Source organism: Methylobacterium amylolyticum (assembly GCF_030700245.1).
In the GTDB taxonomy this organism is placed as follows: Bacteria; Pseudomonadota; Alphaproteobacteria; order Rhizobiales; family Beijerinckiaceae; genus Methylobacterium.
Genome location: NZ_JAUYZI010000026.1, coordinates 1 through 100,658, shown reverse-complemented (window position 1 = coordinate 100,658; position 100,658 = coordinate 1). Strand labels below are relative to the sequence as shown.

Genomic DNA, 100,658 nt, shown 5'->3' with positions numbered 1-100,658 from the left:
CCTCCGGCAGACCGGACAACACGCCGCCGCCGAGCGCGGCACCGCCAGCACCGTCACGTGCTCGGGCTCGGCCGTGACAGCGACGACGCGCAGCGAGGAGGGGATGAAGGGGAGCAAGCGCTTGGGCATGGGTAGCTCGGGGACAGCATTCTCCCCATCCGAATCCCAGCCAAGCGCGACCGCTCCCGCTCACTCCGTGCCACCACACAAAGTGACGCAGAACCCGCCTTCGCCCCGGTCATGGCATCCCTCCCTGTTCCGGACAGACAGGTATGGCCGGGGGGCGGCGTGTCCACGGCGGACGATCGCCGGGGCTCCGCCCCGGCATCCCGCCAAAGGGTGTCGCCCTTCGGGAACCCTGCCCTTCTACTTGATCTCGGGACCATGCATGGGAGGCGCGAGTAGGACGTGTCGAGCGACCGCGAATGCAAAAGGCCTGCGGATGCGGTCGCGCGCGGAAGATGGACAGGTAGAATCGGATCGATCCCTGCCGGGGGTGAGCTGCGCGACCGTCGATCGGACCGATGCGCGAGAGCGCATCTCGGGCCGACGCGCCAATCCACATTTCTCTTCGCGCCCTTGCTCGTGTTCCAGAATGCGATATCGAGGTTGCGTTGCAGCAGGTTCGACAACGCCAGCCTGTTTCCGAGGGCGTCGCTTCATGAATTCCGAAAACAATGACGCCTCCGCAGGCGCGCCGCCGGCCTGCCCCCCCATCATCGGAGACGCGGCGCCGCACTTCCGAGCGCGCACCACGATGGGCGTGCGCACGCTCTCGTCGTACCGGGGCCGATGGCTGGTGTTCTTCTCGCATCCGGCGGACTTCACGCCCGTCTGCACCAGCGAATTCGTCGCCTTCGCGCAGGCTCACGCGGCATTCCTGGCCCTGGACTGCGATCTGCTCGCCCTGTCCGTCGACAGCCTGTCCTCGCATCTGGCGTGGCAGCAGAGCATCGAGCAACGCTTCGGCGTCCGGGTGCCGTTCCCGATCGTCGAGGACCCAGCCATGGGGATCGCGCAAGCCTACGGTATGCTGCCCGCCGGCGCGACATCGAGCGCCACGGTGCGCACCACGTTCGTCATCGATCCCGAGGGGATCGTGCGCGCGTCGATCGCCTATCCGCTGACGGTGGGGCGCAGCGTCGCCGAGATCCGGCGGCTGGTTCAGGCGCTTCAGGCCACCGAGGCGGGCGACGTCTCGACGCCGGAGGGCTGGCACCCGGGTGAGCCGGTGCTGGCGAACCCGCCGATGACGAGCGAGGAGGTCGGCGCCCGCGGGCCCGACTGGTACTACCGCCTGGAAAGCGCCTGATGGCGCCCGGCATCGACGAGGCGCAGGCCCGCGGCACCGCCGACCTGCTCAAGCTGGTCGCCAACCCGAACCGCCTGCGCATCCTCTACCTGCTGGTCGAGGGCGAGTGCTCGGTCTCGGAGATCGAGCAGCGCCTCGGCATCCGCCAGCCGACCCTGTCGCAGCAACTCGGCGAACTGCGCAACGCCGGGGTCGTCACCACCCGGCGGGAGCACAAGGTGGTGTTCTACAGCCTGACCGACCCGCGCATGCGCGCGCTGCTCGACGCGATCGAGGACATCCTGATCCTCAACCGGCCGCAGCGGCGGTTGCCGGCGCGCCCGCCCGACGCGCGCGCCCGGGCCCTCGGTCAAGCCGCGATGTTCGGGCAGACCGGAGACGAGCCGTGAGACCGACCTCGCTCCCCGCGCGGGCGGCGCCCTGATCGGCATCTCGGCAGCGCATCCGCCCCGGGCCGACGGCCGCATCGCCGGCCGGCTCGGACCGGCGGCGCGCCGTGGAGGATGGCGGGTCACCCCGGGGCGTCCGGCGAGCCCGTACACCGGAGATGCCAGAACCACAGTCCCGCCCCGGCGCAGAGGCAGGCGCGGCTTTCCGGCTCAGGCGGCCTTGTCGGCCGGTCGCGGCTTGGCCATCCACTCGCGGCCCTTGAGCATGGCCTTCCAGTAGATCGACGGCAGCATCCGCTCCTTCAAGAGCCACGCCATGTGGCTCGGCCGCGTCCCGTCGATCAGCCATGCGGGGAAGCTCGGCATCAGCTTGCCGCCGTAGCCGAACTCCGCGAGCAGGATCTTGCCCCGCTCCACCGTCAGCGGACACGAGCCGTAGCCGTCATAGGCAACTTCGGCCCCGCGCAGGTGACCCATCTCGACGAGGAGGTTGTGGGCCACCACCGGCGCCTGCTTGCGCGCGGCGGCGGCGGTCTTGGCGTTGGGGGCATTGCAGGCGTCGCCGAGGGCGTAGATCTCGGGGAAGCGCGTGTGGCGCAGGCGCGCCGGGTCGACCTCGACCCAGCCGCCCGCATCGGCGAGCGGCGAGGCGCGGACGAAGTCGGGCGCCCGTTGCGGCGGCACGACATGGATCATGTCGAAGCTGGTCTCGACCGTCTCGCTCTCGCCATCCTCGGTCTTGCGGGAGAACCACGCGCGCCGGGCCGGGCCGTCGATCCGCGCGAGCGTGTGCTGGAAGTTCAGGTGCGCGCCGTAGCGCTCCACGTACGCCATCAGCGCCGGGACGTACGCGTTCACGCCGAACAGCACCGGGCCGGCATTGTAGAGTTCGACCGTGATGTCCTTGAGCCGGTCCTGACGCAGCCAGTGGTCGGCGGAGAGATACATCGCCTTCTGCGGCGCCCCCGCGCACTTGATCGGCATGGGCGGCTGCGTGAACAGGGCGCGGCCGGCGCGGAGGTTCTGCACGAGGTCCCAGGTGTAGGGTGCGAGGTCGTAGCGGTAGTTCGAGGTGACGCCGTTCCGCCCGAGGGTCTCGGTGAGGCCCTCGATGCCGGCCCAGTCGAGCTTCAGGCCGGGCGCGACCACGAGGCGATCGTAGCGCACCGCCCGGCAGCCCTCCAGGACGACCGTCCTGCGCTCGGGCTCGAAGGCCACCACCGCCGCCTTGATCCAGCGCACGCCGTCCGGGATCAGCGACGCCATGGTCCTCGCCGTGGTCGCGGGCGCGAAGATGCCGCCGCCGACCATGGTCCAGCCCGGCTGGTAGTAATGGATGTCGGCGGGGTCGATCAGCGCGATGTCGAGGTCGGGCTCGCGCGCCTTGAGGCTCGCCGCCACGGCGATGCCGCCGGCGCCGCCTCCGACGATGACGACGCTGTGGAACGGGCCGGCCGACTCGGTCGGGACGCGCCCGCCCGAGGCGATGCGCCGGACCGCGCCGGAGAGGTCGTAGCCGGCGGCCTTCGCCGTCGCGAGGATCTCCGGCAGAGGGCGGCCGCCGGCCCCTTCGCTCAGCGACCACAGCGTGGCCGAGCGCGTGCCCGTGCGGCAATAGGCGAGCACGGGCTTGGGCAGCGCCGCGAGCGCCGCGGCGAAATCGGCCGCGTCCGCGTCGGACACCGCGCCCGACGCGACCGGCAGGTAGCGGGCATCGAGCCCCGCGGCACGGGCGGCAGCTTCGATCTCCGAGAAGCGCGGCTGGTCCGCCCCCTCCCCATCCGGGCGATTGCAGATCACGGCCCGGAAGCCGGCACGGGCGGCCTCCGCGAGATCGGCAGGCACGACCTGCCCTGCGACGGACAGATCCTGGCTGAGGCGTCTGACATCCACGGCGCTCTCCTCGATTTATAAAATTATTGCATGAATGAGTTCACTCAACTGAACACATATTGACAGGCCGCTCAAGGGGCGTATCCGTTGCTGACGTCCGTCGTGGACGCCGCATCGATTCATTTATTAATGAATCGATGCGGCGATCTCGCCAATTCGCGTGGCGCTGCACCGCAGAGTTCGGAGAAACCCAGCCGATGAGCGCGCTTCCCGCCCTTCTGTCCGGGTCAGGGGTCGGCTTCACGCTCGGCCTGATCGGCGGCGGCGGCTCGATCCTGGCGACGCCCTTGCTCCTCTACGTCGTCGGCATCGCCCAGCCGCACCACGCCATCGGGACGGGGGCGCTCGCGGTGGCGGCCAGCGCATTCTCGACGCTCGCCGGCCACGCCAGGGCAGGGAATGTGCGCTGGCGCTGTGCTGCGGTCTTCGCCCTCGCCGGCATCGGCGGCGCCCTCGTCGGCTCCTCTCTCGGCAAGGCGGTGGACGGAGGGCGCCTGCTGTTCCTCTTCGCCCTGCTGATGGTCGTCGTCGGCATCCACATGCTGCGCGGCCGGACGGCCCCGGGCGGAGCGAGCGAGCCGGTCGGCTGCGGCCCGGTGCCGAGCGGGAAGGTCCTGGCTGTCGCCTTCGCGGTCGGCGTGCTGGCGGGCTTCTTCGGGATCGGCGGGGGATTCCTGATCGTGCCGGGCCTCGTCTTCGCCACCGGCATGCCGCTCATCACGGCGGTCGGCACCTCGCTGCTGGCCGTCGGCGCCTTCGGCCTCACCACGGCGCTGAACTACGCCCTGTCCGGGATGGTCGACTGGGTCGTCGCCGGGGAGTTCATCGCCGGCGGCTTTCTCGGAGGCGTCCTCGGGATGCGGCTCGCGACCCGCCTCGCCGGATTCAGGGGCGCACTCAACACGGTGTTCGCCAGCGTCATCTTCGGTGTCGCCGGCTACATGCTCTACCGCAATGCCGGCGCCTTCGCCGCGCCCCCGTGAGCCCCGGCAGATCGGGCGCCCGGTGCCGCTCCCCGCCGGCACCGTTCGGGAGAACGACCCTGACCGCGGCTGTCGGCGGCACCGACCGGATCCTCCTCGTCACCGGACGCGCCGTGCCCGGCTTCGCGGCGCTCGAGGACGTCCGGGCCTGCGCCGCCGTCGGCATCGGCGCGGTGGCCGCGCCGATCGGCCTCGCCCCGGCCGCCCGCCTTCGGGGCCTCGACACCGGCCGCCGCCGGAGCCCCGGCGCCTGCCCCCCGACACGCCGCACACGGACAGGAGCAACCCCATGGCCGAGCCCGTCATCCGCGCCTTCTTCGACGAGCCCACCAACACGGTCAGCTACATCGTGGCCGATCCCGAGACCGGGCAGGCCGCCTTTATCGACCCCGTGCTCGACTACGACCACAACGGCGGCAGCGTCGATACCCGCTCCGTCGAGGCGATGCTCGATGCCGCCGCCGAGGCAGGGTACACGGTGGTCTGGACGCTGGAGACCCACGCCCATGCCGACCACCTCTCCGGCTCGCCCTACGTGAAGGCGAAGGCCGGTGCGAAGATCGGCATCGGCGAGCACATCAAGGACGTGCAGAGGATCTTCCGCCCGGTCTTCAATGCCACCGACCTGAAGACCGACGGCAGCGACTTCGACCGTCTGTTCGCGGATGGCGAGACGTTCCACATCGGCACCCTCCCCGTCACGGTGCTCTACACGCCCGGCCATACGCCGGCCGACATCTGCTATCGGATCGGCAACCACGTCTTCGTCGGCGACACGCTGTTCATGCCCGATTTCGGCACGGCACGGGCCGACTTCCCCGGCGGCGACGTGCGCACCCTCTACCGCTCGATCCGCAAGCTGCTCGCGCTGCCGCCGGAGACGGTGCTGCACCTGTGCCACGACTACAAGGCTCCGGGACGCGACGTGTATGCCTGGGAGACCACGGTGGGCGAGCAGCGCGCCCGCAACGTCCACGTGAACGAGGGCGTGAGCGAGGAGGCGTTCGCCGCGATGCGCACCGCCCGGGACGCCACCCTCGCAGCGCCGCGCCTGCTGCTCCCGTCGATCCAGGTGAACATCCGCGCCGGCCGATTCCCGCCGGCCGAGGCGAACGGCGTCCGCTACCTGACCATTCCGGTCACGCTCAACGGCGGAGCGGACGTGGCCGTTTGACATCGCTCCCCCGGGATGAGCGAACCTCAGCCGATGTTGGATATGGTCCCCGCACATCTCATCCGGGCGGCGCTCGGCCTCGTCCTGGGAGCGCTGCTGGGCATGGTCGCGCGGCGGGGTCGCTTCTGCACGTTGGGCGCCATCGAGGATGCCGTCTACGCGCGCGACACCCGCCGTGCCCGGGCGTGGCTGCTGGCGACCGGCATCGCCGTCCTCGGGACGCAGCTTCTGGAAACCGGCGACGGCCTCGACCTGGCTCGGTCGATCTACACGGGGCCGCGCCTGGACTGGGGGGCGCTGATCCTCGGCGGAACGATGTTCGGCCTCGGGATGGCGCTCGTCGGCACCTGCAGCTTCGGGGCGCTCCTGCGGCTCGGCGGCGGGGACCTGCGCGCCCTCCTCGTGCTGCTCGTGCTCGGCCTCTCGGCCTACATGGCGATCAGCGGCATCACGGCGCTCGCGCGCGTGACGCTCACGCAATCGCTGAGCCTCGACCTCGGCGCGCAGCGGCTCGGGGCGCTCCTCGGTCTCGACCGGAACGGCCGGATCGCCGTGAGCCTCGTCGCGGGCGCCATCCTCTGCATCGTGGCGCTGACGGGCCGCGAATTCCGGCAGAGCCGGCGGCTGCTCGTCGGCGCCGTCGTCATCGGATGCGTGATCGTCGCCGGCTGGTGGACCAACGGAAGCGCCGGCTTCGACGCGTTCGAGACGCGCGCGGTCGGCTCGTTCAGCTTCGCGCGGCCGGTCGGCGATACGCTGCTCTACGCCATGCTCGCGAGCGGCACGACGATCGATTTCGGCGTGGCCTCGGTCTTCGGCGTGCTTCTCGGATCCTTCGCCGCGGCGCGCCGGGCGGGGGAATTCCATTGGGAGGCGCCGGACGACGCGCGCGAGGTGAAGCGACACCTCCTCGGCGCATTCCTCATGGGCACCGGCGGCGTGACCGCTCTCGGCTGCACCATCGGCCAGGGGTTGAGCGGGCTCTCGACGCTGTCGGTCGGCTCGATGCTCGCCCTCGGCTCCATCCTCGTCGGGGCCCGCGCTGGCCTCTACCACCTCGTCGACCGGCACACCTGACGGGCGGCGGGACCTACGGTGTCCGCCCGTTGCAGAAGGCGCGGTGCAGGGCCGCGATGATCTCGCGGACTTCGGGACGGGCGAGCGCGTAGTAGATGTTCTTGCCGTCGCGGCGCGCTTCCACGAGATCGTCGGCCCGCAGGCGCGCGAGCTGCTGGGACACCGCCGGCTGGCGCAGGTTCAGCAACTGCTCCAGCTCCGAGACGGAGCGCTCGCCCTCGACCAGCAGGCAGAGGATGACGAGCCGCGCCTCGTGGCCGAGGGCTTTCAGCAGCTCGCTGGCATCGCGGGCATTGGCCAGCAACAGGTCCAGGTCGAGGCTGCCCGGAGCCTCGACGCGCGCCCCCGGCTCCACCGGCTGCAACGGCATCATCTCAACCCTCTCCCTCGCCGTTCGTTCGCGGGCCGCTGGCCGTCCGAAGCCGTTCAGGGCGAGGCTGGCAGCCGATCGAGCAACCGCTCGGCCCGTCCCCAGAAGAAATCCTCACCCGGATAGCCCTCGATCCGGTCGAGTTCGGACCCGTCTTCGACGAGGACGAAGGTCGGTGTGTAGCGGATCGGGCGCTTGAGCGTGAGTCCCGGCGGCGGCCCTGCGTCGAGATCGACACGGCGCAACGGCGCCCGCCGGCCGACATCCGACTTCGGATAGATCGGCCCGATCGCCGCGTCCCACGCCGTGCACCACGGGCATCCGCGCCGCTCGAACAGGACCAGTTCGGCCGCATCCGCGGCGGCAGGCAACAGGACGAGCCCCCACGCCCCCGCCATCATCGACCGCCTCGTTCCCCGCATCGGCCTTTCCAAGCGCCGGACCACGCATCATAATATCGCTAAACATGAATATGTTCGAGGGGGGAGCGCCGTGGCCGCCGATGTCGGGATCCTGACCGCGTTCGGCGCGGGGCTGCTCTCGTTTCTCTCGCCCTGCATCCTGCCTCTGGTGCCGCCCTATCTCTGCTTCCTGGCGGGGGCTTCGTTGCAGGAGCTCGTCGACCGGCCGGACCGCGCCCTGGCGCGCCGCGCCGTCACCCGCGCCGGCGCGTTCGTGCTCGGCTTCGCCGCGGTGTTCGTCGCGCTGGGCGCGAGTGCCTCGGCCGTGGGGCAGCTCCTCACCGATCACGTCGGCCTGTTGTCCCGTATCGCCGGGATCGTGATCGTCGGGCTCGGGCTGCACATGGTCGGCGTCTTCCGCTGGATGCCGCTCCTGCGCGACGTGCGGTTCCAGGTGGAGGCGCGGCCGGAGGGCGTCGTCGGAGCCTTCCTCGTCGGGCTGGCCTTCGCCTTCGGCTGGACGCCCTGCGTGGGCCCGGTCCTCGCCTCCATCCTGCTGCTCGCGGGCGGCGAGGACGAGGTCGCGCGCGGCGCGTGGCTGCTGGCCGCCTACGCCGCCGGGATCGGCCTGCCCTTCATCGCCGCCGCCTTTTTCACCGGCCCGTTCCTGCGGCTCGCCGGCCGGTTCAGGCGCCATGTCCGCGCCGTCGAGGCGACGATGGGCATCGCCCTCGTGGCCACCGGCCTCGTCATCTTCGGCGGCTGGATGCCCCTCGTCGGCGCGTGGCTGACGGATGCGGTGCCCGCGCTCGGTCGCGTCGGCTGACACCGGCCGGCGATGAAGCCGCCTCATCGCCGGCTGTCCCCGCGGGTGCGGGGCGGCGGGCGTCGGCCGGACGCGCTGCTTGGTCCGATGTCCTACCCGTAGCGGAACGCCAGGAGGCGCTCGAAGGCCCGCAACTCGATCAGCAGGCGATGCAGCAATCCCGGATCGCGGGAATCGAGGGCGGTCGGCACCTTGCCGAGGCTCGCGGACATCCCGTCGGCCAGGCGCCGGAACTCCGGATCCGACCGGATGCTGGCGCCGGCCTCGGCGTCGCAACGGTTCACGGCGGCCAGCGCGTCCGCCGCGGCCGTGCCGATCCGCGTCCGGACCGCGGCGTCCTCAAGGTCGGGAGCGGCGTGGCGATACCGGTCGAGGGCACCGTAGCGGCCGGACAGATCCGTGACGCAATCGGAGAACAGGCGCAGGCCGCCGGACCGTCGCCACGCGTCCAGCGGTGCGAGCGCCGTCTCCACGATCCCGGCGGCCCGGGCGCCGTCCCCGCCTTCGAGGGCCTGCGTCGCCTCGGTCAGCGCTGCGTCGAGCGCGTCGAGGATCGGTCGCAGCGCGGTGCTGTCGGCGGCGGCCGTGAGCGTGCGGCCCTCGCTGCGCAGGCGCGCGCGCCAGCGGTCGAGGGCGGTCAGGGCGAGATCCGCGTTGTCGCGCGCGAGATAGGCCAGGACCGTGCGCCGCTCCGCCTGAAGGCGTTCGAGGATCGCACCCGTCCCGGGAGACTGTGCCGCGGCCGACTGCGCGACGAGCCAAGCGCAGAGGCCGGCACGGTGCAGGGCGGATGTCACGCGTCGCTGAGGCACGGAAGGCGTCCCACGGATTGCCAGGCGCCGACGAAGCGCCCTACACATGCATGAACCAGAATATTTGGAGGGGACGCCATGTCTACCCGGCGCCGGTTCCTGGCGGGCGCCCTGGCGCTCGGCCTGCCGCTCCCGGCCCTGGCCGAACCGGTCCAGGGCCCGGTTCAGGGCGATGACGGCCTCTATCGCGAGCCCTGGTTCCTCGAAAGCTTCCTCGACCTGCCGGACGACCTGAAGGCCGCGCGGGAGCACGGCAAGCGCCTCGCCGTGCTGTGGGAGCTGAAGGGCTGCCCCTATTGCAAGGAGATGCATCTGGTGAACTTCGCGGACCCGGTCGCGAGCGCCTTCATCCGCGAGCGGTTCGAAATCCTGCAACTCAACATCATCGGCGCGCGGGAGGTGACCGACTTCGATGGCGAGACGCTCACGGAGAAGCGCTTCGCGGAGAAGTACGGCATCCGCTTCACGCCGAGCCTCCAGTTCTTCCCGACCGAGGACGCTTCGCTCGCGGGCAAGCGTCCCCGGGAGCGCGAGGTCCTGCGCATGCAGGGTTACGTGGCGCCCGCGGATTTCCGCCGAACCTTCGCCTTCGTCGCCGAGCGGGCCTACGAGCGGACGAGCCTGCGCGAGTACCTGCGCGCCCCGGATCCGGCCCAGAAGGGCTGACAGCCGGGACGCGGTGACCGCCGCGCAGAACGATTCCAGCTTGACTCGGGCGCGATCCGCGTCAGACTTGCAATAATTCGCATATGTCGATGGGTCCGCCCGCCGGCATGGCGCGCGGCCCGGACCGGGCGCGCGAGCCGCAGAGACGGCGCACCGAGGAAACGCCAGATGCGCAGGCCGATCACCGCCTTTGCGCTCGCAGGACTCTGCGTCCTCGCGACCGCCGCCGGAGCCGAGACCGCCTCGACCGGGCTCGCCCCCTTCCGGATCGTGGCCGTCGACGGCAGCGACGCCATTCCCGACCCGCTCACCGGCAAGCCGGGCGACGCCGCCGCCGGCGCCAAGGTGGTCGTCAACCGGCGCCAGGGCAATTGCCTCGGCTGCCATCAGATCTCGTCGCTCAAGGCCGAGTCGTTTCACGGCGAGGTCGGCCCCGCCCTCGACGGCGTGGCGGGCCGGTGGGACGCGGCGCATCTGCGGATGATCATCGTCAACCCGAAGCACGTCTTCACCGAGGCGACCGTGATGCCGGCCTTCTACCGGGTCGACGGGTTGAGCCGCGTGCGCTCCGAGTTCCAGGGCAAGCCGATCCTGACCGCCCAGCAGGTCGAGGACGTCGTCGCCTACCTCACGACCCTGAAGTGACCCAGCGGAGGAGCCGCTCCCGATGACCTCTCCCTTCAACCGCCGCCAAGCCCTGGCCCTCGGCACCGGTGCCGTCGCGGCCGCCGCCCTGGGTCTCCGCGCCGGCCCGGCGCTCGCCGCGAAGGCCGCGACCGACGAGGCCATCAAGGCCTTCACCCGCGGCAGGGAGCCGGTGCGGGGCAAGGTCAAGCTCGAACTTCCCGAGATCGCCGAGAACGGCAACACCGTGCCGATGACGGTGAGCGTCGACGCGCCGATGACGAAGGACAGCTTCGTCGAGGAGGTGATGATCGTCGCGGAGGGCAATCCGAACCCCGGCGTCATCAGCTTCCACTTCACGCCGTCGAGCGTCGCCGAGGCGAACACGCGGATCCGTCTGGCCGAGACGCAGAACGTCATCGCGGTGGCGCGGATGAACGACGGCTCCGTCTTCAGCGACGTGAAGCAGGTGAAGGTCACCATCGGCGGCTGCGGCGGCTAGAGCTGTCGCCGATCGCGCTGCGATCGTCCACAGCTCCAAGCCCTTGTTTTGACGCGCTCTCTTTCGCCGAACCGGCATCCACTCCGGCGCAGAGCGCTCTAGCCCGCACGCGCCAGCATCGAACGAGGACGGGAGGACGACATGGCCGACGTGAAGCCGCGGATCAAACTGGACAAGAAGGAGGTCGCCCAGGGCGGCGTCATCGAGGTGAAGACCCTCGTCTCCCACACGATGGAATCCGGGCAGCGCAAGGACAAGGACGGAAAGACGATCCCGCGCAAGATCCTGAACACGTTCACCTGCGACCTGAACGGCAAGACGCTCTTCAGCGCCAACCTCGAGAGCGCGGTTTCGGCCAACCCCTACTTCCAGTTCAAGATCAGGCCCGAGGAATCCGGCACGCTGACCTTCACCTGGACCGACGACGACGGTTCGAAGATCCAGGCCACGGAGCAGATCAAGGTCGCATGACGCGCGCCCGGGGCCGGCCGCCCCGGGGCGCCTCTCCACGCCGAGCCGGAGCTGCCATGATGGTCCACCCCTATCCTCTCGCCCTGACCGCGATCGCGCTCGTCGCGCTGGCCGTCGCGCCGCACGCGCAGGACATGCCGTCGGCCGCGCCGAGCGCGAAGGAGGCGTCCGAGCGTCCGGCCTGGCAGGCGCACGGCCTCAAGCCGCAAAGCCCGGATTCCCCGTTCGAGGAGGTCGTCTCGGGCCTGTATTTCCGCTCCAAGGAGACGCAGGACATGCAGGCGGACGACTTCAACAACCCGGGCTTCCTCGCCGTCGAGCAGGGCGAGGAACTCTGGTCGAAGGTCGACGGCGCGGCGGGAAAGTCCTGCGCGAGCTGCCACGACGCGGCGTCGACCTCGATGAAGGGTGTCGCGGCCGCCTATCCGAAGTGGAACGGGAAGTTGGCCAAGCCGGTCAACCTGGAGCAGCGGATCGATATCTGCCGCACCGGTGCCCTGAAGGCCGAGCCCTGGGCCTTCGGCTCGCCCGAACTCACGGCCATGACGGCCTACATCCGCAACCAGTCCCGCGGCATGCCGGTCGCCGTCAAGGTCGACGGGCCGATGACGCCGTGGTTCGAGCGCGGCAAGGCCCTCTATTACCAGCGGAACGGCCAACTCGATCTCGCCTGCGCGAGCTGCCACGAGAAGAACCACGGCAAGTATCTCCGGGCCGACTTCCTCAGCCAGGGGCAGAGCAACGGCTTCCCCGTCTACCGCCTGCGCGACCAGCGGCTCGTGCCGCTCCACGAGCGCATGGAGGGCTGCATGCAGGACGTCCGGGCCACCCCCTTCAAGCCGCTCTCCGACGAGTTCCTCGCCCTGGAGACCTACGTCGCGTGGCGCGGCCTCGGCCTTCCGGTCGAGACGCCCGCCGTGCGCAACTGAGCGTCGCTTCTCCCGATGACCTCACGCCGCGACTTCCTCCAGATCGCCGCCGCCACCGCGGCGCTCGTGCCGACGGGCTGGACCCGCGCCTTCGCCCAGCAGCGCCTGACCCAGGACGACCTCCTGGCCTTCGAACCCATGGGCAACGTGACCCTGGTCCACCTGACGGACATCCACGCGCAGCTCCGGCCCGTGCTGTTCCGCGAGCCCTCGACCAATCTCGGCGTGGGCGAGGCGCGGGGTCTCGTCCCCCACGTCACCGGACGCGCCTATCTCGACCTCTACGGCATCCCCGGCGGCTCGCCGCTGGCCTACGCGCTGACGCCGGAGGATTACGTCGCCCTGGCGCGCAGCTACGGCCGCATGGGCGGCCTCGACCGGATCGCCACGGTGCTCGACGCGATCCGTGCCGAGCGCGGCGACAGGGTGCTGTTCCTCGACGGCGGCGACACGTGGCAGAACAGCTACACGTCGATGCTGACCAAGGGCCAGGACATGGTCGACTGCATGGCGCTCCTGAAGCCCGACGCCATGACCGGCCACTGGGAGTTCACGCTGGGCACCGACCGGGTCAAGGAGATCGTGGACGGGCTCGGCTGCCCGTTCCTCGGCCAGAACGTGCGCGACGCCGAGTGGAACGAGCCGGCCTTCGAGGCGACGCGGATGTTCGAGCGCGGCGGCGCGAAGGTCGCGGTGATCGGGCAGGCCTTCCCCTACACGCCGATCGCCAACCCGCGCTGGATGATCCCGAACTGGTCCTTCGGCATCCGCGAGGAGGACGTGCAGGGCAGCGTCGACAAGGCCCGCAAGGACGGCGCCGACCTCGTTGTGCTGCTCTCCCACAACGGCTTCGACGTGGACCGGAAGCTCGCCGCGCGGGTGAAGGGGATCGACGTCGTCCTCACCGGCCACACGCACGACGCGCTGCCGCAGGCGGTCACCGTCGGCAACACCCTGCTCATCGCCTCGGGCAGCCACGGCAAGTTCCTCACCCGCGTCGATCTCGACGTGCGCGACGGCGCGGTGAAGGGATTTCGCTCGAAGCTGATCCCGATCTTCTCCGACGTGATCGCGCCGCAGAGGGCGATGGCGGCCAAGATCCAGGCGATCCGAGAGCCCCACGAGGCCATGCTGAGGGAAGAACTCGGCCGGACCGAGGGTCTGCTCTACCGGCGCGGCAACTTCAACGGCACCCTCGACGACCTGATCTGCGACGCGCTGCTCGCCGAGCGCGAGGCCGAGATCGCCCTGTCCCCGGGTTTCCGCTGGGGCACGACCGTGCTGCCCGGCCAGCCGATCACCCGCGAGGACGTCTACAACGCCACCGCCATCACCTACCCGGCGGCCTACCGCATGCCCATGACGGGCGCCCGGCTGAAGGAGGTGCTGGAGGACGTGGCCGACAACCTCTTCAACGCCGATCCCTACTACCAGCAGGGCGGCGACATGGTGCGGGTCGGCGGCGTGTCCTACGCGATCGACGTCGCCCGCCCCGCCGGCAGCCGCATCTCCGACCTCACCCTGCTGCGCACCGGCAAGCCCATCGAGGCCGGGACGACCTACACCGCGGCGGGCTGGGCGAGCGTCAACGAGGGCACCGAAGGCCCGCCGATCTGGGACGTCGTCGCCGCGCATATCCAGCGCAAGGGCACGGTGAATCCGACGCCCGCTCAAGTCACCGTCCGCGGCGCGTAGTCGTCCCGTATATATTCATACATTGCTATACATGAAACAGTTCGGAGAGACCCATGTCTGAACCGAAGCGGCGCCCCGATCCGCCGGGGCCCACCTCCCGCCGATCCTTCCTGCGCACGGGCCTCGCCCTCGGCGGGGCGGTCGGGACGGGGGCGTTCGCGGGTCGGGCGGCGGCCGCGCCGGACGCGAAGAACCTCCCGCCGAACGTGCCGGACTGGTCGCAGACCCTCGGCGACGGCGTCGTCAGCCGGCCCTACGGCCGCCCGTCGAAGTTCGAGGCGGATGTGGTGCGCCGCGACGTCGAGTGGCTGACCGCCTCGCGGCAGAGTTCGGTCAGCTTCACGCCGCTGCACCGGTTGGAGGGGATCATCACCCCCAACGGCCTCGGCTTCGAGCGCCACCACGGCGGCATCGCCGAGATCGACCCGGCCGAGCACCGGCTGATGATCCACGGCCTCGTCGAGAAGCCGCTGATGCTGACGCTGGAGGACGTGAAGCGCTTCCCGCGCGTCAACCGGATCGCCTTCCTCGAATGCGCGGCCAATTCCGGCATGGAGTGGAAGGGCGCGCAGCTCAACGGCTGCCAGTTCACCCACGGCATGATCCACTGCGCGATGTACACGGGCGTGCCGCTCAAGCGCCTCCTGGAGGAGGCGGGGCTGAGGACCAACGCCAAGTGGCTGCTGCCCGAAGGGGCCGACGCCGCCGCGATGACCCGCTCCGTGCCGATCGAGAAGGCCCTCGACGACGCCATCGTCGCCTACGCGATGAACGGCGAGGCGCTCTACCCCGAGCACGGCTACCCGCTGCGCCTCGTCCTGCCCGGCTGGCAGGGCAACATGTGGGTGAAGTGGCTGCGCCGGATCAAGGTCGGCGACGAGCCGTGGCACACCCGCGAGGAGACCTCGAAATACACCGCCCTGCTGCCGGACGGACAGGCGCGGCGCTTCACCTGGGCCATGGACGCGAAGTCCGTGATCACCGATCCCAGCCCGCAGGCGCCCCTGCGCGGCAAGGGCTTCACGGTGCTCTCGGGCCTCGCGTGGTCCGGACGCGGCGCGATCAGGGGCGTGGACGTCTCGCTCGACGGCGGCCGCAACTGGCGCGCGGCCCGCCTCGACGGCCCCGTGCTCGATAAGGCGCTGACGCGCTTCTACTACGAGTTCGACTGGAACGGCGATCCGCTCCTGCTGCAATCCCGGGCCATCGACGAGACCGGCTACGTCCAGCCGACCAAGGCGGCGCTCCGCCAGCATCGCGGCCTGAACTCGATCTACCACAACAACGGTATCCAGACCTGGCACGTGCTGCCCAGCGGGGAGATCGAGAATGTCGAGGTCGCGTAGCGGGCTTGCGGCCGTCCTCGCGGCCGTCCTTCTCACGGCAACGCCTGCGGCGGCCGAGCGCCTGAACATCGGGCGCGCCGCGACGCCCGAGGAGATCCGGGGCTGGGACATCGACGTGCGTCCGGACGGGACAGGCCTGCCGGTCGGCAAGGGCACGGCGGCGTTGGGCGAGACGATCTTTCAGGATCGCTGCGCCAGTTGCCACGGCGAGTTCGGCGAGGGCGCGGGCCGGTGGCCGGAACTCGCCGGCGGCGCCGGCACGCTGAAATCGGAGAGCCCGGTCAAGACCATCGGGTCCTACTGGCCCTACGTCTCGACCGTCTTCGACTTCGTGCACCGGGCCATGCCCTTCGGCGCCGCCCAGACGCTGACGCCGGACGAGACCTACGCGGTCACGGCCTACCTCCTCTACCTCAACGACATTCTGAAGGACCAGGATTTCGAGGTGAACGAGAAGAACCTCGCCACGATCCGCCTGCCGAACGAGAAGAACTTCTTCATGGACGACCGCGAGACGGCGGAGAAGGCGTTCTGGACGGCCAAGCCCTGCATGACGGACTGCCTGCCGAAGGCGGCCGTCATCACCGGCCGTGCCCGCATCCTCGACGTGACGCCCGACAAGGCGGCCGACGCGGCGAAGAAGGCGCCGCCGGTCCAATGACGGCCGGCGCGGCACCCCCGGGACCGCGCTGCGACCGGCGGACGCTGGTGGCCGGCCTCGCGGCGATTGTCGCCGGCGCGTGGCCGTCCGGCGGGGCGGCGGGGCAGGCGGCGCTGACGGTCGGCGGGACCACCGTGGAGACGGCGAGCGACGGGACGCTGTCGTCCTCCCTCGCCTTCATGCTGCCCGACACGCCCCGCGACGCGGTGGAGGCCGCGTTCCGGGCCGAGGGGCAGCCCGCGGAAGCGAGCCCGATCCCGACGCATGCGAGCCTCGTGCGGACCGGCGCGGACGTCATCCTGATCGATGCCGGCTCGGGCACCTCCTTCCAGCCGACGGCCGGCAAGCTCGCCGACACGCTGGAGGGCCGGAACGTCCCGCGCGAGGCGATCACGCAGGTCGTGTTCACCCACGCCCATCCCGATCATCTCTGGGGCGCGATCGACGATTTCGACGACAGCGAGCGCTTCCCCAATGCCCGCTACGTCGTGCCCGCGGCGGAATGGGATTTCTGGACCCGCGACGACGTCGAGACCCTGGTGCCGGACTGGCTCAAGGGTCTCTCCGTCGGCTCGCGGCGGACGCTGCGGCGCCTGGAGGCGAAGATGGAGCGCCGCAGGCCCGGCGAGAGCATCGCGCCGGGCCTCAGCTACGTGGCGACGCCGGGGCACACGCCCGGTCACGCCTCCGTCCTCGTCGAAGCGGGACGGGAGCAGGTGCTGATCGGCGGCGATGCCCTGAGCCACGCGGTGATCTCCTTCCGCCGCCCCGCCTGGGCCTTCGGAAGCGACCTCGACCGCGACCTCGCGGCGCGCACGCGGCTCGAGCTGCTCGACCGTCTGGCGAACGAGCGGACTACGCTCGTCGGCTTCCACCTGCCGGGCTCGGGCATCGGGCGCGTCGAGCGGTCGGGCGACGCCTATCGCTTCACGCAGACCTGAAGCGACGGCGCGCCACGGCTTGCTGAAGCGCTCTCCGCCGAAGTGGATGCCGGTTCGGCGAAAAGAGAGCGCGTCGAGACAAAGGCTTCGAGCCGCGCACGATTGCAACGCGATCGGGCGCGGCTCTAGACGTGGGGTCACGTCGAGACGCGGCGATCGGCGCGACCGAACACGGGAGATGAGGCCATGGTGCTGTCGCGCAGGGGCGTGTCCGGGATCGCCGCGCTGATGGCCGGACTCGCGATCGACCGGGCGGCCGCGGCCAGCCCGAAGACGCACCGGGTCGCGATGCAGGTCAGCTCCAACGACGCGGGCGTGTTCGAACTCGCCCTCAACAACGCGGTCAATCTCGCGCGCGAATACGGCGACCTGGCCGAGGAGCTTGCGGTGGAGATCGTCGCTTACGGTCCGGGCCTGCACATGGTCCGGGCGGACACCTCGCCGGTGAAGGCCCGGATCCGCTCCGTCACCGAGAGCGTCCCCGAGATCGTCCTCTCGGCCTGCGGCAACACCGTCAAGGCCATGGAGCAGGCGGAGGGGCGCGAATTGGAGCTGCTTCCCCGTGTCGGCGTGGTTCGCGCGGGCGCCGTCCGTCTCGTCACGCTCCAGGAGGCCGGGTGGAGCTATCTCCGCGTCTGATACGCCGCCGGTCCGAGCCGGTGCCGCGCCGCGGACCGGCCTTGCCGGGTCGTTCCACATCGCGCAGACGGAAGCGCAGCCGAGATCCGTGGAGCGCGCTTTCGCATGCTACGAGCCGCGATCGTTCTCGCCACCGTCCTCGTCGCGAACAGCGCGGCGTCGGACGAGCGGCGCGTCGCCCTCGTCATCGGCAACGGCCGGTACGCGACCGTTCCGCGCCTGGACAATCCCGTGCGCGACGGCGAACGCCTCGCCCAGGCCTTGAGGGAGGCCGGCTTTCAGGAGGTTCAGGTCGAGCGGGACTTGGATCGCGACACGCTGATCGCTGTCTTGCGCCGCTTCGAGCGGGTCGCCGATACCGCCGACTGGGCTCTCGTCTACTACGCGGGCCACGGCATCGAGGTCGGCGGCACCAACTATCTCGTGCCGACCGATGCGCGCCTCAGGAGCGATCGGGACGTGGACGAGGAGACGGTCTCCTTGAGCCAGGTGCAGAAGCGCCTCGAAGGGGCCGCCAAGCTGCGCCTCGTCATCCTGGATGCCTGTCGCGACAATCCCTTCCTCGCCGGCATGAAGCGGACCCTTGCCACGCGCTCGGTGGGGCGCGGGCTCGCGCGTCCGGACCTCCCGCAATCCGGCTCGCTCGTGGCCTACTCCGCGGCGGCCGGCCAGACGGCCTCGGACGGGGAGGACGGTCAGGTCAACAGCCCTTACGTGACGGCGCTGGTGAAGCACTTGGCGACGCCCGATGTCGAGGTGAACCTGTTCTTCCGCCGCGTCCGTTCGGAGGTGCTGCGCGCGACCCATCAGCGGCAGGAGCCCGCCACCTACGAATCGCTGCCCGATGACCGGTTCGTCTTCCGGGTTCCCCCGCCCGCGGGACAGGCGTCGGCCCCCGCGCCCGGCGCCGCCGTCGCGGCCGTGCCGCGAAAGCCGGGGGAGGCGGCACCGGAAGGCCGCGCGCGGCTCGCGGACAGCTTGGCCAGCACGCAGCGGGTCCTTCTCGCGGAGCAGGGTGCGGGGGGAACGGCGCCGCGTGTCCGGTCCGGGCATGTCGTCTGGACGCTCGCCGCGGACACCGACGACGCGGGCCGGCCGCCCGACGTCGCGCTCGTGGCGACCGCGACTGTCCCGGACGCCGGCCTGACCTTGACGATGACGATGAAGCGCGACAGGGACGCGGGCGCCGCCGCCCACACGCTCGCCTTCAGCTTCAGCGCCTCCGGCCCCGAGGCGGAGCGGCGCACCGTCGAGGAGATCGGCCTGATCCAGGGCAAGAACGAGGCGGTGGAGAAGGGCGCTCCGGTCTCCGGCCGGCCCGTGCGCCTTCGCGACAACGAGTTCCTGATCGGGCTCTCGTCCTCGCCGGACGACGTGAAGCGGAACGAGGACCTGCTGTTCGGGAGAGCGTGGTTCGACCTCGGGATCCGGTACAAGAACGGTGAGCGGGCCGTCGTCACGCTGGCGACCGGATTCCCGGGCAGCCGCGCGTTGAACGAGGCGCGGACACGCTGGAGGTAGCCCGGCTGCCCGGCCCTCGGGTCCGGCCGCGCGCCCGATCTCGGCGTTCGGCGGATCAAATCGCGCCGGAAATCGTCTGTGTGGGGGATCTGCGACCGACGAGGAGAGGCCGCGTGAGCGTCGGATTGATCGCTTTGCTCGATGATGTCGCCTTCATGGTCAGGGCGGCGGCGGCGTCCCTCGACGACGTCGCCGGCCAGGCCGCGCGGGCCGGAACGAAGGCGGCGGGCGTCGTGATCGACGATGCGGCCGTCACCCCGCGCTACGTCGTGGGGTTCGCGGCCGAGCGGGAACTGCCCATCGTCGGCAAGATCGCCGTCGGGTCGCTGCGCAACAAGCTCCTGTTCCTGCTGCCCGGCGCCCTCGCGCTCAGCGCCTTCGCGCCGTGGGCGATCACCCCGCTCCTGATGCTGGGCGGGGCCTACCTCTGCTACGAGGGCGCCGAGAAGGTCTACGAGTCGCTCGTCCCCCACCATGCCCACGCCGACGACGCCGACGGCCAGGGCGGCCCGGGGGGCGACCAGGCCCTGGAAGACCGTCGTGTCGCGAGCGCCATCAAGACCGACTTCATCCTCTCGGCCGAGATCATGGCGATCACCCTCGCCGCACTGCCGGAGGGCAGCTTCTGGATGCGGGCGGCCGTGCTGGCCGTCGTCGCCGTGGGGATCACCGCGGGGGTCTACGGCGTGGTCGCGCTGATCGTGAAGGCCGACGACGCGGGTTTGGCCCTCGCCCGCAGCACCGCCAAGCCGCCGCTCGGCAGCCTGATCCGCGGGCTCGGACGCGGCGTGGTCAAGGGCATGCCGATCCTCCTGAAGCTGCTCGCCGTCATCGGGACGGCGGCGATGATCTGGGTCGGCGGCGGCATTCTCATGCACGGGCTGGAGGGCTACGGCGTGTCGGCGCCCGCGCACGCCACCCACGAGGCCGCGGTCGCCGCGGCGTCGTACGTCCCGTTCGCCAAGGGCCTCGTCGAATGGCTGGTCACGGCCACGGCGTCGGGCGTGATCGGGTTGGTGGTCGGGGGTCTGCTGATCCCCCTGACGCAGTTCATTCTCACGCCGGCATGGCGGTCGCTGACGGGCCTCCGCCAGCGCACGGCCTGAACCACCGGACGGGCGGATCAGGCCGGAGGGCGGCTCACAGGCGGCTCGGGATCGCCTCGCGCAGCGTGCGTTCGGTCTCGGCGTTCTCGATGCGGTTGATCAGGCGGCTCGTCTCGTGCTCGTCGCGGAGCGTCTTGGCCAGGGTGAAGGCCGAGCTGAGCGACAGCAGCGTGGCCATGGCGAGATAGCCCTTCGTCCAGACGTCGACGGAGGCGAAGAACACGCCGATGGCGAGCATCCCGACGGCGACGGCGAAGCTGATGAACGTGAACGCCTTCCAGGCGGGCGTGTGGGGCATCTGGGGGGTCATGGGCGTCTTCCTTCAGGTGTGGATCGGGAGTGCGGCGGGGTCAGGCGGCCCTGGCGCGGATGCGCTCGAGGATCGCGGCCGGATCGGTCCGAGGTTTCCCGTAGCCGGCCGCGTCGAGCCGTGCCTCGATGTCGCGCGGGACCCCGTCGAGCGCGGCGAGCGCGGCGTCGATGTCCGCGCCGGCGGTCTGGCGGTCGCGCAGCCGGGCCAGCGTCGCCTCGGCGTCCTGGAGCGCCCCCGAGGCGTGGGCGATGCCGCGCCGGCCGTTGGCGCCGGCCCGGCGGACGGCCTCGGTGGCCCGGGCCGTCTGGAGGCCGCGGTCCAGATCCCGGAGGCGGCCCTCGCCGTCCCCCACCAAGCGGCGCAGGCGCGCCACGTCCGCCTCGAACGCGTCGAGCGCCGCCCGCCGGTCCGCGGCCTCGTCCTCCAGGGCGGCGATGCGGATCGCGGCCTCGGTCGCGAGGTCGTCCCGCCGGTCGGCCAGGGCCTTGGCCGCCGCCGCCTCCAGGCCGGCGGCGCGCCCGGTCAGGGCCTCGACGGCCCGGAGTTCTCCGGCTTGGTGGGCCATGGCGATGGCGAGTTCGCGCCGCGCCACCGCCAGCGCGCCGGCCGCGTCGCGGATCTGCTGACGAAGGAGGACGACGGCGTTGGCGTCGTGGAGGGCTTGCGCTTGGTCCGCCGCCGCCCCGCGCAGCAGGTCGCTCAGGGTCTTCAACATGCGATAACCCCTCTCGGGAACGGCTTCGTCCGCCTCGCGGACTAACTTGAACACCGTTCATGAAATAGGTATGCCCCTCCCGGGATACGCGCAAGGCCTTTCATGAACGTTGTTCCAAAAAAGTTGGGCAGGCCGTCGAAATCCGACCGGACCCGGGACGAGGAGCGGTTCGCCCTCGCCCGGATCGCGCTCGAACTGATCGAGCGCGGCGGTCTGGAAGCGCTCACGGCGCGCGCCGTGGCCGAGCGCGCCGGCCTGTCGGTCGGGGCCATCTACAAGGCGTTCGGGGATCTGGAGGCGTTGCGGATCGAGGCGAACGCCATCACCATGGGCGATCTCAGGCGCGTGCTCGAAGCCTCCCTCGCCCGGAGCGCGGGCGCGTCGGCCACGGAGCGGCTCGTCGCGCTGGCCGACGCCTACGCCGGGTTCGCCCGCATGCGCCGGAACGCCTGGACCGCCATGCTGGCGCCCCGGGTCTCGGACGCGCCGCCCGAGATCGCCAGCGAGATCGCCGCGCTGTTCGGGCTGATCGGCAGGGTGCTCGAGGACACCGGCAGGATCCCGGCCGCCGAGATCCCGGTGGCGGTGAAGGCGCTCTGGGCGAGCGTCCACGGCATGGTGCATCTCGGCGAGACGAACGGGCTCGGTCCGATCTCCCCGGACGACGTGCCGCGCATGACGCGCCTGCTCGTGACCGCCGCCTTGCGCGGCCTCATGGGCGACGACAATCCCGCCGAGAGGAACGTGGCCGAGGGATGAGGGCACCGTCCTCATGCCTCCACGAAACTGGACTCGCTCCGCACCGGTGGAGAGCTCTCTTCCTGGAGGAGGGTTCCGATGGCAGACCGGAAGCAACCCTTTACTCTGAGTTCCGTGTACACTTGCGTTTCTTGCCGAGGCGGTGCGACGGGCGCAGACGGGTCGTGTCCCTGTTGGTGGTGCAGCTCGCGCGGGCTGCTGGGTCGGAACGACGCGTGGGCCGTCCAGCGCTCCCGCCACATCATCCCGGAAGGCATCGCCCCGATCGTCGACAGCCGAGACAAGGGCCGGCCGAATCCGGCGGTGCGTCGAGGGCTGCGACGCAATCGGGCCACGACACGTCAGCCGGACGTTCGCGGACGCGGGGCGGCCGGTAGCCCGGGACGTCGTGTGGGCAACAGCATCCACAGTACTTCTGCCGGACATATTATGATGCAAGGCGGCTATTTTTGCAGTCCGTCTCGCCGGCTTGCCGATCATATGGAGCGAAAGGCATTAATTATTGCTTTGTAAACTATCAGAATTCATTTCGCGATCGTAAGATAAAATAAGCCTGCGCGTCGATATACTTTTAACGATCTGCGGCGCACGTCTCGGTAAACGAGAAGGCCAACAAAACTTGAAGAATCTCTTGGTGCCGGAACTGTGCACCGCCGGTTGGGGACATGCAGATGCCGTTCGATCCGAAGACGGATTTCTTCCTGCCAGACGGTCTGGCCTTCCATCCTCTGAACAGAAACGATGAAGGCGGAATTTTCGAGTTTTCGGCCGTTCTCACGAGCGAACGGGCCGATATGTTGAAATGCTATGACAAGAATGGGCGAGCCAAGAATCTCTATCGCCTAGATCCGGCACGTGACGGAGCGCCGGGAGACCGTGTGCGGGCCTACTGGTGTCCCTACGAGCACAACAGGACGCGGTATACGACGCTGACCCTGGACGCGGACTACATGTTCACGGCGATGATGGACGGCTGCACATTCGGCGTGGGTCATGCCGCGAGCGATGGCAGCGTCACGGTCACCCACGCGAACGCTCAGAATATGGATCAACGCGGAAATCATGCGCCGATGATCCAGGCGCAGAAAGACAGCACCTTGGCCAGACTCGGACCTCGGGCAAAGTTGTTCGAGCCGACCGCTTACCGATCGCGGGGGTATCTCTGGAAGAAAAACTATGACGTGTCCGCACTGACGTTCGGCGTGAAGGAAGGGAAGAAGTGGGTGTTTTACTCACATCGCTATAGGAAAATCGAGAACGGAAGCATCATAGAACATAAATACTATGAGACTTTGAAGATTTCATAACGCCGAAAGTCCTTCGATCGGATTGCAAGGTCCGACAGACGTCCGGCGATCGCGGAAGCCCGAGGCAGGACTCCCTGGCCGCAGCCCAGCGCGCCGGGCTCGGGTCCGCGACGCGGCGGCTTGTCGGCCGGGATCGCGTCGTGGTCGGCGAGCCGCGCCGGACCACCGTCCAGGGCCGAGACGGGGCCTCGCGAGAGCCCCAGTCTCGACCCGGCCAATTCTTCGATGTGAGTATCGGAGAGACGTCCCGCCACCGTCGCCGGGAGGCGGTCGGCGTCTCGCACGCGACCGAGCCGCCTCCGCGCCGCCGGTGTCGAACACATCGGTCATCGCTTCGAAACCCCGGCATGGGCCGATATCGCGCTTCGGCCTCCTCACCGCGCATCCTTCTGATAAGCAGAACCGGAAGTCGCGACTCCCCTCATGATCAGATGAATTAGGAGTTGTTACTTCGAAACAACACAACTCAAGGACGGGAGATGCGCCATGGAAGAGATCGAGAGCCGAACAATTCGCAAAGTGATGTGGCGGCTGGTGCCGTTTCTGATCCTCTGCTACTTCGTCGCCTATCTCGACCGCGTCAACGTCGGCTTCGCCAAGCTGCAGATGAATGCCGCGCTCGGGCTCTCGGATGAGGCCTACGGGTTCGGGGCGGGGCTGTTCTTCATCGCCTACTTCCTGCTCGAAGTGCCGTCGAACCTCGCCCTGAACAAGTTCGGAGCGCGGCTCTGGATCGCCCGCATCATGTTCAGTTGGGGCGTCATCTCCGCCCTGTTCGCCTTCATCGCTCCGATCGCGCGGGCGACCGGGCTCTCGAACGAGTGGGTGTTCTACATCCTCCGCTTCCTGCTCGGCCTCGCCGAGGCGGGCTTCTTCCCGGGCATCATCTTCTATCTCACGCTGTGGTTCCCCGCCGTCTACCGGGCCCGCGTCGTGGCGCTGTTCATGCTGGCGATCCCCTTCTCCTCGATCGTCGGCGCGCCGATCTCGGGCGCCCTGCTGAACATCACCGGCGCCGGGCTCGACGGCTGGCACTGGCTGTTCCTCCTCGAGGCCGTGCCGTCGATCGTGTTGGCCTTCGTCGTCGTCTTCTACCTCACGGACCGGCCGGTGCTGGCGTCGTGGCTGCGCGATGACGAGAAGGCGTGGCTCGAAGCGCGTCTCGACACGGAGCGCCAGGAGAAGACCGCGGTCGGGCACCTGAGCATCGGCAAGGCGCTCGCCGACCCGCGGGTGCTGGCCTGCTCGTTCGTCTATTTCTGCCTGAACGCGGCGAGCTACGGCGTCGCGTTCTTCCTGCCGACCATCGTCAAGGGGTTCGGAGTCAGCGACCTCCAGACCGGATTTCTCTCCGCGCTGCCCTTCGTGTTCGGCGCGGTCGGGATGGTCCTCCTCGGCCGCAGTTCCGATCGCACGCTGAAGCGGCGCGAGCACTTGTGCTTCGCCATGATCCTCGCTGCCGTCGGCCTCGCGGGTGCCGCGCTGACCTCGAACCCGATCCTGGTGCTCGGACTGCTCTGCCTGAGCCAGATCGGCGTGTCGGCGACGCCGCCGCTGATGTGGCCGATCCCGACGGCCTTCCTGGCCGGCAGCTCGGCGGCCGCCGGGATCGCGGCCATCAACTCGATCGGCAACCTGTCCGGCTTCTTCGGGCCGTTCGTCATGGGCTATCTCAGGGACATGACGGGCAACTTCACGGCCGGGCTGCTCGTCCTGGGCGGCTGCACCCTCGCGGGCGGGATCGTCGCGATGACCTTGAAGGTCAGCCGGGACTTGGAGCGTGCGCAGACCGCGAAGGCCGCACCGGCGGAGTGAGGCGAAGCGCGCGCAGGGTGGCGGCCGGAAGCCCGTGGCCGCCACCCGCGCACGGCCGCGGCGGACGAACCGGTCACCGACCTCCGACGCTCGACGTGTCGAGGGCGCCGTCGGCACCGGTCGCTTGGCTCACCGTGGCCGCGGCGGGCATGCTCCCGGCGCTCCCGCTGTTCCGGGGTGTGCCGCGCCCCTTCGCCGAACCGGCCTCCGCATCGGCAAACTCCGCGTCGGCGAAGGAGCGCGCTACCCGAACGCCCCCACCTCGTGCTGGATCATGCCCGAGATCTCCCGCACCCCCGCGAACAGGGCGGCGATCGGCGCGAACAGGTCGCGGTGCTCGGCCTCGTAGGTGCCGACGTCGCGCGGGCCCGTCGGCTCGCCGAAATTGAGGCCGAGCGTCGGGTCGGGGGTGACGGGGAAGATGTCGTCGAGGAGCTTCAGGCTGCCGTCGATGTCGAGGCGCAGGAAGCGCTCCAGGAGCTGCTCGCGGGTGATCCCGGCCTGGGGCCGGAAGCCGGGGATGTGCACGGCCAGGAACCAGATCTGGTGGACCAGGGCGAGCCGCAGGGCGTGCAGCAGGGTCAGCCGGGCCGGCATGGCGATGAGGTCGGGGGCGGCGGCGCGCAGGCTGAGCCAGTCGCGGGTGAGGCGGCCGAACAGGCTGCGCAGGGCAGGGGCGAGGTCGAGCCGCTCCAGGGCGCCCGCGATCACCACCAGCTCGTCGCGGCGGAAATCCTTCTGGGTCCGCCGCGCCCGCTCCAGCCACACCGCCGGGTCGAGGGTGTCGATGTAGGCGCGCAGCACGTCGAGGTCGCCCACCGAGGCCGCGTGCTGCACCAGCCGGAAGGCGCGGGAGAAGCGCACCGAGTCGCGGCGCATGTCGCGGAACAGGTCGGGGCCGCGGCCCGCCGCCCGGCCGAGGCCGTGGAGCGAGTTGGCCAGGAAGCCGAGCTGCTGGAGGATGGCGTTGTTGGGGATCGCCCGCATCTGGCGCGGGTGGGTGATCCGCGCCGGTCCGCCGTCGTCGCTCTGGCGCGCCACCGGGCGCGAGCCGGTGCGGTCGATCAGGCTGGGGCCGAAAGTGCCGAGCAGTGCCGCGTAGCCGGGATCGTCGACCAGCGCCTCCATCTCCTGGCGCACGACCGTGAAGAACTCCAGGGCGAAGTCCGGCTCGGCGTAGATCGGGTCCTCGGCGCGCGCCTCGGCCGGATCGCCGAGCGCGTAGTCGGGGAACGCCTCCTCCTCGGCGGCGTCGAGGGCGTAGACGTGCTCGGCGATCCGGGCGACGCAGGCGTCGGCAAGCGCCGGCGTGCCGAACAGCAGGTAACCGTCGGTGCCCTGGAAGCTCGATTCGAGCCGGGTGCGGATCCCCGCCTTGCGGCAGCGGTCGCGGGCGTCCTCGGGGGCGAGGTAGGCGAGGCGGTCGCGCAAGGATGTCGGGTGGGCGCCGCGGCCGATCGACTCGCCGTGGGTGTCGAAGATCGCGAGTTCCACGTCGGCGAGGCCGTTCTGCACCATCATCTCGGTGATGCGCAGGCGCAGGCGCTCGATCCAGAAGGTGGCGGCGAGCTGGCCGACGTAGCGGCCGGAATCCGAGTAGCCGAACTGCACGGTCAGCCGGCCGATGCGCTTGAGATGGGCCCGCCAGTGCGGGCTGCGCAGGGCGTCGTCGAGCACCCGGATGCCCTGCTCCAGGGCACTCGCGGTCTCGAACAGCGGGGTGATCTCCAGCCGGTCGCCGATCCCGTAGTGCCGGGCGAGCCAGAGGGCGGCGAGCAGGGTGTAGCCGGTCTCGGTCTCGGCGATCAGGAAGCGCACCGGGTGGGTGCCGTCGACGTGCTTGAGGATCTGGGCGATCGTCATCATCAGCCGCGCGGCGGACGCGCGCTCGGCGGCGAGCGCCCCGAAATCGACCGCCACCGGCCGCACGTCGGTGAGCAGGGCGTGGATCGCGGCGAGGTGCGAGCGGCGCCGGGCCGGGTCGGTGGGCTCGCCTTCGAGGTCGATCACCCGGCGCACGGCGTTGTGGATCTGGCTGGCGTTGAGCCGGAAATGCGGCAGCGCGTTCGACAGGCCGTGGGTGGCCACGCCTGCGCGCAGCACCAGCAGCGCCCGCCGGTCGGCGTCGTCCCCGGCCCCGGCGATCGCCTCGGTGAGAGCGGCCACGAGGGGGCCGGCATCGGTCTGGGCGCGGTCGCGCTCGATGATCAGGCCCAGCGCGAAGCGGTGGACCGCCTCCAGCGCGGGCTGGTCGCCGAGCCGCGGCGCCACCGCGAGCTGGCGCTCCACCGCGGCGCGGGCGCCCTCGGCCAGCTCCCGCGCGGCGCGGGCGCTGGGGATGGCGGGCAGCCCGGCGATCACCCGGTCGAACTGCATGCGCTTCGAGATCAGCCGGTAGCGCAGGGTGTCCCACCAGCCGATATCGGTCCGCCCGTCGGTGTCGCAGCCGACCCAACTCGCCACGGCGAAGGGGCGGGGCGTCAGCGCGGTCCAAGATTCGGAGCCAGCCTCGGGCCAGCGGGCGCGGGCTGCGTCGAGCAGGGCGCCGTTGAAGCCGTCGAGGGCGAGGCGGGCGTTGTTGGCGGCCGCACAGGCCTGCTCGAACTCAAGGTCGAGGCTGATCGGCGCGTCGGGCCGGGTCGAGAGCGCGGCCGCGCGGGCGATCAGGTCGGCGCGGGCGCCCGCCTCGGGCAGGCTCGCGGCCTGGGCGAGCAGGGCCGCCACCGCCCGCGGCATGCCGAAGGTCGGGTGCGCGGTGAACACGATCGCGAAGGCGGTGCGGTGGACGAGGGCGGCGAAGGCCTCGAAGCCGCCGGCCCGGTCGGGCGCCGCGGCGACGAGGCGGACCGGCATCGCCCCCTCCGGCGCCTCGCGCCCGTCGAGCCCGACATAGGCGCGCAGGCGCTCGGCCCGGGCGGCGAGGGCGGCGGCGCGCAGCCGCGCGAACAGGGGCTCGAGGTCGCCCGCGGCGATCTCGCCCCGGTCGAAGCGGCGGGTGATCGCCAGCGTCACCGCCAGCACGGGGTTGCGGAACGGGTCCTCGCTCGCCTGCTCGCGGGCGCTCTCGACGAGGCCGAGGAGGTCGGCCTCCAGCGCCTCGGGGCCGCGCGTCTGCTCATCCTGCATGATCGGCCCCGCCCCGTACCCGCGCACCCGCGCCCGGACCGGGCGCACGCAAGGCGCGTTCCGCCCGGGCGGTGCCGTGTGCGGTGCCGAAGGTCAATGCCGGATGTCGATGCCGGATCGGGCCGATATGGGGTGACGCGGCCCGGCGCGTCGGGCTATCTCTGCCGGTCTGATGGAGCGTCTGCTGATCATCCTGGCCGTGCTGATCGGCGTCGCCGCGGGCGTGTCCGTCATCGCGATGCGCGCGCGCAGCCAGCGGCCACCCCTGCGCATGGACCACGACGTCGACGAGGCGGACGAGCCCCTCGTCCTCGGACGGATCGGCGCGCCGGCGAGCCCGATCGACCGCTCGGCCGAGATCCTGGACGCGCGGGTGGTGGAGCGCGAGATCAGCGAACCCCTGCGCCGGCTGGAGCAGCGGCGGCAGGCGGGTGGGTCCCCGCCCGACCCGGCGCGGCCGGATCCCGGGGCGGAGGGCGGCCGATGAGCGGCGCGGCGCGGCGATGCCCGCGGCGGGGCCGCGGCTCCGGTCGGCTCCTGCTGGCGGCGCTGCTCGCCTGGGGCGGCGGGGGCGGTGCGGGCGTCGCGGCGCCGGCGGGCGGCCCAGGCCAGGCGCGGGTCCAGCCGCCCACGCCGGAGACCGACCCGAACCCCATCCCGGCCGAGCCGCCCGCCGCGTTGCCGACCCCGGCGGCGGGGCCGGACGGGCCGGTCGCCTGCCGGACCCAGGCCGCCCGCTACGAGGACGGGCGCGGCTTCGTCCTGATCGTCACCCGGCTCGGGCAGGTCCGGGTCGAGAACCCGCTGCGGCCGCTCACCCCCGAGGTGACGCGGGTGCTGCAGGTGGTGATCGGCGGCAAGGTCGCCACCGCCTACGGAGCCGACTTCGCCACGCTGCGCCGGGGCGGCACCCCGGCCGCGGTCGAGGCCCTGCTCGGCGGCCCCGTCCGCTGGGAGGCGGAGCTCCCGGCCCTGCCGGACGGGCTGGCGATCGTCGGGGAGGACGGCGCGTCGCTCGGGCAGCTCGACTTCCGCGCCTGCGAGGCGCCCCCCGCGGTCAAGGCGCCGCCCCAGGCCGCCAAGGGCAAAGGCAGGGGGGAGGGCAAGGGGGAGGGCAAGACGGGCAAGGAGGGCAGGCCGAACCGGGCGGCCGGCCGCGAGGGCGGCGCGAAGACGCCCGCGGGCTTCTCGATGCCCCAGGGGGCGATCGGCGAGTGAGCGGCGCCGGTCCCCGGCGCCGCCGGGCGGCTACTTCTGCTTGGCGATGACCTTGTCCTTGATCCCGTCGTAGACCGATTCCGGGATGATCTTCTTGGACACGAGCTCGTCCTTGCCGCGGTAGGGGCGGCCCTTGACGATCGCCGCGGCGCGGGCGGCGCCGATGCCCGGCAGCTTGTCGAGCTCCTCGGCGCTGGCGCTGTTGAGGTCGACCAGGGCGGTCTTGGCCGCGTTCGGGCTGCCGGCGACGGGGGCGCTCGGCGCCATCGGCTTGGCGGGCGCCGCCGGGGCGGTCGGCGTCGCGGGCGCCGGGGCGGGGGACTGCGCCAGGGCGGGCGCCGCGCTGAGCGCCGCGCAGAGGGCGAGGGCGCGCAGGGCGCGGGCGGTCGTGGTCGGGGCCAGGATGGAGGCCATGGGGGTTCTCCGGGGAGTCCGGCGGCCGCTCGGGCGCGCCTGACGAAATCTCGGCCGCGCGACTTGAACCCGCGCTTAACGGGCGCGCCCAGGCTTGCGCTCCGGCACGGCCCGGCGCATGGGCGGGCCGCCCGTCGCCGGAGCGCCCATGCGCCGCTACGCCGTCTATGCCCTGCCCGCGCCGGGCTCCGCCCTCGACGCGTTCGGGCGCGCCGTGCTGGGCTACGACAGCGCGAACGGCGCGGCCGTGCCGCACCCGCCGGGCCTCGACGATCTCGCGGCGGTGACCGGGTCCCCGCGCGTCTACGGCTTCCACGCCACGCTGAAGGCGCCGATGCGCCTCGCCCCCGGGCACGGCGAGGCGGATCTGGTCGCGGAGGCGCAGCGGCTGGCCGCGGGCCATCCCCCCGTCGCGGTCGGGCCGCTCCGGATCGCCGCCCTCGGTCCCTTCCTCGCCCTGGTGCCGGAGGCGCCGCCCCCGGCGCTCGGCCTGCTGGCGGCGGAGTGCGTCGCGGCCCTGGACCCTCTGCGCGCGCCGCCGACCGAGGCCGAGCGCGCCCGCCGCCGGCCCGAGCGGCTGGACGCCCGGGAGCGCGCGCTGCTCGACCGCTGGGGCTACCCGCACGTGTTCGAGCGCTTCCGCTTTCACATGACGCTCACCGACGCCCTGCCCGAGGCGACCCGGGCGGCGTGGCACGCGCGCCTCGCGGCGGCCTACGCGGCCGCCGGGCCGGAGCCGCTGACGATCGACGCGCTCGGTCTGCTGCGGCAGGACGGGGCGGAGCCGTTCCGCCTGATCGCCCGGATCCCGTTCGCGACTGCCTGATTCGCGAGCACCTGATTCGGGGGTGTCTGAGCGGTCCCGAATGTCTCGTCCCCCGTCCGGCTGAACCGCGCGGTCGGCCGCTTCGTCCTCGCGAACGACGGCGAAGCGACGCAGGCGTCGCGCGCTACCCGCAGGTGGCGCCGGATCGCTTCGGCTTCATCGCTTCGGCTCCGCCTCGCGATGACGGCGGGAGGTCGATCCGAGCGCCTCAGCCGGACGCGGTCTCAGGGAGCCCGGACCATCTCCAGCGGCTTGCCGCCACCGGTCTTGGCGTAGCTCTCGGCCCCCGAAGGCTCGAAGCTCAGGGACGTCTCGGGCTTGCCGTAGAGCATGAGCGTGAAGTCCTCGACGCGGGCCGTGTCGAGCCTGAGCCGGGCGACCGCCGGGTCGCACGGGGTGCCGGTCTTCAGGCTCAGCTCGGTCTCGCCCTCCTTCGCCCCCCTGGTGAGGGTGAGCGGGCACAGGACCGGCCCGCCGGGGCGGCGCAGCGCCCACGCGCCGACCAGCGCGGGCGCGTGGGGCGCCCGCTCCACGCCGGCCCTGGCCCGGACCATGAAGTGGACCGGCGGGGTCTCGAACGCGGTCTTCAGGAGCGTGGTCTCGTCCTCCCCGAATGCGAGGAGGACCTTGCCGTCCGGGCCGAGGAGCCGGACGCCGCCCTGGTACTCCCAGGCCACGGCCCGCGCGACGGCGGGCAGGCGCGCCGCGCACGCCGCGTCCGGGGTCGCGCGCCAGGCCTTGCCGGCGCGCTCGGCCGCCAGCGCAACCCGGCAGCCTGGCCTGCCGTCGTCGGTGGCGACGAGCCACGTGCCGGCGCTGTCCGCGATGAAGGACGGCACGGGCGCGGCCACCGCCTCCGGGCCGAGGGCGAGGAGGAGGGCGGCGAGGAGCCCGCGCATGGTCGAGGGCGCCTCAGTTCTGCTTGACGAGTTCGACGCGCCGGTTCTTGGCGCGTCCCTCATCGGTGTCGTTGCTCGCCAGCGGTGCGGCCATGCCGACGCCCTGCGCGGTCATGCGCCCGCCCGGAATCCCCGCGCCCGTCAGCGCGGTGACGACGGCCTGCGCGCGGCGGCGCGAGAGATCGAGGTTGTAGTCGAGGCCGGCCTGATTGTCGGTGTGCCCGACCACCAGCACCTTGGTCGCGGGCGCACCGCGCAGGAAGCTCACCAGCTCGGCGAGCTGCGGCTGGCTCTCGGGCTTGATGTCGGCCTTGGCCGTGTCGAACTGGATGGCGTAGAGCGCGACGCGACCCTCCCGTGCCAGTCCCTGGCCCATGGCGCTCGCGGCGACCGTCTCCATGCGCTGCTCGCGCGCGGCCGTCTCCGCCGTGACGACGAGCGTCACCAGCCGCCCGACCCAGGCCTTGCAGTTCGAACCCGCGGACACGTCGCCGACGTTCCAGGCGAGCACCGCGGCCTTGCCGCCGCCCTTGGGCAGGTCGAGCAGGGTGTAGCGCTGCCCCGACCGGTCCTCCTGGAGCGCGCACTCCGTCCAGGGCCCGGCGATCATGTCGTAGGGGTAGAGCATGTGGATCAGGCCGGTCTTGCTGCCGCCCGAGCGCGCGGAGGTCGTCGACGAGCCGCCGCACTCGTCGCGGTTGCACTCGAACAGCACGCTGCCGCCCGCGTCCTTCACGGCCTGCTGGTAGCCGCGCACGACCTCGAGCGCCGAGCGGCCCTCCGGTTGCAGGTAGACCATCCGCGTGACCCGCCCTTCGACGGTGAGCGGCTCGGGGGGCAGGTACAGGTCGTTGTTGTGGGCATCCGCCTTGTCGGGGCGCCGTTCGAGCTTCGCATTCGGCAGCGCGATCTCGTCGAAGGCGCTGGCCTTGCTCTCCAGCAGGATGCCGCCGGCGTAGCGTGGCAGCACCGCGGCATCGCGCGCCCCGGGCGCGTCGCCGGGCGGGATCGCGCCGGCCTTCAGCGGCGGCGCGGCCTGCCGCGCGGGCGGGGGACCGGCCGCGATCAGGAACAGGGCGGCACAGGCGAGCAGTCGTTTCATCCCAACCCTCGGCATCGAAAGCGCCGCGGGACGTATACTGATCTGACGCGCATTCGCCAGCCGCAAAATGGTCGGTCCGAGCCGATACGGGCCTGTCAAGACAGAGAACGGCTGCCGATCGCAGAATTGGCGTTCTTCGGATGAACGGGAATCCAGTTCGGCCGCGCAGATCACGGGACGCAGGCGGCCGATCGCGCGCACCGGGACGGGACGAGCCCGGACCGCCCCGCGCGCGGGCACGCCGACGCCCTGGCAGCCCCGGCCCGGCGTCGGACCGCGCGCCGGGATCCGGCCTCAGGCCGCCGCGCGGATGAGATCGCTCGCCTTCTCGGCGATCATGAACACCGCCGCCTGGGTGTTCCCCGAGACGATGCTCGGCATCACCGAGGCGTCGGCCACCCGCAGACCGTCGACCCCGCGCACCCGCAGTTCCGGATCGGTCACCGCGCCGGGATCCCCGCCCATGCGGCAGGTGCCGCAGATGTGGTAGATGGTCTGCCCGTCGCGGCGGGCGAAATCGAGCCAGTCCGCGTCCGTCCGGCATTCGGGGCCGGGATTGAGCTCGGCCCCGCGGTAGGGGTCCATCGGCGCCGCCTCGACGATGGTCCGGGCGATCTTCATCCCCTCGACCATCGCCCGCCGATCCGCCTCGGTGGCGAGGAAGTTCGGGCGGATCGCGGGCGGCTGGAACGGGTCCGGCGAGACCGCGTGGATCGTGCCCCGCGACTCGGGCCGCAACTGCGTCACGCCGATCGTCATCCCGGGCAGGCGGTCGAGCTTGCGCTCGGCGGCGTTGGCGTAGCTCGCGTGCATGAAGAAGTACTGCACGTCGGGCCCGTCCAGCCCCGGCCGGGTGCGCACGAAGCCGTGGGCGAGGCCGGTGCCCAGCGTCAGGATGCCCCGCCGGGTGGCGAGGTAGCGGGCCGCCGCGAGGCCGAGGCGGAAGCCGCGGGTCTGCTCGTTCAGCGTCACCGGCCGGCGCACCCGCCAGTTCATGCGGGTGCAGTAATGGTCCATGTAGTTGGCGCCGACCCCCGGGGATTCCCGGCGCACCGGCACTCCGAGGCGGGCGAGGATCGCGGGATCGCCGATGCCGGACAGCTCCAGGATCTGCGGGGTCTGGGCGGCGCCGGCCGCGAGGATCACCGCGCCGCGGGCGCGGAACAGACGCTCCCGCCCGCCGACCCGTGCGACGACGCCGGTGGCCCGCGCGCCCGCGAATGCAAGGCGCAGGACGTGGGCGTCGGTCACGACCGCGAGGTTCGGCCGCCGCAACGCCGGACGCAGATAGGCGTCGGCGGCGCTGACCCGCCGGCCGCCGCGCTGGTTCACCTGATAATAGCCGAAGCCGTCCTGGGTGGCGGCGTTGTAGTCCGGGTTGCGCGGGTGGCCGGCGGCCTGCGCGGCGGCGATGAACGCCTCGGCGAGCACCGGCCGCTCGGCGACCTCGGTCAGCGGCAGCGGGCCACCGCGGGCGCGCAGCGGGTCGGGCGGCCCGTCGTAATCCTCGAGCCTGCGGAAATACGGCAGCACGTCCGAGAAACCCCAGCCGCGGCACCCGGCCTGGGCCCAGGCGTCGTAATCCTGCGGCTGGCCGCGCACGTAGATCATGCCGTTGATCAGCGTCGAGCCGCCCAGCCCCTTGCCGCGCGGGACCGAGATCACCCGGCCCCCGGTCGCCTCCTCCGGCTCGGTGCGGAAGCGCCAGTTGTAGGCCGGGTGCTGGAGCAGACGGCTGAACCCCGCCGGGACCGCGACCCAGGGGCTGCGCGCCCGGCCGCCCGCTTCGAGCAGCAGCACCCGCCGCGTGCCGGACGCGCTCAGCCGCTCGGCCAGCACGCAGCCGGCCGTGCCGCCGCCGACGATCACGTCGTCGAACGCGCCCGCCTCGACCGCGTCGATGTCGATCCGTGCCAAAGCCCCGCCCTCAACCCGCGTCCGGCAGCGCGCCCGAGAGAGCGCCCATGTGGCGGGCCATCAGGGCGATCTGGCACTCCAGCATCGGCAGCCCCTTCTGGACGCGGCAGCCCGCCGCCGACGCCGCGGCGAGCAGCGGCGTCGTCTCCGGATCCATGATCGCCTCGGCGACGAACTGGCCGGCGTGGAGCGCGGCGAGGTCGAACGGCGCCGCGTCGCCCGCGCGCATGCCGAGCGAGGTGCCGTTGACGAGGAGGTCGTGGTCCGCCTGCGCGCCCTCGGCGGCGACCGTGAGGTCCGGGTAGGCGGCGCGCAGGCGCTCGGCCAGGGCCCGGGCCTTGTCGGCGGTCCGGTTCAGGATCGTCAGGCGCGCGACGCCGGCCTCGGCGAGCGCGAAGGCGATGGCGCTCGCCGCGCCGCCGGCCCCGGCGAGCGCCGCACTGCGCCCGCGCGGCTCGACGCCCGAGGCACGCAGGGCCTCGACGAAGCCGACGCCGTCGAGCATCGTGCCGACCATGCGCCCGTCGGCCTCGCGCCGGACGCAGTTCACCGCCCCGATCTGCTCGGCCTCACGGGTGATCGCGTCGCACAGACCCGTCATCGCCGTCTTGTGCGGCACCGTGGCGATGAAGCCGCCGAAGTTCCGCAGGTGCCGCAGGCCGTCCATCAGCGCCGGCAGCCCGTCCGGCGGCACGTGCAGGGGCACGAGCACGCCGTCGATCCCGTGGCGGGCGAACAGCGCGCCCATCACCTCCGGGGCCTTCACGTGGTAGATCGGGTCCGCCACGATCCCGTAGACGCGGGTCCGCCCGGTGATCCCGGCCGCCGTCCTGCTCGTCCCGTCCATGGCCACTTGACCGCCCATCCGCACGCCTCGCCCGCTCACGTCATGTACAATCCGCCGGCCACGTCGACCGTCTGACCGGTGACGAAGCTCGCCTCGGCGGAGGTGAGGTAGAGCGCCAGATCCGCGACCTCCGCGGGCGCGCCGAGGCGGCCCAAGGGCGTCAGGCGGACCTGCTCGTCGTTGACCGCGCTGCCCACCGCCCGGACCATCGGCGTCTCGATGCGGCCCGGGGCGATGGCGTTGACGCGGATGCCGTGGGGGCCGAGTTCGGCCGCGAGGTGCTTGGTGAGGCCGATCAGGCCGGCCTTCGACGCCGCGTAGTGGCAGGCGACGATCGGCGAGTAGGTCTTGCCCGCCACCGAGGACAGGTTGACGATCCAGCCGCGCCCGGCCGCGCGCATCGCCGGCGCCAGCGCCCGGACGGTGTTGAACGCGCCCGTGAGGTTGACGGAGAGCACCCGGTTCCACTCGGCCGGGTCCATCTCCCAGACGCGGTGGGCCGCGCCGTCGTGCTTCGGGGAGATGCCGGCGTTGTTGACGACCGTGTCGAACGGCCCGCCCATCGCCTCGGCTGCCCCGGACAGGGCGGTCTCGACCGCCGGGTAATCCGCCACGTCGAGTTGCAGCGGCAGGGCCCGTCCGCCGGCCGCCTCGATCGCCGCCACGGTCGCGGCGACGTCGTCCGGGTTGACGTCGGCGACGCCGACCAGCGCCGCGCGCCGCCCGAACCCCTCCGCGATCGCCCGGCCGATGCCGCGGCCCGCCCCCGTGACGAGGACGCGCCGGCCCGCGTGGCTCGGGCGCCCGACGATCGCGTCCGGGTTGGTCTCCCGTTCGGTCATCTCAGATCCCCAGATAGGCGCGCCGCACGTGGTCGTTGTCGAGCAGCGCCTTGGCGGCGTCGGCCAGGACGATCTCGCCGTTCTCCAGCACGTAGCCCCGGTCGGCGACCTGGAGCGTGTGGAACACGTTCTGCTCGACGATCAACACCGTGGCGCCGGTCTTCACGATCCGGTCGACCACGTCGAACACCTGGGCCACCACGATCGGCGCGAGGCCGAGCGAGGGCTCGTCGAACATCAGGAGCTTCGGGCGGGCCATCATCCCGCGGGCGATGGCGACCATCTGCTGCTCGCCGCCGGAGAGGGAGCCGGCATTCTGGTCGAGGCGCTCGCGCACCCGCGGGAACAGGTCCAGCACCTCGGCGAGGGTCTCGGCCTGCCGCCCGCGCGCCGCGCGGCGATAGGCGCCCATCAGCAGGTTCTCCCGCACCGTCATCTCGGGGAAGAGCTGGCGCCCCTCCGGGATCAGGGTGACACCGCGCTCGACCATCTGGTGGCCGGAGAGCCGGGTCACGTCCTCGCCCTCGAAGGTGATGCGCCCCTGCGTCGGCGTCACGAGCCCGGCGATGGTGCGCAGCGTCGTCGTCTTGCCGGCCCCGTTGGCGCCGACGATCGTCACCACCTCGCCCGCGCGCACCTCCAGCGAGACGCCGTGCAGGATGCTGGTCGCGCCGTAGCCGGCGTCCACGCCCTCAAGCGCGAGCATGGACGAGCTCCTTGTGGACGAACTCCTTGCCGAGATACGCCTCTATCACGGTGGGGTCGCGCACCACGTCCTCCGGGCGCCCCTGCGCGATGATCTGCCCGGAATTCAGGACGATCACCCGGTCGGACAGCGCCATCACCGCCTGCATCACGTGCTCGATGGCGATGATGCTGACGCCGGTATCGCGGATCGACAGCATCAGGTCGATGGCGCGGCGCACGTCGGTCTGGTTGATCCCGGCCATCACCTCGTCGAGCAGCAGCACCCGGGGGCGCATCGCCATCACGCGGGCGACCTCCAGCCGCTTCAGCCCGCCGATGGTGAGGCCGCGCGCCTCCGCCCCGAGCCAGGGGGCGAGCCCCATCCGCTCGGCGGTCTCGCGCGCCACCGCCCGGGCCTCCCCCACGTCGCGGTGGCGGTGGAAGGCGCCGACCATGATGTTCTCCTCGACCGTCATGGCCGCGAAGGGCTGCACGATCTGGAAGGTCCGGCCTACCCCGAGGGCGGCGTAGTCCGCGGGCCGGCTCGGGTGCTGCCACGTCCCGTCCGGGGCGCGCACGCTCACGCTCCCGGCATCGGGCCGCAGGAAGCCCGAGATCATGTTGAACACGGTGGTCTTGCCGGCGCCGTTCGGGCCGATCAGGCCGAGGATCTCGCCCTCGCGCAGGGTGAAGCCGACATCGTTGGTCACGTGCAGGCCGCCGAAGCGCTTCTGAAGGCCCTCGACGCGCACGATGTCGTCGCCGACCGGCGGCCGCTCCGCCGTCCGCGGCGCGGCCGCCACCGTCGCGGCCTGCACGCCGCGGGCGGCCTTGCCGGGGCGGGTGAAGCGGGCGGCGAGCCCCATCAGGCCGTTGGGCAGGAACAGGACGACCAGGATCAGCACGAGGCCGTAGACGAGGCCGTGCAGCCCCAGCGCCTTGGCGCCGAGCCAGCCGCGGGCGAGCTCGGTGATCGGCACCAGCAGGACCGCGCCGAGCAGCGGCCCGAACACCGTGCCGAGGCCGCCGATCAGCGCGAACATCGCGATCTGGATCGACAGGGTCAGCGAGAACATCGCCGCCGGCTCGATGAAGGTCAGGTACATGGCGTGGAAGGTGCCGACCATCGCGGTGAGCGCGCCGGACACGGACACGGCGACGAGCCGCACGGCCACGGTCCGCACGCCGGCCGCCCGGGCGGCCGATTCCCGCTCGCGGGTGGCCACGAGGTGGAAGCCGATCCGGTGCCCGCGCATCCACCACGCGATCGCCAGCGTCAGCAGCAGCAGGCCGAAGGCGATGGCGAGCGGCGGCCAGCGGTCGCGGAACACCATCCACGTCCAGCCGAACTTCAGCGGGATCATCAGGCCGGTGGCGCCGCCGGTCAGGTCCCGGAAGTGCAGGGCCAGCACGCGGAAGACTTCGAGGAAGGCGATGGTCGCCAGCGAGAAGAACGGCCCGTGCAGCCGGAAGCAGGGATAGCTGATGGCGAGCGCGACGAGCACGGCGAGGCCGGCACCGGCGAACATCCCGAGCCACGGGCTGATCCCGGCGCCGACGAGCAGCATCCCGCAATAGGCGCCGAGCCCGTAGAAGATGCCGTGGCCGAGCGAGAGCTGCCCGGCGAAGCCGCCGACGATGTTCCAGGCGGTCGAGAGTGCCGCGAACACGCAGATCGTGATGAAGACGTGGTAGACGAACGGGTTGCCGACCGCCACCGGCACGGCGACGAGCGCGACGAGCAGGATCGCCAGCGCGAGTGCGCTCAGGCGGGGGACGGCGCGGGGGACGGGGGCTGCGGCCGGCGCGGGGATCGGGATGTCGGTCATCGCGCGGGCTCTCACGGCGAGACGTGGGACAGCCGGAGCTGCCGGCCGAACAGGCCCGAGGGCCTCAGGATCAGGATCGCCAGGAAGACCCCGAAGACGGCGACCTCGCGCATGTCGGCGCCGACGTAGAATCCGGTGACGCTGTCGATAAGGCCGATCAGGATCGCCCCGGCGAAGGCGCCGCGGATCGAGCCGAGCCCGCCGAGCACCACGACGACGAAGGCGATCAGCACGAAGTAGGTGCCGCTGTTGGGCGAGGTCGGGTAGAGCGGCGCGATCAGCACCGCGGCCACCCCGACGCAGGCGGCGCCGATGCCGAAGGTCAGGGCGTAGATCCGGTCCACGTCGATGCCCATCAGCTCGGCCGCCGCGCGGTTCTGGGCGACCGCCCGGATCGCCCGGCCGGTGCGCGTGCGCGCCAGGAAGAGCTGGAGCCCCGCCACCAGCACGATCGCCGCCCCGAGGATCACCACCTGCCCGAGCAGCACCCGCACCGGCCCGATCTCCACGGGCTGGCGCAGGCCCGAGGAGGGCGTGTTGGCGATGTCGGCCCCGAACACGAGGAGGGCGAGGTTGATCAGCGCCGTCGACAGGCCGACGGTGGCGAAGATCTGGATGTGGTGGTCGCCGGCCGCGAGCAGCGGCTGGATCAGCAGCCGCTGCGTCAGGGCGCCCATCAGGAACAGCACCGGCACGACGAGGATCACCGCCGCGAACGGGTGCAGCCCGAGCCCGGTGACGGCGAGGTAGGTCAGGTACATCCCGACCATCAGGAACTCGCCGTGGGCGAAGTTGACGACCTTCACGATGCCGAAGATCAGGGTCAGCCCGACGCTGACGATGGCGAACAGGCCGCCGAGCATCACCCCGTTGGCGAGCACCTGCAGGAAGACGTCCATCCCCGATCTCCGGTACGGCGGCCGCGCTACTTGCGCATCTCCATCGGCGCGACGGCGGCGCTGTCGGGATAGACGGTGACGAGCTTGCCGTTCTGCCACTGCATGCCCATCATCGCGGCACGCTCGTTCTGGTTGTTCTTGCCGAACTTGAACCCGTAGCCGACCGCGGTGACGCCGTCGGCCACGTCGATACCCTTGACCGCCTTGATGATCGTGTCCGGCTCGAAGCCCTTCGCCTTGTCGATCGCCTGGAGGATGAGCTTGGCGCCGACGTAGTTGTTGAGCGAGTGGCCCGAGCGCGGCAGGCCGCCGTACTTCTTCTGGTAGGCCGCGACGAAGCTCTCGATGCCGGGCGTGTACTTGGTGTTGACGAGGTACTGGGTGAAATCGGTGTCGAGCACGCCCTCGATCACCTTGTGGCCGACCGCGTCGGCGGTCGGCTGCATCGAGTAGCCGCCGCCGCCGCCGATGATGGCGCCGGGCTTGAAGCCGGCCTCGTTGGCCTGCTGGAGGAACAGGACCGAATCGTTCTGGTAGGAGGTCTGGAGCAGCACGTCGATGCCGCGCCGCTTCAGGTCGAGGACGAGGGACGACATGTCGACCGTCGAGGCGGGGTAGCCCTGGGCGGTGACGACGTTGAGCTTGGCGCCGGCCGCGAACTTCTTCTGGAAGTTCGCCACGGAGGTGCCGTAGCTCGAATCCTCGTAGATGATCCCGATCTTCAGGTCCTCGGGCTTCTTGCCGAGGCCGGCGGCGACCTTGTTGACGATCATCTCCACCGCGAGCTTGGCCATGTCCTCGGCGGTCGGGTTGGTGCGGTAGAGGTATTGCAGGCCGCGCCCGGTCACCTCCTCGGCCACGGCGCCGAGCTCGAAGTACGGGATGCCCGACAGCTCAGCCACCTGGCTCGCGGCGATCGAGCGGGCGGAGGAGTAGGAGCCGAAGACCGCCACCACCTTCTCCAGGGAGATCAGGCGGCGCGCCTCGCCGATCGCCTGGTTGTTGTCGACTGCGTCGCCGCGGGCGAGCACCACCTTCCGGCCCTGGACGCCGCCCGCGGCGTTGACTTCGTCGACGGCGATCTCGACGCCCCGGGCGCTCTCCTCGCCGAGCAGCGCGAGCTGTCCGCTGAAGGGGAACAGGGCGCCGAACGTCACGTCGGCGGCGCGCGCCGGCGCGTGGACGGCCGCGGCGCCCAGCGCGAGGGCGGCGGCGAGGGTGCGTGCCAGAACTCTCATGGTGTTCCTCCCGTGGCGTTCGTCGTTCCGGCGCTTGGCACGCCCTTCTCTTCAGTAGGCGAGGGCGTCCTTGCCCTCGAAGCTGGTGATCGGCGGGTAGGCGCGCTGGTCGGTGATCACGTCGAGCACCGTGACGGTCCCGCTCGCGAGGGCCTCGCGCAGGGCGGGGCCGAGATCCGCGGGCCGCTCCACCCGCGTCCCGGCGCAGCCGCAGGCCCGCGCGATGGCGGCGTGATCCACCGCCTCGAAGTCGCAGACATCGGTGAAGCCGCCGAACAGGCTCAGCTCCGCGTGCTTCTGGTAGCCCAGGATCTGGTTGTTCAGGACAACGACCACGACCGGCAGTTTCATCCGCCGCGCCGTCTCCAACTCCGACCAGACGTGGCCGAAGCCGCCGTCGCCGGTCACGCAGATCACCGGCGCCTCGGGCCGGGCCGCCTTGGCGCCGAGGGCGAAGGGCAGGCCCCAGCCGAGCCCGGCGATGCCGCGCGGCGTCAGGAAACGCTGGCCGGCCCGCTTGGCGGTGAGGAAGTTGGCGATCCAGATCGAGGCGTAGCTCGCGTCGGCGACGACGACGGTCTCGGGGGTCGCCGCCGCGTCGATCTCGGCCATGATCCGCTCGGGCCGGATCGGCGCGGCGTCCATGTCGACGAGGCGGGCCATGTCCTCCGCGTGGGCGGCGCGGGCGCGGGCGACCGTCTCTTCGAGGCCCGCCCGGCGGCCCTCCAGCGCCGAGAGGTCGCGCTGGCGCAGGGCCGCGGCGAGGGCGGAGAGCGTCAGCTTGGCGTCGCCCACGAGGCGCAGCGCCTCGTAGTTGCGGCCGACCTCGCCCCCATCGACGTCGAGGTGGATGTAGCGGGCGCCCTCCGGGTAGAGCGACCAACTGTCGGTGCCGTTCTGGTTGGTACGGTTGCCGACGAGCAGGACCACGTCGGCCCCGGTCACCACCTCGCGCAGGTGGGAGGAACGGCCCCGCGGCGCCATGAAGTAGCCGACCACGCCGAGCGACAGCGGGTCGGTCTCGCAGACGGCGCCCTTGCCCATCACCGTCGTCGCCACCGGCAGCCCGAGCGCCTGGAGCGCGGCGAGTTCGGGGCCGGCGCCCGAGGCATGGACGCCGCCGCCCGCGATCACCACCGGGCGCTGCGCCCCGGCGATCAGGTCCGCGGCCTGCGCGACCCGGGCCGGGTCGGCGACCGTGCGGTCGAGCGGGTAGGTGCCGAGGCTCGCCGCGCGGCGCGGCGCGGCGGCGTCGAAGTCGGGGCGCTCGTCGAGGAGGTCGAGGGGCACCAGCAGCACCGCCGGCCCCGGCCGTCCGGAGGCGGCGGCGGTGAACGCCATGTCGACGTAGTCGTCGAGGCGCTCGCCCACCGCGACCCGCCGGACCCACTTGGCGACGCCCGCGAACAGGGCGAGGTGGTCGAGTTCCTGGAACGCGTTGCGGTCGGTGAAGCGGCGGTGGACGTCCTGGACGATCGCCACCACCGGCACCGACGCCTTCAGCGCCTCGGCGAGCCCCGGCACCAGCAGGGTCGCGGCGGGGCCGTTCTGCGCGGCGACCACCGCGACGCGGCCGGAGATCCGGGCGTAGGCGTCGGCCATCGCCGCGCCCGCGTTCTCGGTGCGGTAGCCGATCTGGCGGATACCGTGGTCGGGGGCGGCCAGGAACAGGGCCGAGGGGATGCTCTGGCCGAACACGTCGCGCACCCCGTGCCGCCGGAGCGCCGCGGCGAGGGCGTGGGCGCCGGTCATGTTGGCGCGCTCTGAGGTCTCGGGCATCAGCGGCTCCCTCCCTCGGTCCCGCTCATCGACAGGACGATCTTCCCGACATGCAGGCTCGCGTCCATCCGGGCGTGGGCCTCGGCGACCCGCTCCAGCGGGAACACGGAATCGATCGGCGGCCGGGCCCGGCCCTCGCGGAGGAGCGGCAGGACGTGCTCGGCCAGGGCGTCGGCGAGCTGTGCCTTCATGGCGACGGGCCGCGCCCGCAGCGTCGAGCCGGTCAGCGATACCCGCTTCATGAGGAGCGGCTGGAAGTCGACCTCGGCCCGCGAGCCCTGCTGGAAGGCGATCTGCGCGATGCGGCCGTCGACCGCGACCGCGTCGAGGTTGCGGGCGATGTAGGGGCCGCCGACCATGTCGAGGATCACGTCGGGCCCGCGCCCGTCCGTCTCCGCCCGCGCCCGCGCGACGAAGTCCTCGCGCCGGTAGTCGATCGCCGCGTCGGCGCCGAGGTCGCGGCAGGCGGCGCACTTCTCCGGGGAGCCCGCGGTGACGAGGACCCGGGCCCCGAACGCCTTGGCCAGCAGGATCGCCGTGGTGCCGATGCCCGACGCGCCGCCGTGGATCAGCAGGGTCTCCCCCGCCCGCAGCCGGGCGCGCTCGAACACGTTGCTCCAGACGGTGAAGTAGGTCTCGGGGATGCCCCCCGCCTCGACTGCGGACACGCCGTCCGGCACGGGCAGCGCCACCGCCTCGTCGACGACCGCCCACTCCGCGTAGGCGCCGCTGTGCACCAGCGCCATCACCCGGTCGCCGGGCCGGTAGCGACCGGCCCCCGGCCCCAGCGCCTCCACGGTGCCGGCGAGTTCGAGGCCGAGCACGTCGGAGGCGCCGGGCGGCGGCGGGTAGCGGCCCTCCCGCTGCATCACGTCCGGCCGGTTGATGCCCGCGGCCTCGACGCGGACCAGCACCTGCCCCTCCCCGGGCACCGGGCGCGGGCGCTCGACGATCCGGAGGGCGTCCGGGCCGCCCGGATTCGGGGCGGTCACCGCCCGCATGGTCGCGCTCATCGCTCGTCTCCCGCCGTGTCCGCCGCGCCCGGCACGAGCAGCACCTTCACCGCCCGCCGGCTGCGCGCCAGATCGAACGCTTCGAGGGCTGCGCCGAGGGGACGGCGATGGGTGATCAGGGTGCCGAGGGCGTCGGCGTGCGCGGCGAGCAGGCGGATCGCCTCGTCGAAGGCGGAGGCCGTGGTGTCGTGGGCCGCGCGGATCTGCTTCTTGCTGCGCACGAAGCCGGTCAGGTCGAGGTCGAGGGACCTGGAATGGATGCCGGCCACGGTCATCACGCCGCCCGAACGCAGGACGGCCAGTCCGTCCGCGACCGAGCGGGCCGCCCCCGTCGCCTCGATCACCCGGTCGGCCTGCCCGTCGAAGGCCTGCCGGACGGCGTCCTCCAGGCTGGCGCCGGCGAGGTCGGCCGTGCGGTGGATCCCGAGCGCGCGGGCGCGTTCGAGGCGGACCGCATCGTCGAGACCGGCCAGGAGCACGCGCGCGCCCCGCTGCTGCGCCACGAAGGCGATGCACAGGCCGATCGGGCCCGGCCCGAGCACCGCGACCCGGTCGCCGGGGCGGATCCCCGCCACGTCCACGGCGTTGACCGCGACCGCGAGCGGCTCGGCGAGCGCCGCGACCGGCAGGGGCAGGCCGTCCGGCAGGCGGCGGCAATTGGCGGCGGGCACCACGACCTGCTCGGCGAAGGCCCCGTCGGCGTGGAGGCCGACGATCGCGCGGGCCTGGCAATCCTGGGGCCGGTCCGCGGCGCAGGCAGGGCAGGCCCCGCACGGGACCGTCGGCCAGCAGGTGACGCGGTCGCCGACCTCAAGGGCGGTCACGCCCTCTCCCACCGCGCGGATCGTTCCGGAGAACTCGTGGCCGAGCGTGAGCGGCATGAACGCGGTCATGAACGCGTAGCCTGGCGTCCACGCGAAGGCGTGGAGGTCGCTGCCGCAGATGCCCGCCGCCGCGACCGCGACGGTCACGCGCCCGGGTCCGGGCGCGGCCGGTTCCTCGACCTCGACGAGATCCGCCCCGAAGGCGGCCGTCGCCTTGCGCAACGCGAGCATTTCCGTCCCCTGTCGGCCGCCGGGTCTCGAAGCCCGGCGGCCGGCGCCGCGGCGGGAGCCGTCGACGCATCGTGTAATTTGTTATAACAAGTTACAGACCACGGGGAGGTCCATGTCAAGCGCCGCGCCGTCGGAACCCGGATCGGGCGAGAACCCGCCGGACTGGGTGCGTCCGATCGTGAAGGAGAGCCTGAGCGAGCGCGCGTATCGCGAGCTGCGGGTCGCGCTGATGCGCGGACAGTTGCGGCCGGACACGCGCCTGCGGCTGCGGCCGATGTCGGCCCGGTTCGGCATCAGCGCGACGCCGATGCGCGAGGCGCTGCTGCGGCTCGTCTCGGAGAAGGCCCTGGCGCTCGACGCGCGCGGCAGCGTCGTCGTGCCGAGGCTGACGCTCGACCAGCTCCTGGAGATCCGGGCGATCCGCACCGACCTCGAAGGGCGCGCCGCCGCCGCGGCGATCGAGGCGCCCGCGGGCGGGATCGATGGTCTCGACGCGATCCACGGGCAGATCTCGGCGTGCCACGCGAGCGGCGACTTCGCGCGCGCGGTCGATCTCAACACCGAGTTCCACCTCGCCCTGTGCCGACTCGGGGGGATGCCGATCCTGTACGAGATCGTCGAGCTCCTCTGGGTGCGCTGCGGCCCGATCCTCTCCCACCTCTACGACGACGGCCTCCCGGATTGGGAGCCGCACCCGCACCGGCGGATCATCGACGCGATCCGCCGCGGCGACGCGGACACGGCGCGCGACGCGGTCCGCGAGGACATCGAGCGCGGCGGGCGCGGCCTGTTCGCCCATGTCCGCGCCGCCCAGCCGTGACCGTGCGGGGACCGGGCCGCCGGCCCGCGATCACCGCGGGCACCGGACGGAACAGCCCCGGCGCGGGGCCGGGGCTGTCGTTGCCGGTCCGCGGCATGGCCCCAGGCTCATGGCCCCAAGCTCATGGCCCTCGGCCCCGTCAGCGGGCGGCGGCCTCCGCCACGACGCGCGGACCCGTCGGCGCGGCCGGAACCAGGCGCGGCGTGGTGCCGAGCTCGGAGGCGGGCCGGACGGCGGCCGTGGCGCGGGCCTGATCGCGGTAGAGCGTCGGCGTGACGTCGATGCGCTCGTCGGCGCGGGCGGAGCCGATCACCGTGACGGCGGTGAGAGCGGCGAGGAAGGCGGTGCGACGGGTCATGGTGCTGGTCCCTCTGGATGGTCCGGGTCGGCCCCGGCTTCGAGGGATGATTTACGTTGCGGCGCACCATCATTCAAAGAAATCGCATCGATAACCGATATCGACCTGATCGATGCGCAGGGCCGCGTCCGGGCGCGAGGATCGGGACCGCGACGCCTCCGGCGGGGCGCGACCCCACCCACGAAAAATCCCGGTCAGCGCAGGACCGAGAGGTAATGGATGTCGTGCGTCAGGCAGGTGGAGAGGCGCCACTCGACCGGCCGCTCCTCCAGGTCGATCGCGACGCGGTCGATCTCCAGCGCCGGCGTGCCCGCCGCCGCCTCGAGCAGGCCGGCCTCGCGGGTCCCGAGCAGGACCGCCTTCAGGCGCTCGTTCGCGGTCGCGATCGTGATGCCGAAGCGCGCGGCGTAGAGGCTGTAGAGCGTGTTCGGCAGCGCGATCTCGGCGATGCCCGGGAACAGATCGGCGGGCACGCTGATCGCCTCGATCACGCAGAGCCTGGCGTCGACCGAGCGCACGCGCTCGATCCGCACGACGCGCGCCGCGCGGGCGAGGTCGAGGCGTCCGCGCTCGTCGGCGCTGGCCGCGGCCTCGGCGATCGCGGTCACCCGGCTCGTCGGCACGCCGGTTCCCTCGCCGTCCGGCCGCAGCTTGAAGAAGCGGAAGACGCTCTGCTGGTCGTCGTGGTCGGCCACGAAGGTGCCGCGGCCCTGGCGGCGCACCAGCAGGCTGTCGGCGGTCAGCGCGTCGAGCGCCTTGCGCACCGTGCCCTGGCTGACCCCGAGTTCGGCGGCGAGCTGCCCCTCGCTCGGCAGGATCTGGCCGGGCTGCCAGACCGCGTCGGCGAGGCGCTTCAGCAGCGTGTCGTAGACCTGCCGGTAGAGCGGCCGGAAGCCGACCGCGCCGCCCGCGGCACCGCGCCCGGACCCTGCCTGCCCCTCGCCCGATCGTTCCATCTCGCGACGACGCTGCGCCCCACCCGCGGGCAGAGCGTCGAAGGACGTGTCCAGCACCGCTCCCTCCTCCGGCTTACGTTGGCCCACCGGCCGGGGCAATCACGGGTTCGCGCCCCGCACAGGCGATCCGTCCCGCAGGGCCCCGATCTCCGCCACCAGGGCGTCGGGCAGGTCGAGCCCGCTCTCGGCCGCGCGGTTGCGCAGGGCGAGCCGCCGGGCGCCCGGCAGGCGGGCGCCGTCCTGCTCCTCGATCGCCCGCGCCAGCACCGCGAAGCGCTCGGGCGCGTCGGGGCTGAGCGCGCCCGCGTCGAGGGCCAGGATCAGTTGCCCGGTGCCGGGCGGGTCGCCCGCCGCGTCGAGGAACGAGGAGGCCTCCCCCGCGAAGCGCGCGCCGACGAGGCCGGCGGCGAGCAGTTCGACCATCAGGGCGAGCGCCGTGCCCTTGGCGTCGCCGAGCGGCACCATCGTGCCGGCGAGCGCCGCCTTCGCGTCCGTGGTCGGGCGCCCGTCGGCGTCGAGGGCCCAGCCCTCGGGGATCGGCTCGCCGCGCTTGTGCGCGCCGACGATGTTGGCGCGGGCGACCTTCGAGAGGGCGAGATCGACGACGATCGGCGCGCGGCCCGGCAGCGGGCAGGCGAAGGCGAGCGGGTTGGTGCCGAGGACCGCGCGCCGGCCGCCCCAGGGCGCCATCGCCGCCGGGGTGTTGGCGAAGAGCAGCGCGACGCAGCCCTGCTCGGCCAGGGCCTCCACCGGCCGCCCCGCGGCGCCGCAATGGTGCGAGCGCCGGATGCCGGCGGCCGCGATCCCCTGCTCGCGGGCCATCGCCGGCAGCGCGGCTAGCGCGCGGTCGATCGCCGGGTAGGCGAAGCCGTGGCCGGCATCGACCGCCAGCAGGCCGGGCCGCGGGCGCTCGGTGCGCGGGACCGCGTCGCCGACCACCTTGCCGGCCCGCACCTGCGCCCCGTAGGGCGCGACGCGGGAGAGGCCGTGCCCCTTCAGGCCGTCCGCCTCGGCGCCGACCAGGGCGCGGGCGACGCTGCGGGCGGCGGGCTCGGCGGTGCCGCAGGCGGCGAGGGCGTCCGCCGCCAGCGTCTCCGCCGCGGCGAGGGTCAGGGTCGCCATGGTCCTAGCGCTCCGTGAGATGTCGGCGCACGGCCCGCGCGGTGACCGCCGAGACGCGGACGTTCGATTCCCGGCTCACGCCGGCGATGTGCGGCGTCAGGATCAGGTTCGGCACGTCCGCGAACACGGCGCCGCCGCCCGCATCGAGCGGCTCCCTGTCGAACACGTCGAGCGCCGCGCCGCCGAGATGGCCGGAGCGCAGCGCGTCCGCCACCGCCGGCTCGTCCACGACGCCGCCGCGGGCCGCGTTGATCAGCACGGCGCCCCGCGGCATCCGGGCGAGCGCCGCCGCGTCGATCAGGCCGCGGGTCGCGTCGGTGAGTGGCACGTGCAGCGAGAGCACGTCGCTCCCCGCGATCAGGGCGTCGAGTTCGCTGCGCGCGACCGGGCCGTGGGCCGGGCTCCAGGCCGGGTCGTCGGGGGCGAGGAACGGGTCGTGGGCGGCGACCGCCATGCCGAGCGCGGCGGCGCGGCGGGCGGTCTCGCGGGCGATGGCGCCGAAGCCGACGAGGCCGAGGCGCTTGCCCCCGATCTCGCGGCCCATCAGGGCGTTGCGCGGCCACGCGCCGGCGGCGACCTGCGCGCTCGCTCCGTAGGCGCCGCGGAGCAGCAGCATCGCGGCGGCGATCACGTACTCGGCCACCGCCCCGTCGTTGGCCCCCGTCGCCGGGTAGACCGCGATGCCGCGCGCCCGGCAGGCGGCGACGTCGATGTTGTCGAGGCCGACGCCGAGCCGGCCGACCACCGCGAGGTCCTGCGCGGCGGCGAGCAGCGCGCCGCGCACCTGCGTCCGGTTGCGCACGATCAGGGCGTCGGCGCCCGCGAGCGCGGCGGCGAGGTCGTCCGGGCGGTCGACGAGGCCCGGATCGTAGAGGGTCTCGAAGCCGGAGAGTTCGGCGTCGATCGCCGCCTCGTCCATGAACTCGCTGATGACGACCTTGGGCATGGATTCCGTCACGATGCTCCGGGATCGACCGGCGCGGTCCCCTCCCCCACCGGTCTCGGGACTGCCCGGGACCGACCTACCGCCGTCCCGGCCGGGCGAGCCCGGCTCGGGATGAGGGAGGGGTACGCCTCCGCCTCAGGCGCTGCGGTAGAGCTTCGTCATCACGAATTCCCGGTGGCCGAGGGACTCGGCCGCGGTGAGCCGGCCGTTGGCGGTGCGCACCACCATGTCGATCAGCGCGTCGCCGGCCTGGGGAATCGTCATCTCGCGGGTGAGCACGCCCGAGACGTCGACGTCGATGTGCTCACCCATGGTGCGCACGGTGCGAGGATTGCCGGTGATCTTGATCACCGGGACGATTGGATTGCCGATCACGTTGCCCTGGCCGGTGGGGAAGGTGTGCACCACGTAGCCCGCCGCCGCCATCAGCGTCACGCATTCGGCCGCCGCCGAGGAGGTGTCCATGAAGTAGAGGCCCGGGCCCTTGGCCGGGCTCTCCGCCGGCTGCAACGCGTCGATGTAGCGGCATTCGTGGCCGATCTTCTCGAGGTTGCCGAGCGCCTTCTCCTCGATGGTGGTCAGCCCGCCCGCGATGTTGCCCTTGGTCGGCTGCGAGTCCGACAGGTCGTCGGTCTTGTGGGCCTCGATCACGTCGTCCTGGTAGGCCTTCCACATGGCGTACCACTTGTCGGAGATTTCCGGGCTCGCGGCCCGCTCGCGGCAGAGATGCTCGGCGCCGGTGATCTCGGAGGTCTCGCCGAACACGCCGTAGATCCCGTGCGGGATCAGCTTGTCGTACATGTTGCCCACCGTCGGGCAGGAGGCGAGACCCGTGGTGGTGTCGGACTCGCCGCACTTCGTCGAGACCCAGAGGTCCGCGATCGGGCATTCCTCGCGCTGGAGCTCGGTCGCCCACTGCACGAAGCGCTTGGCCTGGTAGCTGGCCTTGGCGACGATGGCGATGTCGCCGTGGCCCTCGATGCCGAACCCGACCACCGGCTTGCCGGTCCGGGCGATGCCCTCGACCACGCGGTTGGTCCACTGGTCCTCGATGCCGATCACCACAACGGCGGCGACGTTCGGGTTCGAGCCGATGCCGATGAGGGTGCGGAAGTGCAGGTCCAGATCCTCGCCGAACTGGAGCCTCCCGTAGGCGTGGGGCAGCGCCATCGTGCCCTTCACATTGTTGGCCACCGCCTCGCAGGCGGCGTTGGACAGGTCGTCGAGCGGCAGCAGGACGACGTGGTTGCGCACGCCGACGCGGCCGTTCTCCCGGCGCCAGCCCATGAAGGTGGCGGCGCGGTAATCCGCCGAGGCGCGCTTCGTCGAGAGCGCCTGCGTGGCGAACTGGTCGGGCGCACCGCCGACGAAGGGCGTGGCGATCTCGTGTTCGAGCTGAGCGGCTTCCTTGAACATCGTCACCTCACCAGCGCTTCGTCTTGACGTTGTGGACGTGGACGTGCTCGCCCTTGGCGACGTCCTTGATGACCTTGCCGATGTCCTGGCCGTACTTGATGGCCGTGTCGCCGGCCTTCAGGTCGGTGAGCGCGACCTTGTGGCCGATCGGGATGTCGTGGCGGACATGCACCTCGAAGGTGGTGTCGTTCTCGGTGATCACCCCGAAGGCCGCGGTGTCGGCGGAGAGCCCCTCGATCACCGCGACGGCGACGTTGTCGTCCGGGGAATGGGCGAGAAGATGCGGCTTGCGGCGCCCCGCGCCGGATGCGGCGTGGCTGCTCATGCGGTCCTCCTGCTGGCTGTCGCCGGCTTCTTCGTGGCGGCTAGTCTTATATAAGACCAATCACCGTCCGGGCGCAACGGTGGATCGACAGGCAGGTACGAGACGGCGAGCGAGCCCGCGCCGCAGCCGGCTGCGGCCTGGCGCCATCGCCGTCCAGGCTGCGGGGGAGCGTCGCGCCCAGGCGACCCCGAGATCGGCGCCTTGCACCCGTCCGAGTCTTATATAAGATATATTCCAGGCACGGAAGGCCGCACGCGGCGGTCCGGGGGAGGCGCGGGATGGCGGTGATCGCGGGGATGGGCCGTCTCCGGTGAACGAGACGCTCCTCCTCGTCCTGTGCATCGGCTGCGCCGGCCTGATCTCCGGCCTGACGGGCTTCGCCTTCGCGCTGATCGCCTCCGGCACGCTGCTGTCGATCCGCTCGCCCGTGGAGGCGACCGCCCTGGTTCTGGTGTGCAGCACCGTCGCGCAGGCGATCTCGATCCTGCGCCTGCGGACTTGGCCGCCGCGGGGCACCGCCCTCGCGATGATCCTGCCGGGCCTCGTCGGCGCGCCGATCGGCATCCGCCTGCTGCACGGGCTCGACCCGCAACTGATCAAGGTCGCGATCGGCGGCTTCCTGATCCTCTACAGCGGCACCGTCGCCCTGCTGCGCGCCGATTACCGGGTGGCCTTCGGCAACCCCTGGAGCGACGGCGCCGTCGGGTTCCTGGGCGGCGTGCTCGGCGGCATCGCCGGGCTGTCCGGCGCGCTGCCGACCGCCTGGAGCCTCGTGCGCGGTTGGGAGCCGCGCACGCAGCGGGCGGTCTATCAGAGCTTCACCCTGGTGATGCAGGTCTGGGCGCTGGCGATCCTGCTCTGGCTGCATCCGATCCCGCCCGACCTCGTCGGCGACCTCGCGCTGGCCCTGCCGGTGGTGCTGGCCAGCGTGCTGGCGGGGCTCTCGCTGTTCGCCCGGATCGACCAGCGCCGCTTCCGCGCGATCGTGCTCGTCCTGCTCGCCGCGATCGGCCTGACCACGACCGCGCTGGCGCTGCCGGGGCTGCTGGGGTGAAGGCGGGGATCCGGCTGGTGTTCAAAGCCCCGGCATAAAATGCCAGGTTGCAGCGCGCTGTTTCTGCGCTTTGTCGCGGCGCTGGTACAGGCCCTTCGGTCGGGTCCGATTGGGTGGCAGTCGGCCCGCTCTGGCCACGGAACAGGGGCGCCATTGCGGCATGTATGCGCCTGATCGCAGAGGCATGGCTTGGTCGGGCTGAAGGCTCGACCTATGCGATTTGCAGCTTCCCCGTGGGTGATGCAGGCTCTTCTCTGTCGAAATCACTTTCCACGCGCCCGCCCACCCAGCCAATGACATCGTAAAAGCTTTTTTTGATTTTAGGTTCCTCGTCCGCGTCGCTTCCGTGCCAGAAGAGCGAAACCCGCATATCGACATTCTGGCTGTCAACCAATCGGCGCAAAGCAACTGCTTTTTGCAAATCGGGCCGTCCCCCATCGTCAAGGAAAATGACTTTTACGAGCAGGTCAATGTGTTGTTTCAGATCGCGCGCCTCAGCCCGGCCCTCAGTGTTGAAAAGCCAAAGCCCAGTACGCCCAACTCTTTCGCGACGCGCTTCTCCGACCAGAAAGAGCTCACCCTTATGGTAGGACAAGGTTGGCCGGACGCACAGAATGTCGCCGATCAGCGAGGGCTCCAGAGTCTCGCCGGTAAACCGCAGCGATGCAAAAGCTTTAAGGGTCACAGTGGACTCCAGGCTCGTCGCACATATTGCCTAACCAGTTGCCGAACTCATCCTCTATATCAGCATTGTCATATATTATTATATTGTCACCCCCGCTTAAGCCTTCTCGATCCTTAACGTTATGTATTACTGTTCGAACGATATCCGCAGGAATTCCGAAGCGCTTAGCCATACTCTTGGTGGGGCTCTTCTGACCACGCCATACCACAATCCTTCGACCGCCGTCCAAACACATGATGCAAGCGCGATGCCCCTGCTTGGCTAATGCACGAGGCACAGACCTCAACCAAGCGCTAATTTGGCGCATCCTGCCACGGCGGCAAGCGCAATCTAGACTACGAAAGCCAACCTCTCGTTAAGTCACGCCTGTGGATCACGGATCTCGCTGCCCTGGTGCAGCGGGGCCACAGGCGCCACCACAAATCTGCGATCGATCCGCAAGCGTTCCGAAGTCTGCGCTTCATCGGTCGCTCGCGAAGCGCCCTCAGCTCCCGTCCCGCGCGTGGACGCTGGCGAAGAACAGGTCCCGCCAGCTCTCCGGCCGGCGGCGGATCGTGCCGGTCCGGTGCATGAAGTCCGCCACCTTGCCGATCGCCCGGGGCGTCGCGCTGAAGCGCACCTGCGGGTCGCTCAGGATCTCGGTGATCAATCCGACGTCGCTCGCGTCGCGGGCGAGCCGCACGTAGGCGCGGGCCGCCTCCGCCGTGTCGGCCTCGATCAGGGCGAGCGCCTCGTCGAGCGCCGCCCCGAACGCCTCGCAGACGCGGGGATTGGCCTCCGCGAAGGCCGACGACGCCCAGACCACGTTGAAGGTCGAGGGCTCCCCCAGAACGTCGAAGGAGTTGAGCACCGTGCGGATGCCGGGCCGGCGCAGTTCCAGCTCCTGGATCGGCGCGGCGGTGAAATGCGCGGTGATCTCGTTGCCGGCGAGCAGGGCCGCCATCCCGTCCGGGTGCGAGAGCGTGACGGTGAGCCGGTCGAGCGCGTTGCGGCGCTCCGGCCCGAGTTCCCGCTCGGCCGCCATCTGCAGGAACATCGCCTGGACCGAGACCTTCACCGCGGGCAGCGCGATCTTGTCCCGGTCGGTGAAGTCCTTGAGCGTGCGCACCCGCGGGTTGTTGGTGTTCATCAGGAGCGGCATGGCGTTCATCGCCGCCACGCCCTTGACGGCCATCGCGGTCCCCTCGGTCCGCGACCAGAGCAGGACGAGGGGCGGCACGCCGCCGGCCGCGAACTGGATCTGCCCGGCGAGCAGCGCGTCGTTCATCGCGGCCCCGCCCGCGAGCGTGAGGTAGCGCGCCTGCAACCCCGCCACGCCGCGGGCGGCGGCCGCCTTCTCCAAGAGGCCCCGCTCCTCCATCAGCATCAGCGGCAGGTGGCCGAGGCTCGGCTGGCGGGCGATCGCCACCGCGCCGGCCTCCGCGCGGGCCGGGTGCAACCCCGCCCCGAGCACCCCCGCCGCCCCCGCCAGCACGTCGCGCCTGCGCATGATCCCCCTCCCCCGATCACATCCCCGGATGACCGCCCCCGGATCGCCGCACCCGGATCGCCACATCCTGGCGCTCCGGCCGCGGCGTCGGTCCTCAGTCCGGCCGCCGGATCGCCGGGGCCGGCACGCTCTCGATCATCACGTTGAGGCAGGCGGGCAGGCCGCTGGCCTGGGCCGCCTCCAGCGCCGCCGGGAGATCGGCCGCGTCGGTCACCAGCGCGCCGAAGCCGCCGAGCGCCTGGACGACCGCGTCGTAGCGGGTCGGCAGCAGGTCGCAGTGGCGCGTCCGCCCGGGGCCGTAGCTGCGCACCTGGATCTGGTGCTCGGCGTTCCAGCGCGCGTCGTTGCCCACCACCGCCACGAAGGGGATGCCGGTGCGCACGGCCGTGTCGAACTCGGCCATGTGGAAGCCGAAGGTGCCGTCGCCCATCACCGCGACCACCGGCGCCTCCGGGCGCTGGAGCTTCGCGGCGAGCGCGAAGGGCGTGGCGGCGCCGATCGTGCCCGAGACGCCGTTGATCAGGCGCCGGCCGGCTCGGACCAGGGCTTGGGGCCACTGCCCGATCTCGCCGCCGTCGCAGATCAGCGTGCCGGCCGGGTGCCGGGCGAGGAACGCGTCGAGCGCCCGGCACAGCTCGGCGGGGTGCAGGCGGCCGCCCGCCCCGCGCAGGTCCGCCCAGGCCGGCGGGCGGTAGGCGAGCGCGGCCCGCGCCTCGCGGTGCCAGGCCGCGTGGCCGGTATTGCCCCGTCCCCGCGCGGCCAGCGCCGCGAGCGTCGGGCGCGGATCGGCGAGGCCCGAGACGACCAGGCGCCCGGCCGGGGCGCGGGCCAGCAGCGCCGGGTCCGGGTCGATCACCGCGAAGCGGCAGCCGGGCGCGACGGCCGGCGCGTCGCCGAAGCGCAGGGTGAAGTCGAGGGGCTTGCCCAGCAGCACGAGGAGGTCGGCCCGGGCCAGGATCTCGGCGAAGGCGCCGAGCGCCGGGTCGTTGACGCCGCGCGGGCTCTCCATGCCGACGACCGGCAGGCCGAGCCGCTCCTCCAGGCCCGCCATCGCCGCGCGGCCGGCGGCGTCGCACAGCGCCGGGCCGCAGGCGACGAGGGGGCGCTCGGCCGCTTCGAGCGCGGCGGCGAGGGCGGCGACGAGGTCGGGCTCGGGCGCGGTCTCCCGGGGGGCGGCCGCCTCCGGGCCGGGGATGCGCACGGAGGACGCGGGGACGGCGCGCTCCAGCAGGTCGACCGGCAGGCTGACATGGACCGGGCCGGGCCTGCCCTCGCGGGCGATCCGGACGGCGCGGGCGAGGTCCGATCCGAGCGCGGCGACCGAACCGGCGGTCCACGACGCCTTCGTCGTCGGCCGGGCGATCTCGGCCTGGGCGAGTTCCTGGAAGGCGCCGCGCCCGATCTCGTTCAGGCCGGCATGGCCCGAGAGCAGCAGAACCGGCGACTCGGCCGCGAGCGCCGTGAACAGGGCCGCGGCGCCGTTGGTGTGGCCCTGCCCGCCGGTGACGAGGGCGACGCCGACCTCGCCGGTGAGCCGCCCCCAGGCATCGGCCATGTGCACGCAGGCCGCCTCGTGGCGGACGTGCACGACCGCGATGCCGGTATCGAGCAGCGCGTCGAAGACCGGCATGATGTGGTTGCCCGACAGGGTGAAGATCCGGGTGACGCCGAGCGCCTCCAGGGTCCGGGCGACGATGTCGGCGCCGCGCAAGCGTTCCATCGGTCTCCTCCCTCAGGCGGCGGCGTCGAGGAGCGAGCCACCCGGCCGGACGTGGGTGAAGTGGACGGGCTCCATCGCGATCGCGAAGGCGTCGCCCTGACGCCGCACGACCGTGTAGGCGGAGGCCGCGAGATCCGAGGTCTCGGGGTGGTCCTCGCGGAAGTGGGCGCCGCGGCTGTCGGTGCGGGCGAGCGCGGCGCGGGCGATGCCTTGCGAGACCAGCACGAGGTTTTCCAGGTTCAGCCGGTCCATCCAGGTGAGCGCGTAGCGGCGGTCGCCGTCCGGGGCCCCGGCGCGGGCGACGGCGTCGCCGAGCCCGTCGAGGGCGTCGAGCGCCCGCCTCAGGCCGGCCTCGTCCCGCAGGATGCCGACATCGCTCCACATCGTCTCGTAGAGCGCCTCGCGGATCGCGGGCAATTCGCCCGCCGGCCGGCCGAGTGGCCCGTAGGCGCGGGCGAGCCCGGCCTCGACCGCGCGCGGGTCGGGATCGGCGAGGCTGCCGCCGCGGGAGACGGCGCGGGCCATCGACTGCCCGGCGAGCCCGCCGAACACGGTCGAGTTCGCCACGCCGTTGCCGCCGAGCCGGTTCGCCCCGTGCACGCCGCCGGTATCCTCGCCGGCCGCGTAGAGCCGCGGCAGCGCGGTGGTGCAGTCGACCGCGAACTGGAGGCCGCCCATCATGTAATGGGCGGTCGGGATCACCTCGACGAGGCCGCCCGCGAGGTCGAAGCCGCAATCGGCGCAGCGCTCGACCATGCCCTTGAAGCGGGCGCGCACGTCGTCGGGCCCGAGATGGCTCATCGCGATGTGCACGCCCCCGCTCGGCGTGGCGAAGCCGTCGCGGATGCGCCGGATGATCGAGCGGCTGACGACGTCGCGGGTCGCCCGCTCGGCGCGCGGGTCGTAGGCCTCCATGAAGCGCGCGCCGGTCGAATCGAGGAGCCAGCCGCCGGCCCCGCGCAGGCCCTCCTCCAGCACGGTGCCGGTCATGCGGGTGCCCGCGCCCGCGAGTAGGCCCGTGGGGTGGAACTGCACCATCTCCATGTCGCGCAACGGGAGGCCGGCGCGCAAAGCCATGGCGAGCCCGTCGCAGGACTTGTCGCCGGACGGCGTGTGGTACTTGTACATGGTCGGCCCGCCGCCGGTGGCGAGCAGCACGGCCTTCGCGCGCACCAGCTTGGCCTCGCCGGTGCGCATGTCGAGCATCAGCACGCCGCTGAGCCCCGAGCCGTCGCGGGCCGGGATCAGCTCCAGCGCCCGGTGGTCCTCCAGGCGGTTCACGTCCCGGCGCCAGACCTGCTCGGACAGGCGGTTGATGATCTCGATGCCGGTGAGGTCGCCCTTGTGCACCGTGCGGTCGAAGGTCTGGCCGGCGAACGCCTTCTGGTGGACGCTGCCGTCCGGGTTGCGGTCGAAGAAGCAGCCGAGCTCGGTCTCCAGCTCGCGGATGCGCACCTGCGCCTCGGTGACGAGCGTCCAGGCGAGCGCCTGGTCGTTCAGCCACTTGCCGCCCTCGACCGTGTCCATGAAGTGGCGCTCGACCGAGTCTCCGGGCGCCAACGCCACGTTGTAGCCGCCCTGGACCATGCGGGTGCAGCCGCACTTGCCGAGCAGCCCCTTCACCGCGACCGTGACGGCGAGGTCGGGCGCGGTCTTCTTGGCGTGGAGCGCGGCGAACAGCCCGGCCCCGCCGGAGCCGAGGATCAGGATGTCGGTCTCGACCTGCGCGAGGGTCCCGGCTCGGGTCATCGGGCCTCCTCCAGGCTGGCGAGAACCGCGTCGCGGCGGCTGGCCACGTCGCGCTGCACCTCGGCGAACAGCGAGCCGCCGTGCGCGTCCATGCCAACCAGCAGCGGCCCGAAATCGCGGATCGCGAAGCGCCACAGGCTCTCGGGATGGAGGTCGTCCATGTCGACGTCCTCGATCCGCTCGATCCAGGTGGTCTCCAGCGCCGCCGCGCCGCCGACGATGGCGAGGTAGGCGCCGCCGCGCTCGGCGAACGCCTTCGCCGTCGCCGGCCCCATGCCGCCCTTGCCGACGATCAGGCGCACGCCCTCGCGCGCCATCAGCGCGTCGGTGAAGCGCTCCATGCGCATCGAGGTGGTGGTGCCGATGCAGAACGGCGCGTAGCCGACCGGCGCCTCGGGCGAGGGCTCGACCCGGTGGACGTTCGGGGCGGTGTGGATCACCGCGTGGCCGGCGAGATCGAGCCGGGTGCGCCGGTCCCGGTCGAACATGTGGATCAGGGTGGCGTCGCGGATGCCGAACAGCCAGCGCCGCAGGGTGACGGTGTCGCCGATGCGCAACGCCCGGATCTCGGCCTCGGTGGCCGGCATGTCGAGGACGTGGTGGGCCACGGGTGCCTCCTCAGGTGCAATGCGGTGCGACGCGCCCCCTCCCCTCTGCGGGGGAGGGAGAGCGGCCGCCGCCGATGTTCGATCGTGACTCCATCGATCAATCGAACGCGATGCCGCCCGGCGTGATCGTCGCGCGGGCGCGGCGGGCCGAGTGGCACTGGATGTTCACGGCGACCGGGTTCTGGGTGATGTGGGTGGCGGCGAGTTCCACGTGGACCGCGAAGCTGGTCGAGCGGCCGCCGAGCCCCTGCGGGCCGATGCCGAGCTCGTTGACCGCGCGCGACAGCTCCGCCTCGATCCGCGCGCCCTCCGGGTCGGCGCAGACCGAGCGCAGCGGCCGGGTCGCCGCGACCTTGGCCAGGTGCATGCACAGGTCCGAGGTGCCGCCCAGCCCGACGCCGACGATGGTCGGCGGGCAGACCCGGCCGCCGAGCTCGATCACCCGGTCGATCACGAAGCGCTTGGCCGCCCCGATCCCGTCGGACGGCAGCAGCATCTGGAGGAACGAGCCGTTCTCCGAGCCCGAGCCCTTCGGGATCATCTCGACCGCGACCGTCTCGGGGGTCTCGTCGAAATCGACGTGGATGATCGGCACGCGGATGCCGCAGGAGGTCTGCTCGTTCTTGCGAGTGATCGGATGGACCACCGAGGAGCGCAGGGAGAATTCCTTCGTGGCCCGCTCGCAGCCCCGCCGGATCGCGGCCTTCAGCTCCGCCCCGTCGAAGCCGACGCCCCGGCCGATGCGGACGTTGTAGATCGGGATGCCGGTGTCCTGGCAGAGGATGTTCCTGGTGCGCTCGGCGACCGCGACGTTCTCCACCATCGTGTCGAGGATCGCCCGGCCGGTGGCGCTGGTCTCGGCCTTCTGCAACTCCGAGAAGCCCGCCTTGATGTCGGGCGGCAGGATCTTGAGGGCCCGGACGTAGAGGTCGCGGCAGACCTCCTCGAATTCGCGGATGTCGAGATCCATGGCGGTTCTCCGTGGGGCGGGGGTCAGGCCCCGCTGAGGAGGAAGAGGAGGCCGACCGCGAAGGCGCTCGCGAGGCAGCCGGAGACGACGATCGCCGTGCGCTCGCGGTAGCTCAGCCACTCGATCGCGAGCACGCGCAGGCCCAGCGCCATGTGGACGGCGAGCGCGCAGACGAGGCCCCACTCGGCGGTGCGCACGAAGCCGTTGTGGGTGAGGCCGAGGAAGCTGTCGAGCCGGTCGGCGCCCTGGAGCGCGGTGCCGAGCGCGATGAAGTGCATCGGCAGGAACAGCGCCAGCGCGATGCCGGAGAGCCGGTGCACCAGCGCGGCGGCGAAGCCGGGGCGGCGGTGGGGAGCTCGGGTGAGACCGGGGCGGACGGCGGCTCTCATCGCTGGGCTCCCGGGTTCGGGTAGGAACCACCCCCCTCTCCCCGCGTGCGGGGAGAGGCCCGCAGGCACCCTGTCGTGCCTGCGGGAAGCGGAGGCGCAGCCGGAGCGGCGGTGAGGGGGCGGCTCCAGGGGAGCCTCTTCCGGAGAAGCCCCCTCACCCCCGGCTGCCGCCTCGCTCCAGCGACGACAAGGTCGCCGGAGCCCTCTCCCCGCGCGCGGGGCGAGGGGATGCAAACCGGCGCGCGGCGCCCGTCGGCCAGGGCACTCATGCCCAGTACACCGCCAGCGCCGCCCGCAGGCCCAACCCCGCCAGCAGCGCCGAGAGGCCGATCATCGCGAGATCGAGCGAGCGCCCGCGCCAGCCGGTCCACTCGCGCAGCACCGAGCGCAGGCCGATCGGCGCGTGGATCGCCGCGGCCAGCACGAAGACCGCGTAGAACAGCAGGACGCCGACGTTCCCCTGCGTGCGGCCCAGGATCTCGCCCGCGGTCAGCCCGCCGCGCACCGCGTAGAGGATGGTGCCGAGATGGACGAGGACGGTGAGCGCCAGGATCGCGGCGGTGCCCCGCTGGGCGAGGTAGAGGAGCGGGCTCATCCGCGCCTCCAGAACCGCCGGAGCGCCGCCTTGCCGGTCTCGCGCTTCAGCCCGGCGATGGCGAAGGTGGGGCTCAACGCCTTCGGGCAGTGCTCGGTGCAGCTCATGTGGCTGTGGCAGGAATGGCAGCCGGCATCGCCCGCCACCGCGTCGAGCCGGGCCGCCTGCCCGCGGTCGCGCACGTCGTTGACGAGGGTCCAGGCGCGGTTGAGGGCGGCGGGGCCGAGATAGTCGGGGTTCCAGCTCACCAGATCGCAGGCGCTGTAGCAGACGCCGCAATTGATGCACTCGATGCCGGCATCCACCTCCTGCCGCTCGGGCGAATCCGGCGGCACGGCGACGAAATCGTCCGGCGGGTTCTCGCCCGGCTCGAAGTAGCCGTGGGCGCGGCGCCACTTCTCGAAGAAGGGCTCCATATCGACGGCGAGATCCTTCACCACCGGCAGGTTGCGCAGGGGCTCCAGCAGCAGGTCCCCGTCCGGCGCCACCGCGGCGACGCGGGTGCGGCAGGTCCAGCGCGGGCGCCCGTTCACCGTCATGCCGCAGGAGCCGCACATGCCGACCCGGCAGGCGAAGCGGTAGGCGAGCGTCGGGTCCTGCTCGCGCTGGATCTCGGTGACGACGTCGAGCACCGTCTGGTTGGCGCGGCGCGGCACCGCGTAGTCCTGCACGCCGTCGCCGCGGCGGACCCGGACCCGCAGCGCCCCGGTCGCGCCCTTGGCCGCGCCCTTGGCCGCGGCGGCGGGGTCGACCGGCGCCGTCACCGTGCGGCCTCCTTCGGGGCGCTCCCCTCGGGTGCGGGGAAGAACAGCTCGCTCTCGGAACTCGCCTTGGCCGAGACCAGCCCGGCGCGGTTCATGTAGGCGAGGTAGTCCAGCATGCGCTGGGGCGCCGTCGTCCACTCGTTCTGCGGCGCGCGGATGATCGCCACCGCCTCGTCCGGCGGGAGCTTCGAGCCCTCCGCCTTGATCCAGAGGGCGGCGGCCTTGGCCGGATCGTCGCGGATCAGCTTCAAACTGTCCTCCAGCGCTGCCAGGAAGGCCGCCACGACCTTCGGGTTCGCCGCGACGAAGCGGCTCGACGCCCAGACGAGGTTGAAGGTGTGCGGCCCGCCCAGCACGTCGTAGCTGTCGAGCACCTTGCGGGCGCGCGGATCCTTCAGTTCCATCTCCTGGAAGGGGGGCGAGCCGAAATGGGCGGTGATCTCGGAGCGCCCGCCCATCATCGCGGTCTGCGCGTCGGGATGGCCCATCGAGACGGTGAGCGGATCGAGCCGGGATTCCTGGCCGGCGCCGAAGGCCTGCTCAGCGGCCATCTGGAGGGTGATCGCCTGGATCGAGGTCTTGGCGGTCGGCAGCGCGATCTTGTCCTTCGGGCTGAAATCCTTGATCGACTTCACGTCCGGGTTGACCGTGACCAGCCAGAGCGGCATCGCGTTCAGCGCCGCCACGCCCTTCACCTTGATGTTGCCCTGCGTGCGGCCCCAGATCGTCAGGAACGGGCCGACGCCGCCGGCCGCCAGATCGAGATTGCCCGAGAGCAGGGCCTCGTTCATCCCCGAGCCGCCGGAGAAGCGCAGCCACTCGGCCTTGAGGTCGAGGCCGCGCGCCTTCGCCTGCTTCTCCAGCAGGCCCTCCTCCTCCATCACCGTCAGCGGCAGGTAGGAGATGCCGAACTGCTTGGCGAGCCGGACGGTCGAGACCTCGGCCCGGGCGGCGACGAGCGCGCCGCACAGGACCGCGACCGTGCCGACGAGCCGGACGATGCTCCGTGCCGTCATGGCGTTTCCTCACCCGTGCTGCGCCGATCTGTGAGAGCCGTCGGCGTCGGCCCGAGGATACGCCTGGGTCGAGGCCTGTCAACGCTCATATGTCATATAGAGGACTTGGCGCTGCGCTCCCCGGCCCCCGGCCCCGCCCGCGTGTTGCGCGGACAGGCGCCTCGGTCGTTCCGGCAGCGTGCGTGACGCGAACGCCAGCCGATCCGGCAGCGACGGCGGCTTCTCCACCGGGCTGGTGGCGTGGGCTGTGCCGGCCGGGCGGACGATGCCGGGGCGACTCGGCAGGATCATATGTCTTTTACAAGACTTTGGAGTTCCGCTCGACGCGCCTGTCCGACGCCCTCGCCTCCACCGCGAGTGAGGGACTGCCGCGCCGTCAGGCCGACCGGGCGGCGGGCGTCCCGGTCTGCCGGCCCAGTTCCGCGAGGGCGACGGCGCAGGCGTTCTCGACGTGGAGGCTCGCGAGCCGGCGCGCGGCCTCGGCATCGCGCGCGCGGAACGCCTGCGCCAGCGCGTCGATCTCGGCGAGGCTGCGCGGCAGGCGCTCGGGATGCATCAGGGAGGTCGCCCGCAGGACGTTGATCCGGTGGAGAAGCCCCTGGATCACCTCGCGGACGAGATCGTTGCGGCAATGGTCGAACAGCACCGCGTAGAGCGCGCTCTTGGCGCCGATCACCCGCTCCCGGCTCCCGCTCACGGCAGCGTCCCGCAGCGCTCGGGCCGCGCGTTCGAACGCCTCGACCGCCGCGTCCGTGGCGTTCAGCGCGAACGCGTGCGCGGCATACCCCTCCAGCACGGCGCGCAGCGCGTAGAGCTGCCGGGCCTCCTCCACCGAGATGGCCGCCACGACCGGCCCCCTGTGCGGGATGGTCCGGACGAGCTTCTCCGCCTCCAGCCGCCGCAGGGCCTCGCGCACGGAGGCCCGGCTGACGCCGAGATCCGCGCACAGCGTGCGCTCGACCAGCCGCTCGCCCGGCGCGTAGACGCCCGAGGTGATCGCCTCGCGGACGGCGTTCTCGACCCTCTGGCGGAGGGTGTCCGGCTGGAGGACGCCGAGCCTGCCCGTCGCTGAAGGCCGTCCGACGCGAACGGGTCCGGCGGTCCGGCCGGCCGCGGTCACGCGGTCGCCGTCCGGTACGCCGCGTCGACCACCGCGTCCTGCCAGTCCGTGCCGCCGAGCGAGATCGCGGTGTGCAGGAGGTAGCTGTCGGCCGCCGCACCGTGCCAGTGGCGCTCGCCCGCCGGGATCCAGACCGTGTCGCCGACCCCGATCGGGCGGGCCCGCTCGCCGTCGACGCAGACCCAGCCCGTGCCGGCGACGACCTGGAGGATCTGGCCCTGCCCGTGCGTGTGCCAGTGCGTGCGGGCGCCGGGGGTGAAGAACACGTTGTTGATCATCACCCCACCGGTCGCGGGCATGACCGGATCCGCCCAGACCTGACCCGTGAAGGTGGGCCCGCGGCTCTCCGACGCCGCGCCCGCGGCCCTGCCGTGAAAGATCTGCATGCTATCCCCTCGGTTCCCGTGACGGCGGATCCTGCGCCGTCTCCCACTCGGCGATGGCCGTCGAGGCCGTGCGAAACGCGGCCAGCGCCGCGGGCGCGCCGCAGTAGACGAGCGCCTGGAGCAGCACCGCCTGGATCTCGTCCCGCGTCACGCCGTTGTTCAGCGCCCCCCTGACGTGGACGGCCAGCTCATGGTGCTGGTTCAGGGCCGTGAGCATGGCGATGTTGAGCATGCTGCGGGTCTTGAACGGCAGCCGCTCGTCGCCCCAGACCGCGCCCCAGCAATACTCGGTCACGAGCTTCTGCACGGGCCGGTTGAACGCGTCGGCGTTCTCCCACGCCGCCTCGACATGCGCGGCGCCGAGCACCGCCTTCCGGTTGTCGAACCCCATCTCGAACAGGTCGCCCATCGCGTCAGCCTCCCCGATTGCTCCGGTGCCCTGAAATGCGACGGCCGTTCCGGAAGCGGAACGGGCCGGGCGGCGCCACGGTCTCACGCCTTGCCGAGCAGGCGGTACATCTCGGTGTGGTCGGTCGCAGGCCCGGCCTCGACCGCGACCGCGTGCCAGACCGCGATGCAGTGCCGGCCGAAGGTGAGCGGGTAGCCGACCGCGTCCGCGAGGTCGCCCGCGATGCCGAGATCCTTGTCCATCAGCCTCAGCGCGAAGCCCGAGCCGAAGGTGCCGCTGAGCATGAACGGCTTGACCTTGTTCTCGGAGGTGTTGCTGCGCCCGGTCGAGGCGTTGAGGACGTCGGTCATCGTCTCCGGCGCGATCCCGAACCGCTCGGCCACGTGGAGCGCCTCGACGGTGGCCATCAGTCCGGCGGCGGAGACGTAGTTGTTCAGCGCCTTCGCGGCGTGGCCCGCCCCGGCGCCGCCGATGTGCAGGATCGACCGGCCCATGGCGCCGAGGACCGGGCGCCAGCGCGCGATCAGGGCCGCCTCGCCGCCGACGAGGATCGCCAGCGTCCCGTCCGCGGCCCGTGTCACGCCGCCCGAGACCGGCGCGTCGAGGTAGCCGAGACCCCGCTCCGCCAGGCGCGCGCCGAGGTCGCGGGACCGCACCGGCTCGGACGAGCTCATGTCGATGACCGTGGCGCCGCGCGGCAGCGCGTCCGCCCAGCCTCGACCGAGCAGCACGTCCTCGACGACCGCCGAGTTCGGGAGCATCGTGATCAGCCCGTCGAGGCGCGCGGCGGCCTCCCGCGAGAGCGGCCCGGCGCCCAGATCCGCGCACAGCGCGCGGGTCCGCGCGGGATCGGCGTCGTGCAGGGCGAGCGCGTGCCCGGCCTCCGCCAAGCGCCGCGCCATGGGCGCTCCCATCATGCCGAGGCCGATGAAGCCGAGGGTCGTCGTTCCGGGGGTCGTCCGAGCCATCTGTCCGACTGTCCTCATCAGGGCGCGGCGCGCCGGTCGATGGGCGGCCGCGACGACGCGGGCCGGGCCCCGTCACGGTCGCCGCGCGGCACGGGGCGCGCTCAGCGCAGGGCGGAGAAGTCCGTGGGCGCCAGGAACGTGTTCTCGATGCGGGTGACGATCGGCCGGTCCCTCTCGGTCTCGGCGCGGCGGGCGATCCAGTCGGGATCGGCCTGGAAGGCGTTCCAGCACCGCTCGCGGTGGGCCATGTCGTCCCACTTCAGGAGGTAGGTCAGCGCGTGGTTGTCCGGCCCGACCAGGGTGGTCCAGAATCCGATCTGCTCGATCCCGTAGGTCTTGAAGAAGTCCAGCGTGGTCGAGCGGAACCGGTCGAGCAGGGCCGGCAGCCGGGTGGGGGCACAGTAGTAGACGCGCATCTCGACGATCATGGTCGGTCCTCTCCTCAGTATGTCGGGGATCCGCTCGGCGGCAGGTCGACGCGCACGATCCAGCCGGCGGTGTCGGCGGCGGCCGGGGGGTAGAGCGACAGCACCTGCGGGTCGTGCCCGGGGATGATGTGGTCGTCCGAGTCGGCGAGCCGGCGCAGGGTGCGATACCCGTCGAACAGGTCCCCGAGGTTGAAGACGATCGGGTAGGCGAGGCCCCGGCCGATGTTCGCGTAATAATGCGCGGCGTCCGAGGCCAGGACGATCCAGCCGCGGCGCGTGGCGACCCGCAGCACCTGCAACCCGTCCGAGTGGCCGCCGACGTGCCGCAGGGTGAGGCCCGGGGCCAGCGCGTCCTCCGGCTCGCGAAAGCGCACGCGGTCCTCGAACAGCCGGTCCACCATCGCCTTCACGTCCTCGGCGGCGAAGGGCTGGCGGATCTCCCGGTGGCACATGCAGCGGCCGGTGCAGAACGCCATCTCCCGCTCCTGCACGTGGAAGCGCGCCCGCGGGAACAGGTCGTGGTTCCCGGCATGGTCGTAGTGCAGGTGGGTGAGGACCACGTCCGCGACGCGGCCCGGATCGATCCCGAGCCGCGCGAGCCCCTCCTCGACCGGCCGGACGATGGTCCGCCCGCGCCTCTGCGCCATCGCGCGGTCGAAGCCGGTGTCGACGATGACGGTCCGCTCGTCGTTGCGCACCACCCAGACGAAGTAATCCAGCGGCATCGGCCCGTCATGGGTGTCGCCGCCGATGAAGTTCTGGCGCGCCGTGCGGTCGTGATGCGCGTACTTGATCGCGTACACTTCGTACTGAGCCGCATCCATGCGGACGCTCCCGTCCCTGCACGCCCGTTCGCCGGCGGACCTGCGCGGGCGCCGCTCGTCGCGGCGGCGGGCCATCGCTAGCAGATTGTCGGACAATACGGCAATGCGGATCGGGCGCCCCGCGCGCACGGCGACTCCGGTGATCGGGTCATCCCGGCGCGCGATCCGCTGCGGCGCGCGGATCCGAGGAAAGGTCCGCGGACAGGGCGGCCGCGGACGCGGACAGGAGCGCGATGAAGGCGTCGACCGCGTCCGCGCGGGGATAGGCCCGCTGGTCGATGACGTACTCGACGGGCTCCAGGGTCGGCAGACCGACGTCTCGTGCCAGGTGCGGTACGTCCGCCGGGACGAAGCCCTCGCTGAAGGCGGTGATGCCGAAGCCCGCCGTGACGGCGGCCCGGATCCCGGTGAGCCCCTCGCTCTCGGCGACGATCCGGAAGCTGCGGCCGCTGCGCTCCAGGGCCCGGACGATCAGGGCCCGCATGCTGCTCGGCTCCGTGTAGGTCACGACGGGCACCGGCGCGTCGGCCGCCTCCGCCAGCGCATCCGCCCGGCCGCACCAGATCAGGGGGCGCCGGTACAGGAGATGTCCCTGGCTTCGGCCGGGCAGGCGCTTGCCCAGCACGATGTCGAGCGCGCCCGCGTCGAGGTCGCGGAACAGCCGCGCGCTCAGGCCGGTCCTCAGCGACAGCCCGAAGCGGGGATACTGGCGCCGAAACAGGCCGAGGACCAAGTGCAGTTCGCCGAGCGCGAAGTCCTCGACGATGCCGAGCCTGAGCACGCCGTCCTGAGCGGGCTGCTCGAAGTGGCGCCGGGCCTCGGCCGCGATGGCGAGCACGGAGCGCGCATAGGCGAGAAGCGCGCGACCGTCCGGCGTCGGGTCGACCCGCCGCGTCGTCCGGACGAACAGCGCGCGACCGATCTGACCTTCGAGCCGTCCGATCTGCTGGCTGATCGAGGATTGGGGGCGGCCGATCGCGTCGGCCGCGCCCCGGAAACTGCGCAGGCGCATGACCGCCTCGAAGGCGCGGAGCTGGTCGAGGTCGAAGTTCACGGCCGTCCACCCCGGGAAGATTTGCAGCAATCGAATATCAACCGTCGATTGATCCAGGATCCGATCAATCGACTGCGGAGCAATTTCGTGCGCACGGCACCGTAATCTTGCTTGACACCAGAGATTAATGTCTGGCAATCAACGGTCGATGGAGGGGTCCTATACCGGCGGCACAGCAGATTTCGAGGCGTTAAGAAGATCGTCATCTGCTGCAATGTAGATATGTCCGGCCGCGCGGCGCGTGGAATCGAAGTTGCATCGAGATTCGTCTGTACACGCCTGCCGTGCCACACCTGCCTGAACCCGCGCCGCACGCGCCGGCGCCGAGGAGCGTGACGATGAACGAGCCGAGCTCGGAGCACCCTGTCCTGCGCGACATCCCGATCGGTATCTCGGCGACCGGAGCCCGTCACGAGACGGACTCGATGGGCGGCGTCGACGTGCCGGCCGACAGGTACTGGGGCGCGCAGACCCAGCGCTCGCTCCAGCACTTCTCCATCGGCAACGACCGGATGCCCAAGCGGGTCTACCACGCCTACGGCTACGTCAAGAAGGCGGCCGCCCTCGTCAACGCCGCCGCCGGGCGCCTGGAGGGATGGCGGGCCGACGCGATCGTCCGGGCCGCCGACGAGGCGATCGCGGGCAAGCTCGACGACCATTTTCCGCTCTACGTCTGGCAGACCGGGTCGGGCACCCAGTCCAACATGAACGTCAACGAGGTGCTGTCGAACCGCGCCATCCAGCTCCTCGGCGGCGAACTCGGCTCCAAGAGCCCGGTGCATCCGAACGACCACGTCAACATGGGCCAGTCGTCCAACGACACGTTCCCGACCGCGATGCACATCGCCACGATCCTCGAACTCGACGAGGTGCTGCTGCCGCAGGCCGACACGCTGGCGCGCGCGATCGAGGCCAAGGCGAGCGGGTGGATGGACGTGGTCAAGACCGGCCGGACCCATCTCCAGGACGCGACGCCGCTCACCGTCGGGCAGGAATGGTCCGGCTACGCCCAGCAGATTCGCGACGCGCTCGCGATCGTCGCGGCCTCGCGCGCGGGGCTCTACAAGCTCGCGGCCGGCGGCACCGCGGTCGGCACCGGGCTCAACGCGCCCGAGCATTTCAGCGCCGAGATCGCCGCCAAGATCGCCGAACTGACGGGCAAGCCGTTCGTGACCGCGCCGAACAAGTTCGCCGCGCAGGGCTCGCTCGACGCCATGGTCGCGGCGATGGCCGCGGTGCGCGGGCTGGCGGTGGCGCTGATGAAGATCGCCAACGACATGCGCTGGCTGGCCTCGGGCCCCCGCTGCGGCCTCGGCGAGCTGATCCTGCCGGCCAACGAGCCGGGCTCCTCGATCATGCCGGGCAAGGTCAACCCGACCCAGTGCGAGGCCATGGTGATGGTCTGCATCCAGGTGATCGGCGAGGACAACGCGGTCGCGTTCGCGGGCTCGCAGGGCAACTTCGAGCTGAACGCGATGCGGCCGATCATCATCAACAACGCGCTGCACGCGATCCGCGTGCTGGGCGACGCCTGCGAGAAGTTCCGCACGTTCTCGGTCGCGGGCACGGAGCTGAACCGCAAGCGCATCGACGAGACGGTGAGCCAGTCGCTGATGCTGGTCACCGCCCTGTCGCCGGTGATCGGCTACGACCTCGCCTCGAAGATCGCCCACCGGGCCAACGACGAGGGCACGACCCTGCGCGAGGCCGCCCTGGCCGAGGGCGTCGATGCCGCGTGCTTCGATGCGGTGTGCGATCCGAAGACGATGATCGGCCACGGGCTGGCCGGCGCCTGACCCGGCGCGCCGTCCCCCGTAACGCCCCGAAGGAAAGGCCGCTCATGAGCACGAAGGTCGCCGATCTGTTCGTCCGGGCGCTGGCGCAGGCCGGCGTGAAACGAATCTACGGCGTGGTCGGCGACAGCCTCAACGGCCTGACCGAGGCGCTGCGGCAGGACGGCTCGATCGCCTGGATCCACACCCGCCACGAGGAGAGCGCCGCCTTCGCGGCCGGCGCCGAGGCGCACCTGACCGGCGAGCTCGCCGTCTGCGCCGGCTCGTGCGGGCCGGGGAACCTCCACCTGATCAACGGCCTGTTCGACGCGCACCGCTCCCGCGTGCCGGTGCTGGCCATCGCGGCCCAGATCCCCTCCGCCGAGATCGGCCGGGGCTACTTCCAGGAGACGCACCCCGAAAGGCTGTTCCAGGAGTGCAGCCACTACTGCGAGTTGGTCTCCTCGCCGGATCAGCTCCCCGGCGTGATCGAGACCGCCATCCGTGTGGCGGTCGCCGAGCGCGGTGTCGCGGTGATCGTGATGCCCGGCGATGTCGCCCTCCTGGACCTGCCGAAGAGCGCACCCGCCCTCTCGGCCAGCCTCGTGCCGCCCCCGGCCGTGGTGCGCCCGCGCGAGCCCGACCTCGACCGGCTGGCCGAAATGCTCGACGGCGCGGGGCGGGTCACCCTGTTCTGCGGGCGCGGCTGCGCCGGGGCGCACGCGCAGGTGCTGCAGCTCGCCGAGGCGCTGAAGGCGCCGGTGGTCCACGCGCTGGGCGGCAAGGAGCACGTCGAGTGGGACAACCCCTACGACGTGGGCATGACCGGGCTGATCGGGTTCGCCTCGGGCTACCGGGCGATGCTCGACTGCGACACCCTGCTCCTGCTCGGCACCGGCTTCCCCTACCGCCAGTTCTACCCCGAGACCGCCAGGATCGCGCAGATCGACCTGCGGGCCGAGAGCCTCGGCCGGCACTGCCGGATCGACCTCGGGCTGATCGGCGACGTGGCCGCGACGATCGAGGCGCTGCTGCCGAAGCTTCAGCCCAAGACCGACCGGGCGCATCTCGACGACGGCCTTGCCCATTACAGGAAGGCCCGCGCCGGCCTCGACGCGCTGGCGGTCGGCGAGCCCGGCGGCACGATCCACCCGCAATACGTCGCCCGCACCCTGAGCGAGGCCGCCGCCGCCGACGCGGTCTTCACCTTCGACGTCGGCACGCCGACGATCTGGGCGGCGCGCTACCTGGCGATGAACGGCAGGCGCCGGCTGATCGGCTCGCTCAACCACGGCTCGATGGCCAACGCCCTGCCGCAGGCGATCGGCGCGCAGGCGGCCTATCCGGGCCGACAGGTCGTGTCGTTCTCCGGCGACGGCGGCTTCGCGATGCTGATGGGCGACCTGCTGACCCTCAACCAGCACGCGCTGCCGGTGAAGGTCGTGGTGCTCAACAACGGCACGCTGGGCTTCGTCGAGATGGAGATGAAGGCGGCGGGCTTCCTCGATACCGGCGTGGCGCTCGTCAACCCGGACTTCTCGGCCATGGCGCGCGGCGCCGGGATCTTCGCCAAGCGGGTGGAGGATCCGGCCGAGCTGGACGGGGCGATGCGGGAGATCCTGGCCCATGACGGGCCGGCGCTGCTCGACGTGGTCTCGGCCCGCCAGGAGCTGTCGATGCCGCCGAAGATCGGGATCGAGCAGGCGACGGGCTTCGGGATGTGGCTCGCCAAGGCGGTGATCGACGGGCGCGGGACCGAGATCCTCGACCTCGCCAAGACCAACCTCTGGCGCTGACGGCTCCCCGCATCGCGATCCCCACCCCGAGAATCCGGCCGCTGTCCCGGTCGTTCGCGCGACGCCCCCAGGACATGGAGCTCCCCAGATGATCCGCTGTGTTCGCATCTGGACCGGTGACGACGCGAACTCGTACTTCGAGGAGGGCGCCATCGACCTGCCCGACGGCGAGCGCGGCGACATCCTCAGCGGCACGACCGACGTGGTCTCGATCTCCTTCCGGGAGACGCAGGCCGGCGGGACCTACGCGTGGCATCCGGCGCCGACCCGGCAGTTCGTGATCACCCTGCGCGGCACCCTCGACTTCCGGACGAAGGGCGGCGCGCACTTCACGATCCGGCCCGGCGACATCCTCATCGCCGAGGACACCGCCGGCTCCGGCCATTCCTGGCGCCTCGTCGACGACGAGCCGTGGTGCCGGGCCTACGTGATCCTCGCGCCAGGGGCCGACGCCAAGCTCCCCTTCGTGCCCAACCAGACCCCCTGAGGAGCCGCCCGATGGCCGACATGCGCTACGACGACAACCCCGACGTGGTGCTGGTGGGTGCCGGCATCATGAGCGCGACCCTCGGGACCGTCCTGAAGGAGCTGGAACCGTCGCTGACGATCGCGATGTTCGAGACCCTGCACGATTGCGCGCTGGAGAGTTCGGAGGGCTGGAACAACGCCGGCACCGGCCACGCGGCCAATTGCGAGCTGAACTACACGCCCCAGCGCGCCGACGGCAGCGTCGACATCGCGAAGGCGCTGGAGGTGAACGTCGAGTTCGATCTCTCGCGCCAGCTCTGGGCGCATCTCGTGAAGAGGGGCGCGATCCCCGATCCCCGGGCCTTCATCCACCCCTGCCCGCACATGAGCTTCGTCTGGGGGCCTGAGAACGTCGCGTTCCTGAAGGCGCGCTACGCCGAGATGTCGGCGCACCACTGCTACCACGGGATGGCGTACAGCGAGGACCCGAAGGTCATCGCCGGCTGGGCGCCGCTGATCATCGAGGGCCGCGATCCGGGCGAGCCGATCGCCGCGACCCGCATCGTCACCGGCACGGACGTCGATTACGGCGCGCTCACGCACCTGCTGGTCGAGCAGCTCTCGGCGCAGCCCGGGTTCGCGGTGCACTACAATCGGAAGGTGGTCGCCCTCGACCGGGTCGACGACGGCCGCTGGGCGGTGACCGTCGAGGACACCTACGACGGCACCCGCCAGACCGTGACGGCCAAGTTCGTGTTCATCGGCGCGGGCGGCGGGTCGCTGCCGCTCCTCCAGGCCTCGAAGATCCCGGAGGGGCGCGGCTACGGCGGCTTCCCGGTGTCGGGCATCTGGCTGCGCTGCGACGTGGACGCGGTCAGCGAGCGCCACCACGCCAAGGTCTACGGCAAGGCGGCCTCCGGCTCGCCGCCGATGTCGGTGCCCCACCTCGACACCCGCATCATCGGCGGCAAGCGCTCGCTGCTGTTCGGGCCCTATGCCGGCTTCTCGTCGAAGTTCCTCAAGCACGGCTCGCTGGAGGATCTGTTCACCTCGCTTACCCACGAGAACATCGTCCCGCTCCTGGACGTCGCCAAGGACAACGTCGCGCTGTCCGAGTACCTCATCGGCCAGGTGCTCCAGAGTTCCGACCACCAGTTCGCCACCCTGAAGGGCTTTTTCCCGAGGGCGAACAAGAAGGACTGGCGGGAGGCTGTCGCCGGCCAGCGGGTGCAGACGATCAAGCCGACAGGCCAGCACAGCATCTTCAAGAAGGAGGGTGCGCTGGAGTTCGGCACCGAACTCGTCGCGGCGCACGACAAGTCCATCTGCGCGTTGCTCGGCGCCTCGCCGGGCGCCTCGACGGCGGCGTTCATCGCCCTCGAAGTCCTGCAGACCTGCTTCGCCGACAAGCTCACGCCGGATGCGTGGCTGCCGCGGCTGAAGGCGGTGATCCCGACCTACGGCATCGACCTGAAGCGGGACGCGGATGCCTGCCGCCGGACCCGCGCCGAAACCGCCCCGATCCTCAAGATCGAGAACGTCTGACGCCCCGTCGCGGCGCGGGGACCCGCGCCGCTTCCGCCCGCCCCCGAGGGCCCGCCGCGCCCATCCTCCGGGCGGCAGAACGGCGGCCCGCGTCCCGAGGAGAGAGCCGGTGGACATTTCCGCCCTGATGCTGTCGCGCATCCAGTTCGCGTTCACGGTCTCGTTCCACATCATCTTCCCGGCCTTCACGGTCGGGCTGGCGGCGTGGCTCACCTTCCTCCAGGCGCGGGCGATGATGTCGGGCGAGCCGGTCTACGACCGGCTGTTCTCGTTCTGGCTCAAGATCTTCGCGGTGGCCTTCGGGCTGGGCGTGGTGTCCGGCATCGTCATGGCCTTCCAGTTCGGCACCAACTGGAGCGAGCTGTCCCGCCGCACCGGCCCGATCCAGGGGCCGCTGCTGGGCTACGAGAGCTTCACGGCCTTCGCGCTGGAAGCCTCGTTCTTCGGCGTGCTGATGTTCGGCCGCAACCGGGTGCCGCGCTGGTTCTACCTGTTCGCCTGCGCGATGGTGTGCCTGGGCACCAGCCTGTCCTCGTTCTGGATCCTCGTGAACAACTCGTGGATGCAGGTCCCGACCGGGTACGAGATGCGCCCGGACGGGGTGTTCGTGCCGACCGACTGGTCGGCCATCATCTTCAATTCCGTGGTCTGGGTGCGCTTCCCGCACATGATCCTGGCCGCCTACGTCACCACCAGCTTCTGCGTGGCGGCCACCGGCGCGTGGTACATGCTGCGCGGCATCGACCGGATCGAGGCCCGCGCCATGATCCGCATGGGGCTGGGCCTCGCCTGCATCCTCGTGCCCGTCCAGCTCTTCTTCGGGCACCTGACCGGCGACTACGTGGTCAAGCACCAGCCCTCGAAGATCGCGGCGATCGAGGGCCACTGGGAGAGCCAGCAGCCGGCCGGCGAGATTATCATCGCCTGGCCCGACGAGAGCCAGGAGAAGAACCTGTTCTCGCTGAGCCTGCCCGCCCCGATCGGCAGCCTGATCGATACCGGCACGACCACCGGCAAGGTGATCGGTATCAAGGCGATCCCGAAGGAGGACCGGCCGCCGGTGCTGATCCCGTTCTTCGCCTTCCGGATCATGGTCGGCTGCGGGCTGCTGATGCTGGCGCTCAGTTGGGGCGGCATGGCCTACTACGCCACCGGCCGCCTGGAGCGGGCGCGCTGGCTGCAATGGGCGATCTTCGCCTCGTTCCCGCTCGGCTTCGTCGCGACGCTGACCGGCTGGTTCACGGCCGAGGTCGGGCGCCAGCCCTGGACCGTCTACGGCCAGTTGCGCACGGCCGATGCCGCCACACCGATCCTGACCGCGCCGCAGGTCGCGACCTCGCTCGCGGTCTTCTTCGTGGTCTACGCGCTGATCTTCGCGGCGGGCACCGTCTACATCTACCGCATGCTGAAAGCCGGCATCCAGCCGACGCCGGACCACACCGACAGCGCCGCCAATCCCAAGCGGCCGCTGGCCGTGCCGGGTGGCAGTCCCGGCACGGCCAGCGCCACCCCTGCGGAGTGAGACCGTCATGATCGCGTTCTGGGCCTCGGCGCTCGCCCTCTCCCTGCTGCTCTACGTGGTGCTCGACGGCTTCGACCTCGGCGTCGGGATGCTGTTCGGGATCGCCCCCGACGAGGCGGCGCGCCGCCACATGATGCAGGCGATCGCCCCCGTCTGGGACGGCAACGAGACCTGGCTCGTGGTCGCGGGCACGATCCTGTTCGGCGCCTTCCCCGCCGCCTACGCGCTGCTGCTCTCGGCCTTCTACCTGCCGCTCCTGGCGATGCTCGCCGCCCTCATCCTGCGCGGGGTCGCCTTCGAGTTCCGCTACAAGGCGCGGCGCCTGCGCCGGCTCTGGGACGCGGGCTTCGTCGGCGGCTCCGCGTTCGCCGCCTTCGCCCAGGGCGCGGCCGTGGGGGCGCTGGTGGAGGAACTGCCGATCGCCAACGGGCAGTACGCGGGCGGCCCGTTCGGCTGGCTCTCGCCGTTCGCGGTGCTGTGCGGGTTCGGCCTGTGCCTCGGCTACGCGCTGCTCGGCGCCGCGTGGCTGTGCAACAAGACCGAGGCCGACGTGCGCGATCTCGGCTACCGCCTGCTGCCCAGGCTCCTCGTCGGCGTGCTCCTGTTCCTGGCCGCGGCCTTCGCCTACGCGCTGGCGATGAACCTGCGGGTGCTGCACCGCTGGTTCGAACGTCCGGAGATGCTGATCCTGCCGCTCGTGGGCGCCGCCGCCTGCGCGGGGCTCGTCCACGCGGCGCGGCGCCGGATCGACGCGCTGCCGTTCCCGCTGGTGGCGACCATCTTCGCCGCCGCCTTCGCGACGCTCGCCGCCTCGTTCCTCCCTTACATGGTGCCGTTCACGATCACGATCGAGGAGGCCGCGGCGCCCCCGAGCAGCCTGTCCTTCCTGTTCTGGGGGGCGGGCGTGGTCGTGCTGCCGATCACGCTGATCTACACCGTCGTGGTCTACCGGGTGTTCAAGGGGAAGGTCGATCTCTCCGAGCACGCCGGGCACTATGAGTGAGATCGCGGTGCGGCATCCTGTCGACGGGACCGGCGGCGCGGCTGCGGTGCGCGGCGGGTCGGACCCGGGGACGGCGGACGGAAGCGCGGCGGGCGGGAGCGCGGCGGATGCAGGGACGGCGGACGCGGGGACGGCGGACCGCCTGCTGGTGAAGCTCGCCGTCATCCTGTTCGTCAACGGCCAGACCAGCGAGGCGCTGCGCGCCAGCGTCCGCCGCCTGGGCGACGCGCTCGGACGCGAGGGGCAGGTGTTCGCGCACTGGGGCATCCTATCCGCGACGCGGGCGGACGGCCGGGTGGTCGAGCAGCACGCCGCCGAGCCGACCGGCATCGACATCGGCCGGGTCGTCGCCGCCGAGCGCATGATCGACGCGGTCGCCGCCGGGGAGACCTCCGCGGAGCGGGCGCTCGCCGCGGCATCGGCGATCGAGCACCGGGCGCCCGTCGCCCTCGGACGCTTCGCCGCCATGGCCGGGATCGGCGCCGCCGCGCTCGGCGTGATCTTCGGGGCCTCGGACTGGCTCACGCTCTGCCTGATCGCCGTGATCGCCGGCACCGGGGCGTGCCTGCGGCGGGCCCTGTCCCGCCTGAGCGGGAACCCGTTCCTGCAACCGTTCTCGGCCGCGCTCCTGGCCGGCTTCGCCGGCAGCGGCGCGGCCGCCCTGGCGACCGCGCTGGGCGCCGAGGTCTCGCACTACCTCCTCGTCGTCTGCCCCTGCATGGTACTGGTGCCGGGCCCGCACTTCCTGAACGGGGCGATCGAGCTGGCGCGGGCCCACATCGCCCTGGGAACCGCCCGGATCGCGTTCGCGACGCTGATCGTCGTGGCGATCAGCACCGGCCTCCTCGTCGGGCTGATCCTGGCCGCCTCGCCGTTCCCGGGCCCCGGCCGGGCCGCTCCGGTCCCCCTCGTCCACGACGTGGTCGCGGCCGGCGTGGCGGTGGCAGCCTACGGCTCGTTCTTCAACATGCCCTGGCGCATGCTGCCGGCGCCGATCGGCATCGGCATGCTCGCCCACGCCGCGCGCTGGATGCTCATCCATCAGGGGGCGAGCCTGCAACTCGGCGCGCTGGTCGCGTGCCTGTGCGTGGGCACGCTGATGGCCCCGGTGGCGCGCAGGCTGCGCATGCCGTTCGGCGCCTGCGCCTTCGCGGCGGTGGTCTCCCTGATCCCCGGGGTGTTCATGTTCGAGGCGATCGCCAATCTCGGCGCGATCGTCGGGCTCGGGGCGCGGGCCACGCCGGCGCTGGTGTCGGGGGTGCTGGGCGACAGCGCGACGGCGGCGATCGTCCTCCTGGCCATGACCACGGGGCTCATCGTCCCGAAGATGATCCTGGACTGGGTCGATCTCCGGCGCGGGCGCCCGTAGCCACCCGCGCGCCCGCAACGGCGTTTCCGCCGAACGCGCCGGCAGGACTCCGCATGGCCTCCCTCCACGTCCTCTCCGAAGCGTCGCTGACCCAGGCCGCCCTCGCCTACGGCGCCTGGGCGGTCTTCGTGTCGGTGATGCTGGAGAGCACCGGCCTGCCGGTGCCAAGCGAGAGCATCCTCATCGCCGTCGCGGTGCTCGCGGCCGGCGGCGGTCCGCACGCACCCGCCCTCCCGACCGTCATCCTCGCGGCGGTCGCGGGCGCCGTGCTCGGCGACAACCTCGGCTACGCGATCGGGCGCGGCGCCGGGCGCGCGATCCTCGCCCGCTACGGCCCGCAGATCGGGCTCGGCCCGCCGCGCCAGCGCCTCGGCCACTACCTGTTCCTGCGTTACGGGGGACGCATCGTGATCGTCGCGCGCTTCGTGTCGGTGCTGCGCACCGCCGTGAGCCTTCTGGCCGGCACCACCCACATGCCGTGGCCGCGCTTCCTCGCCTGCAACGCGTCCGGCGCCATCGCCTGGGCGAGCCTCGTCGGCGGCGGCGCCTACCTGCTCGGCGAGCGCGTGCGCGCGTGGTCCTGGCCGGCCTCGCTCGCGCTCCTCGTCATCGCCGCCGCTTGCCTGATCGCCGGAGCCGTCCTGCTCAAGCGGCGGGAGCGGCAGCTTCAGGCGCAGGCCGACAGGGTGCTGTCCCGACCTCCCGCGGCGGCCGGGTGATGCGACGCCCCGAGCCCCGGCTTAGAGCTGCTGTCTTGACGCGCTCTCTTTCGCCGAACCGGCATCCACTTCGGCGGCGAGCGCTCCAGACGATCCCGGCCGGCGCCGTGCCGACCTGCAACTGAGGATGACCCCATGCGCCCCTGGCTCAAGCTCACGCTCTGCGCGGCCGCCGCGCTCATCCTCGGCTGGGGTGTGATGCGCTCGCTCGCGCGCAGCGCGCCGATCACGGACCTGTGGGGCGGCCGCTGGTTCGTCGCGGCGGCGATCGCCCTCATGGTGCTCGGTCTCGCGACCACGTTCGTCAGCGTCCTCCGCAAGCCCTCGGACAGCCGACGCGCGGGCGGACCGCCGGCCGGCGAGGGCGGGGGGCCTGCCCGCCTTCGCTGACCGCGCACGGCCCGCGGCCCCGCGCGCATCCGGCGGAGCCCGACGGTCCCGGCCCGCGCCGGTCCGGCCGCCGCGCGCGCCGCCCGCATCCGCGCACGGACCCGTTCCAGGCCTCCGCAGGGGCTGTGAACCGGGGCTCCGGAGTGGTAGTCTGGTGGAGACCGTCTGCGGCCGCCCTCGCCATGTCCAAGCCCGTCACCCTGACTCTCACCGTCCCGCACGCGCTCGGCGCCGCCGAACTCCGGCGGCGGCTCGACCTGCACACCGCCTGGGCCTTCGAGCAGTTCGCCAAGGAGCGGATCACGATTGAGGCCGACGAGTGGTTCGGCAAGCGCCGGGCGTTCTCGGCCAGCGGCCACGGCCTGCGCGCGGGCGCGGCGATCCAGGTCGGCGACGACGAATTGCACGTCGAGGCCATCGTGCCCGGGGTCGTGGCGAAGTTCTCCCCGGTGTTCGAGGTGATCGGCCGGCACTACGCGCGGCGGCTCCTGTCCGAGGAAGGCGCCGCCCTGTAGCGCGGACCCGGTTCGTCCGGCGCGCACGCGGCTTTCCTGACCCCGCGCTCGCCGCCGCCGGGGATCGGCAGCCTGGGCGGGGCGGCGGGCACAACCGGCTCAAGGCTCGGGCCCGCCCCGGAGCGTGGCGGCCTCCGCCGCCAGGTTGGCGCGGGCGGCCGTCTCCAGGCGGTCGCGGAAATGGGCCGTTCCGTAGAGCCGCGGCCGGGCGAGGAAGCGGCCGAGCACGCCCGCGCGCCCGAGGCGCCACGCCGCCTCCGGGACGGCGCCGTATTCCCGCCGGATCGCCGCCGCGTAGGCCGCGTAGACCGGGGGTTGGGCGCCCAGCACGGCGAGGTCGAGATCGAGCATCAGGCGCGTGGCCGGGTCCGCGCCCGGTTCATGGGCGGCGGTCGCCCGGATCATCGCCATGGCCGCCCGGACCGCTTCCGCGGCGGCGTCCCCGGCGTGGGCGGCGAGCAGGTCGGCGCTCCGCGCCTCGTTGTCCGCCCGGCCGGTGTCGTAGACGGCGTCGTGAAAGACGATCGCGAGAGCGAGGGCGTCGTGGTCGAGCCCGGCGAAGTCCGGCAGCGCCCGCACCGCGTCGTGCCCGGCGAGCAGGTCGGCGACGTGGCCCCAGCCGTGGTAGTGGCGCCCCGCCGCGCCGTAGCCGGCGTCGAGGGCCCGCCACGCCGCCTCCGCGCCGGTCGGCCCGATGGTCCGGGACCAGAGCCCGGCGAAGCGTTCCCGCAGGCGATCGTCCATGGTGGCCTCGGTTCACGCGCTCGCGCGCCTCGGCGTCTCTCGCGCCATCGTCCCCGCCGGATCCGGTTTCCATCCGGCCGGCGCGGAGCGTGGACGTGCCCGCCTCACGGGACGAGCTTGCCGGGGTTCATCAGGTTTTGCGGGTCGATGGCGCGCTTGAGCGCGCGCATGAGGCCGAGCGCTTCCGGCCCGTGCTCGCTCTCCATGAAGCGCATCTTCTTCTGGCCGATGCCGTGCTCGCCCGTGCAGGTGCCGCCCAGGCTCAGCGCGCGGGCGACGAGCCGGTCGAGGAAGCCCGCCACCGCCGCCATCTCCTCCGGGCTGGACGCGTCCACGAGCGGCAGGGCGTGGAAGTTGCCGTCGCCGACATGGCCGGCGATCGGCGCCGTGAGCCCGCTCGCCGCGATGTCGCGCTTCGTCGCCTCGACGCAGTCGGCGAGCCGCGAGATCGGTACGCAGACGTCGGTGGACATGTTCTTGATCGTCGGGCCGGGCCGGAGCGCGACCGCGGCCCAGTACACGTCGTGGCGCGCCTGCCAGAGCCGCGAGCGGTCCTCGGCCCGGGTCGCCCAGTCGAACGGTCCGCCGCCGAGGTCCCGCGCGATCTCGCCGAAGCGCTCGGCCTGCTCGCGCGCCCCCGCGTCGGTGCCGTGGAACTCGACCAAGAGCAGCGGGGTCTCGGGCAGGGTGAGCTTCGAGTAGCGGTTGCAGGCGGCGACCTGGACCTCGTCGAGCAGTTCGATGCGCGCCACCGGGATGCCGGACTGGATCGTCAGGATGGTGGCGTCGCACGCGGCCTTGATCGAGGGGAACGGGCAGATGCCCGCCGAGATCGCCTCGGGGATGCCGTGGAGGCGCAGGGTGATCTCGGTGATGACGCCGAGCGTACCCTCAGAGCCGATCAGCAGCCGGGTGAGATCGTAGCCGGCCGACGACTTGCGCGCCCGCCGCGCGGTGGTGACGATGTCGCCGTTCGGCATCACGGCCTTGAGCGCCAGCACCGCGTCCTTCATCGTCCCGTAGCGCACGGCGTTGGTGCCCGAGGCCCGCGTGGCCGCCATGCCGCCGATGGTGGCGTCCGCCCCGGGATCGATGGGGAAGAACAGGCCGGTGTCGCGCAGGTGCTCGTTCACCGCCTTGCGGGTGATCCCGGCCTCCACCGTGCAGTCGAGGTCGTCGGCGTTCACGGCCAGCACGCGCTTCATCCCGCTCGTGTCGATCGAGACGCCGCCGAAGGGCGCGTTGACGTGGCCTTCGAGGGAGGTGCCGACGCCGTAGGGCACGATCGGCACGTCGCGCGCGGCGCAGGCGCGCACCACCGCCTGGACCTCCGCCGTGGAGCGCGGGAAGACCACGAGGTCCGGCGGCTCGCAGGGCGCCCAGGTGAGCTGGTTGGCGTGCTGCTCGCGCACGGCGAGGCCCGCCGCCACGCGCTCCCCGAGCACCGCGCGCAGGGCCTCGGCGAGGTCGGCGATCGTCGCCGCGTCCGGGCGGGGGCGCGGGGCGGCAGCGGGTGCGTTCATGGGCTGCTCCGGTGGGCTCGAACGAAACCGACGACTCATCCCACGCCGTGCGGGCCCCGGCTACTGCGCCGGCCGCACGCCCGGCGTCGGCGCCTGCTCCAGGCGCCGGTCGTGGCGCAGGCAGAGCACGGTCGCCATGGCCGCGAAGCCCGCCGCGGCGATCAGCAGCAGCCCGCCCGTGAAGGTGCCGGTGGCATCCTTGATCGCGCCGACCGCGTAGGGCGCGGCGAAGCCCGAGAGGTTTCCGAGCGCGTTGATGATGGCGATGCCGCCGGCCGCCGCGGCGCCGGAGAGGTAGGCGGTGGGCAGGGTCCAGATCACGGGCAGGGCGCCGAAGATGCCGAAGGCCGAGACGCTGAACAGGGCCATCTTGGCGTAGGGATCGGACGCGAGCGCCGCGGCCGCCGTGCCGCCCGCCGCGAGCAGCAGCGCGAAGGCCACGTGGCCCCTGCGCTCGCCCCTGCGGTCCGAGGAGCGCCCGAGCGCGACCATGCCGAGGATGCCGATCGCGAAGGGGATGAGGCTCACGAGGCCGGTCTGGAAGTTGGTGAGATCGAAGCCCTTCACGATCTGCGGCAGGAAGAAGCTGAGCCCGTAGAGCAGCGCCACGTTGCCGAAGTAGATGAAGGCGACGGCCATCACGCGCCCGTCCGTGAGCGCCTCCCGCACGCTGTAGCTGCGGGCGGCCTCGCGCGCCCGGCGCTCGTCCGCGAGGCGCCGCGTCAGCCACGCCCGCTCGTCCTCCGGGAGCCACGCGGCCTCCTCCGGCCGGTCCGTGAGGAAGACCAGGACGACGCCGGCGAGGAGGACGGCGGGCAGCGCTTCGAGGACGTAGAGCCACTGCCAGCCCTTGAAGCCCCAGACCCCGTCGAGACCGAGGAGCGCCCCCGAGACGGGCGAGCCGATCACGCTGGAGAGCGGGATCGCGATCATGAAGGCGCTGATGATCCGGGCGCGGTACTGCGCGGGAAACCACAGCGTGAGGTAGAAGATGATGCCGGGGAAGAAGCCGGCCTCCGCCGCGCCGAGCAGCAGGCGCACGAGGTAGAAGCTCTTCTCGCCCACGATGAACGCCATCGCGCCCGACAGGAGCCCCCAGGTCACCATGATCCGGGCGATCCACACCCGCGCCCCGACCCGCTCCAGGATCAGGTTCGAGGGCACCTCGAAGGCGAAGTAGGTCAGGAAGAACACCCCGGCGCCGAGCCCGTAGGCGGTGGCGGAGATGCCGAGGTCCTTGTTCATGGTCAGCGCCGCGAAGCCGACGTTGACCCGGTCGAGATAGGAAATGAAGTAGCACACGATCAGCAGCGGCAAGAGCCGCCTGCTGACCCGTCGCACCGTCCGCGCCTCCAGATCCATCGATCGCCCTCCCCTGGCTTCGGCCGAACGCGTCGGCCCCGTTCGCGTCTTTATGGTCTATCGTGATCGCTGAGCGTCGCCCGCAGGCGCGCGGACCGCGCGCCGAGCCCGAGCGATCCCACGCCGTCCCGCGTCATGAGGTGTGCGCCCGTCAGCGGCCGGATCGGGCGACGACCGGCGGGGCCTGCGGCCGAACGGGCACTCAGGCCGCGCGCACCACCAGCACCGTACCCTCGATCCCCGTCACCCGCACCCGGGCGCCGGCCGGCAGGTCCGGCCCCGTCACGCGCCAGAGGGTGTCGTCGCAGCGCAGGCGCCCGGCGCCGTCGACGATCGGTTCGCTCAGCGTCGCCTCCCGGCCGACGAGGCCGCGGTCGGGGCGGTTGAGGCGGGGGCCGTGGCGCAGCACGTGGCGCCGGTTCAGGCGCAGCGCGAGGCCGACGCAGGCGAGCGAAAGGACGGCGAACAGCAGGGCCTGAACCGGCCACGGCAGCGGCGCGAGGGCGGTCGCGAGCCCGGTCGCCAGCGCCGCGAGGCCGAGCCAGATCAGGAACACGCCGGGCGCGACGATCTCGGCGGCGGCGAGCGCGAGGCCGGCCACCACCCAGGCCCAGACGGGGCCTAGCGCGTCGAGGAAGTCAGGGATCACGGCTCAGGCCCGCGGCGCGCCGACGTTCGGCGGCGTCCCCGTCCGGCGGGGGGCGTCGTCGCCGAACACCGCCCGGGTGATCGCGCCGATGCCGCCCAGCGTGCCCGCGAGCCCCGCCGCCTCGATCGGAACCACCACCACCCGCTGGTTCGGGGCGGTGGCGAGCGCGCGCACCGCGTCCACGTACTTCTCGGCCACGAGGAAGTTGGCGGCGGCGATGTCGCCCTCGGCGATGGCCTGACTGACCATGCCCGTCGCCCGCGCCTCGGCCTCGGCCGAGCGCTCCCGGGCCTCGGCGTCGCGGAACGCCGCCTCGCGGCGTCCCTCGGCCTCCAGGATCGCCGATTGCTTGCGCCCCTCCGCCCGCAGGATCTCGGCGGCGCGCTGGCCCTCCGCCTCCAGGATCGAGGCGCGCTTCTCGCGCTCGGCCTTCATCTGCCGGGCCATCGCCCCGGCGAGGTCGGCGGGGGGCACGATGTCCTTGATCTCGATGCGGGTGATCTTCACCCCCCACGGCGAGGCCGCCGCGTCGAGCACGCGCAGCAGCCGCTCGTTGATCTCGTCGCGATGGGCGAGCAACTGGTCGAGGTCCATCGAGCCGACCACGGTGCGGATGTTGGTCACCGTCAGCGTCGTGGTGGCGAGGTCGAGGTTGGAGACCTCGTAGGAGGCGCGCGCGGCGTCGAGCACCTGGTAGAACAGCACCGCGTCGATCGTCACGCCGGCGTTGTCGCGGGTGAAGGCCTGCTGGCTCGGCACGTCGATGACCTGCTCCATCACGTTCACCCGCCGGCCGACCCGCTCGACGAACGGCGTGATCACCGCGAGCCCCGCCTCCAGGCTGCGCGCGTAGCGGCCGAACCGCTCCACCGTGTAGACGTGGCCCTGCGGCACCATCTTGATGCCCGCCGCCAGGGTGATCACCACCAGGATCGCCGCGACGACGGCGAAGGTGCTCAGGCCAAACGATAGCGTCACCGCATTCCCCCGAACTGCCGCATCCCGTGAATCGGCGCCCGGCCGATGATGACCGCTGCCGGGCCCGCGCGCGAGCCCCGCATGAACGGACGGGATCCCGGCCCGATCATCCGCGGTTCAGGCCATGCTTGCTAACGTCGGACTTGTGTCTCGTGGCGGGGTTCCTGTCCGGCCGCGGGGCGCTTGATGACGAAAACAGGTGCGTGATACCCGCCGAGCTTGCCGCGGACCGGTCCTCCGATCGACCCCGGCCGGCAAAGATCCCTCACAACCGAATCCGGTCCGCGCGTGAAGATCGCAATCCTCGCCCATCTGAAATACCCGATCGGCCAGCCCCATGCCGGCGGCCTGGAGATGCACACGCATCTTCTCACCGGCGCCTTGCGGCGGGCCGGGCACGCGGTGACCCTGTTCGCGGCCCGCGGCTCGGACCCGGCGCTGGAGCCGGTCACCCTGTGCGATCCGACCGGGGACGCCCTGGCCGATCCGGAGCGCGAGGCGGAGATCGACCGCGCCGAGCGCGACGCCTACCGGCGGATGATGACCATGGTCGCCGCCGGGGGCTTCGACCTCGTCCACAACAATTCCCTGCACGACCTTCCCTTGCGCGAGAGCGCCCGGCTCGACGTGCCCTTCGTGACGGTGCTGCACACGCCCCCGTTCGACTCGCTGGTCGGCGGTGTCGAGGCCGCGAGCCCGGACATGACGTTCCTGGCGGTGTCGCCCTCGCTGGCGCAGGAATGGGCCGGGATCGTCCCCGGCGCGGAGGTGGTGGGCAACGGCGTCGACCTCTCGACCTTCGCCTACAACCCGAGCCCGGACGACCCGCCCTACGTGTTTTGGTCCGGCCGGATCGTGCCGGAGAAGGGCACGCACCTGGCCATCGACGCCGCCCGCGCCGCCGGCCTGCCGCTGGTCTTCGCCGGGCCGCGGATGAACCCCGGCTACTGGGACGCGGAGATCGCGCCCCGGCTCGGGCCCGGCCTCACCTATCTCGGCCACCTGCCGCACCGCGACCTCGCTCACCATCTCGGCCGGGCGCGGGTGGCGATCGTCTCGCCGCGCTGGGAGGAGCCGTTCGGCCTCGTCGTCGCCGAGGCGCTGGCCTGCGGCACACCGGTCGCCGCCTTCCGCCGCGGGGCGATCCCCGACATCCTCGACGCCACCTGCGGTCGGCTGGCCGAACCGGACGATGCCGCCTCCCTGGCGGGCGCGATCCGCGCCGCCGCGGACCTGTCGCGCCGGGCCTGCCGCGACCGGGCCGAGGCGCTGTTCGACGCCGCGGCGATGACCGCCCGCTACCTCGAAGTCTACGATGCCGTGCTGGAACAGGCCGCCGAGCGCGCCCGCCCCGTCCTGCGCCGGGTCGCCGGGGCGCGCGGCTGATGGCGGCCCCGCGTCCGTGCGTCGTCTGCGTGCCGGCCCGCGACGAGGCGCAGGCCCTGCCGCGCCTGCTCGCGACGCTGGACCGCCAGGAGGGCTTCTCCGACTCCGGGAAGCTGCGCGTGGTCGTGCTCGCCAACAACTGCGCCGACGGCACCGCCGACGCGGTCCGGGCCCAGCGGGCGGCCGGCGCCATTCCAGCGCTCGACCTGCGGCTCATCGACGTCACCCTGACCGGCGAGGCCGCCCATGTCGGCACCGCCCGGCGGATGGCGCTGGACGCGGGCGCCGACTGGCTCGACGCGGACGGCGCGGCCGACGGGGTCCTGCTGACCACCGACGCCGACGCGCGCCTGCCCGAGACCTGGGTGGCGGCCAACCTGCGCGCGCTGGAGCGCGCCGACGTGGTCGGCGGCCGCCTCGTGATCGACGGGGACGGGGCGGCGGACCCCGATCTCGCCGCCCTGCACGCCCGGATCGAGCGTTACTGGGCCGGCGTGCGCCGCCTGGAAGACCTGCTCGACCCGCCCCCGCACGACCCCGCCCCGCGCCACGGCGACCACACCGGCGCGAGCCTCGCGTTCCCGGCCGCGCTCTACCGGGCGGTGGGCGGCGTGCCGCCGCTGCCCTGCGGTGAGGATAACGCGCTGGTCGGGCTGATGCGCGACCGCGGCGCGCGCTTGCGCCACGACCCGGCGGTGAGCGTGCGCGTCTCGGCCCGGCACCAGGGCCGGGTGGCGGGGGGCATGGCCACCGAGATGGCGCGCCGCGCCCGGGTGCTCGGCGGCGAGGCCTATCGCCTGCCCGAGGCGGCCCACTGGCGGGCGCTGATCCTGCGCCGGGCCGCCCTGCGGCGCGCCTACGGACTCGACCCCGCGGCCCGCGCCGCGGCTTGCGCGCAGTTGGGGCTCGGGGCGGGGGACCTCGCCGCCGTGCTGTCGGCGGGCTGCCCCAACGACATCGCCTTCGTCGAGCGTGCCGATCGCCTGCTGGAACTGGGCAGCCCCCCGGCCGCCACCTGCGACCTCGACCGGGCGCTCGCCGACCTCGACGCCCTGGCCGACACCGGGCGGGCGGCGGCGTGACCCGCGGGATCGGCTGGTACGTCCACCACCAGGGCGCCGGCCACCTGCACCGCGCCCGCTCCGTCGCCGCCGCCCTGCCGCGGCCCTGCACGGTGATCGGCACGCTGGCGGGGTTCGACACGGGCGGCCTCGACATCCTCGACCTGCCCGACGACCGGCCGCTCGGCGATGGGGCCTTCGACGGCCGGGACGGCGCGGCGGAGCGGCCCGAGGCGCTGCACTACGCCCCGCTCAACCACCCCGGCGTGCGCGAGCGGGCGGCGCGGATCGCCGCCTGGGCGGCGCGGACCGACCCGGCGCTGCTCGTCGTCGACGTGTCGGTGGAGGTGGCGCTGCTGGCCCGCCTGCTCTCGGTGCCGACCGTCGTGGTGCGGCTCGCCGGCACCCGCACCGACCGGCCGCACCTGGAGGCGTTCCGGAGCGCGAGCCGGATCCTCGCCCCCTTCCCCGAGGCCCTGGAGGGCGCGGCGACGCCCGGCTGGGTGCGCGCGAAGACCGTCTACGCCGGCTTCCTCGGCGCGCCCGCGGCCCGCGCGACGGCGCCGGGCGAGGACATCGTCGTGGTGTTCGGCCGCGGCGGCGACGGCGGCCGCCTCGCCGACCTCGCCGCCGCGGCGCGGGCGGTGCCGGGGCGGGACTGGCACGTGCTGGGCCCCGTCACGGGCACGGGCGACGCGCCGGAGGACCGCCCGGCGAACCTCCATCTGCACGGCTGGGTCGCGGATCCGGAGCCCTTCGTCGCCGGGGCGGGGCTGCTCGTCGGCGGCGCCGGGGACGGGCTGGTGGCGCTGGCCGCCGCCCACGCCAAGCGCTTCCTCTGCCTGCCCGAGCCCCGGGCCTACGGCGAGCAGACCGAGAAGGCCGCTGCCCTCGCCCGCCTCGGCGCGGCGGTGGTCCATCCGGGCTGGCCGGCGGCGGAGGCGTGGCCCGCGCTGGTGCAGTCGGCCCGGGCGCTCGACCCGGCGACCATCGGCGGCCTCGGGCGGCCGGACGCGGTGGCCGCCTGCGCCGCCGCGATCGAGCGGATCGCCCGCGCCATGGGGCAGACATGAATACGGCGCCTCGCCGGGGGCGGGCGCCGGATGTCGAAGCCTCGGTTGAGGCTCGGTGTGCGCGGACGGTCATCGCGAGCGCAGCGGAGCGGCCTAGAGCTGCGCGCGGTCTGAGAGTGTGGCGGCCGGGATCGCCTTGCTCCGCCCACGAAGACGGTGCGGACCACCCCTACGAAATCGGGCCCTACGAAATCAGGTCGAGCTTGGCCGTCTCGATCCCGGCGGCCCGGAGGGCGTCCGGCAGGGCGGCGAAGTCGCGGTAGCCCGCCTCGCGCGCCATCGCGTCGAGGGCGGTCTGCTCGTCGTCGGCCGAGCCCGTCCAGAGGACGGCGCCGCTCCGCGTCTGCTTGATCTGGAAGATGCTCATGGTCCTTCACCCTGCGGAGGTAGGTTAACGGTCTGATAACGCCGCCTCGCGATGACGGTTGCAGGTCTCGCGCGCTGATTCGGCCCTAAACCCGCGGGTCCGGACCTGCGGCGCGGACGACCGGGACGGGGCCGCGCGGAGCGGGTTACGATGCGCGCGGCGAGGAGCCACGCGCCATGAAGCCACGCGCCGCCGCACCGGGCGTCATGAAAAGGCCGGCCTGCCGCGCGATCGACGCGCCCGAGCGGCGGTGCGCCGCGATCGGGGCCAAGACCGTGCCAGACCGTTTTCCGCGCGTGCAGTTCCCGCGCGCGCAACTCCCACGTGCGCAACGCTCACGTGCGACCACCGCCGCGCTCCTCGGCCTGCTCGCGGCGCTGGCCGCGGGCTCGGCCCGGGCGGTCGAGCCGGCCGCCGTGCCCGAGGCCGCGGCCATCGCCCCCGCCGTCACCGTCGTCCCGGCCGCGCACCGCGAGATCGTCGAGCGCGCCGTGGTCACCGGCACGCTGGTGCCCCGCGACGAGATCCTGGTCGCCCCCGAGGTCGAGGGCCTGCGGATCACCGAGTTGCTCGCCGAGGAGGGCGACCGGGTCGGCAAGGGGCAGGTGCTCGCCCGGCTGTCGCTGGAGATGATCGCCACGCAGGAGGCCTCGAACGCCGCCGCGATCGCCCGGGCCGAGGCCGCCATCGTCCAGGCCCGCAGCCAGATCGTCCAGGCCGAGGCCGCGCAGGTGGAGGCCAAGCTCGCGCTGGAGCGGGCGCAGTCGCTGGTGAAGACCGGCAACGCCACCGCCGCGGTGCTGGAGCAGCGCGTCTCGGCGGCGCTCGGGGCCGACGGGCGCCTCGCCGCCGCCCGCGGCGGGCTCCAGGGCGCGGAGGCCGACCTCGCCACGGCGAAGGCCGCCGGCTCCGAGATCGCCCTGCGCCGCGCCCGCACCGACATCCGCGCTCCGGAGGCGGGCATCGTCAACCGCCGCACGGCGCGGGTCGGCGCCACCGCGACGGCCGTCGGCGAGCCGCTGTTCCGGCTGATCGCCCGCGGCGAGATCGAGCTGGAGGGCGAGGTGCCTGAGACCGCGCTGGTCCGGCTCAAGGTCGGCGATCCCGCCCGGCTCGAACTCGACGACGGCCGCGTCCTGGCCGGCGCCGTCCGCCGGGTCTACCCCGAGGTCGACCGCATGACCCGGCTCGGCCGGGTCCGCATCCGGCTCGGCGACGACCCGGCCCTGCGCATCGGCGCCTTCGCCCGCGGCAGCGTCGAGGTGGCGCGCCGCGACGGCGTGGCGGTGCCGGTCTCCAGCCTGATCTACGCCGCCGACGGGCGCGCGAGCCTGCTCGTGGCGCGCGACGGCCGCGTCGAGGCGCGGACCGTGACGCCGGGCCTGTCCGCCGAGGGCTTCACCGAGGTGCGGACCGGGGTGGCGGCCGGCGAGCGCGTGGTCGCGCGGGCCGGTTCCTTCCTGCGCGACGGCGACCGGGTGCGGGCGGTGGATCCGGCGCCCGCGAACGCCGCCAAGCCCGTCGCCGACGCGGCCCGGTAGGAGCGCCCCATGCGCCTCAACGTCTCCGCCTGGGCGATCCGCAAGCCGCTGCCGTCGGTGGTGCTGTTTCTGGTGCTGATGGTGCTGGGCCTCGTGTGCTTCCGCGCCCTGCCGATCACCCGCTTCCCGAACATCGACATCCCGATCGTCTCGGTCACCATCACCCAGTCCGGCGCGGCCCCGTCCGAGCTCCAGACCCAGGTGACGAAGTGGGTCGAGGATTCGGTGGCCGGGGTGAAGGGCGTCAAGCACGTCCTGTCGACCATCACCGAGGGCATCTCGACCACGACGATCGAGTTCCGCCTGGAGGTGAACCAGGACCGCGCCGTCAACGACGTCAAGGACGCGATCGCCAAGATCCGCCAGAACCTGCCGCGCACCATCGACGAGCCGATCGTCAGCCGCGTCGAGATCGCCGGCCTGCCGATCATGATCTACGGCGCCTCGGCACCGGCGATGACGCCCGAGGACCTGTCGTGGTTCGTGGACGACGTGGTCGCCCGGGGCCTCCAGAGCGTGAAGGGGGTGGGCGGCGTCGAGCGCCTCGGCGGCGTCGCCCGCGAGGTCCGCGTCACCCTGAAGCCCGACCGGCTGCTCGCGCTCGGCATCACCGCGGCCGACGTGAACCGGCAGTTGCGCCTCACCTCCGCCGACATGGCGGGCGGGCGGGCCGAGATCGGCGGCCAGGAGCAGTCGATCCGGGCGCTGGCGGCCTCGGCGAGCCTCGACACGCTGGCGGCCACCTCGATCGTGGTGCCGGGCAACCGCAAGGTCCGCCTCGACGAGCTGGCGACGCTCTCCGACACGGCGGAGGAGCCGCGCACCTTCGCCCGCTTCAACGGCGAGCCGGTGGTCGCCTTCGCGATCTCGCGGGCGACGGGCGCCAGCGACGCCGACGTCTCGGTCGGGGTGGCCAAGAAGATCGCCGCGCTCCACGCGGCCAACCCCGACGTGCGCTTCGACCTGATCGACACCAGCGTCGTCAACACGATCGGCAACTACCACTCGGCGATGCTCGGCCTCGTCGAGGGCGCGGCGCTCGCGGTGATCGTGGTGCTGCTGTTCCTGCGCGACTGGCGCGCGACGCTGATCGCCGCTCTCGCCCTGCCGCTCTCGGTGATCCCGACCTTCTGGGTGATGAGCGCGCTGGGCTTCTCGCTCAACGCCGTGAGCCTGCTCGCCATCACGCTGGTGACCGGCATCCTCGTGGACGACGCCATCGTCGAGATCGAGAACATCGTCCGGCACATGCGCATGGGCAAGTCGCCCTACCGCGCGGCGCTGGAGGCGGCCGACGAGATCGGGCTCGCGGTGATCGCCATCACCGCGACGATCATCGCGATCTTCGCCCCGGTCTCGTTCATGGGCGGGATCGCCGGCCAGTACTTCAAGCAGTTCGGCCTGACCATCGCGGCGGCCGTGTTCATGTCGCTCCTGGTGGCGCGGCTGATCACGCCGCTCTTGGCCGCCTACTTCCTGCGCGACCACGGCCCCGACCACGAGCGCGACGGCCCGGTGATGCGGGCCTACACCCGGCTCGTGGCGTGGTCGGTGCGGCACAAGTACGTGACGCTGGTGCTGGGGCTCGCGTGCTTTGCCGGCTCCATCGCCTCCACCGGCCTCCTGCCCGCCGGCTTCCTGCCCGCCGAGGATCAGGCCCGCACCCTGTTCGTGATGGAGCTGCCGCCCGGCGCCCGCCTTCCGGATACGGTGCAGGTCACCGACCGGCTGGTGGACGAGATCCGCAAGCTGCCGGAGGTGCGCAGCGTCTTCGTCGACGGCGGCCGGCAACTGCCCGGCAAGAAGGAGGTGCGGCTGGCGAGCCTCACCATCAACCTGACGCCCAAGAACACCCGCCACAAGACCCAGAAGCAGGTCGACGCCGAGATCGCCGACATCCTGCGGCAAGAGCCCGACATCCGCTTCTGGGCGCTGCGCGAGGGCGGCCAGCGCGACCTCGCGCTGATCGTCGCCGGCCCCGACAAGGCGGTGGTGGCCGACGTCGCCGCCCGGCTCCAGCGCGAGGCGGCCGGCGTGCCCCACCTCGTCAACGTGATGTCGACGGCGCCGCTGGACCGCACCGAGATCCGCATCCGCCCGAAGCCGGCGGTGGCCGCCGACCTCGGCGTGACCACCGACGTCATCGCCGAGACCGTCCGGGTCGGCACGATCGGCGACATCGGCATGAACCTGGCCAAGTTCAACGCCACCGACCGGCAGATCCCGATCCGGGTGCAACTGCCGGAGCGGCTGCGCGGCCAGCTCTCCGAACTCGCGACCCTGAAGGTGCCGGTCAAGGGCGGGCAGGCGGTGCCGCTCTCCACCGTGGCCGACCTGACGCTCGGCCAGGGCCCGACCGCGATCGACCGCTACGACCGCGCGGTGCGGGTGGCCATCGAGGGCGACATGCAGGGCTCGGACGCCCTCGCCGCCCTGATCGATCAGGTGATGAACCTGCCCGCGGCCAGGAACCTGCCGCCCGGCGTGACCATCAAGCAGACCGGCGACGCCGAGGTGATGGGCGAGGTGTTCGAGGGCTTCGCCCTGGCGATGGGCGCCGGCCTGATGATGGTGTTCGGCGTCCTGATCCTGCTGTTCGGCAACTTCCTCCAGCCGCTCACCATCCTGTTCTCGCTGCCCCTGTCGATCGGCGGCGCCATCCTGGCGCTGCTGATCGTGCAGAAGCCGATCTCGATGCCGGTGGTGATCGGCATCCTGATGCTGATGGGCGTGGTGACCAAGAACGCGATCATGCTCGTCGACTTCGCCGTCGAGCAGATCCGCGCCGGGGTCGATCGCACGACCGCGATCGTCGATGCCGGGCGCAAGCGGGCGCGGCCGATCGTGATGACCACGATCGCCATGGCGGCGGGTATGGTTCCGTCCGCGATGGCGCTCGGCATCGGCGGCGAGTTCCGCGCGCCGATGGCCATCGCGGTGATCGGCGGGCTGATCGTCTCCACCGGCCTGTCGCTGGTGTTCGTGCCGGCGATCTTCGTGCTGATGGACGACCTGTCGCGGCTGCTCGGACGCCTGTTCGGCCGCTTCATCGGCGAGCGCGACGACCCGCTGGACATGGTCGGCTACGACCACCCTGGCGCCGCCAACGACCGACCCGGGGCGCCGCCGCGGGTCGCGGCGGAGTAGCGCCGCGGCCCTCGCGTCGCGGCCCTTGCGCCGCGCCCGCCGATGCGCTGTCTCCCCGCCCGGGAATCAGCGGAGAACGGACAGCATGTCGGGTGGTCACGGGGCGATCGAGGGGTCCAACAAGCGCGTCGCGCTGCTGATCTCGGTGCTGGCGCTGTTCCTCGCCTTCAGCGAGACGCTGGGCAAGGCGGCACAGACCGATTCGATCGGCGCCAACGTCGAGGCGTCGAACCTCTGGGCCTATTTCCAGGCGCGCACCATCCGCCAGACGGTGCTGAAGACCGCCGACGAGGCGCTGGCGCTGCTGCCGCCGGGGTCGAACCAGGCGGCGGTCGACGCCCAGCGCGCCGCCTGGGCCAAGACGATCGCCCGCTACGATTCGGAGCCCTCCACCGGCGAGGGCCGCAAGGAACTGACGGCCCGGGCCAAGACCGCCGAGACGAAGCGCGACCTCTCGCTGCTGCGCTACCACCACTACGAGCTGGCCTCGGCCGCCTTCCAGATCGGCATCGTGCTGGCGTCCGCCGAGGTGATCACCGGGATCGCCGCGCTGGTCTTCGCGGGCGGGCTACTGGGCCTCGCCGGAGCGGCCCTGCTCGCCTTCGGCTACTTCGCGCCGCACGCGCTGCCGTTCCTCCACTGATCCGGGCGCGTCCCCGGAACACGGGGGCCGCGCCTGTCCGCGCCGCGGCTGGACGGACCCCGCGCGATCCTGTCTGATCCGAACGGGATCGGGGAGGTGGGCGGATGGCCGGGGACAAGGACGATCAGGGTCGCCTCACGCGCGTGGCGAGCGCCATCTTCCTGCACACCGAGCACGCGATCTACGCCGCGCTCGGCATCCTGCTGGCGCTCACGGCGCTCGCGGCGCTGATCGAGGCGGCGGACCTGACCTGGAGCGCGATCCGGGCGCTCGGCGGCCCCGAAAAGATCCTGGAGGTGATCGACCGGCTGCTGTTCCTGCTGATGCTGATCGAGATCCTGCACACGGTGCGGGTCTCGATGCGCTCGGGCACGCTGACCTGCGAGCCGTTCCTGATCGTCGGGCTGATCGCCTCGATCCGGCGGGTGCTGGTGATCACCCTGCAATCCTCGGAGATCACCCACGCCAAGGACTGGTCGCCCGAGAAGCAGGCGCTGTTCCAGGCCTCGATGCTCGAACTCGGCGTGCTCGGCGGGCTGATCCTGGTCATGGTCTTCGCGATTTTCCTGCTCCACCGCGCCCGCGACGACGGCAAGCCGGCGGGGGAGGAGTCGAAGGAGCATGCGGGGGCATGAGGCGCCGCCCGAAAGCATCTCCAATCCCGTCCTGCACATGCTATCTTCACAGCCATGAGCGCCGGAACTCTCGACACGCTGGCGATCGCCAGACGCCTCAAAGCCGTCGGCTTCACCGAGGATCAGGCCGAGGCGGTCACCGGCGTGCTGCGCGACGCGCGCGAGACCGATCTGTCTACGCTCGCGACGAAGTCTGATCTCAGAGCCGAGATCGGTGCCGCCAAGAACGAGTTACGGACCGAGATCGCGGAAGCGAAGTTCGAGATCCTGAAATGGGTCCTCTCCGCGATCGGCTTCCAGACCATCGTGATCGTCGGCGCCATCGTCGCGCTGACGAAGGGGCTGCGTTGAGCCTGTCCGAACCGCTCAGTTCATCCGCAGGATCGCGGCGTTGAGCAGCGTCGCGAAGGCGACCCAGGCCGCGTAGGGCACCAGCAGCCACGCCGCCGCCCGGTCGAAGCGCCACGTCAGCCGGATCGTCCACAGCACCATCACCAGGAGCACGGCCACGACGACGAGGGCTGCGCCGACCGCGTGGACGGTGAAGAACACCGGCGTCCACGCGGCGTTCAGCGCGAGCTGCACGAGGAAGGCGGCGAGCGCCAGCCACCAGCCCTCGCCGGAGGGGCCGGTGCGCGGCTTGGCGCCGAGGAGCCGCCACAGCGCGACGGCGATGGCCGTGTAGAGGATCGTCCAGGCCACCGGGAACACCCAGACCGGCGGGTTGAACCACGGCTTGGCGAGGCCCGCGTACCAGCCCGGGATCTCGGACCGGGTCGCGACCGAGCCGATCGCCGCGGTGGCCGCCACGGGCAGGATCGCGCAGGCGAGGCGCAGCCAGGCCGGGAGCGGCGAGCCCTCGGGGACGCGGGTGGCGGCGGGCGCGGGAGTCGGGGCGGGCATGGTCGGCTCGTCTCGGAGGCGGGTTGCGGCCGGCGCCCCGCCGTGTCAGGCGCGGGGCCGCGGATCCGCCGGGAACACTCAGATGTCACAGCCTAACGCGCCAAGCGAGCCCGCGGGCTCGGCCGAGTTCTCGCGCAGGAGCCTCGCCGCCCAGGCGATGGGCGGGATCGACCCGCACACCCGCGCCGTGGTGCGGCCGCTGCACGTGGCCACCACCTTCGTGCGCGACCCCGACAACGGCTACAGCTCCGGCTACTGCTACGCCCGGCCCGACAACGCCACGGTGCGCGAGGCGGAGGCCGTGCTGGCGATGCTGGAGGGGGCTGAGGCCGGCGCCCTGCTGTTCGGCTCCGGCATGGCGGCGGCCACCGCGGTGTTCGGCGCGCTGGAGCCCGGCGACCACGTGGTGGCGGGCACGGTGATGTACTGGGCGCTCAAGCGCTGGCTGCGCGAGGAGGCGCCCCGGCGCGGGCTCGACCTCACCTTCGTCGACACCGACGACCCCGAGACGCTGCGCGCCGCGATGCGGCCGGACCGAACGAAGCTCGTCTGGATCGAGACCCCGGGCAACCCGCTCTGGACGGTCACCGACATCGTCGCCGCGGCGGAGATCGCCCACGCCGCGGGCGCCCGGCTCGCGGTCGATTCCACCGCCGCCTCGCCGGTGCACACCCGGCCGCTGGAGCTCGGCGCCGACCTCGTGATGCACTCGGGCACCAAGATCCTGAACGGCCATTCCGACGTGGTGGCCGGCGTGCTCGCGGCGGCGCGGGCCGACGGGTTCTGGGAGCGGATCAAGGGCATCCGCTCCGGGTCCGGGGGCATCCTCGGGCCGTTCGAGGCCTTCCTGCTGATGCGCTCCCTGCGCACCCTGCACTTGCGGGCCGCGGCGCAGAGCGCGGCGGCCCTGGACCTCGCCCGGCGCCTGAGCGCCCACCCGCACGTGAGCCGGGTGCTCTACCCGGGCCTGCCCGAGGATCCCGGCCACGCGGTCGCCGCCCGGCAGATGCGGGACGGGTTCGGCTTCATGCTGTCGATCCGGGTGGCGGGGGGTGAGGCCGGGGCGATCGCCACCGCCGCGCGGGTGCGGCTGTGGAAGCGGGCGACCTCGCTCGGCGGCGTCGAGAGCCTGATCGAGCACCGCGCCTCGGTCGAGGGGCCGGGCAGCCCCTGCCCGCCGGACCTGCTGCGGCTGTCGGCGGGCGTCGAGGACGTGGACGACCTGTTCCGCGACCTCGACGCGGCCCTGCGCGCGGCCCATGATGTGGCCTGAGGGCCGTTCCGACCGGACGCGGTGCCGCGATCGGGTCCGGCGCGTTGTGCGGGCGGGGCCGTGCGTGGGCCCCCGCTCCGAGGCCCGAGGCTCGCCACCGTGAGGTTCGCACCATGAGATCCGCAACGTCCGGCGCCCTCGCCGCCCTCCTCGCCGCCCTCCTGGCCCTCGCCGCCGGCCCGGCGCTGGCCGACGCGGTGCCGAACCTCGACGTGGAGAAGACCTGCCGGTCCACCCAGATCGCCGACGCCACGGTCGACGAGAAGACCAGCTACCAGGGCTGCCTGCGCTCCGAGATGGACGCCAAGCGCTTGGCCGAGCGGAACTGGGGCCAGTACACGCCGGCCGCCAAGCGCCAGTGCGAGGCGCAGTTCCAGGCCGGCGGCTACCCGTCCTACGTCGAGATGGTGACGTGCCTGGAACTCGCCTCCGGCACCGTGCCGGCCCAGCCCGGCCAGGGCGGCACAGCCGTCGGCGGCCCCGGCTCGCCGCGGGATGCCAGGGCGCAGCGCGAGGGCGCCCAGAACCTGACGCGGGAGCCCCCCGCCAGCCAGCGCACCAACCCGATCGAGGTGCTGGAGAACAAGTAGGGCCTCGGACCAGATCCGATCGATCGCTGCGCGATGCGGATCTGGACGTTGCTCGGGCGCCGCGCGGGCTGGCCGAGACGCGGCCCGCTTCGATCGCGCGAAGGACGCATCACGCCCGCATGCACGTGAACGCCACGGTCTCGTAGGGGAACGCGACCTCAGCCCCCGCGAGCTCGGGGGTCTCCGCCACGAGCGCCCGCACCGCCCCGGCGACCGCAGCCCGCTCGGCCTCCGGCAGGGCGGCGACGAAGCTCACGGACAGGGTGCGGTCGACCACCACCGCTTCGGCGGGTCCGCGGTGGACGTGCGGGAAGCGCCGCTCGCGCAAGGGGCCGAAGCCGGGCGCCGGGAACGCGGCCCGCCACGCGCCGGTGCGGTAGCGGGGCGCCCCGCCCTCGTGCGGGTCGGTGATCCGCGACAGGGCGGCCACCCAGGGCACGCGCTCGTCGCGCACGTTCCAGATCAGGCCGAGCCGGCCGCCGGGGCGCAGGACGCGAGCGATCTCGGCGAGCGCCGCCGCCCCGGCGAACCAGTGGAAGGCCTGCGCGCAGACCACCGCGTCGAGGCAGGCCGCCTCCAGCGGGATCGCCTCGGCGGTGCCCGCCAGCGCGGTCGCCTCCGGGTGGGCGCGCAGCAGCGCGGCGCGCATCGCCGCCACCGGCTCCACGGCCACCACGTCGGCGCCGGTGGCGCGCAGGTACGGCAAGAACTTGCCGGTTCCGGCGCCGAGGTCGAGCACCCGGCGCCCCGGCCCGAGGCCGAGGTCGCCGGTCAGCCAGTCCGCCACCGCCGCCGGGTAGTCCGGCCGGCCCGCGCCGTAGGCCGCCGCGCCCGCCGCGAAGCCGTCCGCCGCGGCCGCGTGGATCCCGGCCCCATCGGCCGCGGCTGCGCCGGTCTCGGGCATGACGGGCGCGCTCCTGTCCCATGCGCCGGCCGCTTTCGCACGCATCCCCGGGCACGCCCGTGATATGCGCCGGGCATCGCCCGCCGCCATGCCCCGCTCGGACTCGTGAACGCCCTCGCCATCATCGCCCCGATCTTCGGGATCGTCCTGATCGGCTGGGGCGCCGCCCTCACCGGGCTCCTGTCCGACAAGGTGAGCGACGGCCTGTCCGAGTACGTGTTCGCGGTGGCGGTGCCGGCCCTGATCCTCGCCACCCTCACCCGGCCGGGGATGCAGGGCGAGATCGCGTGGTCCTACTGGGTCTCGTATTTCGGCGGCGCCGCGATCTCCTGGGCGGCGGGGACGCTGATCGCCCGGCGGCGCGGGGGCATCGAGCGGCGCGGGGCGATCCTGCACGGCTTCTCCGCCTGCCAGTCGAACACGATCTTCGTCGGCGTGCCGATGATCCTCCAGGCCTACGGGGAGGACGGCGCCTTCCCGCTGTTCATGCTGCTGGCGGTCCACCTGCCGCTGATGATGGGCAGCGCCACCTTCCTGATCGAGTCCGATTCCGACAGGCCGGTGCTCGCCCGGCTGCGCGGCCTCGCCCTGGTGCTCCTGAAGAACCCGATCTTCGTGGCGCTGCTCGTCGGGATGGCGATGAAGGGCGTGGGCTTCGTCCCGGACGGGATCCTGAAATCCCTCATCGACGCCTTCGGCGGCACCGCCTCGACCTGCGCGCTGGTGGCGCTCGGGGCCGGGCTCAAGCGCTACCGGGTGCTGTTCGACCTCAAGGGCGCGCTGGTGATCGCCGCACTCAAGAACGTGCTGCACCCGCTGGCCGTCTGGGTGCTGGCCTTCCACGTCTTCCGGATGCCGCCGGCCTACGCGGGCGTGGCGACCCTGTTCGCGGCGATGCCGGTGGGCATCAACGCCTACCTGCTCGCCGTGCGCTACCGGACCGAGACCGGGATGGTGGCGGCCTCGGTGCTGGTCTCGACCCTCGTGGCGCCGCTGACAACGCTGTTCTGGCTCGCGGTGCTCGGTCGGACGTGAGGCCGTGACGGGGGGACGCGCCCGTCACCGGGCCCGTTGGCCGGGGGCTCCGCCCGGTCTAGGCTGGGCCCGATCAGGACGGGCCGCGAGACCCGGCGAGACACGACCGAAGGAACCGCCCATGAACGCCCCGATGCGCCCCCCGGGCAGCGAATCCCCCGCCGCCCCGCCGTCGGCCCGCTTCGTGTGGGACGACCCGTTCCTGCTGGAGGACCAGCTCACCGAGGACGAGCGGGCGATCCGCGACGCGGCGCACGCCTTCGCCCAGGAGAAGCTCCTGCCCGGCATCGTCGAGGCCTATGCCAACGAGAAGACCGATCCCGGCCTGTTCCGGCAGATGGGCGAACTCGGGCTCCTCGGCGTCACGATCCCCGAGGAATACGGCTGCGCGGGCGCCTCCTACGTCGCCTACGGCCTCGTCGCCCGGGCCGTCGAGGCGGTCGATTCCGGCTACCGCTCGATGATGAGCGTGCAATCCTCCCTCGTCATGTACCCGATCCACGCCTACGGCTCGGAGGACCAGCGCCGGAAATTCCTGCCGAAGCTCGCCTCGGGCGCGTGGATCGGCTGCTTCGGCCTGACCGAGCCGGATGCCGGCTCCGACCCCGCGGGCATGAAGACCAAGGCGGAGAAGATCGACGGCGGCTACCGCATCTCGGGGGCCAAGATGTGGATCTCCAACGCCCCCTTCGCCGACGTGTTCGTGGTCTGGGCGAAGTCCGACGCGCACGAGGGCGCGATCCGCGGCTTCGTGCTGGAGAAGGGGATGAAGGGCCTGTCCGCCCCGACCATCAAGGGCAAGCTTTCACTCCGCGCCTCCACCACCGGCGAGATCGTGATGGAGGGGGTCGAGGTCGGGGAGGACGCGCTGCTCCCGAACGTGTCGGGACTCAAGGGTCCGTTCGGCTGCCTCAACCGGGCGCGCTACGGCATCTCCTGGGGGGCGATGGGCGCGGCCGAGGATTGCTGGCGGCGGGCGCGCGACTACACGCTGGAGCGCAAGCAGTTCGGCCGCCCCCTCGCGCAGACCCAGTTGGTCCAGAAGAAACTCGCCGACATGCAGACCGAGATCGCGCTGGGGCTCCAGGCCTCCCTGCGGGTCGGCCGGCTGATGGACGAGGGCCGGATGGCCCCGGAGATGATCTCACTGATCAAGCGCAACAATTGCGGCAAGGCGCTCGACATCGCCCGGGTCGCCCGCGACATGCACGGGGGCAACGGCATCATGGGCGAGTACCACGTGATGCGCCACGCCCAGAACCTCGAGACGGTCAACACCTACGAGGGTACCCACGACGTCCACGCCCTGATCCTCGGCCGCGCGCAGACGGGGTTGCAGGCGTTCTTCTAGCCCCCGTCGGCGCGCAAGCACGGCCGCGGGGACGCTCAGTCCGCACCGGGCCGTGCCGCCCTCGGCCGTCGCCGCGAAGCGCGCGACGGCCCGCGCGACGACGGTACGCGACGATGCGGCGTCCGGATCGTCGGATCCCGACCACCCCCCTCATCCTTGTAAGTCTTTGCGCATCCGATTTGGTAAGGTCGGATCTGCGGCGGCGGGCAGGACCCCGGCTCATCCTGGGGCATTGAAGCCCGCACCTCAGCTTGGGAGCCTGCCCGCCCATTCCACGACCCCGGACAGTCGCTCGGGCCGCAAGAGCCCGGTTGCGCAAGGGTGGGGCGGAATGGCGCTGGTGTGTGTCGGCATCGACGTGTGCAAGGCGCGGCTGGACGTGCATGTCCTGCCGCAGGGTCAGGCCTTCGCGGTTGCCCGCGACGGCACGGGCCTGAACGATCTGGTGACGCGCCTGCAGGCGCTGGGGCCGGATCTGGTGGCGATCGAGGCGACCGGCGGCTTCGAGCAGGTGGCGGCGGCAGCCCTGGCGGGCGCGGGTCTGCCGCTGGTGGTGGTCAATCCGGCCCAGGTCCGGCACTTCGCCAAGGCGTTGGGCCAGCGGGCCAAGTCGGATCCGATCGACGCGGCCGTGATCGCCCGGTTCGCGGCCGCCACGCAGCCGGCGGTGCGGCCGCTGCCGGATGCGGCCACGCGGATGCTGGCGGATCTGGTCGCCCGGCGCCGTCAGATCGTCGAGATGCTGGCGTCCGAGAAGAACCGGGCCCCGCGCACCGAGGCGGCGCGGATCGCCAGGAGCATCGCCCGGCTGATCAAGGCGCTGGAGAAGGAACTCGCCGCGATCGACGCCGAGATCGACACGGGCGTGCGCGGCTCGCCGGCCTGGCGCGCCACCGAGGACCTGCTCGCCTCGGTGCCGGGGGTCGGGCCGGTCACGGCGCGCACGCTCCTGGCCGAGCTGCCCGAACTCGGCCGGCTCAAGACCAAGCAGATCGCCGCGCTGGCCGGCCTCGCCCCGTTCGTGCGCGAGTCCGGCAAGGGGAAGGGCCGCGCCATGGTGTCGGGCGGGCGCAAGAGCGTGCGCACGGCCCTGTTCCTGGCAGCCCTCACCGCCTGCCGGCACAACCCCGTGCTCAAGCGGTTCCGCGACCGGCTCGTGGCCGCCGGCAAGCCCAAGATCGTCGCCGTCGTCGCCGTCGCCCACAAGCTCCTCTCCATCCTCAACGCCATGATCCGGGACCAGAAACCATGGCAACCCGCTTGACAGCCAACACAGTCGCTGAGG

At 72.2% G+C, this 100,658-nt stretch carries 99 protein-coding genes and 1 pseudogene; 49 read left to right on the top strand and 51 right to left on the bottom strand.

The window, feature by feature from the left end; all coding sequences use genetic code 11:
- Positions 1-757 precede the first annotated feature (757 nt).
- Both Q8W71_RS18865 and Q8W71_RS18860 read left to right on the top strand, forming a co-directional pair.
- On the top strand, positions 758-1,312 hold the full coding sequence (locus Q8W71_RS18865) for a peroxiredoxin (protein ID WP_370875467.1): 555 nt from the start codon (positions 758-760) through the stop codon (positions 1,310-1,312).
- Positions 1,312-1,602, top strand: a pseudogene (locus tag Q8W71_RS18860) (ArsR/SmtB family transcription factor); the annotation flags it as partial. The gene Q8W71_RS18865 and the pseudogene Q8W71_RS18860, both read left to right, overlap by 1 nt.
- A gap of 309 nt (positions 1,603-1,911) precedes the next feature.
- Here Q8W71_RS18860 and Q8W71_RS18855 read toward each other — a convergent pair.
- On the bottom strand, positions 1,912-3,594 hold the full coding sequence (locus Q8W71_RS18855) for a bifunctional protein tyrosine phosphatase family protein/NAD(P)/FAD-dependent oxidoreductase (RefSeq protein ID WP_305526932.1): 1,683 nt from the start codon (positions 3,592-3,594) through the stop codon (positions 1,912-1,914).
- Positions 3,595-3,791: 197 nt separating this feature from the next.
- On the opposite strand from Q8W71_RS18855, the gene Q8W71_RS18850 reads away from it, so the two are divergent.
- The 3 genes from Q8W71_RS18850 to Q8W71_RS18840 all read left to right on the top strand — a co-directional run bounded on the left by Q8W71_RS18850 (position 3,792) and on the right by Q8W71_RS18840 (position 6,828).
- On the top strand, positions 3,792-4,577 hold the full coding sequence (locus Q8W71_RS18850) for a sulfite exporter TauE/SafE family protein (protein ID WP_305526931.1): 786 nt from the start codon (positions 3,792-3,794) through the stop codon (positions 4,575-4,577).
- A 289-nt stretch (positions 4,578-4,866) separates the two neighbouring features.
- On the top strand, positions 4,867-5,751 hold the full coding sequence (locus tag Q8W71_RS18845) for an MBL fold metallo-hydrolase (protein WP_305526930.1): 885 nt from the start codon (positions 4,867-4,869) through the stop codon (positions 5,749-5,751).
- Between the two features lie 33 nt (positions 5,752-5,784).
- Entirely contained in the window at positions 5,785-6,828 is a 1,044-nt protein-coding gene (locus Q8W71_RS18840) for a YeeE/YedE family protein (protein ID WP_305526929.1), read from the top strand.
- A 13-nt stretch (positions 6,829-6,841) separates the two neighbouring features.
- Here Q8W71_RS18840 and Q8W71_RS18835 read toward each other — a convergent pair whose 3' ends face one another.
- Both Q8W71_RS18835 and Q8W71_RS18830 read right to left on the bottom strand, forming a co-directional pair.
- Positions 6,842-7,198 carry an ArsR/SmtB family transcription factor gene (locus tag Q8W71_RS18835; RefSeq protein ID WP_305526940.1) on the bottom strand — a complete coding sequence of 119 codons (357 nt, stop codon included), beginning with the start codon at positions 7,196-7,198 and terminating at the stop codon, positions 6,842-6,844.
- Positions 7,199-7,254: 56 nt separating this feature from the next.
- Positions 7,255-7,599, bottom strand: coding sequence for a thioredoxin domain-containing protein (locus tag Q8W71_RS18830; RefSeq protein WP_370875464.1), 345 nt, complete (start codon positions 7,597-7,599; stop codon positions 7,255-7,257).
- Positions 7,600-7,690: 91 nt separating this feature from the next.
- Between Q8W71_RS18830 and Q8W71_RS18825 the strand changes: the two genes are divergently transcribed.
- A complete protein-coding gene (locus tag Q8W71_RS18825) occupies positions 7,691-8,425 on the top strand; it encodes a cytochrome c biogenesis CcdA family protein (RefSeq protein WP_305526928.1) in 735 nt (244 codons plus the stop codon).
- A gap of 92 nt (positions 8,426-8,517) precedes the next feature.
- Here the strand turns inward: Q8W71_RS18825 and Q8W71_RS18820 are convergent, their stop codons facing one another.
- A complete protein-coding gene (locus Q8W71_RS18820; protein WP_305526927.1) occupies positions 8,518-9,237 on the bottom strand; it encodes a hypothetical protein in 720 nt (239 codons plus the stop codon).
- Positions 9,238-9,315: 78 nt separating this feature from the next.
- Between Q8W71_RS18820 and Q8W71_RS18815 the strand changes: the two genes are divergently transcribed.
- From Q8W71_RS18815 to Q8W71_RS18760, 12 genes are all read left to right on the top strand, one after another.
- A complete protein-coding gene (locus Q8W71_RS18815) occupies positions 9,316-9,903 on the top strand; it encodes a thioredoxin family protein (protein ID WP_305526926.1) in 588 nt (195 codons plus the stop codon).
- A 168-nt stretch (positions 9,904-10,071) separates the two neighbouring features.
- Positions 10,072-10,548, top strand: a complete 477-nt coding sequence (soxX, locus tag Q8W71_RS18810) for a sulfur oxidation c-type cytochrome SoxX (protein WP_305526925.1) — start codon at positions 10,072-10,074, stop codon at positions 10,546-10,548.
- 22 nt (positions 10,549-10,570) lie between these two features.
- On the top strand, positions 10,571-11,029 hold the full coding sequence (soxY, locus tag Q8W71_RS18805; RefSeq protein ID WP_305526924.1) for a thiosulfate oxidation carrier protein SoxY: 459 nt from the start codon (positions 10,571-10,573) through the stop codon (positions 11,027-11,029).
- Positions 11,030-11,170: 141 nt separating this feature from the next.
- Positions 11,171-11,500, top strand: a complete 330-nt coding sequence (gene soxZ, locus Q8W71_RS18800) for a thiosulfate oxidation carrier complex protein SoxZ (RefSeq protein ID WP_305526923.1) — start codon at positions 11,171-11,173, stop codon at positions 11,498-11,500.
- A gap of 59 nt (positions 11,501-11,559) precedes the next feature.
- Positions 11,560-12,429, top strand: a complete 870-nt coding sequence (gene soxA / locus Q8W71_RS18795; protein ID WP_305526938.1) for a sulfur oxidation c-type cytochrome SoxA — start codon at positions 11,560-11,562, stop codon at positions 12,427-12,429.
- 15 nt (positions 12,430-12,444) lie between these two features.
- Positions 12,445-14,124 (top strand): thiosulfohydrolase SoxB, encoded by a 1,680-nt coding sequence (gene soxB, locus Q8W71_RS18790; RefSeq protein WP_305526922.1) that lies wholly within the window; start codon positions 12,445-12,447, stop codon positions 14,122-14,124.
- Positions 14,125-14,177: 53 nt separating this feature from the next.
- Positions 14,178-15,470, top strand: coding sequence for a sulfite dehydrogenase (gene soxC / locus Q8W71_RS18785; RefSeq protein ID WP_305526921.1), 1,293 nt, complete (start codon positions 14,178-14,180; stop codon positions 15,468-15,470).
- On the top strand, positions 15,454-16,131 hold the full coding sequence (locus Q8W71_RS18780) for a c-type cytochrome (RefSeq protein WP_305526920.1): 678 nt from the start codon (positions 15,454-15,456) through the stop codon (positions 16,129-16,131). Before soxC ends, Q8W71_RS18780 begins: the two co-directional genes overlap by 17 nt.
- Complete coding sequence (locus tag Q8W71_RS18775; protein WP_370875463.1) at positions 16,128-17,072, top strand: MBL fold metallo-hydrolase; 945 nt, start codon at positions 16,128-16,130, stop codon at positions 17,070-17,072. Before Q8W71_RS18780 ends, Q8W71_RS18775 begins: the two co-directional genes overlap by 4 nt.
- A 186-nt stretch (positions 17,073-17,258) precedes the next feature.
- Complete coding sequence (locus tag Q8W71_RS18770) at positions 17,259-17,711, top strand: DsrE family protein (RefSeq protein ID WP_305526918.1); 453 nt, start codon at positions 17,259-17,261, stop codon at positions 17,709-17,711.
- A gap of 105 nt (positions 17,712-17,816) precedes the next feature.
- The gene (locus tag Q8W71_RS18765) at positions 17,817-19,232 is read left to right on the top strand and encodes a caspase family protein (RefSeq protein ID WP_305526917.1); all 1,416 of its coding nucleotides are present in this window, start codon (positions 17,817-17,819) and stop codon (positions 19,230-19,232) included.
- A 113-nt stretch (positions 19,233-19,345) separates the two neighbouring features.
- Positions 19,346-20,338: a DUF808 domain-containing protein gene (locus Q8W71_RS18760; RefSeq protein ID WP_305526916.1), complete on the top strand. Its 993-nt coding sequence runs from the start codon at positions 19,346-19,348 to the stop codon at positions 20,336-20,338.
- A 34-nt stretch (positions 20,339-20,372) separates the two neighbouring features.
- On the opposite strand, the gene Q8W71_RS18755 is transcribed toward Q8W71_RS18760, so the two are convergent.
- Both Q8W71_RS18755 and Q8W71_RS18750 read right to left on the bottom strand, forming a co-directional pair.
- Entirely contained in the window at positions 20,373-20,648 is a 276-nt protein-coding gene (locus tag Q8W71_RS18755) for a YiaA/YiaB family inner membrane protein (protein ID WP_305526915.1), read from the bottom strand.
- A 40-nt stretch (positions 20,649-20,688) separates the two neighbouring features.
- Positions 20,689-21,366 (bottom strand): PspA/IM30 family protein, encoded by a 678-nt coding sequence (locus Q8W71_RS18750; protein ID WP_305526914.1) that lies wholly within the window; start codon positions 21,364-21,366, stop codon positions 20,689-20,691.
- 102 nt (positions 21,367-21,468) lie between these two features.
- Here Q8W71_RS18750 and Q8W71_RS18745 point away from each other — a divergent pair, with 102 nt between their 5' ends.
- From Q8W71_RS18745 to Q8W71_RS18735, 3 genes are all read left to right on the top strand, one after another.
- Positions 21,469-22,125: a TetR/AcrR family transcriptional regulator gene (locus tag Q8W71_RS18745; protein ID WP_305526913.1), complete on the top strand. Its 657-nt coding sequence runs from the start codon at positions 21,469-21,471 to the stop codon at positions 22,123-22,125.
- 665 nt (positions 22,126-22,790) lie between these two features.
- The gene (locus Q8W71_RS18740; RefSeq protein ID WP_305526912.1) at positions 22,791-23,432 is read left to right on the top strand and encodes a hypothetical protein; all 642 of its coding nucleotides are present in this window, start codon (positions 22,791-22,793) and stop codon (positions 23,430-23,432) included.
- Positions 23,433-23,918: 486 nt separating this feature from the next.
- Positions 23,919-25,247, top strand: coding sequence for an MFS transporter (locus Q8W71_RS18735; protein ID WP_305526911.1), 1,329 nt, complete (start codon positions 23,919-23,921; stop codon positions 25,245-25,247).
- A 243-nt stretch (positions 25,248-25,490) separates the two neighbouring features.
- On the opposite strand, the gene Q8W71_RS18730 is transcribed toward Q8W71_RS18735, so the two are convergent.
- Positions 25,491-28,373, bottom strand: coding sequence for a phosphoenolpyruvate carboxylase (locus Q8W71_RS18730; protein WP_305526937.1), 2,883 nt, complete (start codon positions 28,371-28,373; stop codon positions 25,491-25,493).
- Between the two features lie 172 nt (positions 28,374-28,545).
- Between Q8W71_RS18730 and Q8W71_RS18725 the strand changes: the two genes are divergently transcribed.
- Entirely contained in the window at positions 28,546-28,860 is a 315-nt protein-coding gene (locus tag Q8W71_RS18725) for a hypothetical protein (protein WP_305526910.1), read from the top strand.
- A complete protein-coding gene (locus Q8W71_RS18720; RefSeq protein WP_305526909.1) occupies positions 28,857-29,591 on the top strand; it encodes a hypothetical protein in 735 nt (244 codons plus the stop codon). Before Q8W71_RS18725 ends, Q8W71_RS18720 begins: the two co-directional genes overlap by 4 nt.
- 30 nt (positions 29,592-29,621) lie before the next feature.
- Here Q8W71_RS18720 and Q8W71_RS18715 read toward each other — a convergent pair whose 3' ends face one another.
- On the bottom strand, positions 29,622-30,005 hold the full coding sequence (locus Q8W71_RS18715; RefSeq protein ID WP_305526908.1) for a ComEA family DNA-binding protein: 384 nt from the start codon (positions 30,003-30,005) through the stop codon (positions 29,622-29,624).
- Positions 30,006-30,153: 148 nt separating this feature from the next.
- Here Q8W71_RS18715 and Q8W71_RS18710 point away from each other — a divergent pair, with 148 nt between their 5' ends.
- Positions 30,154-30,831 (top strand): DUF1045 domain-containing protein, encoded by a 678-nt coding sequence (locus Q8W71_RS18710; RefSeq protein WP_305526907.1) that lies wholly within the window; start codon positions 30,154-30,156, stop codon positions 30,829-30,831.
- A gap of 224 nt (positions 30,832-31,055) precedes the next feature.
- Here Q8W71_RS18710 and Q8W71_RS18705 read toward each other — a convergent pair whose 3' ends face one another.
- The 12 genes from Q8W71_RS18705 to Q8W71_RS18650 form a co-directional block, all read right to left on the bottom strand.
- Positions 31,056-31,730: an AprI/Inh family metalloprotease inhibitor gene (locus Q8W71_RS18705; protein WP_305526906.1), complete on the bottom strand. Its 675-nt coding sequence runs from the start codon at positions 31,728-31,730 to the stop codon at positions 31,056-31,058.
- Positions 31,731-31,743: 13 nt separating this feature from the next.
- Positions 31,744-32,832 carry an OmpA family protein gene (locus Q8W71_RS18700; protein WP_305526905.1) on the bottom strand — a complete coding sequence of 363 codons (1,089 nt, stop codon included), beginning with the start codon at positions 32,830-32,832 and terminating at the stop codon, positions 31,744-31,746.
- A gap of 294 nt (positions 32,833-33,126) precedes the next feature.
- Positions 33,127-34,749, bottom strand: coding sequence for a GMC family oxidoreductase (locus tag Q8W71_RS18695; RefSeq protein ID WP_370875462.1), 1,623 nt, complete (start codon positions 34,747-34,749; stop codon positions 33,127-33,129).
- A gap of 10 nt (positions 34,750-34,759) precedes the next feature.
- Entirely contained in the window at positions 34,760-35,596 is an 837-nt protein-coding gene (locus Q8W71_RS18690; RefSeq protein ID WP_370875469.1) for a shikimate dehydrogenase family protein, read from the bottom strand.
- A gap of 35 nt (positions 35,597-35,631) precedes the next feature.
- Complete coding sequence (gene fabG, locus Q8W71_RS18685; RefSeq protein ID WP_305526904.1) at positions 35,632-36,438, bottom strand: 3-oxoacyl-ACP reductase FabG; 807 nt, start codon at positions 36,436-36,438, stop codon at positions 35,632-35,634.
- A gap of 1 nt (position 36,439) precedes the next feature.
- Positions 36,440-37,144 carry an ABC transporter ATP-binding protein gene (locus tag Q8W71_RS18680; RefSeq protein WP_305526903.1) on the bottom strand — a complete coding sequence of 235 codons (705 nt, stop codon included), beginning with the start codon at positions 37,142-37,144 and terminating at the stop codon, positions 36,440-36,442.
- Positions 37,131-38,954: a branched-chain amino acid ABC transporter ATP-binding protein/permease gene (locus Q8W71_RS18675; RefSeq protein ID WP_305526902.1), complete on the bottom strand. Its 1,824-nt coding sequence runs from the start codon at positions 38,952-38,954 to the stop codon at positions 37,131-37,133. Before Q8W71_RS18675 ends, Q8W71_RS18680 begins: the two co-directional genes overlap by 14 nt.
- Before the next feature lie 11 nt (positions 38,955-38,965).
- Positions 38,966-39,853 (bottom strand): branched-chain amino acid ABC transporter permease, encoded by an 888-nt coding sequence (locus Q8W71_RS18670; protein ID WP_305526901.1) that lies wholly within the window; start codon positions 39,851-39,853, stop codon positions 38,966-38,968.
- A 26-nt stretch (positions 39,854-39,879) separates the two neighbouring features.
- Positions 39,880-41,091 (bottom strand): ABC transporter substrate-binding protein, encoded by a 1,212-nt coding sequence (locus tag Q8W71_RS18665; RefSeq protein WP_305526900.1) that lies wholly within the window; start codon positions 41,089-41,091, stop codon positions 39,880-39,882.
- Between the two features lie 51 nt (positions 41,092-41,142).
- Entirely contained in the window at positions 41,143-42,870 is a 1,728-nt protein-coding gene (locus tag Q8W71_RS18660) for an acetolactate synthase catalytic subunit (RefSeq protein ID WP_305526899.1), read from the bottom strand.
- Positions 42,870-43,883: an NAD(P)H-quinone oxidoreductase gene (locus tag Q8W71_RS18655; RefSeq protein WP_305526898.1), complete on the bottom strand. Its 1,014-nt coding sequence runs from the start codon at positions 43,881-43,883 to the stop codon at positions 42,870-42,872. The genes Q8W71_RS18660 and Q8W71_RS18655 overlap by 1 nt, the downstream gene beginning before the upstream one ends.
- Positions 43,880-44,938 (bottom strand): zinc-dependent alcohol dehydrogenase, encoded by a 1,059-nt coding sequence (locus Q8W71_RS18650; protein ID WP_305526897.1) that lies wholly within the window; start codon positions 44,936-44,938, stop codon positions 43,880-43,882. Before Q8W71_RS18650 ends, Q8W71_RS18655 begins: the two co-directional genes overlap by 4 nt.
- Positions 44,939-45,050: 112 nt before the next feature.
- Here Q8W71_RS18650 and Q8W71_RS18645 point away from each other — a divergent pair, with 112 nt between their 5' ends.
- Entirely contained in the window at positions 45,051-45,758 is a 708-nt protein-coding gene (locus Q8W71_RS18645) for a GntR family transcriptional regulator (protein ID WP_305526896.1), read from the top strand.
- A gap of 139 nt (positions 45,759-45,897) precedes the next feature.
- Here the strand turns inward: Q8W71_RS18645 and Q8W71_RS18640 are convergent, their stop codons facing one another.
- The 6 genes from Q8W71_RS18640 to Q8W71_RS18615 all read right to left on the bottom strand — a co-directional run bounded on the left by Q8W71_RS18640 (position 45,898) and on the right by Q8W71_RS18615 (position 50,881).
- Positions 45,898-46,116 (bottom strand): hypothetical protein, encoded by a 219-nt coding sequence (locus Q8W71_RS18640; RefSeq protein WP_305526895.1) that lies wholly within the window; start codon positions 46,114-46,116, stop codon positions 45,898-45,900.
- 194 nt (positions 46,117-46,310) lie between these two features.
- The gene (locus tag Q8W71_RS18635; protein ID WP_305526894.1) at positions 46,311-47,129 is read right to left on the bottom strand and encodes a GntR family transcriptional regulator; all 819 of its coding nucleotides are present in this window, start codon (positions 47,127-47,129) and stop codon (positions 46,311-46,313) included.
- A gap of 42 nt (positions 47,130-47,171) precedes the next feature.
- Positions 47,172-48,194, bottom strand: coding sequence for an Ldh family oxidoreductase (locus Q8W71_RS18630; protein WP_305526893.1), 1,023 nt, complete (start codon positions 48,192-48,194; stop codon positions 47,172-47,174).
- Between the two features lie 4 nt (positions 48,195-48,198).
- Positions 48,199-49,140, bottom strand: coding sequence for an NAD(P)-dependent oxidoreductase (locus tag Q8W71_RS18625; RefSeq protein ID WP_305526892.1), 942 nt, complete (start codon positions 49,138-49,140; stop codon positions 48,199-48,201).
- A 135-nt stretch (positions 49,141-49,275) separates the two neighbouring features.
- A complete protein-coding gene (locus Q8W71_RS18620; RefSeq protein ID WP_305526891.1) occupies positions 49,276-50,556 on the bottom strand; it encodes a UxaA family hydrolase in 1,281 nt (426 codons plus the stop codon).
- Positions 50,557-50,563: 7 nt separating this feature from the next.
- Complete coding sequence (locus Q8W71_RS18615) at positions 50,564-50,881, bottom strand: UxaA family hydrolase (protein WP_305526890.1); 318 nt, start codon at positions 50,879-50,881, stop codon at positions 50,564-50,566.
- Positions 50,882-51,191: 310 nt separating this feature from the next.
- Here Q8W71_RS18615 and Q8W71_RS18610 point away from each other — a divergent pair, with 310 nt between their 5' ends.
- Positions 51,192-51,935, top strand: a complete 744-nt coding sequence (locus tag Q8W71_RS18610; protein WP_305526889.1) for a sulfite exporter TauE/SafE family protein — start codon at positions 51,192-51,194, stop codon at positions 51,933-51,935.
- 211 nt (positions 51,936-52,146) lie between these two features.
- Here Q8W71_RS18610 and Q8W71_RS18605 read toward each other — a convergent pair whose 3' ends face one another.
- From Q8W71_RS18605 to Q8W71_RS18525, 17 genes are all read right to left on the bottom strand, one after another.
- Positions 52,147-52,620, bottom strand: a complete 474-nt coding sequence (locus tag Q8W71_RS18605; protein WP_305526888.1) for a DUF4279 domain-containing protein — start codon at positions 52,618-52,620, stop codon at positions 52,147-52,149.
- Positions 52,621-53,104: 484 nt separating this feature from the next.
- Positions 53,105-54,109 carry an ABC transporter substrate-binding protein gene (locus Q8W71_RS18600; RefSeq protein WP_305526887.1) on the bottom strand — a complete coding sequence of 335 codons (1,005 nt, stop codon included), beginning with the start codon at positions 54,107-54,109 and terminating at the stop codon, positions 53,105-53,107.
- 94 nt (positions 54,110-54,203) lie between these two features.
- Entirely contained in the window at positions 54,204-55,829 is a 1,626-nt protein-coding gene (locus Q8W71_RS18595; protein WP_305526886.1) for a thiamine pyrophosphate-binding protein, read from the bottom strand.
- Positions 55,830-55,841: 12 nt separating this feature from the next.
- Positions 55,842-57,578, bottom strand: coding sequence for an L-aspartate oxidase (locus tag Q8W71_RS18590; protein ID WP_305526885.1), 1,737 nt, complete (start codon positions 57,576-57,578; stop codon positions 55,842-55,844).
- Positions 57,575-58,186: a fumarate hydratase C-terminal domain-containing protein gene (locus tag Q8W71_RS18585; RefSeq protein ID WP_305526884.1), complete on the bottom strand. Its 612-nt coding sequence runs from the start codon at positions 58,184-58,186 to the stop codon at positions 57,575-57,577. The genes Q8W71_RS18590 and Q8W71_RS18585 overlap by 4 nt, the downstream gene beginning before the upstream one ends.
- 97 nt (positions 58,187-58,283) lie before the next feature.
- Positions 58,284-59,156 carry a fumarate hydratase gene (locus tag Q8W71_RS18580; protein ID WP_305526883.1) on the bottom strand — a complete coding sequence of 291 codons (873 nt, stop codon included), beginning with the start codon at positions 59,154-59,156 and terminating at the stop codon, positions 58,284-58,286.
- A gap of 23 nt (positions 59,157-59,179) precedes the next feature.
- Positions 59,180-59,545: a succinate dehydrogenase, cytochrome b556 subunit gene (locus Q8W71_RS18575; RefSeq protein WP_305526882.1), complete on the bottom strand. Its 366-nt coding sequence runs from the start codon at positions 59,543-59,545 to the stop codon at positions 59,180-59,182.
- Between the two features lie 265 nt (positions 59,546-59,810).
- The gene (locus tag Q8W71_RS18570; RefSeq protein WP_305526881.1) at positions 59,811-60,140 is read right to left on the bottom strand and encodes a succinate dehydrogenase; all 330 of its coding nucleotides are present in this window, start codon (positions 60,138-60,140) and stop codon (positions 59,811-59,813) included.
- Positions 60,137-60,904, bottom strand: coding sequence for a succinate dehydrogenase/fumarate reductase iron-sulfur subunit (locus tag Q8W71_RS18565; protein WP_305526880.1), 768 nt, complete (start codon positions 60,902-60,904; stop codon positions 60,137-60,139). The genes Q8W71_RS18570 and Q8W71_RS18565 overlap by 4 nt, the downstream gene beginning before the upstream one ends.
- Positions 60,901-61,920: an ABC transporter substrate-binding protein gene (locus Q8W71_RS18560; RefSeq protein ID WP_305526879.1), complete on the bottom strand. Its 1,020-nt coding sequence runs from the start codon at positions 61,918-61,920 to the stop codon at positions 60,901-60,903. The genes Q8W71_RS18565 and Q8W71_RS18560 overlap by 4 nt, the downstream gene beginning before the upstream one ends.
- Before the next feature lie 376 nt (positions 61,921-62,296).
- On the bottom strand, positions 62,297-63,040 hold the full coding sequence (locus Q8W71_RS18555; protein WP_305526878.1) for a GntR family transcriptional regulator: 744 nt from the start codon (positions 63,038-63,040) through the stop codon (positions 62,297-62,299).
- Positions 63,037-63,426 (bottom strand): cupin domain-containing protein, encoded by a 390-nt coding sequence (locus Q8W71_RS18550; protein ID WP_305526877.1) that lies wholly within the window; start codon positions 63,424-63,426, stop codon positions 63,037-63,039. Before Q8W71_RS18550 ends, Q8W71_RS18555 begins: the two co-directional genes overlap by 4 nt.
- Before the next feature lies 1 nt (position 63,427).
- Positions 63,428-63,835 (bottom strand): carboxymuconolactone decarboxylase family protein, encoded by a 408-nt coding sequence (locus Q8W71_RS18545; protein ID WP_305526876.1) that lies wholly within the window; start codon positions 63,833-63,835, stop codon positions 63,428-63,430.
- Between the two features lie 83 nt (positions 63,836-63,918).
- Positions 63,919-64,803 carry an NAD(P)-dependent oxidoreductase gene (locus Q8W71_RS18540; protein ID WP_305526875.1) on the bottom strand — a complete coding sequence of 295 codons (885 nt, stop codon included), beginning with the start codon at positions 64,801-64,803 and terminating at the stop codon, positions 63,919-63,921.
- A 101-nt stretch (positions 64,804-64,904) separates the two neighbouring features.
- Positions 64,905-65,231: an NIPSNAP family protein gene (locus Q8W71_RS18535; RefSeq protein WP_305526874.1), complete on the bottom strand. Its 327-nt coding sequence runs from the start codon at positions 65,229-65,231 to the stop codon at positions 64,905-64,907.
- Positions 65,232-65,245: 14 nt separating this feature from the next.
- Positions 65,246-66,055 (bottom strand): N-acyl homoserine lactonase family protein, encoded by an 810-nt coding sequence (locus tag Q8W71_RS18530; protein ID WP_305526873.1) that lies wholly within the window; start codon positions 66,053-66,055, stop codon positions 65,246-65,248.
- Between the two features lie 148 nt (positions 66,056-66,203).
- Entirely contained in the window at positions 66,204-67,109 is a 906-nt protein-coding gene (locus Q8W71_RS18525) for a LysR substrate-binding domain-containing protein (RefSeq protein WP_305526872.1), read from the bottom strand.
- 338 nt (positions 67,110-67,447) lie between these two features.
- Here Q8W71_RS18525 and fumC point away from each other — a divergent pair, with 338 nt between their 5' ends.
- The 10 genes from fumC (at position 67,448) to Q8W71_RS18475 (ending at position 78,208) form a co-directional block, all read left to right on the top strand.
- The gene (gene fumC, locus Q8W71_RS18520; RefSeq protein ID WP_305526871.1) at positions 67,448-68,905 is read left to right on the top strand and encodes a class II fumarate hydratase; all 1,458 of its coding nucleotides are present in this window, start codon (positions 67,448-67,450) and stop codon (positions 68,903-68,905) included.
- A 44-nt stretch (positions 68,906-68,949) separates the two neighbouring features.
- Positions 68,950-70,677 (top strand): ubiquinone-dependent pyruvate dehydrogenase, encoded by a 1,728-nt coding sequence (gene poxB / locus Q8W71_RS18515; RefSeq protein WP_305526870.1) that lies wholly within the window; start codon positions 68,950-68,952, stop codon positions 70,675-70,677.
- A gap of 88 nt (positions 70,678-70,765) precedes the next feature.
- Positions 70,766-71,164: a cupin domain-containing protein gene (locus Q8W71_RS18510; RefSeq protein ID WP_305526869.1), complete on the top strand. Its 399-nt coding sequence runs from the start codon at positions 70,766-70,768 to the stop codon at positions 71,162-71,164.
- Between the two features lie 20 nt (positions 71,165-71,184).
- Positions 71,185-72,690: a malate dehydrogenase (quinone) gene (gene mqo / locus Q8W71_RS18505; protein ID WP_370875468.1), complete on the top strand. Its 1,506-nt coding sequence runs from the start codon at positions 71,185-71,187 to the stop codon at positions 72,688-72,690.
- A gap of 109 nt (positions 72,691-72,799) precedes the next feature.
- Positions 72,800-74,212 (top strand): cytochrome ubiquinol oxidase subunit I, encoded by a 1,413-nt coding sequence (locus Q8W71_RS18500; RefSeq protein ID WP_305526867.1) that lies wholly within the window; start codon positions 72,800-72,802, stop codon positions 74,210-74,212.
- Positions 74,213-74,219: 7 nt separating this feature from the next.
- Complete coding sequence (cydB, locus tag Q8W71_RS18495; RefSeq protein WP_305526866.1) at positions 74,220-75,215, top strand: cytochrome d ubiquinol oxidase subunit II; 996 nt, start codon at positions 74,220-74,222, stop codon at positions 75,213-75,215.
- Between the two features lie 7 nt (positions 75,216-75,222).
- The gene (locus tag Q8W71_RS18490) at positions 75,223-76,584 is read left to right on the top strand and encodes a threonine/serine exporter family protein (RefSeq protein WP_305526865.1); all 1,362 of its coding nucleotides are present in this window, start codon (positions 75,223-75,225) and stop codon (positions 76,582-76,584) included.
- Between the two features lie 53 nt (positions 76,585-76,637).
- Entirely contained in the window at positions 76,638-77,303 is a 666-nt protein-coding gene (locus Q8W71_RS18485; RefSeq protein WP_305526864.1) for a DedA family protein, read from the top strand.
- Between the two features lie 135 nt (positions 77,304-77,438).
- Entirely contained in the window at positions 77,439-77,693 is a 255-nt protein-coding gene (locus Q8W71_RS18480; RefSeq protein WP_305526863.1) for a hypothetical protein, read from the top strand.
- Positions 77,694-77,875: 182 nt separating this feature from the next.
- Positions 77,876-78,208: a hypothetical protein gene (locus Q8W71_RS18475; RefSeq protein ID WP_305526862.1), complete on the top strand. Its 333-nt coding sequence runs from the start codon at positions 77,876-77,878 to the stop codon at positions 78,206-78,208.
- A gap of 99 nt (positions 78,209-78,307) precedes the next feature.
- On the opposite strand, the gene Q8W71_RS18470 is transcribed toward Q8W71_RS18475, so the two are convergent.
- The 5 genes from Q8W71_RS18470 to Q8W71_RS18450 form a co-directional block, all read right to left on the bottom strand.
- Positions 78,308-78,952, bottom strand: a complete 645-nt coding sequence (locus tag Q8W71_RS18470; protein WP_305526861.1) for an HD domain-containing protein — start codon at positions 78,950-78,952, stop codon at positions 78,308-78,310.
- Between the two features lie 104 nt (positions 78,953-79,056).
- A complete protein-coding gene (locus Q8W71_RS18465) occupies positions 79,057-80,475 on the bottom strand; it encodes an FAD-binding oxidoreductase (protein WP_305526860.1) in 1,419 nt (472 codons plus the stop codon).
- A 60-nt stretch (positions 80,476-80,535) separates the two neighbouring features.
- A complete protein-coding gene (locus Q8W71_RS18460) occupies positions 80,536-81,837 on the bottom strand; it encodes an MFS transporter (protein ID WP_305526859.1) in 1,302 nt (433 codons plus the stop codon).
- A gap of 202 nt (positions 81,838-82,039) precedes the next feature.
- Positions 82,040-82,486, bottom strand: coding sequence for an NfeD family protein (locus Q8W71_RS18455; protein WP_305526858.1), 447 nt, complete (start codon positions 82,484-82,486; stop codon positions 82,040-82,042).
- A gap of 3 nt (positions 82,487-82,489) precedes the next feature.
- On the bottom strand, positions 82,490-83,464 hold the full coding sequence (locus Q8W71_RS18450; RefSeq protein WP_305526857.1) for an SPFH domain-containing protein: 975 nt from the start codon (positions 83,462-83,464) through the stop codon (positions 82,490-82,492).
- Between the two features lie 288 nt (positions 83,465-83,752).
- Between Q8W71_RS18450 and Q8W71_RS18445 the strand changes: the two genes are divergently transcribed.
- Genes Q8W71_RS18445 through Q8W71_RS18435 form a run of 3 tightly spaced genes read left to right on the top strand, consistent with a single transcriptional unit; the run spans position 83,753 to position 86,984 of the window.
- Positions 83,753-84,850, top strand: a complete 1,098-nt coding sequence (locus Q8W71_RS18445; protein WP_305526856.1) for a glycosyltransferase family 4 protein — start codon at positions 83,753-83,755, stop codon at positions 84,848-84,850.
- Positions 84,850-85,932, top strand: coding sequence for a glycosyltransferase family 2 protein (locus Q8W71_RS18440; protein ID WP_305526855.1), 1,083 nt, complete (start codon positions 84,850-84,852; stop codon positions 85,930-85,932). Before Q8W71_RS18445 ends, Q8W71_RS18440 begins: the two co-directional genes overlap by 1 nt.
- Entirely contained in the window at positions 85,929-86,984 is a 1,056-nt protein-coding gene (locus Q8W71_RS18435; protein ID WP_305526854.1) for a glycosyltransferase, read from the top strand. Before Q8W71_RS18440 ends, Q8W71_RS18435 begins: the two co-directional genes overlap by 4 nt.
- A 184-nt stretch (positions 86,985-87,168) precedes the next feature.
- Here Q8W71_RS18435 and Q8W71_RS18430 read toward each other — a convergent pair whose 3' ends face one another.
- Positions 87,169-87,351 (bottom strand): hypothetical protein, encoded by a 183-nt coding sequence (locus Q8W71_RS18430; protein ID WP_305526853.1) that lies wholly within the window; start codon positions 87,349-87,351, stop codon positions 87,169-87,171.
- Positions 87,352-87,527: 176 nt separating this feature from the next.
- Here Q8W71_RS18430 and Q8W71_RS18425 point away from each other — a divergent pair, with 176 nt between their 5' ends.
- From Q8W71_RS18425 to Q8W71_RS18405, 5 genes are all read left to right on the top strand, one after another.
- Positions 87,528-88,892 carry an efflux RND transporter periplasmic adaptor subunit gene (locus Q8W71_RS18425; protein WP_305526852.1) on the top strand — a complete coding sequence of 455 codons (1,365 nt, stop codon included), beginning with the start codon at positions 87,528-87,530 and terminating at the stop codon, positions 88,890-88,892.
- Positions 88,893-88,901: 9 nt separating this feature from the next.
- A complete protein-coding gene (locus Q8W71_RS18420) occupies positions 88,902-92,039 on the top strand; it encodes an efflux RND transporter permease subunit (protein ID WP_305526851.1) in 3,138 nt (1,045 codons plus the stop codon).
- A gap of 85 nt (positions 92,040-92,124) precedes the next feature.
- Entirely contained in the window at positions 92,125-92,682 is a 558-nt protein-coding gene (locus Q8W71_RS18415) for a DUF4337 domain-containing protein (protein WP_305526850.1), read from the top strand.
- Between the two features lie 104 nt (positions 92,683-92,786).
- The gene (locus Q8W71_RS18410; RefSeq protein WP_305526849.1) at positions 92,787-93,317 is read left to right on the top strand and encodes a phosphate-starvation-inducible PsiE family protein; all 531 of its coding nucleotides are present in this window, start codon (positions 92,787-92,789) and stop codon (positions 93,315-93,317) included.
- Between the two features lie 54 nt (positions 93,318-93,371).
- Entirely contained in the window at positions 93,372-93,668 is a 297-nt protein-coding gene (locus Q8W71_RS18405; RefSeq protein ID WP_305526848.1) for a CCDC90 family protein, read from the top strand.
- A gap of 15 nt (positions 93,669-93,683) precedes the next feature.
- Here Q8W71_RS18405 and Q8W71_RS18400 read toward each other — a convergent pair whose 3' ends face one another.
- The gene (locus tag Q8W71_RS18400; RefSeq protein ID WP_305526847.1) at positions 93,684-94,220 is read right to left on the bottom strand and encodes a TspO/MBR family protein; all 537 of its coding nucleotides are present in this window, start codon (positions 94,218-94,220) and stop codon (positions 93,684-93,686) included.
- Between the two features lie 82 nt (positions 94,221-94,302).
- Here Q8W71_RS18400 and Q8W71_RS18395 point away from each other — a divergent pair, with 82 nt between their 5' ends.
- Positions 94,303-95,493 carry a trans-sulfuration enzyme family protein gene (locus tag Q8W71_RS18395; protein ID WP_305526846.1) on the top strand — a complete coding sequence of 397 codons (1,191 nt, stop codon included), beginning with the start codon at positions 94,303-94,305 and terminating at the stop codon, positions 95,491-95,493.
- Positions 95,494-95,606: 113 nt separating this feature from the next.
- The gene (locus tag Q8W71_RS18390; protein WP_305526845.1) at positions 95,607-96,083 is read left to right on the top strand and encodes a hypothetical protein; all 477 of its coding nucleotides are present in this window, start codon (positions 95,607-95,609) and stop codon (positions 96,081-96,083) included.
- A gap of 109 nt (positions 96,084-96,192) precedes the next feature.
- On the opposite strand, the gene Q8W71_RS18385 is transcribed toward Q8W71_RS18390, so the two are convergent.
- Complete coding sequence (locus Q8W71_RS18385) at positions 96,193-96,987, bottom strand: class I SAM-dependent methyltransferase (protein ID WP_305526844.1); 795 nt, start codon at positions 96,985-96,987, stop codon at positions 96,193-96,195.
- Positions 96,988-97,092: 105 nt separating this feature from the next.
- Between Q8W71_RS18385 and Q8W71_RS18380 the strand changes: the two genes are divergently transcribed.
- From Q8W71_RS18380 to Q8W71_RS18370, 3 genes are all read left to right on the top strand, one after another.
- Positions 97,093-98,022 (top strand): AEC family transporter, encoded by a 930-nt coding sequence (locus tag Q8W71_RS18380; protein WP_305526843.1) that lies wholly within the window; start codon positions 97,093-97,095, stop codon positions 98,020-98,022.
- A gap of 121 nt (positions 98,023-98,143) precedes the next feature.
- Positions 98,144-99,373 carry an acyl-CoA dehydrogenase gene (locus Q8W71_RS18375; RefSeq protein WP_305526842.1) on the top strand — a complete coding sequence of 410 codons (1,230 nt, stop codon included), beginning with the start codon at positions 98,144-98,146 and terminating at the stop codon, positions 99,371-99,373.
- Between the two features lie 331 nt (positions 99,374-99,704).
- Complete coding sequence (locus Q8W71_RS18370; protein WP_305526449.1) at positions 99,705-100,637, top strand: transposase; 933 nt, start codon at positions 99,705-99,707, stop codon at positions 100,635-100,637.
- The last annotated feature ends 21 nt before the right edge of the window (positions 100,638-100,658 follow it).

Bases quoted from the DNA above. Each gene is read 5' to 3' on its own strand.
- Q8W71_RS18865 (WP_370875467.1), top strand. From the start codon at position 758: ATGGGCGTGCGCACGCTCTCGTCGTACCGGGGCCGATGGCTGGTGTTC.
- Q8W71_RS18850 (WP_305526931.1), top strand. From the start codon at position 3,792: ATGAGCGCGCTTCCCGCCCTTCTGTCCGGGTCAGGGGTCGGCTTCACG.
- Q8W71_RS18845 (WP_305526930.1), top strand. From the start codon at position 4,867: ATGGCCGAGCCCGTCATCCGCGCCTTCTTCGACGAGCCCACCAACACG.
- Q8W71_RS18840 (WP_305526929.1), top strand. From the start codon at position 5,785: ATGTTGGATATGGTCCCCGCACATCTCATCCGGGCGGCGCTCGGCCTC.
- Q8W71_RS18835 (WP_305526940.1), bottom strand. From the start codon at position 7,198: ATGCCGTTGCAGCCGGTGGAGCCGGGGGCGCGCGTCGAGGCTCCGGGC.
- Q8W71_RS18830 (WP_370875464.1), bottom strand. From the start codon at position 7,599: ATGATGGCGGGGGCGTGGGGGCTCGTCCTGTTGCCTGCCGCCGCGGAT.
- Q8W71_RS18815 (WP_305526926.1), top strand. From the start codon at position 9,316: ATGTCTACCCGGCGCCGGTTCCTGGCGGGCGCCCTGGCGCTCGGCCTG.
- soxX (WP_305526925.1), top strand. From the start codon at position 10,072: ATGCGCAGGCCGATCACCGCCTTTGCGCTCGCAGGACTCTGCGTCCTC.
- soxY (WP_305526924.1), top strand. From the start codon at position 10,571: ATGACCTCTCCCTTCAACCGCCGCCAAGCCCTGGCCCTCGGCACCGGT.
- soxZ (WP_305526923.1), top strand. From the start codon at position 11,171: ATGGCCGACGTGAAGCCGCGGATCAAACTGGACAAGAAGGAGGTCGCC.
- soxA (WP_305526938.1), top strand. From the start codon at position 11,560: ATGGTCCACCCCTATCCTCTCGCCCTGACCGCGATCGCGCTCGTCGCG.
- soxB (WP_305526922.1), top strand. From the start codon at position 12,445: ATGACCTCACGCCGCGACTTCCTCCAGATCGCCGCCGCCACCGCGGCG.
- soxC (WP_305526921.1), top strand. From the start codon at position 14,178: ATGTCTGAACCGAAGCGGCGCCCCGATCCGCCGGGGCCCACCTCCCGC.
- Q8W71_RS18780 (WP_305526920.1), top strand. From the start codon at position 15,454: ATGTCGAGGTCGCGTAGCGGGCTTGCGGCCGTCCTCGCGGCCGTCCTT.
- Q8W71_RS18775 (WP_370875463.1), top strand. From the start codon at position 16,128: ATGACGGCCGGCGCGGCACCCCCGGGACCGCGCTGCGACCGGCGGACG.
- Q8W71_RS18770 (WP_305526918.1), top strand. From the start codon at position 17,259: ATGGTGCTGTCGCGCAGGGGCGTGTCCGGGATCGCCGCGCTGATGGCC.
- Q8W71_RS18765 (WP_305526917.1), top strand. From the start codon at position 17,817: ATGCTACGAGCCGCGATCGTTCTCGCCACCGTCCTCGTCGCGAACAGC.
- Q8W71_RS18755 (WP_305526915.1), bottom strand. From the start codon at position 20,648: ATGACCCCCCAGATGCCCCACACGCCCGCCTGGAAGGCGTTCACGTTC.
- Q8W71_RS18750 (WP_305526914.1), bottom strand. From the start codon at position 21,366: ATGTTGAAGACCCTGAGCGACCTGCTGCGCGGGGCGGCGGCGGACCAA.
- Q8W71_RS18745 (WP_305526913.1), top strand. From the start codon at position 21,469: ATGAACGTTGTTCCAAAAAAGTTGGGCAGGCCGTCGAAATCCGACCGG.
- Q8W71_RS18740 (WP_305526912.1), top strand. From the start codon at position 22,791: ATGCAGATGCCGTTCGATCCGAAGACGGATTTCTTCCTGCCAGACGGT.
- Q8W71_RS18735 (WP_305526911.1), top strand. From the start codon at position 23,919: ATGGAAGAGATCGAGAGCCGAACAATTCGCAAAGTGATGTGGCGGCTG.
- Q8W71_RS18730 (WP_305526937.1), bottom strand. From the start codon at position 28,373: ATGCAGGATGAGCAGACGCGCGGCCCCGAGGCGCTGGAGGCCGACCTC.
- Q8W71_RS18725 (WP_305526910.1), top strand. From the start codon at position 28,546: ATGGAGCGTCTGCTGATCATCCTGGCCGTGCTGATCGGCGTCGCCGCG.
- Q8W71_RS18720 (WP_305526909.1), top strand. From the start codon at position 28,857: ATGAGCGGCGCGGCGCGGCGATGCCCGCGGCGGGGCCGCGGCTCCGGT.
- Q8W71_RS18715 (WP_305526908.1), bottom strand. From the start codon at position 30,005: ATGGCCTCCATCCTGGCCCCGACCACGACCGCCCGCGCCCTGCGCGCC.
- Q8W71_RS18710 (WP_305526907.1), top strand. From the start codon at position 30,154: ATGCGCCGCTACGCCGTCTATGCCCTGCCCGCGCCGGGCTCCGCCCTC.
- Q8W71_RS18705 (WP_305526906.1), bottom strand. From the start codon at position 31,730: ATGCGCGGGCTCCTCGCCGCCCTCCTCCTCGCCCTCGGCCCGGAGGCG.
- Q8W71_RS18700 (WP_305526905.1), bottom strand. From the start codon at position 32,832: ATGAAACGACTGCTCGCCTGTGCCGCCCTGTTCCTGATCGCGGCCGGT.
- Q8W71_RS18690 (WP_370875469.1), bottom strand. From the start codon at position 35,596: ATGGACGGGACGAGCAGGACGGCGGCCGGGATCACCGGGCGGACCCGC.
- fabG (WP_305526904.1), bottom strand. From the start codon at position 36,438: ATGACCGAACGGGAGACCAACCCGGACGCGATCGTCGGGCGCCCGAGC.
- Q8W71_RS18680 (WP_305526903.1), bottom strand. From the start codon at position 37,144: ATGCTCGCGCTTGAGGGCGTGGACGCCGGCTACGGCGCGACCAGCATC.
- Q8W71_RS18675 (WP_305526902.1), bottom strand. From the start codon at position 38,954: ATGACCGACATCCCGATCCCCGCGCCGGCCGCAGCCCCCGTCCCCCGC.
- Q8W71_RS18670 (WP_305526901.1), bottom strand. From the start codon at position 39,853: ATGGACGTCTTCCTGCAGGTGCTCGCCAACGGGGTGATGCTCGGCGGC.
- Q8W71_RS18665 (WP_305526900.1), bottom strand. From the start codon at position 41,091: ATGAGAGTTCTGGCACGCACCCTCGCCGCCGCCCTCGCGCTGGGCGCC.
- Q8W71_RS18660 (WP_305526899.1), bottom strand. From the start codon at position 42,870: ATGCCCGAGACCTCAGAGCGCGCCAACATGACCGGCGCCCACGCCCTC.
- Q8W71_RS18655 (WP_305526898.1), bottom strand. From the start codon at position 43,883: ATGAGCGCGACCATGCGGGCGGTGACCGCCCCGAATCCGGGCGGCCCG.
- Q8W71_RS18650 (WP_305526897.1), bottom strand. From the start codon at position 44,938: ATGCTCGCGTTGCGCAAGGCGACGGCCGCCTTCGGGGCGGATCTCGTC.
- Q8W71_RS18645 (WP_305526896.1), top strand. From the start codon at position 45,051: ATGTCAAGCGCCGCGCCGTCGGAACCCGGATCGGGCGAGAACCCGCCG.
- Q8W71_RS18640 (WP_305526895.1), bottom strand. From the start codon at position 46,116: ATGACCCGTCGCACCGCCTTCCTCGCCGCTCTCACCGCCGTCACGGTG.
- Q8W71_RS18630 (WP_305526893.1), bottom strand. From the start codon at position 48,194: ATGGCGACCCTGACCCTCGCCGCGGCGGAGACGCTGGCGGCGGACGCC.
- Q8W71_RS18625 (WP_305526892.1), bottom strand. From the start codon at position 49,140: ATGCCCAAGGTCGTCATCAGCGAGTTCATGGACGAGGCGGCGATCGAC.
- Q8W71_RS18620 (WP_305526891.1), bottom strand. From the start codon at position 50,556: ATGTTCAAGGAAGCCGCTCAGCTCGAACACGAGATCGCCACGCCCTTC.
- Q8W71_RS18615 (WP_305526890.1), bottom strand. From the start codon at position 50,881: ATGAGCAGCCACGCCGCATCCGGCGCGGGGCGCCGCAAGCCGCATCTT.
- Q8W71_RS18600 (WP_305526887.1), bottom strand. From the start codon at position 54,109: ATGCGCAGGCGCGACGTGCTGGCGGGGGCGGCGGGGGTGCTCGGGGCG.
- Q8W71_RS18595 (WP_305526886.1), bottom strand. From the start codon at position 55,829: ATGGAACGCTTGCGCGGCGCCGACATCGTCGCCCGGACCCTGGAGGCG.
- Q8W71_RS18590 (WP_305526885.1), bottom strand. From the start codon at position 57,578: ATGACCCGAGCCGGGACCCTCGCGCAGGTCGAGACCGACATCCTGATC.
- Q8W71_RS18580 (WP_305526883.1), bottom strand. From the start codon at position 59,156: ATGGATCTCGACATCCGCGAATTCGAGGAGGTCTGCCGCGACCTCTAC.
- Q8W71_RS18575 (WP_305526882.1), bottom strand. From the start codon at position 59,545: ATGAGAGCCGCCGTCCGCCCCGGTCTCACCCGAGCTCCCCACCGCCGC.
- Q8W71_RS18570 (WP_305526881.1), bottom strand. From the start codon at position 60,140: ATGAGCCCGCTCCTCTACCTCGCCCAGCGGGGCACCGCCGCGATCCTG.
- Q8W71_RS18560 (WP_305526879.1), bottom strand. From the start codon at position 61,920: ATGACGGCACGGAGCATCGTCCGGCTCGTCGGCACGGTCGCGGTCCTG.
- Q8W71_RS18550 (WP_305526877.1), bottom strand. From the start codon at position 63,426: ATGCAGATCTTTCACGGCAGGGCCGCGGGCGCGGCGTCGGAGAGCCGC.
- Q8W71_RS18545 (WP_305526876.1), bottom strand. From the start codon at position 63,835: ATGGGCGACCTGTTCGAGATGGGGTTCGACAACCGGAAGGCGGTGCTC.
- Q8W71_RS18540 (WP_305526875.1), bottom strand. From the start codon at position 64,803: ATGGCTCGGACGACCCCCGGAACGACGACCCTCGGCTTCATCGGCCTC.
- Q8W71_RS18535 (WP_305526874.1), bottom strand. From the start codon at position 65,231: ATGATCGTCGAGATGCGCGTCTACTACTGTGCCCCCACCCGGCTGCCG.
- Q8W71_RS18530 (WP_305526873.1), bottom strand. From the start codon at position 66,055: ATGGATGCGGCTCAGTACGAAGTGTACGCGATCAAGTACGCGCATCAC.
- fumC (WP_305526871.1), top strand. From the start codon at position 67,448: ATGAACGAGCCGAGCTCGGAGCACCCTGTCCTGCGCGACATCCCGATC.
- poxB (WP_305526870.1), top strand. From the start codon at position 68,950: ATGAGCACGAAGGTCGCCGATCTGTTCGTCCGGGCGCTGGCGCAGGCC.
- Q8W71_RS18510 (WP_305526869.1), top strand. From the start codon at position 70,766: ATGATCCGCTGTGTTCGCATCTGGACCGGTGACGACGCGAACTCGTAC.
- mqo (WP_370875468.1), top strand. From the start codon at position 71,185: ATGCGCTACGACGACAACCCCGACGTGGTGCTGGTGGGTGCCGGCATC.
- cydB (WP_305526866.1), top strand. From the start codon at position 74,220: ATGATCGCGTTCTGGGCCTCGGCGCTCGCCCTCTCCCTGCTGCTCTAC.
- Q8W71_RS18485 (WP_305526864.1), top strand. From the start codon at position 76,638: ATGGCCTCCCTCCACGTCCTCTCCGAAGCGTCGCTGACCCAGGCCGCC.
- Q8W71_RS18480 (WP_305526863.1), top strand. From the start codon at position 77,439: ATGCGCCCCTGGCTCAAGCTCACGCTCTGCGCGGCCGCCGCGCTCATC.
- Q8W71_RS18475 (WP_305526862.1), top strand. From the start codon at position 77,876: ATGTCCAAGCCCGTCACCCTGACTCTCACCGTCCCGCACGCGCTCGGC.
- Q8W71_RS18470 (WP_305526861.1), bottom strand. From the start codon at position 78,952: ATGGACGATCGCCTGCGGGAACGCTTCGCCGGGCTCTGGTCCCGGACC.
- Q8W71_RS18465 (WP_305526860.1), bottom strand. From the start codon at position 80,475: ATGAACGCACCCGCTGCCGCCCCGCGCCCCCGCCCGGACGCGGCGACG.
- Q8W71_RS18460 (WP_305526859.1), bottom strand. From the start codon at position 81,837: ATGGATCTGGAGGCGCGGACGGTGCGACGGGTCAGCAGGCGGCTCTTG.
- Q8W71_RS18440 (WP_305526855.1), top strand. From the start codon at position 84,850: ATGGCGGCCCCGCGTCCGTGCGTCGTCTGCGTGCCGGCCCGCGACGAG.
- Q8W71_RS18430 (WP_305526853.1), bottom strand. From the start codon at position 87,351: ATGAGCATCTTCCAGATCAAGCAGACGCGGAGCGGCGCCGTCCTCTGG.
- Q8W71_RS18425 (WP_305526852.1), top strand. From the start codon at position 87,528: ATGAAGCCACGCGCCGCCGCACCGGGCGTCATGAAAAGGCCGGCCTGC.
- Q8W71_RS18420 (WP_305526851.1), top strand. From the start codon at position 88,902: ATGCGCCTCAACGTCTCCGCCTGGGCGATCCGCAAGCCGCTGCCGTCG.
- Q8W71_RS18415 (WP_305526850.1), top strand. From the start codon at position 92,125: ATGTCGGGTGGTCACGGGGCGATCGAGGGGTCCAACAAGCGCGTCGCG.
- Q8W71_RS18410 (WP_305526849.1), top strand. From the start codon at position 92,787: ATGGCCGGGGACAAGGACGATCAGGGTCGCCTCACGCGCGTGGCGAGC.
- Q8W71_RS18405 (WP_305526848.1), top strand. From the start codon at position 93,372: ATGAGCGCCGGAACTCTCGACACGCTGGCGATCGCCAGACGCCTCAAA.
- Q8W71_RS18400 (WP_305526847.1), bottom strand. From the start codon at position 94,220: ATGCCCGCCCCGACTCCCGCGCCCGCCGCCACCCGCGTCCCCGAGGGC.
- Q8W71_RS18395 (WP_305526846.1), top strand. From the start codon at position 94,303: ATGTCACAGCCTAACGCGCCAAGCGAGCCCGCGGGCTCGGCCGAGTTC.
- Q8W71_RS18390 (WP_305526845.1), top strand. From the start codon at position 95,607: ATGAGATCCGCAACGTCCGGCGCCCTCGCCGCCCTCCTCGCCGCCCTC.
- Q8W71_RS18385 (WP_305526844.1), bottom strand. From the start codon at position 96,987: ATGCCCGAGACCGGCGCAGCCGCGGCCGATGGGGCCGGGATCCACGCG.
- Q8W71_RS18375 (WP_305526842.1), top strand. From the start codon at position 98,144: ATGAACGCCCCGATGCGCCCCCCGGGCAGCGAATCCCCCGCCGCCCCG.
- Q8W71_RS18370 (WP_305526449.1), top strand. From the start codon at position 99,705: ATGGCGCTGGTGTGTGTCGGCATCGACGTGTGCAAGGCGCGGCTGGAC.